Raw genomic sequence first — 115,343 nt, 5'->3', positions numbered from 1 at the left:
AACCATAAGAAAAAAAGTGAAAAAGGCTAAAAGTTAAGACGAGGAATAAACATTTTAGCCAAGCGTTGCTGCTCTCAAACCAAACTTTTACGGATACTGTTGCCCCCGCAACGTAAATTCGCGGGCTATCCTATGCCAACTACTACTACGCAAGGCGTAACCGTCACGGTTACGACCAGTTACCTGCCCGATTATTCCAGCCCTGCCCAGGAGCACTTCGTATTTGCTTATCGTATCGATATTCGAAATGATAGCGAATTTACAATTAAACTCCTGCGTCGACATTGGTACATTTCCGACGCCAGCACTGGCGTGCGCGAGGTGGAAGGCGAGGGCGTGGTGGGCCGCCAGCCCGTGCTGGAGCCCGGCGAGGCGCACCAGTACGTGAGCGGCTGCAATCTCAAGTCGGGGGTAGGCAAGATGCGCGGCACGTACCTCATGGAGCGCCAGGCCAACGGCGAGCAATTCCGGGTTAATATCCCCGAATTCACGCTCATCGTACCGTTTCGGATGAACTGACGAAGCTGTCTGTCCTTGCGAGCCTGCGCAGCAATCGCACCTAAACGACACCCGAACAACTCGTTTCGATGCGATTGCTGCGCAGGCTCGCAAGGACAGACGACCTAGACCCTTGCATCAATTACTAGCTTACTTCCGCCACCAGTTGTTGCGGGCGGGCACGGCCCACGGATTGCACTCACCGTTTGTGTTTGGGCTTTATACTACTGTCATTCGTCACACGGGGGAATTCAGCGCCTACCCCCGCGTGGAGCAGCGCCGCCAGGCGCTGCTGGCCAGCGACCAAGTGCTGGAAGTCACCGACTTTGGGGCGGGCTCGCAGGTGGCCGGGGCGGGCGGACGGCGGCGGGCCGTGCGCGCCATTGCGCGCCACGCGGCTAAGGCACCGCGCCTGGCGCAGCTACTATTTCGGCTCGTCAATCACTTTCAGCCGGCTAACATCCTGGAGCTGGGTACCTCGCTGGGCCTCACCACCGCCTACCTGGCGCTGGCCGACTCGCGGAGCCAGGTGCTCACCTTTGAGGGCTGCCCCAACACGGCCACCGTGGCCCGCGAAACCTTCGCCGAACTAGGCATCCAGAACGTGCGCCTCATTGAAGGCAACCTCGACCAGACGCTACCCGCTACCCTGGCCTCACTACCCGCCCCGCTCGATTTCGCGTTCTTTGATGGCAACCACCGCTACGAGCCTACCCTGCGCTACTTCGAGCAGTGCTTGGCTAATGCGCACGAAGGCAGCGTGTTCGTGCTGGATGATATTCACTGGTCGGCCGAGATGGAGCGGGCCTGGGCGGCCATAAAAGCCCACCCGGCCGTGACCGTGACCGTGGATTTATTCTACGTCGGGCTGGTTTTTTTTAGAAAGCAGCCAAAGCAGGATTTCTGGCTGCGGTACTGAGCAATTATGGGAGAAGTGCCGCGCTAGCTGCACGGCAGGCGCGCCTGTTATGGCTCACGCATCCAACCCGTTAAGCGCCACGTCGCCGGCGGGCCGCACGGCTTCGCGCAAGCGGGTGAGGCGCTGCAAGAGGCCTTCGAGCTGGTCGAGGGGTAGCATATTGGCCCCGTCGGAGAGGGCGGTGGCGGGCGTGGGGTGAGTTTCGATGAACAGGCCGTCGGCCCCCACGGCGATGGCGGCCTTAGCGATGGTTTCGATGAGAGCGGGCTGGCCGCCCGTGACGCCGCTGGCCTGGTTGGGCTGCTGCAAGGAGTGCGTTACGTCCATGACCACCGGCACGCCAAACTGGCGCATGGCGGGCAGGTTGCGGAAGTCCACCACCAATTCGCCGTAGCCGAACGAGTTGCCGCGCTCAGTAAGGATAACGTGTTCATTGCCTGCGCTCTGTACTTTTTCCATTGCCCAGCGCATGGCCTCGCCGCTCAAAAACTGACCTTTCTTGATATTGACCACTTTGCCAGTTTTGGCGGCGGCTACTAGCAGCTCGGTCTGCCGGCAGAGGAAGGCCGGAATTTGCAGCACGTCCACAAATTCGGCGGCCAGGGCGGCTTCCGTTGACTCGTGAATGTCGGTGACGGTAGGCACCCCGATTTCGCGCCCCACTTTTTGCAGAATGCGCAGCGCCGTTTCGTCGCCGATGCCCGTGAACGAGTCGGCCCGCGAACGATTGGCCTTGCGGTACGAACCCTTGAAAATATAGGGAATCTGGAGCTTATCGGTCATGTGCTTGATGCGCTCGGCGATGCGCAGGGCCATGTCTTCGCCCTCAATGACGCAGGGCCCGGCCATCAGAAAAAACTGGCCGGAGTTGGTATTGCGGAAGTGGGGTAGGGCGCGGGCGAGGGAGGTAAGCATCAGTGAATGGGCGAATGGCTGAATGAGTAAATGACTGACTGTTATTGCCAGCAGCGCGAAGCAATGACGAGCGTTTTATTGCTTTTGCAGGCAAATAAACAGCTCACGGCCGGCCCGCGCGGGTAGGGAGTTATGCGCCGTATCAAAGTAGACAAACTCAAAATACGGCTCAAAATACGTCCGGTACTCGGCGCGGGTACCGCCGAAGGGCGGCTCGGTGGCCCCGGCAAACTCGGTATCGAAGAGCAGGCCGACCAGCTTGCCGCCGGGGCGCAGCAGCGCGGCGCACTGCCGGGCGTAGGCGGGCCGCAGGCCGGGGGCGAGGGCGCAGAAGAACGTCTGCTCAATGAGCAGGTCAAACGGCGGGGCAGGGGGTAGGGCAAAAAAATTGACCAGCCAAAGGTTTTCCGGGGGAAAATCGGGCACGCGGGTGGCCAGTGCGGCCAGCGGCTCGGGAGCTAGGTCGGCTACTACCACGTGGCGGAAGCCTAGGCGGTGCAGGTACTCGGCCTCGTAGGCGCGGCCGGCCCCCGGAATCAGGATGCGCGGCTGCTGACTGACAAGCAGTTGGTCGAAGTAGGTGCGCAGGGGCGGGGTAGGGCGGCCGGCATCCCAGCCGGCGCGGCCGGGGGTGGCGTAGCGAGCCTGCCAATAGGCCGCATCGAAGGGCGGAAAAACCGTTTGCACAAGAGTAAAGTATAACGCGGACCGAGGTTGGTAACAAAAAACCCCTATTTTTACCCGCGGCAAAGGTAGGCAAGAGCCTGACCGGCCGCATTTTTTGCCTATTTTTTCGCCATCTTTCATCCACCAGCCCCCCCTTTTTATGGAGCCCAAACAGGAATATCCCGAACCCCGCCAGAACAACAGCCGCGTCCTTTTATGGGTAGCGCTCGTGCTCGTGCTGCTTGGTATTAATGGGGTTCTATTCTATCTGAACTCACAGAAGAAGACTGAAAATGAGCAGCTTACTACTGAAGTGCAAGCCAAGGATAGCAAGCTGCAAGCCCAGATAAAGGAATACGAAGACCTGAAAGCCAGCTACGAGCGCCAGAGCCAGGACCTGCAAAAGCTGGGTATGAGCAACGATTCGCTCAACTCGCGCATTGCGGGCATCAATGCCGACTTGCTCAAGCTGCGCGCATTCAAAGCGGGGTCGTTTTCGGTGGCCCAGCAGCGCCTGTTCAAGCAGCGGGCGCAGAACCTGGAAGGCCAGCTGCGCAAAAAGGATGAGGAAATTGCCGAGCTGAAGAAGTCGAACGAGAACCTCTACACCGAAACTACGACCCTCAAGGAGCGGCAAAACAAGCTGACTGACACCATCAGCACCATCGCCAAAACCAACCGCGACCTGAGCGATAAGGTAGGTGTAGCTTCTCGCATTCAGGCCAATAACATCCACGTAAGCGTGCTCAACAAGCGCGATAAGGAGAAAGACGACGACAAGGAGGAGTTCAAGGCCCGTAAGGTGGACCGCGTGAAGGTGGCCTTCGGCCTGGCCCGCAACGACGTGACGCCCAAGGATACGAAGACCGTCTATATGCGCATTCTGGAGCCCGACGGCGCGGCCCTCTACAATCTGAGCACGGGTGGCGGCACGTTCACCGTGGATGGCCAGGAAGCGTTCTACACCATGAAGCAGGACGTAGTATTTGATAACACCAAGCAAGCCCTCAACTTTGTGTACGCCAAAGGCGGCGACTACAAAACCGGCCAGTACACGGTAGAGCTGTACGAAGGCGGAGCCCTGATGGGCAAAAGCAATTTCACGCTGAAGTAAAGCGTGTTAGCCGCTTAACGTAAGTAGAACGTCATGCTGAACGAAGGGAAGCATCTTAGTCGCATCATTGAATGAAGCGGCCAAGATATTTCCCCTCGTTCAGCATGACGTTCTTTTTTAATCATCTTGTTTTTTGGTGCGCCTACCCCCTCCCTTTATGCCTACTCAAGCATTGCTGAGCTGGAGCGGCGGCAAAGACTCGGCGCTGGCCTTGCACTACGCCCGGCGCGACCCGCGCTTCTGCGTGGCGCACCTGCTCACGAGCGTGAATGCCCATTACGGGCGCGTGTCGATGCACGGCGTGCGGGTGGCGCTGCTCGAAGCGCAGGCGGCGCGCATTGGTCTACCCCTCACGCAGATACGCCTGCCCGAAGCGCTCTCGATGGCGGAGTACGACGCGGCGCAGCAGGCCACGTTCGCGGGCCTGCGGGCGCAAGGCGTGGCGACGGCTTTTTACGGCGATATTTTTCTGGAAGACCTGCGGGCCTACCGCGAACAGCAGTTGGTGCGGGCGGGGCTGCGCGGCGAGTTCCCGCTGTGGCAGCGGCCGGGCGCGGAGCTGCTGCGCGAGTTGCTGGACCTGGGCTTTCGGGCCATCATCGTGTGCGTGAACGAGCGCTGGCTCGACGCCAGCTTTTGCGGGCGGCTGCTCGATGCTGATTTTCTGCGCGACCTGCCGCCCGGCGTGGACCCCTGCGGCGAAAACGGCGAGTACCACAGCTTTGTGTTTGACGCGCCGTATTTCAGCGCGCCCATTCCGTTTGAGAAGGGTGAGCTGGTGCGCCGCCCCTACCCCACGCCCGCCGGTAGCCCATTGGCCGGGGCCGCTTTCTGGTACCAGGACCTGCTGTCAATAGAGTAGGACAAGCGGAAGCCTACCCTACACGTTTGCCGGCAAGCTAAAGCTTGCCGCTTGGTGCCGACTTTTGCCGCCTACCCCTTTGCCGTTCCTTCGCTTGCTTGCTAAAAAATACTTGTGGCTGCTGTTGCTGGCGGCCCCGCTGCTGGCTCCGGCGCAGCGCCGCCCGGCTGGTCGGCCGGCACTGCGCCGGGCGGCCCCTACCCCCCGTAAAACTGCCAATGTGGGCCAGTCGCCCGCCTTTTTACGCTACTTGCACTCAAGCTGGGTGGATAGCCTGATGCGCGTGCTCACGCCCCGGCAGCGGGTAGCGCAGCTGTTTATGGTAGCCGCGTATTCCAACAAGCCCGCCATTTACCAAGACTCGATTTCGGCGCTTATCCGCGATTACGGCATTGGAGGAATGATATTTTTCCAGGGCGGGCCGGTGCGGCAGGCGCGGCTGCTGAACCGCTTTCAGGGCGAAAGCCGGGTGCCGCTGCTGGTGGCGATGGACGGCGAGTGGGGTGCGGGCATGCGCCTCGACAGCGTGCCGCGCTTTCCGTTTCAGATGAGCCTGGGCGCGGTACCGCGGGCCGATTCGGGGCTGATTTACGACATGGGCCGCGAGGTGGCGCGGCAGTTTCGGCGGCTGGGCATGCAGGTCAATTTTGCGCCGGTGGTGGACGTGAATAACAACCCTGCCAACCCGGTTATCGGCTTCCGCTCGTGGGGCGAAAACCCGGCCGAAGTAGCGCGCCTGAGCCGCCTCTACATGCGCGGGATGCAGGACGCGGGCATTCTGGCCGTAGCCAAGCACTTTCCCGGCCACGGCGACGTGTCGGCCGATTCGCACCTGGCCCTGCCGCTGGTGAGCGCCAGCCGCGCTCGGCTCGACTCGCTGGAGCTGCCGCCCTTTAAAAACATGATTGCCAATGGCATCGGGGGCATGATGGTGGCGCACCTCGACGTGCCCGCCCTGGACACGGCGCGCGGGCCGAGCACGCTGTCTAAAACTATTGTGACGGGCTTATTGCGTCAGCAGCTGGGTTTTCGGGGGGTAGTGTTCACTGATGCCATGAACATGAAGGGCGTGATTGCCAAAACGCCCACCGGCGAGGCCGAGGTGCGCGCCTTGCTGGCCGGCAATGACGTGCTGGAATTCAGCAAGAACGTGCCCGTGGCCCTGGCCGCCGTGCTGGCCGCCGTGGACAGCGGCCGCATCGCGCAGGCGCGCATTGACGCGAGCTGCCGCCGCGTGCTGGCCCTCAAGCAGTGGGCTGGCTTGCGGGAGTATCAGCCCATAAAAGAGCACAATTTAATTGCCGACCTCGACCCGCCGCACGCCCGCTACCTCAGCCACCGGCTGATGGCGCACAGCCTCACGCTGCTGCGCAACCAGGGAAATATTCTGCCCTTGCAGCGCCTCGATACCTTGCGGCTGGCCACGCTAGTGCTGGGCGGCGAGCCGGCCGATACCACTGATTTTCAGCGCGCCGTGGCCGACTACGACGCGCAGGCCGGCCACTTTCACCTGCCCACCGCGCCTACCCTCGACGAGCTGATGGATATCCGCGCCCGGCTCTTTGGCTACGACGTGGTGCTGGTGGTGCTGCAAAACCTGGGCCGCCTGCCGGCCACCAATTTCAATATCTCGCCCGAAGCCAACCTGCTGCTGCGCGAGCTGACCAAGCCCGGCCAGCGGGTGATTCTCAGCATCTTCGGCTCGGCCTACGCGGCGGCCAAGGTGCGCGACCTTGACCGGACCAGCGCCGTAGTGATGGCCTACCAGGACAGCCCCGACGCGCAGACGCTGGCGGCGCAGCTCATTTTTGGAGGGGTAGGGGCCGTTGGGAAGTTACCGGTGTCGGTGGCGAATGAGCTGCCCGCCGGCTTTGGCCTGATGACCCAGCCCGGCCTGCGCCTGGCCTACGCCCACCCCGAGGACGCGAATATGGATAACCGCCTGGAGGCGCGGGTAGATAGTATTATGGCCCAGGCGCTGGCCGCCCGCGCCACGCCGGGCGGGCAGGTCCTCATCGCCCGGCGGGGGGTAGTAGTGTTGCGCAAAAGCTACGGCGTGCAGGCTTTCACTTCATCTCCTAGTGCCCTTTCTCTTCGGGAGAAGGGGCTAGAGGTTGGTATTCTGAACGGGCGCGCCGTTCAGAATACCAACCTCTACGACCTTGCTTCGCTCACGAAGGTGCTGGCAGCCACGCCTGCCCTGCTCAGGCTGCAAGCACAAGGCAAATTCAGCCCCGACAGCACGCTGGGCCAGTTGTTTCCATTTTTGAGAAAAACCAACAAGGCGGGCCTGCCGATGCGTGCCGTGCTGGCGCACCAAGCCGGCCTGCCCGCCGGGCTGCCGTTCTGGAAAGCCTTTGCCAAGCCCGATAGCAGCCTGCGGCGCGCCTGGTTTCGGGCCGATTCGTCGGCGCGGTTTCCGCTGCCGGTGGCGCGGGGGCTGTGGGGTAGCCGCCGGCTGCCCGGTTGCCTCTACCGGCAAATCGGGGCCGCGCCGCTGCTCGCTCAGCCCGGCTACGTGGATTCTGACTTGTCGTTTTACCTCTATCCCGAATTGGTGCTTCGGCGCACGGGGCAATCATTCGCGCGGTTTTTGGAGCAGGAGGTGTACCGGCCGCTGGGCTCGGGGCTGCGCTTCCGGCCGCTGCACACCGCTTCGGCGGGCCGCATTGCGCCCACCGAGTACGACTCGCTGCTTCGGCGGCAGCTGCTGCGCGGCTACGTAGATGACGAGGGCGCGGCGCTGCTGGGCGGCGTGTCGGGCCACGCGGGCTTGTTTGGCTCCAGCAACGATGTGGCGCAACTGGCCCAAACCTACGCCTGGGGCGGGCGCTACGGCGGCCAACAGCTGTTTGATAAAAATATTCTGGCCGACTGGGTGCGCCCGCAGCTGCCCGGCAACCCCCGTGGGCTGGCCCTCGACCGTGCCCGTCCGGGGGCGGAAAACACCGCGCCCGGCGCGTCGGCCGGCAGCTTTGGGCACTCGGGCTTCACGGGTACATACTTCTGGGTAGACCCCGAAAAGGAGCTGGTCGTGGTGGTGCTGACCAACCGCGTGAACCCCTCGTGGCGCAACCAAAAGTTAAGTGAGCTGCGCGTGCGAACCCAGATTCAGCAGGCGGCGCTGGAGGCACTGCGGTAGGGTAGGGGATTTCGCGGAAATCACTACGTGTGGCAACCCGCTCAACGCCTACCCCCACCCTTGCTCGGCCACCAGCCAGCGCATGGCTTCGGCCTCGGTGATGCACTGATTCATGCGAAAAGACTCGTGGTGAGCGTAGGCGGTTGGCTCGGGCACGAGGCCATCCTGCTGAAATTCCTGGCGCAGGCCGGGAGCCATAAAGTAGACCAGGCGCACGGGCGCACCCAGCTCGCGCACGGCCTGAGTGTAGTACGTATCGAGCAGCCAGGCCAGGGTAGCGGGCGCGCTGCGGCCCCGCCGCCGGATGTCGAGCAGCCAGTAGCGAGCCTCAAAGTGGTGGGCGGCGGCCAGCAGGTCGGCGTAGTCGCGCAGGGCTTCGGCCTCCGTTACGGGCCGGAGCCAGCGGCCCACCAGCACCCGAAAATCGGGTTGGTAGCTGATTTCGAGGTGTTCGGAAGCAGTATAGAGTTGGGGCATGAGAACCGTAGTCTTAGTCAACCACGCGGGTACTTTTTAGCTGGCCTAACGAATGGCGCGCGCGAAGTGTTCGGGCGGCGGCAAAAGAGGCGCGGGGGTAGGGCGATGCGCCCGCCCGCTGCTATCTTCCGGCTCCCATCCAATTTTCTGCCCTACCCCCGCTCATGCTCGGACTTATGATGCAAACGCCCCTGCGCATCGCGGGGCTCATCGAACACGCTGCCAAGTGGCACGGTACCACCGAAATTGTGTCGCGCCTGCCCGAAGGTGGCCCGCTGCACCGCTACACCTACGCCGCCGCCCACCAGCGCGCCAAGCAGCTAGCCAACGCGCTGACTAAGTTGGGAATAACGAATGGCGACCGGGTGGGCACCCTGGCCTGGAATACCCACCGGCACTTTGAGCTGTACTACGGCATCTCGGGCCTCGGGGCGGTGTGCCACACCATCAACCCGCGGCTGTTTCTGGAGCAACTGGTATATATTATCAACCACGCGCAGGACCGGCTGCTGTTCTTCGACCTCACCTTCCTACCCCTCGTTGAGAAGCTGGCCCCGCACTGCCCCACGGTGGAGCAGTGGGTGCTTATGGCCGGCTCCGAGCACTTGCCCGCCGGCTTGGCCCTACCCGGCCTGGCCAGCTACGAAAGCCTGCTGGCCGCCGAAAGCGCTGATTTTGACTGGCCTACGTTCGATGAAAACACGGCCTCGTCGCTCTGCTACACCTCCGGTACCACCGACGAGCCCAAGGGCGTACTCTACTCGCACCGCTCCACGTTGCTGCACAGCTACGCCGCCTCGCTGCCCGACTGCTTCAACTGCGGCGCGCGCGATGTGATTCTGCCCGTCGTGCCCATGTTTCACGTCAATGCCTGGGGCGTGCCCTACCTGGCCCCGCTCAACGGCTGCAAGCTGGTGCTGCCCGGCCCCGCCCTGGATGCGGCCAGCCTCTACGAATTGTTTGAGAGCGAAGGCGTTACGTTCTCGGCCGGCGTGCCCACTATCTGGTTTGGCCTGCTAAACTATATGCGCGAAGGCCAACGCAAATTTTCCACCTTGCGCAAGATGATAGTAGGCGGCGCCTCGTGCCCGCCGGCCTTGCTGCGGGCGTTCGATGAGGAGCTGGGGGTAGAGATTCGCCACGCCTGGGGCATGAGCGAAACCTCGCCGCTCGGAACCATCAGTACTCTCAAAGCCAGTCAGCTGACTTTGCCCGAGGAGGCGCAGTTCTTCCTGAAAATCAAGCAGGGCCGGGTTATTTTCGGCATTGATATGGAAATCGTGGATGGGGCCGGCCAGCCCTTGCCCCACGACGGCGTGGCTTTTGGCGACCTATTGGTGCGCGGGCCATTTGTGGCGAGCGACTACTTTGGCGCGGTGCCCGGCCAGCTCACGGCCGACGGCTGGTTTCGGACCGGCGACGTGGCGACCATTGACAGCGAGGGCTTTATGAACATTACCGACCGCTCGAAGGACGTGATAAAATCGGGCGGCGAGTGGATTTCGAGCATCGACCTCGAAAACCTGGCCATCGCCCACCCCGGCATCGCCGAGGCCGCCGTTATCGGGGTGCCGCACCCCAAGTGGAGCGAGCGCCCGCTGCTCATCGCCGTGCGCAAGCCCGGCCCCGAGGTGACGGCCGCCGAGCTGCTGGCCTTTCTGGACGGTAAAATCGCCCCCTGGTGGCGGCCCGACGCCGTAGAGTTTGTGGATTCCCTACCCCACACGGCTACCGGCAAGCTGCTCAAGACGCAATTGCGCAAGGATTTTGCGGGGTATGAGCTGAAGTAGGTGTGAGTCGCGTCTCCTTACTAAAATTTTATGTAAACTCGTCTGTCATTGCGAGCAACGCGAAGCAATGACAGACGAGTTTGTGGATACTTCACCTCTTTCCATGAAAAAAGTCCTGCTGGCCCTGCTGGCATTCGCCGGTCCCGCGCTCACGGCTACGGCGCAAGCCCCCGCCCCGCCCCCCGACCGCGATGGCACCACCCGCTACGCCGCCGCCAACCGCGCCCTACCCCCCCCGCAGCCCGCAAGGCCCCGCGTGGTGCTGCTGGGCAACTCCATCACCGATATTTGGCCGGGGGCCGACCCGACGTTTTTCGCGGGTAAAACCTACGAGTACGTGGGTCGCGGCATCGGGGGCCAAACCACGCCGCAAATGCTGGTGCGCTTCCGGCAGGATGTGCTGGACCTGCACCCGGCCGTGGTCGCTATCCTGGGCGGCATCAACGACATCGCCCAGAATACCGGCCCCTACGAGCCCGATGCTACGCTCAACAATATCAAGTCGATGACCGAGCTGGCGCAGGTGCACGGCATCCGGGTTATCCTGTGCTCGGTGCTGCCAGCCTATAACTTCCCCTGGCGGCCGGGCCTGGAGCCCGCCCCCAAAGTGCTGGCCCTCAATCAGCAGCTCAAAGCCTACGCCGCCCAGCAGCACGCCACCTACCTCGACTACCACTCCGCGATGGCCGACAGCCGCCAGGGCCTACCCCCCAACCTGGCCAAAGACGAGGTGCACCCCACCCTGGCCGGCTACCGCATGATGGAGCCGCTGCTGGCAAAGGCGGTGGCCGAGGCGCTGAAGTAATGGCGCGGGGAAACCTCACCCCTGGCCCCTCTCCAAAAAGAGGGGGAGCCTAACGGTTCTAAATGGCGCATAACCGGTGTCTCCCCTTTTTGGAGAGGGCGCCGGGGGTGAGGTTTTTCCGCGCCGCCTACCCCCATAAAAAAGCCCCGCTGGCACGCGCCAGCGGGGCTCTGCAATTTATCCCAAAATCTCTACTGCCCGCCCTGTTGTAAATAAGGCGCGAGCACCTCATACGCCTTTTTGGCGCGGGCCTCGTCGTGGATCTGGGCGGCCGCCTGGTACACGCTCTGCAAGGTGAGCAGGTACTGGCGCTGCGAGTCGTCGAAGAGCGCGGCGTCGTGGGTCTGGTAGTAGCTCAGGGTGTTGATGCTGCGGGTCGTGAGCTTGTCCAGGATGGCATTGGCCTTTTCTTTTTCGCCCACCGCGTAGAGCACCGGCACCAGCTGCGGGGTGTAATAGTCGAAAGGAATGGACTTGTCGGGCATCACGGCCAGGCACTTGTTGGCCACTTCTTTGGCTTTGGCCAAGTCGCCGGCGGCGACGTAGGCATTGGCGAGGCGGGCAAACTTATCGCGGTAGTTGGCCGGGAAGCGTAGGTTGTTTTCGTCGTAGAAAACGTTGGCGTCATCCAGGCCGCGGTACCGGAACTTGTTCATTAAGTCGTCGTAGCAGATAGATTTCTCGATGTACCCCTCGTCGGCGCGGCGGTCGTAGTGCGGGTCGCGCAGCGGCAGCAGGCGGTAGGCCATGCCTTCGAGCTGGAAGTAAGGCTGCAGGTTCATGTAGTCCGACGGGGCCACCGTGGAGCTGAAGTAGATGGGCCGCTTCCAGTTGTTGGTGGCAATCATGTCCAGAATCACCAGGTTTTTCTTCTCAATGGCGCGCTTACCCATGCTCCAGTCGAGGTGGTCCACCAGCTGGTTTTCGCGGTCCTTCGGAATGATGCCCAGCTTTTTGACCGCCGTGGTATCCACGTTCAGATAAAACTTGGGGGTAGGGAAGGTCATCGTGGAGTAGTTGCCCTCGGTGTACTTGAGCAGCGGGCTGGCCTGCCCCACGAGACTGATGAACTGCTTGAGGTCCAGGCTGTCCACCGATGGGTTGGGCGAGAAGGGCAGCACGTCGTTGTTGCCCTGCGCGTAGGTCGCGTCGCTCATCGAAATCGGCAGCGGTTGCGAGAGGTAGGCCCGGCGCTTCATCTGCTGGATGTACCAGTCGGTGTTCAGGTAGGAGAGCACGGCCACGCGCACGTCGGTGCGCACGCCTTCCACCTCCTGCAAGTACCAGAGCGGGAAAGTGTCGTTGTCGCCGTTGGTAAATAAAATGGCGTCCGGCGCGCAGCTATTGAGCAGGTTGCGGGCCGAATCTACCGAGTTGTAGCGACCCGAGCGGTTGTGGTCGTCCCAGCCCTGCGCCAACAGGATAGTTGGCGAAATCAAACCCAGCAAAATGGCCACCGTGGCGCGGGCATTCTCGGCCTTGAGGGCGCTGGCCAGTAACTGGCCCAGGCCAATTACGCCCAGCCCAATCCAGATGGCAAACGCGAACGTGGCCCCGCAGAAGGTGTAGTCGCGCTCGCGCGGCTCGATGGGCGGCTGGTTCAGGTACACCACGATGGCGATGCCCGTAAACAGGAATAGCAATCCTACCACCAGTGCGTCGTGCCCGCGCCGCCGCACCTGCACAAACAAGCCTATTAGCCCCAGAATGAGCGGAATAGCGTAAAAATTATTGTGTGCAAAGCTGCCGCCAATGCGGTCGGGCAGCGTGCTTCTGGCCGGGCTGAGGGGCGTAACGACGCCCGCCTGCTGCACGTCGGACTCGCGCCCCACGTAGTTCCAGAAGAAATAACGCCAGAACATGTGCCCAATCTGGTACCGGAACAAAAAGCCCAGGTTCTGGCTCATCGTGGGCTTCACGCCTTCCTGCAAGTCGGGCACCCATTTCTTATACTCCTGAATATGACCGGGGTCGTAGCTATACAGGCGGGGGAGGAGCATCTTGTCGGCATCGGCGTAGCCGGGCTCCTGCGCGCGGGGCAGCACCTCCATATACCGGCCCTTTTCGCGCTTATAGCGCGGCGCGCCCTCCTCGTAGTGGTCGGGCTGCGCATTGAACTGCGGGCCGTAGAGCAGCGGCCGCGAGCCGTACTGCTCGCGCTTGAGGTAGCTCACAAAGCTTAGCACGTCCTCGGGGTCGTTCTCGTTGATGGTAGGGTGAAACGACGAGCGAATGGGCACAATCAAATACGTCGAGTACCCAATCAGGATGAACACGAAGCACAGCATAGCCGTGTTCAACAACTGGCTGCGGCGCTGGTACGAGAGCCGGAAGCCGAACCAAATCAACCCCGCAAACAGCAGCAGGAAGATAACCAGGCCCGAATTGAAGGGTAGGCCCAGGGTATTGATAAAAAACACCTCGAAGCCGCCCGCCAGCGTCGGTAGCCCCGGAATGATACCCACTAGCACCGAGCCCACAATAACCAGGCTGATAACCAGCGTCAGCAGGCCGCCCACTACGGTCGGATTGGCCGAGCGGCGATAGTAGTAGATGAAAGCCAGCGCCGGCAGCGCCAGCAGGTTCAGCAAGTGCACCCCGATGCTGAGGCCGATAACGTAGGCAATGAGGATGAGCCACTTATCGGAATCAACTTCCGTGGCGCGCTCTTCCCACTTCATCATTATCCAGACCACGGCGGCCGTGCACAGGCTCGACATGGCGTAGACCTCACCCTCCTCGGCGTTGAACCAGAACGAGTCGGAGAACGCGAACGAGAGCGCACCCACTACCCCCGCGCCCAGAATCAGCAGCGTCTGGTAGCTGGTAGGCTCGGGCGTCTCGGTTTCAAACTCGCTGCGCGCCACCAGCAGCTTGCGCCCCAGCCGGGTAATAATCCAGAACAGAAACAGTACTGTAAACGAGCTGCTGAGGGCTGAAAGGGCATTTATCAGCACCGGCACCTTGGTGGTATCGCCGAAGCTGAGCAGCGAGAGCAGCCGCCCCAGAATAAGGAAAGTAGGCGCGCCCGGCGGGTGCGGCACCAGCAGCTTGTAGGAGCAGGCAATGAACTCGCCGCAGTCCCAGAACGAAGCCGTGGGCTCCAGGGTAAGCAAAAAAACGACGGTAGCGATGGCAAATACCACCCAACCGACCAGGTTATTCAACCGTTGAAATGAACGCATACGGGGCGAGAAGGGCCGGCTGCCGCGGCCCAACGCCGCCGCCGCTCAGCCAGAGAGAAATTCCGGTATAGCTAAACCGTTGCCACCCGGCAACAAGCCCCCAAAAGTAGGCATTATCCGCCGAGGGTTGCAGGGCAGAAAAGAAAGCGCTTAAAAACGCTGGTTGTCATTGCGAGCGTAGCAAAGCGGAGCGCGGCAATCTTTCCTGCTCGTTGGGTTAGTAACCTGACGTGAAGGAAAGATTGCCGCGCTTCGCTTTGCTACGCTCGCAATGACAACCAGAATGTTACAGCAGCGTCAGCCGGTTGGTGCTTACGGCCTTGTCATTCACCAGCAGCGAGCAGAAGTATAGGCCGGCCGGCAGGCCCGTCACGTCGAGGGGCAGGCCATTGGTAGCTAAGGCCAGGGGTAAGGGTAGCAGGCGCACTTCGCGGCCGAGCACGTTGCTCAGGCGCAGCTTGTAGTCGGGCCCATGCTGGGCCGACAGCTGCACCGTAAGCAACCCGCGAGCCGGGTTCGGAAATAAAGTCAGCGCCGGAGCAGTCTGGAAGGGTAGGCCCGTCTGCCAGGGGGCAATGGCCAAGCCCTGTCCACCATTGTTTACTACCCCCACGTGCGGGGTCAGGCCCAGGGCGCGGGTGCTGCCGGGCAACACCGCCAACGCGGCCAAAAAGACGGACAAGGCAAGGGTAGTAACGCGCATGGGTCGGGTAGGAAAAGGGCGGGCAGCCGCAACTGCTTGGCAAGATACTAAAGTATTAGTGTTCAAGCCATGAATACAAGCTCCGTGTCGGACTAGAAGTTTCGCAGCGCGAAGGAAAATCATCCCTGGCAGTTTTGCGGCACGGCGGGAAATTCGCCCGTCATTACTTAATGCGCAACACACTCGCAAGGATGGGCTATTATCACCGCACCCGCACTACCCCCGCGCCGCTCACCGAGCGGTACTCGCCGTTGTACATGGCCTCGGCGCTCACTGGCCCCAATTTAAAAGTGCCCTTGCTCACGGCGCGGGCCAGGTAGGCGAAAAGCTTGACCTGGGGCGTAGCGGTGGTGAAGATGTTGAGGCGGTCGTCGCGCACGTCGAGGTAGTCGGGCTGGGTCAGATTGGGGAGGGTAGGGAGGTCGCGCTGCACGCCGAGGCGCGGGTTCTCGATTTCGAGGCCGGCGGGTAGCAGGTCCGTGATGGCTACGTTCTTGACCTCACCGGCCGCGTCGCCGCTTTGCAGCGCGATAACGACTAGCACCAAATCATTCTGCTTGAACGTGCTTTGCGCCAGCGTCTTGCCGTCGCGGGTGGCGAAGAAGCGACGCACCTTGAGGTAGTGGTCTTCCTCGGCCACGCGGCCACTGGCACTCACGCCCTGCTCTTGCCAGAAGTAGTAGAGCGCCCCCGCGCCGCTCGGCTGCACGCGCACGGTGCGGTTGGCCACGTTGTTCACGGCCAGGTCTTTACCCGTGAATTTGCCGATGAGCTTGCCGTCGGCTAGCAGGTCGGCCACGGCGGTGCTGGCTTGGGCGCGGCGCGCTATTTTGCCCAGTGCCAGCAGGGAGAAGGCCCGTTCCTGGGTGTTGAGGTAGGGCGCGTCGTGTACCTGCCGGCTCAGCTGCCGGGCGATGGCGTTTACCTGTGGGTTGGTGGGGTCGGCGCTCAGCAAGGCGTTGAGGGCCAGCGCCTCGTCGCGGATGGGCGAGGCGAACGAGCCGCCCAGCTCGCGTTGTGCCCGCTCCGTGGCGAACTGCCGGGGTAGGGCTTCCTGGAAGGCTCGCTGCTGGCCGCCCAGCGCGTAGGTGCAAGCCAGCAGGAAGCGCGCATCGGGCGTGAGCAGCGGCCGGTTGGCCTTGTAATAATTCAGGGCCACGGCATCCTGGCGGCCGGCCAGGGCCAGCACGTAGAGCGAGTAGGCGATTTCGCGCGGGGCGATGATGCGCTCGCGGGCAATGTTATTGACGTCGAAATACTGGTACTTCTCCGTTTCCCGCTTCTTGAGGCGCAATTGCAAGTATTGCAGCGTCTTATCCAGAGTATTCTGGTTCACGGTGAAGCCGGCCTGCTTGGCTTCGAGCAGAAAATGCGCGGCGTAGGCGGTGGCCCACCAGTTGTCGTAGTCGCCGCCCGGCCAGTAGCTGAGGCTGCCGTTGTAGAGCTGCATACTCTCGATTTTGCGGATGGCCTCCTGCACGTTATAGTTGGGGTTGTAGCGCTGGGCCTTGGCCGCCGCGCCGGTTTGCTGCCGCAGCGTGGCCGCCAAATCGCCGAAATACAGCTGCGGAAACGCGGCCGACACGGTTTGCTCCAGGCAGCCGTAGGGGTATTCGAGCAGGTAGTTCAGGTCTTTGGCAAAGGCCGTGAGCGGCGAGCGGCTGAGCACCAGCTTGCTGCGCAAGGTGCTGGGTAAGAAGTCGGTGCGCAGGTTGAGCGTGGCCGGCGCGGCGGCCGTGGCCTCCCCGCTGCCCGTGCGCGAAGCCAGCGGCGCAGCCGGGCGGATGGGGATTTCGGTGGTTTCAGAGAATATTTCCGTGGTGCCTTTTACACCAGTTACTACAATCTTGATGGTGCCATTGCCGATAGTTTTGGCACCAATGTGAAAAAAAGCCTGTGCCTCCGCATTAGGTTTCAAAGGCAGATTCCAAGCCCCTACCTGAGTCTTATTAGGTTCTTCACCTATAATAGATAGCAACGGTTCAGCCGAAATTAGTGAGCCACTAACCTGCTTGGTGACTTTAACAAACATGGCTTTCCCCGTCGTATTCGTCAGCGTCACCGGCACGTCAATCGTATCGCCCGGCGACATGAACCGGGGTAGGGCGGTGCTGATAACCACCGGGTCGGCCACGCGCATCGTCTGCTCGGCGTTGGCGAAGGCGTCGTCTTTGTAGGCCACGGCCATCACGCGCAGCGCCCCGCTGAACTGCGGCACGCGCACCCGGTAGCGCACCAGGCCGGCGGCATCGGCGGTGAGGATACCGCTCCATTTAGCCACCAGCTTCACGCGGCGGCTGGGCACGGGCGAGGCGCGGCGGGCCATCTCGGCCGCGTCGCCGCCGCTGCTGCTGCTGCCCAGCTCGGGCAGCAGAAACGGGTACACGTCGAAGGCGCTCACTTCGAGCGCCCGTTTCTGGTAGAAGTAGCCGTAGGGGTCAGGCGTCTGGTAGTTTTTGCGCTGCAAAATGCCCTCGTCCACCACCGCCAGCGTCACCTGAGCCCGTGGAGCAGTACGCACCTCAATGGTCTGGAAGGTCTGCGAACGGCTGAGCGCGGCCACCGCCAGGGTGAGAGGCAGGTGGGCGCCGGGCTTCTCCACGGTCAGCGGCACGAAGCCCCGCGCCACGGTGAGGGGTAGGGCATTATCGGTGATGGGCCGGATGGCGGTGGCCGTCACGTACACGTTGGGCACGTGGCCGGTGCGGATGGGCACGCTCACCCGCGCCGATTTCTGGTCGGTATCGACGTAGAAATGGTCGAATACGTGGTCGCGCTCCACCGTCACCAGTATCCGGCCGGGGAAGGGCGTTTTGAGAAGCAATTGGGCCGTTTCGCCCGGCTCGTACTTCGGCTTGTCGGCCTCAATCGTCACCTGGCCCTCGGTGCTCACCTCAAAGGCGTTGCCGGACGTGTCGCCGCTGCCGTAGGCGTAAAAGTGCGTGGCCACGTAGCTGGCCGCGCCCGGCCGGCTCACCCGCACCTCGTACTCGCCCGAATAAGTAGGGGTGAAGCTGAAGCCCGTCCCTACCCCCACGCGCAGCGTCTGCGCGCTCAGGGTTTGCTCGCGCTTCTGCGAATTATACACGTAGCGGCCGCCCTGGCGCTCCAGCACGGTTTCCCAGAGCAGCCGCACCACGCGCACCTGCGCCGCCGCTGTGGTGGGCCGCCCGCCCGGCGTGAGCGCCGCCAGCTTGATGGCCAGCGCCTGCCGCGTGCTCACCAGCTCGGGCAAATTCTGAATGCCGAACATCGCCGCCTGGGTCTGCACCTCGAAGGTGGCGAGCCGGTTCACCGGCCGGCCGGTTTCGTCGAAAATCGTGGCGAAGGCTACCCCCTCCAGCGTGCCCAGGTCGTGGGCCTCAGGCAAGGTGTAGGCGGCGGTGCCGTGCCCGGCGGCGTCGGTTTCGCCCTGCTGCACCTCCTTCTGGAAGCGCGTCGCAATGCCGGCCGGGGGAGTGCTGCCGCCGTAGCCACTGCGCTGCGGCCGCTCGCCGGTGTTGATATCGAAAGTATAATCGGGGTAATTCTGGGCCGAAAATGATTTTTCCTTGAGCGAAAACTCGACCTCAAACTTGCGCCCGGCCGCCGGCGGGCCAAATAGGTTTTGGGCCAGAATATTCGCCGTCACGGTTTGGGCTGGCCCCAGCACGGCGGGCGTGGCGGTCACGGTCACCTTCAGCCGGTCAGGGATAAATTCTTCCACGCTCACGGCTTTCGAGCTGAGCAGCACGTCGTTGCCGGTCAATACTTCCAGCGAGTAGAGGCCCGTCATGGCCGTGGGGGGTAGGATAAAGCGCGACGTAACCGCGCCGGCTGCGTTCAGCTTTTCGCCCAGGCTGGCGTATTCCTGGCCGGTGGGCAGCAGCAGGCGCACCTTCACGGGCAGGCCGGCGGGCGGCGTCGCCCACGCCTCAGACCGCACCACGGTATTGGTGTAAATGGTGTCGCCGGGCCGGTACAGGTCGCGGTCGCCGTACAAAAATGCCTGGTAGTGCGCCGCGTTGCTGGTGAGCCCGCCCACCTCAAAGCGTGAGGTTTCGACCTGGCTGTTTTTGAGAGTGAGAAACGAAAAGTCGCTGCCGCTGGTGGCCGTTACCATGCCCAGCTTCAGCGGCGAGCCCAGCACGCTATCGAGCCGCGCCACGCCCTGGCCGTTGCTGGTGGCCGTGCCCATGAGCTGGTTGTTGGTCGAGATGAAGCGCACCGTGGCCCCGCCCACCGGCCGCGCCGTGCGCAGCGAGTTCACAAACACTACCGCGTTGCCCCCTACCCCCTGCTTGGTGATGAGGCCCAGGTCGGTGAGAGTCACCAGCTTATCCTGGCGCAGCCACTGGCGCTCGATGTCCTGCACCCGCACCACGTACAGGCCCTTAAGCGGCGCGCTGAATTCCAGGTCTTTGAGCGAAAGATTGAGCAGGCGCTGGCCGTTCACTTTGGGGAGGCCGGCCGTGGCGTAGCGCCGCGTGAAGAGTACGTCGCCCCGGTTTTCGAGGTCGTAGTAGCGGTAGCTGCGGTCCACGTACTCGCCATCGTCGCCGCGGCCGCCGCCGTCTTCGTCGTTGTCGTAGCCGTACTGCTTCTCGCCGCGCAGCAAATCCTGGATATTGCTGGCGTAGACCTTTGCTACCGTCACCTGCACGTTTTCCACCTCGTTGAGGCGCAGCGCCAGGTTGCGGTTGCCGTTGGCCTGCAAGTACATGGCTTTGTCGGCGCTGGCAAATTCGATACTCGGCTGGCTGTCGCCGAAGCTCACCGCCTGGTCAAATTTCTCCGCCAGCTGCCCGCCCAGCGCGCCGCGCACGCCGGGGTCCAGGGTTACCTGGTAGGTTTTGCCCACCTCGAAGCCGCCGCGCAGCAGCAGCCCGCTTTCCAGCGCCTCAATCTCGAAGGGCACGGCGGGCGTTACTTTCAGCAGGGGCTGAATATCGGGCACCGACACGGGCTGGTTGGTGAGCAGCGTCACCACGGCTTTGCCGTCCAGCACCTGGCCGGTCAGCTCGCGCACTTGCAGGGTTTGCTGGCTGGGCACCTCGGCCTCGGCCGTTAGCGGGCCGGTAGTGGGTTGGCTGCCGGCCACCGCCTTCAGCCCCGCCGCCACTTTAAACAGCAGTGGCTGGTCGGGCTTTATTTCCTGATTAATGGTGAGGGCCAGGGTTTTGTCGGGTTCGGCAGCGGTGAGCGTGAAGGCCACTGGCCTACCCCCCTGGCTGATGCGCAAGCGCGGCCGCAGGTCCGCTGGCCGCACGGGGTAGTTAAACAGCACATTGGCGCGCATTTCGGCGGTGCCCGCCGCCCGGCTGCTGCGCCCGTAAAACACCTGCGCCCCGCCCAGCTGCAAAAACGGCGTGTGAAACTTAGTCCGGCTCAGCGTCAGTTGCTGCTTGCCCGAAGGCAGCGTAGCCGGCCGTAGATTCGCCGAAAACGCGGTGCTCGGCCGAAATGGCTCCAGCGGCGAAAACACCAGCTCGCGCCCGTCGTTCAGCCACTTAAACTTGCCCCGGATGGCCGGCTCAAACTGCACGTAGCGCGTAGTGTCCCAGCGCCCCGCCTGGCTGGCCGGCACCACCGGCTCGTCGAAGTTGAACACCAGATTCTGGTATGGGTCAATCTCTTCGCCGGCCGCCTGCACGGCCGTATTTTGCTCCGTATCAGCTTTTTTAGAACAGGAAAACGTGACACATAAGCTCAGCAGTAGTAGCAGGGGTAGGGGATGTTGGCGCATAGCAAGAGAAGCGGGGTGAGCAGCGCGTGAAAGGTACTTCACAGCTAACGCTAATGCACTATGTCTCAACGAGGCCCTGTTGCGCCGGCTAGGTGGTAAGGGAGGCGGAATCTGCCGGAATATCGGATGCCTCAGCAAATGCTGCTGGGGCCACGCTCATGAAATTACCCCAAAAATTGGCGGCTACGAGTTGGCGCACCTGCTGCTTGTAGTGGCGCTTGCGTAAGGTACGCGGCCGATACTTGGCTTTTATTTCCTCAATAGGCTTTTCGGGGGCGTTAATATCGAGTTGGTAAAAATGGCTGGCTAGCCACTCGCCCCGAAACTGCTGCCAAAATGAGTCGTAATCGAAGTAGAGTTTCGAACCGCGGCCCAACTGCTCGCGCGTGCTGATGCCCACGGCCTGGCCGATGCCCAGCGCCGCGGCCAGGCCGTAAGTCGCGTTTACCAGCAGGCTCGCGGGCGTGAGGTCGTGCAGGCACTTAGTCGCGTGCCTGAGTAACTCCCCATTTTTAGTGCCCTGCACTTGGCTGATGAGAAGCGCCTGCGGCGCGGCTATGCCTACCGTAGCACCAGGCACGATAACGAAGGTGAGCATCTGTACCAGCGTGCCCGCGACCAGAAAATTGAGTGATAGCTCGCCCTCAAACCACGCTCGCACCGGATACGACAACTCAATGCTGAAGCGCTTATCACTGGCTACATTTTCCCACAGAATAGGCTGCCGGGCTACGCTGGTAAAAAAAATCGGGGCGCACCACCGCGGCCAAAAACTGATAGTGGTGCAGAATAGCAGCCAGGCGCACGGACCGCGAAAAACTAGCTACTGCGTAGCTAGTCAAGTACTTATAGATGAAACGCGGCTATTGCTTCAGTAAAGAGGCTAGCGGTAGCGTAGTCACCAACTGCTGCATCTGCGCAAGCTCAGCGCGCTTAGTTACCGCCTGCACGTGGCGAAAAGAATGTTTAAGCTGCACTAAGCCGGGTAGGCCCGATATATTACGAAGCGCGTCTATTGAGCGTACAAAGAAGTCGTTTTGCTTCATAAAAAGAATGATTGCAGTGCGGGACGTTAGCAAAATTCGGTGAAAAAACCGGATAAAAATAAGCGATATCTAATAATTTAGCCGCTATTTTTAAATATCAACCGTTCTGCGGGCCGAGTAATCAATAAGCCAATCTTTATCATCACCGCTGAGCTGATAGCATAGAGAGCATTAGAATTAATAATAAGAAAAATAACTTAATGGATACCAACTCCAACAAGCTCCCAGGCAGGTAGCTTAGAGCAACAACTTATTGGCAGTCTTAGCTTTGCCTTCATGCTTTCCCACCCCCACGAAATATTTCTAGAAGTGGCCCAGCGCCTGAGCTTTACCAAGGCTGGGCAGGCGCTGTTTATCAGCCAGTCGGCGGTGAGCAAGCAGGTAAAGGCGCTGGAAGAGCACTACAAAACCGGCCTCTTCGAGCGGCTGGGCGGTAGCGTGCAGCTGACCCCGGCCGGGCAGAAGCTGTACCAAAAGCTCTTGCAGGCCAAACAGTTGCAGCAGGAATTGCAGCAAGAGATGAGCGAGCTGAGCCCGGCCTTCGCGCCGGCTGTGCATTTGCTTATCGGGGCCAGTACCACCATCTCGCTCTACGTGCTACCCCCCGTGGTGGCGGCCTACCTGCGCCAGCACCCGCACCACCAGCTCAGCCTCAAAAATCGGAATAGTGATAATATTCTGAAAGCCCTGCTCGACCACGAAATCGAGTTGGGCATCATCGAAGGCATTCATAAAGTCAGCAATGTGACTTACACGCCCCTACTCACCGATGCCGTGGTGGCGGTGTGCGCCGCCGACAACCCACTGGCCGGCCGCGAACTGATAGTCAGCGACTTGCTGAGCGTGCCGCTGGCCCTGCGCGAGGTGGGCTCCGGCACGCTGGCCGTGTTGGAAGAAGCGCTGGCGCGGCACCACATCCGGCTGGCCGCCCTGCCCGTGCGGGTGCGCCTGGGCGGCACCGAGGCGCTGAAGAATTTCGTGCGGGTCGAGACAACCTGCCTGGCTTTCTTACCCCGCCAAGCAGTGGTGAAGGAGTTGGCTAGCGGTGAGCTGGTAGAGGTGATAATTAAAGATTTGCCCTTAAAAAGGCAGTTCAGCTTCATTCAGCGCCGGGGTACGGAAAACAACGGGCCTTACCGCGATTTTCTGCGCTTCACCCAACGCTACTATGCCGGTAAGGAATAGGCTATGCGAAAATCCCATTTCGCAAAGGCATAGCAACTGGTAGTTGGCTGCCAGACCTTTGCCACATGAACTCCGTCGCCACCTTACCCCTCTCGCGCATTCAAGCCCTGCACTGCGCCCAATGCGGCACCGAATACTCAGCTTTCCAGCCGCAGGCTGTGTCGGCCTGCTGCAAGCAGCCACTCGTGGCCGCCTACGACCTGCGCGAGCCGCTGAGCCGTAAGGCTGGTATCAACCTGTCCGACAAATCGATGTGGCGCTACGGTGCGCTTCTACCCCTGCTCGACGAGGCCAACAAGGTAACCCTGGGCGAGGGCATGACGCCCCTGCTGGCCCTACCCCGGCTGGCGGGTCATTATGGCCTCAATAACCTGCTGCTCAAGGATGAAGGCCAAAATCCGACCGGCTCTTTCAAGGCCCGTGGCTTGAGCATGGCCATTTCCAAAGCCAAGGAGCTGGGTACCACCGGCTGCATCATTCCCACGGCTGGCAACGCAGGAGTAGCGATGGCCGCCTACTGCGCCCGCGGCGGCCTGGGCGCTACCGTGGTCATGCCCCGCCACACGCCGGAGGCGTTCAAGGAGGAATGCTATTGGTACGGCGCGCGGGTGGAGCTGGTAGACGGTCTCATTAGCGACTGCGGGGCCCGCGTGCGCCAGCTCAACGCCGGCGGCGAATTGCTCGACATCTCGACCCTCAAGGAGCCCTACCGGCTCGAAGGCAAGAAGACGATGGGCTACGAAATCGCGGAGCAGCTCAACTGGCAGCTGCCCAACGTGCTGCTCTACCCCGCCGGCGGCGGCACCGGCCTCATCGGTATCTGGAAAGCTTTTCAGGAAATGAAAGCCCTGGGTTGGCTCGCGCCCGAAACCCCGCTGCCGCGCATGGTGGCCGTGCAGGCCGAAAACTGCTGCCCGCTGCTCGAAACTTATCTCGGCCATCAGCCCAACTGCCACAACTACCAGGGCCGCCCCACGCTGGCCAACGGCTTGGCCGTGCCGCACCCTCTGGGCGAGCCGCAGATGCTGCAAGTGCTCCGCGAGTCGCACGGCACGGTAGTGGCTGTCAGCGAAGAAGATATGCTGAAAGGCATGCGCGAGCTGGGCCGCTACGAGGGCCTTTTCGTAGCCCCCGAGGGCGGGGCCGTGTGGATGGCCGCCCGCCACCTGCTGGCCCAGGGCTGGCTGAAAGCCGACGAGCGCATCCTGCTCCTGAACACCGGCAACGCCCAGAAATACATGACTAACGTGGCCGGCCGGGCGGAGGCGTAGCAGTAGCGTAGACTCTGCGAGTCTACGCTACTGCCCGACCTTTGCGCCATGCGCATCCTGCACGTTCTGTCCGCTAATTTCTTTGCCGGTTCCGTAGCCTACGCCGTGGCCCTGGCCGAGGCCCACCACCGCGAAGGCCACCAGGTTTGGCTGGCCTCCGACGCGGCAGCCCTACCCACCGTAGCGGCGCAGGTACAGCTACCCATCAGCCAGCGCAAATACGGCCAGCGGCTGCGCAATATCCAGGCGCTGCGCCACTTGGTAAAAGCCCATCAGATTGACGTAGTGCACGCCCACTCGCGGGCCGCGAGCTGGGTCAGCTACTTCGCTCTCAAGGGCTTGGTGGTGCCGCTGGTGAGTACCGTGCACGGCCGCCAGCACTTGCACACGTCCACTTCGCTGTTTGATATTTATGGCCAGAAGGTCATCGCCATTTGCGAAAACCTGGCCGAGCACCTGCGGGAAGAAGTGCAGATGGACCCGGCCAAAATTGTGGTGGTGCCGAATGGAGTGGCGTTTACGCCAACGACTACAGAAGGGTCCTGTGAGGTGCCCCGCCTGGCGTTCATTGGCCGCTTCAACGGCCCGAAAGGTGAGCGGGCCGCCGCGCTGCTCCAACACGTTTTTCCGCCGCTGCTGGCTGAGTTTCCGTTGCTGCGAGTAGCCCTCATCGGTGGGGAAATGGAGCAGCTGCCCGACGCCGGTAAAACGGCCCTCGCGCAACTGCAAAGCCAACATGGCGAGCGGGTGGAAGTCATTGGCTTTACCGATGACGTGGCGGGTTGGCTCCTGAAAACTGACCTTATTATCGGGGCCGGGCGCGTGGCAATGGAAGGCCTGGGCGCGGGCCGCGCCGTGCTGGCGCTGGGCGAAGCGCTCTATGTGGGGCCGGTTTCGTTGGAAAACTACGCCGAGGCGGCCGCCTCCAACTTCGGCGACATCTCGGCCCAAGTAGGGGGGGTAAGACAATTCGACCCCGCGCCGGTGCTGGCCGATGCGCGGGCCTTTCTGGCTCGGCCGCACCGGGTAGCGCCGGCCCTGGCGGCGCAGGTGCGCCACGACTACGACCTGGCGCGGGTGGCGGCGCGGGTGCTTGGCGTGTACGAGTCGGCGCGCATGGCGCGAGCCGTGCCGGCGTTTATTCCGGTGCTCATGTACCACAAAATCCCCGACGCACCCATCGCCACCAAGCACCAGATTTTTGTCACGAAGGAAAATTTCGCGAAGCACCTGGTGTATTTCAAAAGCCACAATATCAGTCCAATAACCTTCCGTGATTACCAGGATTTTGCCAGCGGCCGGCGCCCACTGGCCGAGTTTCCCAAGCGGCCCATCATGCTGACATTTGACGACGGCTACACTGATAATTACACTAACCTGCTGCCGCTCATGCAGCAATACGGCTACCGCGGCGTGCTCTACCTGCTCGGCGATTTTGAGGTGCGCCACAACCAGTGGGACCTCGCCGTGGACTCCGCCGAGCCCCGTGCCGATATCATGAACGAAACCCAGAAGCGTGCTTTCGTGGCTGCTGGCTGGGAAATCGGCGCGCACACCCAAACGCACCCGCGCCTGGCTACCCTACCCCCCGCCGAAGCCGCAGCTGAAATCAGCCAGAGCAAAGCTGAATTAGAACGACGGTTAGGAATTGAGATTCAGACTTTTGCCTACCCCTACGGCGATTTTAGCTCCGAAACTAAGCGCCTCGTGGCCGAGGCCGGCTTCCGCTACGCCGTGGCCACCGACAGTGGCGGCCTGTGCCTGGAAGACGACCGGATGCAAATTTTTCGCATCAACATGTTTCCGCACGAAACGGGCAGCAGCCTGTTCAAAAAAACGTCTTCCTGGTACCGCCGCTACTACCGTTGGAAGCGGAAAAAATAAGGCCGGGAGCTAGTTCATCAGTCGGCCATGTAGCCAGGTACGTCCGCGAGGCAGTAGTACACGGGCAGGCCCCGCGCCAGGGCCAGGCGCACGTCTTCGTCGGCCCCGGCCCCTTCGAGGCGCAATATGGCTTCGCAGTGAGCGGGCGGCGGGGTAGAGAATTTCCTCGTAGGCCGCATCGCCCGGCCGGGCCGATCCCGCCAGCCGCAGCAGCGGCAGGGCCAGCTACTCGCCGATGACGGGCAGGTGGCCGGCGCGGAACAGGGGTAGGGCGGCGGCTTCGAGGCGAGCCAGGTTAGCCGCCATGCGGGCGGGGTCGTCGTGGGTGCCGCTGCGGTAGGGAACGGCAATCAGAATGAGCATTTGAGAAATGATGTAAGTAGTTGAAAATAAATTATTTTTCTAGTTGCCGCAGGCGCAGGTGCTGCAAGAGAATAATCGTTTTGCCATCCTGAATTTCGCCGCTCGACACCATAGCCAGGGCTTGGGATAACGGTAATTCCAGCACCTCAATCTCCTCTTCGTCAATGCCGCCGCCGGCCCGCCGCTCGGTAGTGGCCGAGTACTCGGCCAGGTAGAAGAACAGGCGTTCCGTTACGGAGCCGGGGCTCATGTAGGCTTCCAGCACGCGCCGCACGGCCGTGAGGCGGTAGCCGGTTTCCTCCTCCGTTTCGCGCACGATGGCCGCGTCGGGGTGCTCCTGGTCGAGCAGGCCGGCGCAGGTTTCAATGAGCATCCCCGACGGGTTACCGTTGACGAAGGTGGGTAGGCGAAACTGCCGGGTCAGGATAACCATGTCGGCCGCCGGGTTATGCAGCAGGATGGTGGCCCCGTTGCCCCGGTCGTAGGCTTCGCGCGAATGCGTTTCCCACGCGCCGTTTTTGCGTTGATAATCGAAGGTGATTTTGCGTAGCGTGTACCAGTCATCAGCCAAAACTGTCTGTTCCCGCAGGCGAATTCGTTCGTTCATGGTTGAAAAATTGTTCGTTTGTGTTCTAATGAATTTCTTTATGCTTGTTTAATGCAAGGTAGACTTCCCGCATGAATTTCCAACTCCGTAAGCACTACATCCTGACCACCTTGGAGCAGCAGCGCAGCCTGACTGTGGCTGCCGTGGCCGCGCACCTGGGCACCACGCCCATTACCGTGCGCCGCGATTTGGCCGAGCTGGAAAGCCAGGGGCTACTGGTGCGCACGCACGGCGGGGCCGTGCTGCCGAGCGTGGCCCGGCACCCGGTCGCCTTCGCCCGCAAAGCCGCCGTCAACCTGCCGCAGAAAACGTACATCTGCCAGCTGGCGGCCCGGCAGGTGGCCGAGGGTGACACCATTTTTATGGACTGCGGCAGCACCACGTTTCCCTTGTGCGCCTTGGTTCGTCACCTGCGCATCCGCGTGATTACCAATTCCCTACCCGTGCTGTTTGAGTTGGTCGGCTCGGCCGCGCAGGTGGTCGTCGCCGGGGGCGAGGTGGATGCCGGGCGGCAGGCCGTGCACGGCGCGCTGGCCGCGGAGCACCTGCGCCGCTACACCTTCGATAAGGCTTTTCTGGGTGCCGATGGCCTATCGCTGAGCCGGGGCCTGAGCGCCAACGGCGAGCCCGAAGCCAGCATCAGCCAGGCCGTGCTGGCCGGAGCCCGCCGCGCGTTCCTGCTCTGCGATTCCAGCAAGCTGGAGCAGGACAAATACCTGCAATTTGCCCCGCTCAGCGCCATTCACACCCTCATTACCGATGCCCAGGCCGACCCGGCCGTGCTGGCCCGCTACGAGGAAGCCGGCCTGCGCGTCCTGCGCTGAGCGGCCACCAAGCGCAGCGGCCGGCAGGGCCTACCGGCCCGGTAGTGGCAGGCGGCGCGTTGCTCCCGACGAATAACAAACAATTAAAAACGAATAACCTACCGCAGCACGAATACCCAGGTATACGCCACTGTGGCGTATAAAAATATCATTTTCAGTTGATTAAGAATAGCCACCATAGCCAGTGCCAGCGCACCCACGGCAGCCAGCGCCCAGCCCAGTGCGAGTAGTTGTGCTGCTTGGGCTGGGCTGGGCGCTGGCCCGCCACTCGGTGCCCACCAAGGGGAAAAGATTTTCCACTTGCCGCCCATTACCTCCCGTACCAGATTCAGTCCGCAATGCAGCGAAATGGGAATTTTGCGTGGAGGCATAAAATAGTAAAATTTAAGGTAAGATGATAACTACCTTACTCTTCCTTAACCGCTGCCTGCCCAACCGGACATACGTCCAGCATGATGCAGCGGCCGCAGGCGGGCCGGTGATAAAAGCAGCATTTTTGCCCATGAAACATCAGCGCCTCGTGATGGTCGTAGACCTGCTGGGCGGTCCAGTCGGGGGGTAGGAGGGCGGCCAGCAGGGAATGGGCGGGGCCTTCGCCCACTTTCGGGCCGATGAGTCCCAGGCGCTGCGCCACCCGGTGGTGGTGGCTATCGACGGGCATGGCCGGCAGCCGTAAAGTGCTGAAGAGCAGGGTTGCGGCGCTGGTTTTGGGCCCTACCCCCGTGATACTCTCCAGCCAGGCGCGGGCTTCAGGGATGGGCCGGTCGGCCAGGAAGTCGAGCGAGCAGGGCGGCAGATTCTCGTCGCCGCAGCGGCGGCTGATTTCGTGCAGCACGGCTTGGATGCGCGGGGCCTTTTGCTCGGGCCAGGTGCAGGCGCTCAGGGCACGCTGCACATCAATAGTGGGCGCGTCGCGCACGGCCTCCCAGGTCGGAAAAGTGGCGCGCAGCTGCTGGTAAGCGCGGTGCGAGTCGGCGTTTTTGGTGCGGTGCGAGAGCAGGGCGCTAATCAGCTCGCTCAGCGGGTCCTTATCGCTGAAAAACAGGAACGGCGCGCCGTACTCGGCGCACAGCCGCCGGTGCGCCAGCAACGCTAGCTCTTCAATTATCATTTGACAATTATCAGTTGAGCGTCAGCGAGTGGCGCTGTCCAGCATTGCGCTGCCATTTTACGTGCGTTTCCCTCTGAGGGCTAATGGTCATTAGCTCCCAAATGATAGTTGATGACTGATAATTGAACAACTACCGGCTATTATAAAGCGCGATGGCTTGGCGCTGGGCCGAGGCTTGCTTGCCTTGCAGCACCAGCGGCACGATGAGCACCGGAATGGCCGCATAGAAGAGCGGCGAGATGCCCGTGCTGTTGGCCTGCAGGCTTTGCAGCAGGCCGGCTATCAGCAAGCCGCCGCCCACCACATAGGCCCCAGTAGTGAAGGTCTGGTACTGCCGGGCCTGGGCCAGTAGCTGCTGAGCACCAGCGTTGTCGGCGGTGGCCAGGGCTAGGTTGCGCGAGCTTAGGTTTTGAATCGGGCCGTTGTCCTTCGAGAAATACTCGGTCTTGGTGGTGCGGTAGCCGCCGTAGGGGCTGCCCCCGTAGCCGCCCATGCCGTAGCCCCCGAAACCGCCCATGCCAAAGCCGCCCATGCCGCCGTAGCCCGGCGAGTAGCTGGTGTTATAAGTAGCATAGAGGCTGATGCGGCCGACCTTTTCGCGGCGCAGTGTAGCCTCGCGCGAGGAGCCGGGCAGCGTGGTGCGCACGAAGTGGCCGTTCTCATTCTCGTAAAAGCCGACCTCATTCAAATCTACCCGGCGCTGACCATCGAGCAGCAAAAAATTGCGCCCAAACAGCGGCTGCTTCACCTGCACGTCGTACACGTTGTATATCGTTCCGCTCTTGAGGCCCACCTGGTAGCGCGTTGGCTGCGTGGAGCCGCCCATGATGTAGGGCCGGTTGAAGGGCGACTCGCCCGGCGCGGGGACCGTCGGCGCCGGCGAGGCCGCGGGGGTAGTAGCCATCCGGGCCGGGGCAGACCGCGCCGAGTCGGCCGGGGCAGGGGTAGCTACGGCGGCGGGTACCGGCTCAGTAGGCTGCGGGGCTGGTGCCGCCTGGCGGGGAGCCGGTGCGGGTGCCACGGGGGCCCCGCCCAGCTGCCGGGGGCCTTCCTGTGCCAAGGCCGGGGCCCAGGCGGCACTCAGCCCCAGGCCCAGCACCGCAACAAACGAGAATTTCATGCAGGCAAATAAAAGAGATTCCGGCCAACTGCGGCCAGGTTGTTTCTAACGCCGCTACCCCCCGCGAAAGTGCCCACCCCGTTCGTTCACTTTTTGGTAAGGCTAAGCGCACATTTTCAAGGGTTTAGGGCCAGGAAAAAGTTATTTTAATAATTTTTCCAATAGGCTCAGGCTGTCGGCCAGGTCGTGGCCCGAGGCGAAGTCCAAGGGCTTGAGGATGTAGCCGCTCACGCCCAGCCGCTCGGCTTCGGCGCGGTCGAGGTCCATGCCCGAGGTGGTAGTGACGAACACCGGCAGGTGCTGAAGGGTAGGAATGGCCCGCAGCGTTTCCAGAAACTCAAAGCCGTTCATGCGGGGCATATTGAGGTCGAGCAAGATAACTTCGGGCAGCGGGTCCAGGGCCGGCGTGCCGAAGCGGCCCAGCAGCATATCCAGCGCTTCTTCGCCATTGAAGGCAGTATGCAGCGTGTGCGGCACGTTGAACTGCTCAAAGGATTTCTGAGCCATCATCGTGTCAAAAACGTCATCTTCAATCAACAAAATAGAGCGCATAGAGGGTAGGGTGATGAGTAATGGGTAGTGAGTAATGACAAAGAACGCCATGCTTCATTGTCTCACTACCCACTTACCCCTTCGGCCAGGTAAAAATAAAGGTTGCGCCCTGCCCCGGCACCGACTCCACGCGGATGCTGCCGTGCTGGTCCTCCACGAGCTTCTGCACAATGCTCAGGCCGATGCCAGTGCTCTCGGCATCGTGGCGGTCGCGGAGGGTTTGAAAGAGGAGGAAGATTTTTTGCTGGTGCTCGGGCGCGATGCCCCGGCCGTAGTCGCGCACCCGAAACTCGACCCGCGCGCCCAGGTCCTGGGCGCTGACCTCGGCGCGGCCCTGGCCCGTGGCGTACCGCACGGCATTGCTGAGCAGGTTGGTGAATACCTGCTGGAGGCTGAGTCGGTCGGCCACCAGGGTTGGCAGGTCGGGGGCCAGCACCAGCTCGAAGCCGGGCGGCACCACCAACTCGGCCACTTCGCGCACCAGCTGGGCCACGTCTACCGGAGCTAGCTGACGCTCGGCGCGGCTGGCGCGCGCGTAGGCCAGCAGGCCATCGATGAGGCTGTCGAGGCGGGTCAGGCGGCCTTTCATCTGGGCCAGGTAGGTGCGTAGCTGCGGTGCGGGCTCGGCCGCTAGCTCCTCTTCCATCCAGCGCACCAAGGCGTTGAGGCCGCGTAGCGGGGCCTTCAGGTCGTGCGAGGCTACGTAGGCAAATTGGTCCAGCTCGCGGTTGCGGTTTTCGAGGGCCCCGAAGGCCGCGTCCAGTGCCTTGGTCATTTGGTTGAGCAGCGAGGCCAGCGAGGCCAGCCGGTCGGGCTGGCCACCCAGGTCAGGCAGCTGCACTTTGTAATCGCCTTGCACCACCTGCTGGGCCAGGTGCTCCATCGCCCGGATGCGCCGGGCCAGGTCGAGGTTGGTGCGCGTCAGGGTCAGGCGCAGCTCGTCGTTGGCTTGCAGCTCGCGCCCAATGCGCCGAAACAGCCCCAGCACGATGATAACCGCCAACACCGCCGATACTACGATGGCCGATGGGGCCAGCCGCTGAAACAGGCTCTGCTGGCGATTGCGGGTGCGTAGCAGCTCGTCTTCGTGCTGCCGCAGCCGCCGCAGTACGCCGCGCAGGGCCCACCGGTCATGCTGCTGGCGCAGTAGCAGCGACTGCGCGGCCGGGGGGGTAGGGGCAAAGGCCTGGTAGGTAGCCAGCTCCGCTAACTGCTTGTTTAGCAGCGCGCGGAGTGAGTCCACGCGGACGTGCTGCGCGGCATCGTCGGCCACCAGGGCTTGCAGGGCCCGCGTTTCGGTTCGTACCAGCGCCCGGCTGCGGCGGTAGTCGCTGAGGTAAGCCGTATCGGCGAGCAGCAGGTAGTTACGCACGCCGCTCTGGGCATCCCGAACGCTGATGCGTAAGTCGCTGGTTTGCTGCAATACCTGGTACGAATGCTCCACCAGCCGCGTATAGCGGCTCAGCTGCTGCATGGCCACGTAGGCGGTCAGCGAAGTGGCCACCAGCACCGATAAGGCAATGGCAAAGCCAAGTAAAATCTGGGTATTAAGGCGAATGGCCAAGCAGCAAGTAGTTAAAGGCCCAGGAGCAGTTCCTTACTCAAAGAACGGCATGGTTGACGACTGGCAGCATCCCGCTCTACCTTCGCCCTATGTTTGCCGCCCGCTCCGTCCCGCCCGACCGCATCACCAGCCTGCACAACCCGCGCATCAAGGATGTGCTGCGCTTGCAGGAAAAATCGGCCGAGCGCCGCCGCCAGGGCCTCACGCTGGTTGAGGGCTACCGCGAATTAACCAACGCCCAGGCCGCCAGCTGGGTCGTGGCCACGCTGCTGGTGTGCGAGGAGCTGGCTGGCGCGGCCGTGGCCCAGGCCTTGCTGGCTCGCGCGCCGGATGGGCCGCGCCCCTACGAGTACCTGCCCGTGAGCGCCGCCGTATTTGCCAAGCTGGCCGTGCGCGAGCGCTCCGATGGCGTGCTGGCCGTGCTACGCACACCCCAGCGTACGCTGGCCGGCCTGGCCCTACCCCCCAATCCGCTGGTCATCGTGCTCGAAGCCGTGGAGAAGCCCGGCAACCTCGGCGCCATCTTGCGCACCGCCGACGCTGCGCCCGCCCACGCCGTGCTGGTCGGCGACCCGCGTACCGACCTCTACAACCCCAACGTTATCCGGGCCAGCCTGGGCGGCATTTTCACGGTGCCCACCGTGGCCGCGCCGATGGTCGAAATCCTGGCTTTTTTGCAAGAAAAAGGCATTCGCACCTTCGCTGCCGCCCTAGCCGACGATGCCAAATCCTACACCACTACCAGCTTCATTGGTCCCACTGCACTGGTGCTCGGTACCGAGGCCGACGGCCTCACGCCCGCCACCCGCGCCGCCTGCGACGAAACCGTTATCATCCCCATGCGCGGCCAGCTCGACTCGCTCAACGTAAGCGTGGCCGCCGCCGTGCTCACCTTCGAGGCCGTGCGCCAGCGGCAGGGGGTAGGGGCTAATAAACCGTCAGCGTGAAGCCCAGCTCTTTGGCCAGTTGGCGGGCTTTTTCAGCCTGCGCATCGGCCACTACGCTTAGCGGGTAGGCATCGCTGTCCAGCGTCAGCAGCACCAGCGCCAGGCCTAGCGGCTCCAGCGCGTCCTGCAGCGCGTCGAGCTGCTCGGGGCCGCTGGTGTTGCGGATAGCAATCAAGCGCAAGCGCTCGGGACGTTTTTGCTGCTCCAGAATATCATTCAGCCCCTCGGCGGTTTCGGCAATTGGGTCCTGCGCATCGCTTTCCCACAGCAGGTCCTCGCTCAACAGCGCGTCGATAAGGGCCACGTCGCGTAGCTCCTGGGGGGGTAGGGCGGCCTCCATGCCGCGCTCGGCCAGCTCCTCGGCGTGCTGCGCCTGGTAGGCGCTTGCGTCTTGCAGCACCAGCATTAGTCGCTCGCTAATGCGCTGAGTGGCATTACTATCGGCCAGCGTAAAAAACTGAATAAATCGGGTCAGATTAGCTTGATTCATAAAGTTGAAAGTTGAGTAACGCTCAAAAGTGAAAAGAAAAAGGCGCGACCAAAGCCGCGCCTTTCTAAAAATTTAATTACCGCCCGAATCTGCAAAATCACAGAAATCAGCGTCAATCTGCGGTCTATTCGGCCGTCTTGGCGTAGCGCAGGCGCTCGTTCTCATCGAGCAGAATCTTGCGCATCCGCACGCTTTTGGGCGTTACTTCCAAGTACTCGTCCTTCTGGATGTACTCCATCGCTTCTTCCAGCGAAAACTGGCGCTTGGGGACAATTTTGGCGTTGTCATCCGTGCCCGAGGCACGCATGTTGGTCAGCTTCTTACCCTTCTGAATGTTGATGGTCAGGTCGTTGGGGCGGGTGTGTTCGCCGATAACTTGTCCAGCATATACTTCCTCACCGGGGTCCACGAAGAACGAGCCGCGGTCCTGCATCTTGTCGATAGTATAAGCCGTGCCGGGACCGGTTTCGAGCGAAATCAGCGAACCCGCGATGCGGCCCGGAATAGGACCCTTGTGCTCCTCGTAATCCATGAAGCGGTGGTTCATGATGGCCTCGCCGCCAGTGGCCGTCAGCACATTGTTACGCAGGCCAATGAGGCCGCGCGACGGGATGCTGAATTCCAAATGCTGCAAGTCGCCTTTGGGCTCCATGATGGTCATTTCGCCCTTGCGCATGCTCACCAGTTCGATAACCTTACCGGCCGATTCCTCAGGTACGTCCACTACCAGCAGCTCGATGGGCTCCATCCGCTTACCAGCTTCGTTCTCCTTGAATAGCACCTGGGGCTGGCCCACTTGCAGCTCGTAGCCTTCGCGGCGCATGGTTTCAATCAGGACCGACAAGTGCAGGATACCGCGGCCGAACACCAGGAAGGTGTCCTCCTTGTCAGTAGCCTCCACGCGCAGGGCAAGGTTTTTCTCGGTTTCCTTGAACAAGCGGTCGCGCAAGTGACGCGAAGTCACGAACTTGCCTTCCTTGCCAAAAAACGGCGAATTGTTGATGGTGAACAGCATGTTCATCGTCGGCTCGTCGATGCTGATGCGCTCCAGCTGCTCGGGATTGTCGAAGTCGGCCAGCGTATCACCAATGTCGAAGCCTTCAATGCCCGATACGGCGCAGATTTCGCCGCTGCTCACCGAGTCCACTTTCACGCGGCCGAGGCCTTCAAATATGTGCAGCTCGCGAATTTTTACTTTCTTCACGCTGCCATCCGCCTTCATCAGGCTCATGTTCGAGCCTTCGGTCAGGGTGCCGCGGTGCACGCGGCCAATGGCGATGCGGCCTACGAACGCCGAGTAGTCGAGCGACGTAATCTGCATCTGGGGCGTGCCTTCCAGCACCGGGGCGGGCGGGATGGACGACAGCACCGCGTCGAGTAGCGGAATGAGGTTGTCGGTCTTTACTTTCCAATCGGTGCTCATCCAACCCTGCTTCGACGAGCCGTACAGCGTCACGAAATCAAGTTGGTCTTCGGTAGCCCCGAGGTTGAACATGAGGTCGAAAACCTGCTCGTGCACCTCGTCGGGGCGGCAGTTTTCCTTGTCCACTTTGTTTACCACCACGATGGGTTTCAGGCCCAAATCGATGGCTTTGCCCAGCACGAAGCGGGTCTGCGGCATGGCCCCTTCGAAGGCATCCACGAGCAGCAAAACGCCGTCGGCCAGCTTCAACACACGCTCTACCTCACCACCGAAGTCGGCGTGACCAGGCGTGTCGATGATGTTGATTTTCACGCCATTATAGCGTACCGACACGTTCTTCGATACGATAGTAATGCCGCGCTCACGCTCCAGAGGGTTGTCGTCGAGGATGAGGTCGTCGAAGTGCTGATGCGCGTCGAAAATCTTGGAAGCGTGGATAATCTTATCCACCAGAGTCGTCTTGCCGTGGTCAACGTGGGCAATGATGGCGATATTCCGAATGTTCTGGGTCATAAATCTGGTTTTGCGGCCGCAAAGGTACGGATTTTCAGGCGAAAACCGAAGTTAAGTTTTTAATAGCCTGAGTCGCAACAAGCGGCAGCTGGTCTGCGTTCCGCCCCGCCGGGGGGTAAGGCTATTGGTAAAACGAAAGGGCTCATCGTTTTCCGGCTGTAAGGCTGCCCGCCGGGCCGCGTCTACCCCGCCAGCATCCGAACGCCCCCGCGCTTACGTTTGTTAAGCCGCTAATCACCTTCGCTTTTTCTCTCCTTCTATGCGCATTTCCCTGCTTTCCCTGCTGCTGAGTACTGCCGCCCTTACCCCCGCCTGCTCGCAGAGCCACGCCGACCAGGCCAAAACCGTGGCCGCCGTGCCTACTGGCCCCAAAGGTGCGGCCGTTACCACCGGCAAATATCCCGAAGCTCAACCCGTAAAGGGCAAGCCCGGCGAGTTTCCGGTGGTGAAAACCGATGCCGAATGGAAAAAGGAATTGACTTCGCCGCAGTACTACATCCTGCGCGAACAGGGTACCGAGCGGCCTTTTTCCAGCAAGCTCAATGATAACGATGCTGTTGGCGATTATTACTGCGCCGCCGACCACAACCTGCTGTTTTCGTCGGCTACCAAGTTTCACTCGGGCACCGGCTGGCCGAGCTTCTTCGCCCCCGCCACGGCCGCCAGCCTCAAGGTAAAGTCTGATGACAGCTTTGGCATGAGCCGCGACGAGATTGTGTGTGCCAAGTGCGGAGGTCACCTCGGCCACGTTTTCAACGACGGCCCTAAGCCCACCGGCCTGCGCTACTGCATGGATGGTGACGCGCTGACGTTTGAGAAGAAATAATGCTCAACCTGCTCGTCCGCCATCCGTTTAAAGCAAGGCGGCCCATTCCGGGCCGCCTTTTTGCTGCTTCACTATGTTGCTTCGCTTTTCCTTTCGCGCCGCCCTGCTGGGCCTGCCCCTGCTGGCGGGCTGCTCGGCCGCTGAGCGCACCTCCGAAGCTGCTTCGCCCCGCGCTGTGCCTACCGAGGTAGTAACCGATGCCGACCGCCGCGCCATCTACGATGCCAATGGCCCGCGCGGTGCCGCTTCGCGCGCCGCCGTGCCCGACGCTACCCCCAACGTGCTACGCTTAGGCGAGCAGGCGTCTGATATCAATCGTCTCAAGCGCCCTGGCACGCTCAATACCAACGATGCTAACATTACAACCAACGAAACTCGCATGGACCGGATTGACCAGTCCATCCCCGATACTCTGCGCCGGCCCTAACTCTCTCTAAGCAATTAGCCGCTAGCTCTTATGCTGACAAAACAGTGTTAAGTCAGCATAGAAGTTAGCGGCTAATTGCTTGATTGCGTTATACGTTATCTACCGCCACGCTGTCGTTGGCCGTAGCTACGGGCGTGCTCAAATCGAGAGTACCTATTTCGGCTGAAGACGCTGCACGCTTAGGGCGGCCGGGGCCGCGACCGGCGCGGCTCGTCGCTGGGGTAGGAGCTACGGTTTTGGCTGCCGTTGGGCGGGCGGCGCGCTTTGTAGGTGCGGCTTCGGGAGTCGTTTTAATTTTGCGTGCCTTGCGCGGGGCACCATTCTTATTAAGCCCTGAATTTTTGGCTGGCGTATCACCGGTAGCTTCGCCATTGGCATTCAGCTCGGCGGAGGGGGTAGGGCTACCCGGTGCGATAGAGTCGTAGTGGCGCACGATGGTGTGTAGCGCCTGCTCAAACATGCGCTCAGTATCGACGTCGAGGCGGCGCGTGGCCTCCTTCACTACTTCTTTCAGCTTGGCCTTCGTTTCTTTGCGGATGCGCGATACTATTTCGCTCATGCGGGCGTCCAACTCCTTTTGCAGCTGCTTGGCAGCCGACTTTAGGGTTTGTTTCTGGCTGGCTTTTTTCTCAGCGCGGTCGTCGGTTAGGGTTTTGGTAGCCCGGCGGCCATCTTTGGCCGACTTACGCTCGGCTTTTTCCTGCGGGGTGCGCTTGGTTTTGGCGGCAGGCGCTTCAACAGTGGCGGCGGCATTTTTCTTTGCCATGAGAAAGTAAGTTTTAAAAAGTAAAGGTGGTGAAAACGTAGTAGTTAGATTGTTTCTTTTAGGCTGATAATTAAGTAAAAGCACAAACGCAAGTCAGCCTATTTTGTTGGAATTACACCCTAAATCCAAGTTGTTTTTCTCCTAAACTGCTAACTCTCTTCATGGCCGCCCACGCAAGTATACGCCGGACGCTTAATAATTTTAATTTTTCGGATATTTTTTATTGGTAAAATATCCCGCAGTCGTTTCAATTACCTGATGACTTTACTACCTCAGCGCTATACGGTTACGGCCGCCCTACCCTATGCCAATGGCCCCGTGCACATTGGCCATCTGGCCGGCGTGTATTTACCGGCCGATATTTACGCGCGCTATCTGCGCGCCCAACACCGCGACGTAAAATTTATTTGCGGCTCCGACGAGCACGGCGTACCCATTACCATTCGGGCGCAGAAAGAAGGTATTACGCCCCAGCAGGTGGTGGATAAATACCACGCGCTGATTCGGGATTCATTCCGCGATTTCAACGTGTCGTTCGACGTGTATTCGCGCACCTCCTCGAAAACGCACGCCGAGGTTTCGAGCGAGTTTTTCAAGAAATTATACGCCGATGGTAAATTCATCGAGCAAACTACTCAGCAGCTGTATGATGAGCAGGCCGGCCAGTTTCTAGCCGACCGCTACGTGGTAGGTACCTGCCCCAACTGCGGCAACGAAAATGCCTACGGCGACCAGTGCGAGCGCTGCGGCACATCGCTCAGCCCCACGGAGTTAATCAGCCCGCGCTCGATGCTTAGCGGCAACACGCCGGTGCTGCGCGATACCCGGCACTGGTTTCTGCCCCTCGACCAATACGAGCCCTGGCTGCGCGAGTGGATAATTGAGGGCCACAAAAACGACTGGAAAACCAACGTCTACGGCCAGTGCAAATCCTGGATTGACCAGGGCCTACACGCCCGCGCCGTGACCCGCGACCTCGACTGGGGCGTGCCCGTACCGGTGCCCGGAGCCGAAGGTAAAGTGCTGTACGTGTGGTTCGACGCGCCCATTGGCTACATCTCGGCCACCAAGGAAGCATTCCCGGAGGAGTGGGAAAAATACTGGAAAGACCCCAACACCAAACTGGTGCATTTTATTGGCAAGGATAATATTGTTTTTCATTGCATTATTTTTCCGGTAATGCTAAAGGCGCACAGCGAGTTTATTTTACCCGATAATGTGCCTGCCAATGAGTTTTTAAACCTGGAAGGCGAGAAAATTAGCACTTCGCGCAACTGGGCGGTGTGGCTGCATGAATATTTGCAGGATTTCCCCGGTCAGGCCGACGTATTGCGCTACGTGCTGTGCGCTAATGCGCCCGAAACTAAGGATAACGACTTCACCTGGAAGGACTTCCAGGCCCGGAATAATAACGAATTGGTCGCTACCCTCGGTAATTTTGTGAACCGTGCCGCCGTACTCACCCAGAAGTTTTTTGAGGGCAAAGTGCCCGAACGCGGCCAGCTAATGGAAGTAGATGAGGAAGTTTTCCGGCAGTTGGCCGAGTTTCCGGTGCGGGTGGGCGACCTTATTGAGAATTACCGTTTCCGCGATGCCTTGGCCGAGGTGATGAACCTGGCCCGCCTCGGTAATAAATACCTGGCCGATACGCAGCCCTGGCACCTCATCAAGACCGACGCTGCCCGCACTGGCACGGTGCTGCACGTGGCGCTGCAAGTGACCGCCGCGCTGGTGCCGCTGCTCACGCCCTTCCTGCCCGAGTCGGCAGTTAAGCTGGCCCAAATGCTTGATTTTGAGTCCGGCGACTGGCAGAGTGCGGGACGCGCTGAGCAGCTGCCCGCTGGCCACGAGTTGCGCGAGCCGGCGCTGCTTTTCGCCAAGATTGACGATGCTGTGGTGCAAACGCAGGTGCAAAAACTGCTCGATACCAAGCAGGCCAACGCGCTGGCCGCTACCCCCATCGTGGCGGCCAAGGAAAACGTGAGCTTCGATGAATTTGGCAAAATGGACTTGCGTGTCGGTACTATCGTGGCTGCCGAAAAAGTCGCTAAAACCAAGAAATTATTAAAGCTGACTATTGATACGGGCCTCGACCAACGCACTATCGTGAGCGGTATCGCGGAGTCATTTATCCCCGAAGCACTAATTGGCCAGCAGGCAATGGTTTTATTAAACCTCGCACCCCGCGAAATTAAAGGTATTCAAAGCCAGGGTATGTTGCTGCTGGCCGAAAATGCCGACGGCACCCTGGCGCTCATGCAGCCCGGCAGCGCCGTGCGCAACGGCAGTAGCGTGTTGTAAGCAGCAGTTATTAGGGCAATAAAGACCGTCATGCTGAGCTTGTCAGAACATGACAGTTTTTATTGTGCTGATGAATTACTTTACATTCACTAAGTTCATCGTGCGCTCCAAACCCAGCGCGCCGAAAGCCAGCACGGCCTCGCCCGCCTTTTCGATGTGGGTTGGCAAGTCAATGCGCTCATCTGCCGAGAAAGAATTGAGCACGTAATCCACTTGCCTACCCTTCGGAAAATTCGCGTCTACGCCGAAGCGCAGCCGGGCGTATACATCAGTGCCCAGCGTGGCCTGAATGTCTTTTAACCCATTATGCCCGCCGGCCGAGCCTTGGCCCTTCATGCGCAATTTCCCGAAGGGTAGGGCCAGGTCGTCGGTCACGACCAGCATATTCTCAACCGGAATTTTGAGCGTGCTCAGCCAGTGCGCGGCGGCCTTGCCGCTGAGGTTCATAAAGGTGGTCGGCTTCACCAGCACGTAGGTGCGGCCTTTGCTCTTAAACTCCGTGGTAAAAGCGTGACGGCCCAGCGCAAAGCGCGGCGCGTCGAATTTAGCGGCCAAATAATCGGCCACCATAAAGCCAATATTATGGCGCGTGTCGGCGTATTCAGGGCCGATATTCCCGAGGCAAAGCACTAAGAAGACCACAGATTCAAACGGATTTAACGGATTACGCAGATACGCCGCTGACGCGGCTGGCTTTACGTTGAGAGTTGGAAATGTGCGCTTCGCACATAAAAAAGGCTGCTTACTAAGCAGCCTTTTTTATTTCGATTTACTAAAGTATTCAAACAGTCTAACGTTACTCAACACAAGTCAGCGGCGTCAGCGGCGTATCTGCGTAATCCGTTAAATCCGTTTGAATCTGTGGTCTTACTTGGCACCAGCTATCTCGCCTTTCAGGGCGCGCGGGATGGTAACGGTGGCAATTGGGGCCTGCGCGCTGGTCAGGATAGTGTAGGTAGTGGGCTTCACCGCGCCTACTTTCACCGACTTGCCCAGCTCCAGGGTGCTGATGTCAACTTCCACGTAGTCGGGCAGGTTTTCGGCCGAAGCCTTCACCTTGAGCTTGCGCAGCTTGCTGGCCAGCTTGCCACCGGCAAGCACGCCCGGCGACACGCCCACGTACTTTACGGGAATATCCATTTTCACCTCTTTGCCGTCCTGAAGCTCCAGGAAATCCACGTGCAGCAGCATCTCGTTCACGGGGTGAAACTGGGCTTCCTGCACGATAGCGCGGTAGTGGCTGCCTTCTACGTTCAGGTCCACGATGTGGGCCTCCGGGGTATATAGCAATTCGCGGAACAGGATGGCGGGCACCGAAAAATGCACCGAGTCCTTGCCGCCGTACAGTACGCACGGCACTTGCGCGTCAAGGCGCAGCGCCTTGGCGTCCGTCTTGCCGAGATTCGCTCTTTTAAACCCTACAATCTCCAGGCTTTTCATAAAAGAAGTTGATTTGGAATGAATTAGCCGCCCGGCAACCTTTGCCGAAACGGGCCGCAAAGGTAGGGGTTTAGCAAGAAAATGACAAGTATTCAAAGCAAGAATCGTTTTTCTCTACGTCCTTCGGGTCTCCCTATAGCTCTCTCACTTCAGCCCAAATGGACAAAAGCCAGCAAAACAAACAAAGTACAAGCAGCGCAACAATGCTTTTTAGTAGCCGAGAAAATCCCTGTTTAAACGACCCAGGTAAAAACGCCCAGTAAAGCCAACCGAAGAAGATAATGGGTATTAGTAGGAGAAAGACTCCGAAAAACATCAGCTGTGCTGGAAAATGCGTTTAACTCGGAATAACTCGTAGAAAATGCCAGTTATTCTAGCTCCTACCCAAATAGCGAGCTGATGCTCTCGTGCGTTACCACGTTGCGAATGGCAGCGGCAAACAATGGAGCCAGCGAAATCACCCGCACCTTCTCGTTTTCCTCGCGCTGCGGAATGGTATCGGTCGTAATCAATTCAGTGAGCTGCGAGGCGCGGATGCGGGCGTGCGCCGGGCCACTCAGCAGCGGGTGCGTAATAACGGCGCGCACCGAATTGGCTCCGCGCTCCATCACTAGGTCGGCAGCTTTGCAGATGGTGCCGGCCGTGTCCACCATGTCGTCCACAAACACTACGTCCATGCCCTTCACGTCGCCGATGACCTGCATAGAGGCGATTTCATTGGCCCGCAGGCGCATCTTATCGCAGACTACAATCTCGGCCCCAAACTTCTTGGCGAAGGCGCGGGTGCGCACTACCCCTCCTACATCGGGTGAGGCGAACAGCAGGTTTTCGAGGTTCAAGGACTTTATATAAGGAGCCGTAACGGTGGCTCCGTCGAGGTGGTCCACCGGGATATCAAAAAAGCCCTGAATCTGGCCCGCGTGCAGGTCGCAGGTCATCAGGCGGTCAGTGCCCACGCTCTGAATGATGTTGGCCACCACCTTGGCCCCAATGCTCACGCGGGGCTTGTCCTTGCGGTCCTGGCGGGCGTAGCCCATGTAGGGCATCACGATATTAACTTTGTGGGCCGAGGCGCGCTTGCAGGCATCCACCATCAGCATCAGCTCCATCAGGTGCTCGGAAGGGGGGTAGGTACTCTGGATGAGGAACACCTCGCAGCCGCGCACGCTCTCATCGAAGCTCGGGCCCAGCTCGCTGTCGGCAAAGCGCTGGATGGTGAGGTCGCCCAGGGGCTGGCCGTAAGCAGCGGCGATTTTACGGCCCAGCACCTGGGAGGCGCTGCCGGCAAATAGTTTAACGTGCGGGTCCATAGAGTAAGTATGGTAAGCTGTAGCTCGCCGGGAGGCGTAGGGTACGCTGCAGCTTGCTGGCTTGTGGGGTGAAAGGAAAGGTCAGTACTCCAAACGGCAAGCTAAAGCTTATCGCACATGTTGGGCTAAAAAGCGAAAGGCGCTGGCTTACTCCCGAAGGGGAGCAGCCAGCGCCTTTGCTAAAGTTATCGAGCAGTGTCGTTGTCCGACCAGGGCTCGAACCTGGACTTTCTTGAATCAAAATCAAGCGTGTTGCCAGTTACACCATCGGACAGATTCCCGGCGGGCATCTGCCGTTCGGGGCTGCAAAGGTACTAAAAGAATAATACGAGGCAAGCGACTGCGTAATTTTTTTTCGGGAAAGCGCCCGCAGGCTTCGGGCGGGCCGGCGGGGGTAGGGGCGGAGTTCATCTTGGCTACAGCTTTGAAAAGACGGGTTTGAGGCGTACTTTTGCACCCTGAAATAAACGTAATTTACTAAAACCCAGCAAAACTTAAACAAATGGCGAATTCGGGCAAAATCACCCAGATTATCGGCCCCGTGGTGGACGTGAGCTTTGCGGGCGAAAGCGACCTGCCTAATATCTTCGACGCTCTGGAGGTAACCAAGGAAAACGGCCAGGTAGTGATGCTGGAGTGCCAACAGCACCTAGGCGAAGACCGGGTGCGCACCATCGCAATGGACTCGACGGAGGGCATGACCCGCGGGGCAGCCGTTCGTAACCTGGGCCACCCCATCACGATGCCGACCGGCGACGGCGTGAAGGGCCGCCTGTTCAACGTTATTGGCGAGGCGATTGACGGCATTCCGCAGCCCAAAAGCACCGGTGGGCTGCCCATTCACCGCAGCGCCCCGGCTTTTGAGGACCTGGCTACCTCGTCGGAGGTTTTCTTCACCGGCATCAAGGTAATTGACTTGCTCGCGCCCTACGTAAAGGGTGGTAAGATTGGCCTGTTTGGCGGAGCTGGCGTGGGCAAAACCGTACTGATTCAAGAGCTTATCAACAACGTAGCCAAGGCTTACTCGGGCCTGTCGGTATTTGCGGGGGTAGGGGAGCGCACCCGCGAGGGCAACGACCTGCTGCGCGAATTTATTGAGGCCAATATTATCCGCTACGGCGACGCCTTCAAGCACTCGATGGAAGAAGGCGGCTGGGACCTGAGCAAAGTGGACATGGCCGAGATGGAAAAATCGCAGGCTACCCTCGTGTTCGGGCAGATGAACGAGCCGCCCGGAGCCCGCGCCCGCGTGGCCCTCTCGGGCCTGACTATCGCCGAGAGCTTCCGCGATGGCGACGGCACCGGGGCCGGCCGCGACATCCTGTTCTTTATTGACAACATCTTCCGCTTCACGCAGGCGGGCTCCGAAGTATCGGCCTTGCTGGGCCGGATGCCTTCGGCGGTGGGCTACCAGCCTACCCTGGCTACTGAGATGGGCGCTATGCAGGAACGCATTACCTCGACCAAGCGCGGCTCTATTACCTCAGTGCAAGCCGTGTACGTGCCGGCCGACGACCTAACCGACCCGGCCCCGGCCAACACCTTTGCCCACTTGGACGCCACCACGGTACTGAGCCGCAAAATCGCCGAGCTGGGCATCTACCCCGCCGTTGACCCGCTGGACTCGACCTCGCGCATCCTGGATGCCACCATCCTCGGGGCCGAGCACTACGACACCGCGCAGCGCGTGAAGGAGATTTTGCAGCGCTACAAGGAGTTGCAGGACATCATCGCTATTCTGGGGATGGACGAGCTTTCGGAGGAAGACAAGCAGACCGTGAACCGCGCCCGCCGCGTGCAGCGCTTCCTGTCGCAGCCCTTCTTCGTGGCTGAGCAGTTTACGGGCCTCAAAGGCGTGCTGGTAGACATTAAGGATACCATTAAGGGCTTCAACGAAATCATCGACGGCAAGTACGACCACCTACCCGAGTCGGCCTTCAACTTGGTGGGTAATATCGAGGATGCCGTGGCCAAGGGCGAGCGCCTGATGGCAGAAGCCCAATAAGTTAAGAGTTGAGAGTTAAGAAGTGAGAGTTGTCGTTCAACTGTTAATTCTTAACTCTTAACCTTTAACTCTTAACTAAAGAGTTATGCACGTAGAAATCATCACGCCCGACCGGAAAGTGTACGAGGGCGAAGCTACGTCGGTGCGGTTTCCGGGCACCGACGGCTCGTTTGAGGTGCTCAACAACCACGCGCCGCTTATTGCGGCGCTGAAGGCCGGCGACGTGACGGTGACGGGCGCGGGCGGCGGCACGTTTCACATCAGCGGCGGCATCGTGGAAGTGCTGCGCAACCAGGTAACCGTATTGGCCGAATCGGCTTCGGCATAAGTAAATAAGCTGATTTGTAGAACGGAGAGCCCTCCGTTTCCCGCTGAACGACCAGCTCGTTGGCGCGGAAACGGAGGGCTCTCCGTTTTGCATTAGCCATTGGCGACGTTTTTTCGTTCAGCAGATACTCATTCGTTTTCTGCCCGAAATTTACTTTATGTCCTCCACTGCTGATACCAATATCTATACCCCGCGCCAGCGTTACCTGCTCCTCATCGTGACACTGATAGTGCTAGGAATGCTGGCACTGTTTGGCCTGCTGCAATACCTGACGGCCTTTTTGGGGGCTGGTATTCTGTATGTGGTGCTACGGCCGTGGTTTACGTCCTTGGTGCACCGGCGGCACTGGAACCGCACCCTTGTAACGGTGCTGCTGCTGTTGTTTGCAGTGGTGGTGCTGATTATCCCGTTTTTCGCGCTTTCGTCGCTGCTCATTGACCGGGTACGCGAGCTGGCCCAGAATACCGACCAAATACTGACTACTGTGCAGGGCATTGAGCGCAAACTTGGGATGCAGGTGACGCAGCAGACCCAGGTGCGCCAGCTATTACAGCAGGGAGCCACCAGGGTGAGTCAGTGGATACCGACGCTGGCCAGCAGCGTGCTCAACATTATTGTCATCGTGGGACTGATGCTATTTACGCTCTACTACCTCTTCACACAAGAAGAGGCGTTTTTGGCCGGGCTGCACCGCTACCTGCCCTTCCGCGACAAAACGATGGAAGAGCTGAGCGAATCACTGCGCAATAACGTGAACGCCAATGTGCTGGGCCAGGGCCTGGTAGCGTTGGTGCAAGGCCTGCTGACGGGCGCGACGCTCTGGATATTTGGGGTTCCCACCCCCCTTTTCTGGACGGTTATTGCCTTCTTCGTGGCCTTTATTCCGGTGCTGGGTACACCATTGGTGTGGGGGCCGGCGGCCATCTACCAGTTTACCCAGGGCCAAACGAGCCAGGCCATTGGAATTCTGATAGTTGGCTGCGTGATTATCATCAATATCGACAACCTGCTGCGCATCTGGCTGGCCAAGTACATGGGCGATATTCACCCCTGGGTAACGCTGGTAGGCTTAACGCTGGGCGTGGAGATTTTTGGCATCGTAGGGCTGGTTATTGGGCCGCTGCTACTCTCCTACTTCATCGTGCTAATGCAGGTATTTGCCCGCGAAAACGTGGCATTGCGGCACCTCATGCCCGAATCGGTGGTGAGCAAAGCCGAGCAGGTGATTGAGATGGCTACCCAGGTGCGAGACGAAGCCAGCGAAGTACGCCGCACCCAGTAAGTAGGGGCGCGGTGCCCGGTTGAGTGGGTCAGTGCGCGCCCGTTTCTGGCCGGAGGCCTTAATATTGCTTCCGACTGCGCGCGTGCCGGCCCCACAATCGGGCGCAGGTAGTGCGCCCCACCTATGGACCTGACCACGATTCACCCAAAAGTCACCCCGATTTTTCAAACGTCGGTTTTCAAATTCAGTTCGCTGGCCGAGCTGGAAGAATACTATACTGCCCCCGACCACGGGGGGCGCTACGGCTACTCGCGCTCCGAGCACCCCAACTCCGACGAGCTGGTGGCCGAAGTGGCCCGGCTCGAAGGCGCGGCCGGCGGGGGGGTAGCCACCGGCGCGGGCCTGGCCGGGCTGCTGGCCGCCGTGCTGGCCACCTGCCAGGCCGGCGACCACGTGCTATGCCCCGCCGAGCTGTATGGCGGCTCAGTGGTACTGCTTTCTAAGGAGCTGGCCCGCCTGGGCATCGAAACGAGCTACGTGCCGCTGGCCGACCTCTACGACGTGGCCCGCCACCGCCGCCCCACTACCAAGCTGGTGCTGGCCGAAGTACTCAGCAACCCGCTGCTGGTAGTGCTCGACGGCCCGCGCTTGGCTCAGGCCTGCCAGGCCGAAGGCATTTTATTGCTGATTGACAGCTCGTTTACTTCACCTATTCTCACCACGCCCCTGAGTTGGGGAGCCGATATGGTGTGGCACTCGGCCACCAAGTACCTGGCCGGCCACTCCGACGTGACGGCGGGGGTAGTGGTAGCCCGCGACCCGGCCATTGGCCAGCGCCTGCGCCAGATAGCCACTAATCTCGGCCTCATGCTGGCCCCGCTCGATAGCTGGCTGGCCGTGCGCGGCTTGAAAACCCTGCGCCTACGGATGCGCCAACACTCCGAAAACGCCATGACTGTGGCCCGCTTCCTGGCCGACAGCCCGGCCGTGGCCCAGGTTTTCTACCCCGGCCTGACTAGTCATCCCGGCCACGACCTGGCGGCCCACGAGCTGCTGGGCGGCCTGTTTGGCGGGATGCTCTCGGTGCGGCTAGCCGACGACTCGGCGGCAGCCGTGGATGCGTTTATTCAGAAAACCAAGCTTTTCCCGCTGGCCCCGTCGCTGGCGGGCGTGCAGTCGTCGTGCTCGTACCCGGCCGCCACCTCGCACCGCGGCCTCACGCCGGCCCAGCGGGCAGCGCTGGGCATCACGCCCGGCGTGCTGCGCCTGAGTGTTGGTATTGAGGAAGTAGCCGACCTGCTCGTGGACCTGGAGCACGCGCTGGGGGTAGGGTAGGCCAGGCCTTTTGGACTACGTGCAAAAGTCGGATAAGATGATAGGTAAATTATTGACTAGTAGATAATTATTTCTAAAAAGAATAGAAAAATAAAGTCTGACTAAGGAAAAAATAGGCGTGTGGGGGCAGCGGGGAGGCGCGTATTTCGCAGCGCTTTCCCGGCAGTGCCACTACTGGCGGCGGGGCCGGCTCCACCTTTTTTCCTTCGTTATGCTACCCGCTTCGCCCCGCCTGCCACTGCTGCTCAAGCTGACGCTCAGCGCCTTTTTGCTGGTTATGGTGCCGGTGTACTACCGCCACTACGGCCCTACCAACTTCCTGTATTTCTGCGACGTGGCGCTGCTGCTGGCCTTCGTCAGCGTCTGGACCGAGCGCGCCCTACCCGCCTCAATGGCGGCGGTGGGCATTCTGGTGCCGCAGCTGCTGTGGTGCTTCGATTTTGTGGCGACCCTATTTGGCTTTCACCTGGTCGGCCTCACGGCGTATATGTTTGACCCGCAACGGTCATTATTTTTACGCGGGCTGTCATTTTTCCACGGGTGGCTGCCGTTTCTGCTGCTCTTTCTGGTGCGACGGCTGGGCTACGACCGCCGGGCCCTGCTGGCCTGGGCGGCCCTGGGTTGGGGTCTGTGCCTGGTAGCTTACTTTTTGCTACCCCCCGCTGGCACCGTGCTGCCCAACCCGCAAATTCCGGTCAATATCAACTACGTTTTCGGCTTCGATGATGCCCACACCCAAACCTGGCTGCCCGGCCCGGTGTACCTGCTGGGCTGGATGCTGGCGCTGCTAGTAGTGTTTTATTTGCCTACCCACTGGCTACTGCGGCGACTGTTTGTCCGCCCGGTAGCGCCGGTGCCTAAGGCTGCGGAAATTCAGCAACGAATAGCTTTGCCCGCTTACAAATAAAGTGGTTCGGGATTAATGCCCTGCAACCAGCCCAATAAACCCTGGGGTAGCATAGGAAGCGCCGGAGTCCGGCCCTCGGCCCGACCTTTGCTGCCATGCACACGCTTGAAGACCTCCGCGCCGGGAAGCTGGCCGGCCTGCGCCGCCTCGACCTCTCAGCCGGCCTCACCGAGTTTCCTAAGGAGATATTCGACCTCGCCGACACGCTGGAAATCCTGAATTTATCGGGGAATCAGCTCCGCGCCCTACCCCCCGACCTGGACCGGCTGCACCGGCTGGAAGTACTGTTTTGTTCTGACAATGAATTTACGGCCTTGCCCGAGGCGCTGGGTCAGTGCCCGCGGCTGCACATGGTGGGGTTTAAGGCGAATAAAATCCGCACGCTACCAGCTGCCGCACTGCCGCCCGCGCTGCGCTGGCTTATCCTCACTGATAATCAGCTCGAAACCCTACCCCCCGAAATCGGCCGGTGTGGGCGGCTGCAAAAGCTGATGCTGGCCGGCAACCGCCTCCGCCACCTGCCCGCCGAGCTGGCTCACTGCACCCGCCTGGAGCTGCTGCGCATCGCCGCCAACGAGCTAACCGAATTACCCGCCTGGTTACTGGCCCTACCCCGCCTCAGCTGGCTGGCCTACGCCGGCAACCCTTTCGGCGCGGCGGCCGAGGCGGCGGCGGTGGCGCGGCACCCTATTGCCCACATTCCCTGGCCCGATTTGGCGCTAGAGCAGCAGTTGGGCGAGGGCGCGTCGGGCGTTATTTACCGGGCGCGGTGGCAGCGGGCCGCCCCAGTCGAGGTGGCTGTGAAAGTATTCAAAGGCGCGGTGACCAGCGACGGCCTACCCCACAGCGAGATGCTGGCCTGCATCGGGGCCGGCCGCCACCTCAATTTAATTGCGGTCGAGGGTAAAATTAGCCAGCACCCGGCCGGGGCTGAGGGCCTGGTGCTCGACCTCATCAGCCCCAGCTACGGCAACCTGGCCGGGCCGCCCAGCCTGGCTACCTGCACCCGCGATGTGTACGAGCCGGGCACCACCTTTACGCTGGCGGCGGTCGTGCGCCTGGCCCGCGGCATCGCGGCAGCCACGGCGCATTTGCACGGGCAGGGCATTCTGCACGGCGATTTATACGCCCACAATATTTTGGCTACCCCGGCCGGTGACGGCCTGCTGGGTGATTTTGGGGCGGCGAGCTTCTTCGACCCCGCTGCCCCCGCCGCCTCGGCCTTGCAACGCCTGGAAGCTCGCGCCTTTGGCTGTCTGCTAGAAGAGTTGCTGGCTCACTGCCCGGCCGGCGACCCAGCCGCGCTGGCCGCGCTAGCCAATTTGCAGCGGCGATGCACGCTGCCGGAAGTGGCCGGCCGACCGCTGTTTGTTGAGATTGAGCAGGAGCTGGCGAGCATGGGGTAGGCTTAAGCCTACTATACTATTTCGTGCAAAGCTTTGGCCACGCGGCGCAGTTCGTCGTCGCCCATCGCGGTGCCGCTGGGCAGGCACAGGCCGCGGGCAAACAGGCCGGCGCATACCGCGCCGCCGTACATGGGCGCGTCGGCGAAAAGCGGCTGTAAGTGCAGTGGCTTCCAGAGCGGGCGGCTTTCGATGTGGCGCGTTTCGAGGTGCTGGCGCACGGTTTCGGGGGTAGCGGCGGTGGCTTCGGGGTCGAGCAGCAGGGTCGTGAGCCAGCGGTTGCTGTGGCTGCCGGCGGGCTCGGGACTTGGGGCCAGGGCCAAGCCGGGCAGACCGGCGAGGTGCTCCTGGTACCACTGGAAAATCTCGCGGCGGCGCTTCACGCGGTCGGGTAGCAGCTCCATCTGGCCGCGCCCGATGCCGGCCAGCAGGTTGCTAAGGCCGTAGTTATAGCCCACCTCCGAGTGCTGGTAGTGCGGGGCAGGGTCCTTGGCCTGGCTGGCCAGGAAGCGCGCCCGTGCAGCCAGCGCACGGTCGTAGGTTACAAGCGCGCCGCCGCCGCTGGTGGTCAGTATTTTATTCCCATTAAACGAAAATACGCCTACCCGCCCGAAGCCGCCCAGCGGCTGCTGCTGCCAGTGCGAACCCAGCGCCTCGGCCGCATCTTCCAGAATGGGCACCTCATACTCAGCGGCCAGCGCCAGCACTTCCGCCAGCTTGGCGGGCATTCCGTAGAGGTGCACCAATAGCAGCGCCTTGGGCTTTTTACCCAGTCGGAGCCGGTCCTTGATGGCCTCGCGCAGGCGCGCAGGGCACAGGTTCCAGGTTTCGGCCTCGCTATCGACGAAGACGGGGGTAGCCCCGCAGTAGAGAATAGCGTTGGCCGTGGCCACGAACGTAAACGAGGGGCACAGCACTTCATCGCCGGGGCCCACGCCCAGCAGCAGCAGCCCTAGGTGCAAGGCCGCCGTGCCCGAACTCAGGGCTACGCAGTAGGGCACGCCCACCGCCGCGCAGATGTCGGCCTCGAAGCCGTCCAGGTTCGGCCCCACGGGCGCTACCCAGTTGTCTTCCACCGCTTTGAGCAGGTAGTTCAGCTCGTGGCGGCCCAAGTGCGGCGGCGAAAGGTAAATGCGGTCCAACTTTTTAATTAGCAAGTAGCAGTGAACAATTAGGCAAGTAGCAGCTGCAAAGAAAGAGCCAGTTGGCGTCCTGAAAATGCTAACTGCCGATTGTCCACTGCTACTTGCTGATTGCCTTCGCCGGTACGCCTACGGCGGTGATGCCGGGGGGTAGGTCGCGCACGGCCACGGCCCCGGCCCCCACGGTGGTGTGCGCGCCTATTCGCACCTGGTGGATAACTGTGGCGTTGGTACCCAGGTACGCGCCGGTTTCGAGGTGGGCCCCACCGCCCACGTTGGCGTGCGGCATGAGGGAGCAAAAATCTTCCAGCACCGCATCGTGGCCCACGGTGCAGCCTAGGTTCAGCAGCACGAAGCGGCCCAGGGTAATGTCGCAGGTCAGGATGCAGCCGCGCTGCACGAGGCAACCCTCGCCCAGCACAAGGCGCTGCTCGGGCCGCAGGGCCACCTGCGGGTGCACCAGCGCCGGAAACGAGAGGTGCGGCGCGGCCAGCCGGCTCACCACGGCCGCCCGCCCGGCGCTGCTGCCCACGGCCACGGCCACGGCCAGGGGGGTAGGGCTGGCAGCCAGGGCGGCCACGGTGCCGAGGTAGGGCAGGCCGCCTACGATGGGGGTGGCGGGGCGGCGGTCGTCGTAAAAGCCGCGCAGGTCCCAGCCGGCCCCGGCCGCGTTGAGCTGCGTGATTAAAAGGGCGGTTTCCCGTCCCAGCCCACCCGCCCCCACGATGGCAAGGGGCCGGGGTAAGCCGCCGGCAGGCTCGGCCAGCATATCGTAGTCAGAAAAAAATAACTGAGTCACGGGGGAAATTAGCAACTAAGAATTTGGGATGAGAAATTATGCGTTAGCACAAATGCACTCTCATTCCAGCTTAAGCACGTCAAATTCTAGTCTCCTTACGCGGCCAGCAAGATTTCATCGTGCTGGCTGGTACCGAGGCCGCGAAGTTCATTTTTAGTATTTACCCGAATGAGTACGACCAGGTTGGCCACTTGGTATAAGTACTAAGAGCCGAGTCGCCAAAGGCGAACGTGCTCACCAGTATCCAAGTAATATCGTTGGATTACAGCTAATTGGGGGCGGCAGAAAAAGCAGTCTTAAGCGCCAGAAACCCTAAAACTACTAATGAAGAGCTCGTAAATATATTATTTATGAAATATATGATAATACTCAGCTAAATGACTTCTGCAAAAAGAAGAGATGCTGCCAAGGATGCGTAAGTTTTGCCAACGACAGCCCTACTCTTCTAAGTCTGGAGCTGAAATTCTGACTGAAAAATGTTGTGTTACCCATCAAAACTAAGTTTTCACCGTGCCCTCAGAGCTGAGTTAGAAGTAGCGTGGCAACTCAGGTAGCCCCGCACAAGTAATATTATCTGGCCTGTTAGTTTTTCCTTTTTAAAAATCATCTGCTTTCGCTACTATCCATGACACACAAAGAAAAATGGCTGCTCTTGGCACCCGTAGGATTGCTGGGCATCGGGGCTGGTGCTTGCCTCGTCGGCTGGGCCGCCGAACTCAAAACCAGAAAAGAACCTGCTGCCTGGGTGCCGGCCGGCACCGCCGCTCTCGTCGTGCTCAACGCCGGAGTTAGCCTGTTGGGGCAAAGTATTATTGAAAAGGTGCTGCACGAGCTGCACGAAAAGCCCACTAATGAAGCTTTCAGCAACTTATAAGGCATAAAAAAAAACCTGGCCAAAGCCAGGTTTTTTTTTATGCCTTATAAAAAAGAGCACTATTCCGATTTGGTGTCCATTTTGTGGGTGTCTTTCTTCAGCTTGCGGCTGGCCTTAAGACTGGTGCCTTTTACAGCTTTGGTACCTTTCTTGGCACCGTGCTTCACGGCGTGGCCAGCTTTGCTAACCACATTGCCAGCCGCATCGGCCGTGTTTTCGAGGGCTTGGCCCACGTTGGTTTTGCCGGTTTTGGTGACTACTTTCTTGGTGCCATTATCGCGGACCTTCACTTCGGTGGTGGGGGCAGTCTGGGCGAAAGAAACGGTGGTGAAAGCGCAGGCGGCGAGTAGCAGAATTACTTTTTTCATGGCGAAAGGGGGAAAGGTATTTTCGAGGTCTTTTACGCGGCCTCCCAGCCTGGGTTGCCATTCTCGATGGCGAAAACTTTTCAAAGTCCGTGCCAAAAACAAGAAAATCCTGAAATAATTCTACTCCGCGCCTGGCAGTAGCAACGAAGAGTCGCCGTAGCTCAAAAACCGGTAGCCCTGGCGCAGCGCGTGTGCATACACTGCGCGCCAGCCTGGCCCCAGTAGGGCGGCCACCAGCAGCAGTAACGTGCTTTCGGGCTGATGAAAATTCGTAATCAGCCCCTGCACCAGCCGGAAGCGGTAGCCAGGCGCAATGAGCAGCCGCGTGCTTGCCTCCACCGCCGCCGAGCCGGTGGCCTCCAGGTGGGCCAGCAGCGCTTGCAAAGCGGCTTCGGCCGGCACCTCGGCCGCGCCGGGGGGTAGGGCGGCGTAGGGCTGCCACTGGCTCACTTCGAGCGCGGCGGCGGGGGTAGGGCTGCCGCGCACCAGCGCCGCCCCCAGCCAATACAGGCTTTCCAGGGTGCGCAAGCTGGTGGTGCCCACCGCAATAACCGGCCGCGGCCGGTGTGCCAGCAGCTGCCGCAGTAGCCCGGCCGACACGATAATCGGCTCGGCGTGCATGGGGTGGTCGGCCATCGTCTCGGCCTTGACGGGCTGGAAGGTGCCCGCGCCCACGTGCAGCGTCAGCTGCCCGGTGGCAATGCCGCGGGCGGCCAGCTCGGCCAGCAGCTCGGGGGTAAAGTGCAGGCCGGCGGTGGGCGCGGCCACGGCCCCCTCGTGGGCCGCGTACACGGTTTGGTAGCGCACGGCGTCGGCGGGGGTGGCGGCGCGGTGCAGGTAGGGGGGTAGGGGCAGGTGCCCGGCCGCCCGCAGCACCTCGGCGAAGGGCAGCGAAGCCGGCTCCCAGCGGAAATCAAGCAGGCTTTCGCCGCTGGCCTCGTGGGCCCGGCGCTCGGCCCAGAGGGTAGCCGGCTGGCCCGCGAATTGGAAGCTGAGGCTCACCGGGCCGCTTTTCCAGCGGCGGCCGTTGCCCACCAGGCAGCGCCAGGTGGCGGCCCCGGTTTGCTGCAAGGCTGGCTCCAAGGCGCGGTGCGGGGCCACCGGCTCCAGGCAAAACAACTCCACCGCGCCGCCCGTGGGCCGCTGGGCCAGCAGCCGCGCCCGCACCACCCGCGTGTCGTTGAAAATGAGCAGACTATCGGCCGGCAGCTCATCCGGCAAGTCGCGGAAAGTCTTATCCGAGATAACGCCCCGGCGGCTCACCAACAGGCGGCTGGCGGCGCGGTCGGCCAGCGGCTCGGGCGCGATGCGGTCGGCGGGCAGCTCGTAATGAAAATCCTGGATGTGCAGCTGATGAGGGTCCATAAGTAGAGTGCGGGGCTTGCCCCCGCCCGGCGTTGAACGATTGGTACTGCTTTCGTTCGGGTTTTTGAGCAACGACGGCCGGGAGCCAGTCCCGCACCCTATGCGCGCCGCAAAGTTCGCGCCGCCGGGGTATTACTTTCGGCCGCAACCCTTCTCCGGCCCATGCTCCACTTGCTGCTTCTGCTGCTCGCCGCGCCGCCTACCCCGCCCGCGCACCCCTACGCCGATGCCACGCGCCGCCGCATCGCCACCGCCCAGGACGAGCGCCAAACAGCCGCGCTGCTGCCTTTTTTGCAAAATAAAAATCCGGTTTACCGCGCCGCCGCCGCCGAGGCCCTGGCCTCGGTGCAAGACAAAAAAGCCCTGCCCGCGCTCCTACCCCTGCTAAACGACGCAACGCCCGCCGTGCGCCGCGCTGCTGCCTTCGCCCTGGGCCAGGCCGGCGACAGCGCGGCCGTGCCCGCCCTGGCCCAGCGCCTGGCCCGGCCCGAAGCCAGCGCCCCCGCCCGCCGCGCCGCCTACGAGGCGCTGAGCCGCTGCGTCACCAAGCGCACGGTCAGCCAAATCTGGGAGGTGAAGCCGCCTGGCCCCGACTCAGCCGCCGCGCCCGGCCGGGCTTGGGCGCTGTACCGGGCCACGCTGCGCGGCTTGGCTACGCCCGAGGTGGTGCGCCAAACCACGGCGTTGCTGGTCCAGAAGGGGGTAGGGATGGCCCCGGCGCGGGCCGGCGCGTCGGCGGCCCTGGCGCGGGTGCGCGGCCAAGACTCGACGCTGGCGCAAGTGGCGCTGCCAGTGCTGCTGCAAGCCGTGGGGAATGACCAAGATTATTTCGTGCGCGAAAATTGCGCGTCGGCCCTGGGCCGGGTGGGCCGGCCGGCGGCCGTAGAAGCCTTACTAAGAGCCGCCGACACTGACGCTGACCACCGGGTACGCATCGCGGCGTTGCGGGCACTGCCGGCGCGGGCGGCCATCGGCATCGTAGCGGCCATCGACCAGGGCCTGACCCGGCCATTGGCTCAGGAAACCCTGACGGCCGCCGAGTGGCTGCTGCGCGTGCCCACCGACAGCCTCTGGGCCAGCGCCGATTTCCTGGGCTACGTGCGCCGCGCGCAGCATTGGCGCACCCGCGCCACGCTGCTGCAAGCGGCCCTGCACCACGCCCGCGCCGCCCGCCGCTTGGCCCTGGCCGATACCATCCGCGCTCGTTACCAGCGCACGCCCAACCAATACGAAAAAGCCGCGCTACTTACTGCCCTCAGCGAAGACCCGGCGCAGTTTGATTTTTTGGCGAAAGAGGCTACGCTGACCACCGGCCCGCCCGTGGTGCCCGGCACGGCGCTGGCGGCGCTGGTGAGTTTGCGAAGCGCTAAAAGCTTCCCCACCGCCCGGCAGGCCGATTTTACGGCGGCGCTGCGGCGGGCGCTGGCGGGCGGCGACGTGGCCCAGCTCGCCACCGCCGCCGAGGCGCTGGCCAATCCCGCGCTCGTGCCTACCCCCCAGCCCGCCGACGAAGCCGCCCTGCGTCAGGCCCAACGTAAGCTCACGCTACCCCGCGAAATTGAGGCGTGGCTGGGTTTGCAGCAGGCCCTGGATAAGCTCACGAAAGCGCCCAAACCCACGCCCATGCCCGTCGGCCCGGCTAGCCAGCACCTCATCGATTGGGCGCTGGTGCAGCGTATTCCGGTGGGCCAGCAAGTGCGAATGGAAACCACCAAGGGCGTTATTATCTTGGAATTGAAAGTAGTAGAAGCCCCCGGCTCAGTGGCCAGCTTTGTGCAATTACTCAACCAGCACTTCTATGACGGGCTGTATTTTCACCGCGTGGTGCCCGATTTCGTGGCGCAGGGCGGCGACCCGCGCGGCGACGGCTCGGGCAGCACGCCCTACAACCTGCGCTCCGAGTTTTCGGAGCTGCGCTACGATGCCGGGGCCGTGGGCCTGGCCTCGGCCGGCAAGGATACCGAGAGCTGTCAGTTCTTTTTCACTCACCAGCCTACTCCCCACCTCGACGGCCGCTATACCATCTTTGCCCAGGTAACGCAAGGAATGGAGGTAGTGCAACGGCTCGAAATCGGGGATAAAATGCTGCGCGTGGCGCTGCTGCCCGCCGGGCGCTAGGGATTTCATCTCCTATTTTTGCCCTATCCGAAAGGCTGCTTGCTTTACCGTTTCCCTATCCCTTATGCCCCTGCCTGTCCCCGCACCGCTGTCGCTCAGCAACGTTGATTTTTACGTAGACCACCTGCGCACGCTGGCGGCGCTATATCTGCCGCGGCTGGCTGCGGCCGCTGTGCTGCTGGTGGTGGGCTGGTGGGTCATCAGCTGGCTGAGCCGACTGGTGGCGAACGCCACGGCGCGGCTCGACGTGTCGCTCAGCTCGTTCGTAACCAGCATGTTCAGTATCCTGCTCAAGGTGCTGCTGCTCATCTCGGCAGCGGGCATGGTGGGGTTTCAGACGACCTCCTTCGTGGCTATTCTGGGAGCGGCAGGCCTGGCGGTGGGCCTGGCTTTGCAGGGCACGCTGGCCAACTTTGCGGGCGGCGTACTGATATTGATTTTCAAGCCCTTTGTGGTAGGTGATGTTATTGAAAGCCAAGGTAAAAGCGGTACTGTGCAGGCCATCCAGATTTTCAATACCATCCTGCTCACCTCGCTGGGCGACATCGTGATTCTGCCCAACGGCGCGACCTCCAACGGCGTGCTCGTCAACAAAGCCCACCCCCAGCAAGCCGTAGTAGAAGTGCCGCTCGACCTGCCCGCTACCACCGACCTTGACACCCTGCGCCAGCAAGCGCTCCCGCTGCTAAAGGCGCTGCCCGATGTGCTCCCTACCCCCCAGCCACAAGTCAGCATCACCACTCTCACGCCGGGCGCAGCCATGACCATCACCTTCCAGGCGCACACCACGCCCGGCAAGGAAGACGCCCTGCGCAAGACCATGCTGGAGGCGTTGCAGCAATTTTTCGCGCAGCAAGGCGAGAAGAAATAAAGGGAGAATATAGAAGAAGGAGGAATGAAAATTACTCAGTAACTCTACGCCGGCACTACGACCACTTTTTTCGTCTCAAAAAATTCTTCCTCAAAAAAATTGCTTAGGTCCACGACCTGCGCCACGAGGCCGCTTTCGGCAATTTCCTCCGTCAGGTCGCCGCCTTTTAAATAATACAAGCCTGCACCCGGCGCGGGGTGTTTTTTGTAGCTGTGCCTAATCCAGGGGTGAAAAGTGGCCAGGCGCGCCACGGCGCGGCTCACCACAAAGTCGAATTTTTCGCGCACGTCCTCGGCCCGGATTTGCTCGGCCGTGACGTTGGTCAGGCCCAGGTCGGCGGCCATCAGCTGCACGGCCCGGATTTTCTTGCCGATGCTGTCCACGAGGTGAAACTTCACCTCCGGAAATAGGATGGCCAGCGGCAGGCCGGGCAGGCCGCCACCAGTGCCCACGTCCAGCACCGCGCTGCCGGCCGGAAACTGCACCACCTTGGCTAGGCCCAGCGAGTGTAGCAGGTGCCGCTCCACGAGGTTGTCGGCATCGGGCCGGGCCACCAGGTTTATTTGCGCATTCCAGGCTTTAAACTCGGTTTCGAGTTGAGTAAATTGAGCGCGCTGGTGAGCAGTGAGGCTAGGGAAGTACTTGGTAAGGAGCGACATGCAGGCTTCCGACAAAAGATAGGGGGTAGGAGTAGCAAAGAAGGACGTACTAAAGAAGAACGTCATGCTGAGCCTGCCGAAGCATCTCTACCGCGTACCTAACTTCAAACGTTAGGAGTACTTACGCGGTAGAGATGCTTCGGCAGGCTCAGCATGACGTTCTTACGGTCTGCCAGGCAAGAATTAAATAATTTCCTTCTTGTCCTTCACCATGTCAAAAAGCAGCTCGCGGGCGCGGTGCAGCTGCGCCTTCACGGTACCCAGGGGCGCTTTTAGTTCGGTGGCGATTTCCTCGTAGCTCAGCTCGTCGAAGTAGCGTAGGCTCACTAGGCGCTGATATTTATCGGGCAGGCGCGACACGACGTGGCGCATGATTTCGATTTTCTGATTCTTAATCGTTGTGTCGGCCGGGTTGAGGTCGTTATCCCGAAACTCAAGCTGAATCTCATCGCCGTCGCCCATCTTCACTGCCGAGTCAATGCTCATGGTTTTGATTTTATTCTTGCGAATAAAGTCAATGCAGTTGTTGGTGGCGATGCGAAACAGCCAGGTACTGAACGCGAATTCGGGGTTGAATTTGTGGAGGTTTTTGAACGCCTTGGCGAAGGCCTCGATGGTCAGGTCCTCGGCGTCGTCGGGGTTGCGCACCATCTTGAGCACCACGTGGAAAACGGGCTTCTTATAGATGTGCATCAGCTCGGCGTAAGCTTTCTCGTCGCCGTGGTCCACGGCAGCCCGAATGAGCTTAAAATCGTGCTTGGCTTTGGAGGAAAATTGTTTCTGAATATCGTTCGGATTTATTTCCATTGGAGCGAACGGTGCCGAAATAGGGAAATCCCCCAGGCACCATAAAAGACAAAGTAGAGAAAGTCGAGCGCTGGTAGCAGCAGCGGCGGGAAATTAGCGCGCAGCCGGCGCGCCAGCGGCCTATAAACAGCCAGCAGTAGCAATGTTCGCACCAACCAGATTATGGCCAAAGATACCAAGTTTTCGCGGTTCCATCCAACTGCCAAAATGACCGGCGTAAGCAAGTAAAAAAGGCCGTTGCTGCCCATAAAAAAGCCCAGCCGGCGGCGGTCGGCGGCCCGGTAGCGGCTGCCGGCCGAGAGGTGCCGCCGCTTCTGGCGCCACCAGGCGGCCCAGGTTTCGGCGGGCTGGCTCAGGGTGTGGGCGGGCGCGTCGGCCACCACGGCGGCGCGCGCTCCCAGGGCCACCGCGTCCTGCACCAGCAGGTCGTCGTCGCCGCTGAGCCGCCGCATGTGGCTGGCAAAGCCCTTGGTGCTTTGGAAGGTGCCGCGGGTATAGGCCAGGTTACGCCCTACCCCCATGTAGGGCCGCCCCGCCCAGGCCAGGCCCAGGTATTGGGCGGCCGTGAGCAGCGTGTCGTAGCGAATGAGCCGGTTAAGCAGGCCCGGCCGTTCGGCGTAGCCCGAGTAGCCGAGCACGATATCGGCCCCTACCCCCCCCCGGTGGGGTAGGGAAGCCTGAAAGCCGCGCTGCATCAGGCGCAGCCAGTCGGGGCCGACGGGGCGGCAGTCGGCATCCGTAAAAAGAAGATGCGCGTGGCGGGCGGCCTTGATGCCGAGAGTGAGGGCGTATTTTTTGGAGGCGAAGCCGGCCGGCGTGTGCGTCACGGTCACCAGCCGGAAGCGGCCGGGGTAGTATTGGCTCAGCTGCTGCGTAAATAAATAGGTATCGTCCTGGCTGCGGTCGTCCACCAGCACCAGCTCAAAACCGGGGGGGTAGTCCTGGCGTAGCAGCACCGGAATCAGCTCGCGCAGGTTGTCCAGCTCGTTGTGAGCGCACACGATGATGGACACCGGCTCCGTATCCGGCCCCGGCGCATCGGCCGCTGCTTCTGGAGGCCGCCGCGCGAAGGGCCGGAAATACCGAAGCCAAAACCACCCCTGCACCAAAAGCAGCGGCAGCAATAGAAGCGCGGGGGGTAGGGAAGCGAGAGGAGGTAACGACACGGAACGGCCGGCAAAGGTACGGCGGCGGTAATTTTGTCAGAATGAAGTTTGACCTCCTGGCCCGCGATGCGGGCACCAAGGCCCGCGCCGGCCAGCTTACCACGGCCCACGGCACCATCGAAACGCCCATTTTTATGCCCGTGGGCACGGCTGGCACCGTGAAAGCCGTGGGCCAGCGCGAGCTGACGGCCGACGTGCAAGCCCAGATTATCCTCGGCAATACCTACCACCTCTACCTGCGCCCCGGCCTGGAAGTACTGCAAGCCGCCGGCGGCCTGCACAAATTCAACGGCTGGGACCGCCCCATCCTCACCGATAGCGGCGGCTACCAGGTCTTTTCGCTCAGCAACACCCGCAAGATTAAGGAAGAAGGCGTCACCTTCCGCTCGCACATCGACGGCTCGAAGCACCTGTTCTCGCCCGAGGGCGTCATGGATATTCAACGCCGCATTGGGGCCGACATCATCATGGCGTTTGATGAATGCACGCCTTGGCCCTGCGAGTACGACTACGCCCGCCGCTCGTTGGATATGACGCACCGCTGGCTCCGGCGCTGCATCGAGCGGCTCGACAGCACCGAGCCGCTCTACGGCTACGAGCAGACGCTTTTTCCCATCGTGCAGGGTAGCACGTTCAAAGATTTGCGGGTGCAATCGGCCGAATTCATCGCCGAGCAGGGCCGCGCCGGCAACGCCATCGGCGGCCTGAGCGTGGGCGAGCCCGCCGAGCAGATGTACGAGATGACCGAGCTGGTCTGCGACATCCTGCCCCAAGACAAGCCGCGCTACCTGATGGGGGTAGGCACGCCGGCTAATATTCTGGAAAACATCGCGTTGGGCGTGGATATGTTCGACTGCGTGCTACCCACCCGCAACGCCCGCAACGGGATGCTCTTCACCACGCAAGGCATTATCAACATCACCAATAAGAAGTGGGAGCTGGATTTTGAGCCCATTGATGAAACGCTGGGCGGCCACGCCAGCACGTTTTACAGCCGGGCCTACGTCCGGCATTTATTTCAGGCCAAGGAGATGCTGGGCGCGCAAATTGCTTCGCAACACAACCTTACTTTTTACTTGTGGCTGGTGAAGGAGGCGCGCAAGCAAATCATGGCCGGCACGTTTGGGGAGTGGAAAAAAGGCATGGTGGAGCAGGTGATGCGGCGGTTGTAAGCATTATAAACAAAACGAATATTTATAAATGAAAAAAGTGTTGATAATATCAGCCGCTGTGTTATTACAGCAGCTACTGACTGCTTGTTATGGAGCCGGTACTCATCCTTATTCAAGAGAAGTCAAGCTCGATTGTCCAGCGGATACTGTTATTCACCGACTTTCTGTGCTGAAAGCCGCAGGTGGATTCGGGGCAAATAATTATGGTGTGGATGGTTATCATGACGAAAACAAGCAATTTTATACTTTTCGTTTAATATCAAATGAGCATAATTTCTGCTTGCAACTGGATGTTATAGCGCACACATCTAAGCAAACTGGCATTCTGCTAAATGGAATTGACGATTATAGCCAAGGTGGTAGGTGGCAGGCTTTTGACCGGGATTTGACAGACTCCAAAAAGCAAGAAGTAATTACCTGGTTTAAGCAAAAAGTTGCCACGACAATTCAATGCAATTCAAGCTATTGAGCGTGAGAAACAGTTGAAAGCTGGCTCGCGGGCGAAAAAGCTGGCGCTGATAGTAGAGATGAATCCCGAATGGCGCGATTTACTGGAAGAATAGCCGGCCGGCGCGGGTTTCGTGCGGGTGCGATTGCTTCGCGTTGCTCGCAATGACAGACGATTTTATTATGACAAGCATTGTTAGATGAGAATTCTCGATAAATACATCATCGGCAAGTTTCTGACCGCGTTCTTCTTCACGGTCGTGATGCTCGTGTCGGTAATTTGCGTGATTGACTACACGGAGAAGAACGACGATTTTCTGCACCATAATCTTACGTTCTGGCACGTATTCACGCATTATTACGTGTACCTGTTTCCGTATTTTGCCAATCTGCTGGCTCCGATTACCATCTTTATAGCGGTGGTGTTCGTGACTTCGCGGCTGGCGGCACGCACCGAGCTGGTGGCCATGCTGGCCAGCGGCATGAGCTTCGAGCGGCTGCTACTACCCTACACGATGGGCGCGGGTCTGATTGCCATCTTCACCTTCGGGCTCATCAGCTGGGTTATTCCGAAGGGCACCAAGGAAATCGTCAAGTTTGAGAACCTGCACGTGCAGGAGCCGTGGAAGTTTGAAGGCAGAAATATTCACCTCAAAATTGGGCCGCGCAGCTACGCCTACCTCGAAAGCTACGATGCCGACCACAATATCGGCTACCGCTTCGCCCTCGAAACCATCGATAGTACCGTGCTGCGCCGCCGCCTCACGGCCGACGCCATCACCTGGGACTCGACCCACCAAGCCTGGAAAATGACGCAGCAAACCGTGCGCACTTTCCACGGACAAACCGGCGAGAGCCTGCTCAGCCTGCCCGCCCGCGACACGACCCTCAACCTCTACCCCAAGGACTTTGCCAGCACCTACCGCCTGGCCGAAACCTTAACTTCCCCCGAGCTCAACGACTTGATAAAGACCAAGATATTGCGCGGGGCCAACGACACGGCGCAGTACCTGAGCGTGAAGTACGAGCGCTACGCCTACCCCTTCGATACCATTATCCTGACTCTCATCGGGGTGGTGCTGAGCGCCCGCAAGAGCCGCGCCGGCGTGGGCGGCCAAATTGCGCTGGGCTTCGTGCTGGCCTTCGTGTTCATCATCTTCGTGATGCTATCGCGCAACCTGGCCTCCGTGGGCTCCCTACCCCCCATGCTGGCCGCGTGGGTGCCGGGCCTGGTCTTTTCGGTGGTTGGGCTGTTTTTATACAGAGTAGTGCCTAAATAAAAACCGCTTGTCATTGCGAGCGCAGCGCGGCAATCTTTCCTTGGCAGGGTAGGATAGTAATCCATTTTATGCGAACGGTAGGGAAGGATTGCCGCGCTGCGCTCGCAATGACATACGTCCCCCACATTAAGTCCCAATATGCTAAAAGACTACTTAAAACTACATTTTATCGTCCTGTTGTGGGGCTTCACGGCCATTCTGGGGCGATTGCTGACGGTGCCGCCGGTGGAACTGGTATTTTGGCGCACGCTGCTGGCCAGCACCGGGCTGGCGGGGCTGCTGCTGGCGCGCCGCGCGGGCTGGCGCGTGGCCCCGGCTGAGGCGCTGAAGCTGCTGGGGGTAGGGGCGCTGGTGGCGGCGCACTGGATTACGTTTTTCCTGGCGGCGCGGCTTTCCTCGGTGAGCGTGTGCCTGGCGGGCCTGGCCACGCTGGCACTCTGGACCTCGCTGCTGGAGCCGCTGCTGCTGTGGCGGCGGGTGCGGCCCTACGAGGTGGGGCTGGGTTTGCTGGCTATGCTGGGCTTGTATTTGATTTCGCAGGCCGAGCTTAGCCAGCTCACCGGCTTGCTGGTGGCAGTAGTTTCGGCGGGGCTTTCGGCGCTATTCAGCGTGCTCAATTCGCAGCTCGTGAAGCGCCACGCACCGCTGCGGCTCACGTTTTATGAGATGACGGGGGCGTGCCTGAGCATCGTGCTGTTCTTCCCCGTTTACAGCCGCTACTTCACCCAGGGGGTAGGGCTGCGGCTGGGCTGGCACGGCCTCGACTGGCTGTGGCTGCTGTTGCTGGCGGGCGTGTGCACGGTGTACGCCTTCTCCACGTCGGTGGAGCTGATGAAGCGACTCTCTGCCTTCGTGGTGAACCTGACCATTAACCTGGAGCCGGTCTACGGCATCGTGCTGGCGCAGGCGCTGTTCGTGCTGCACGTGCCGGGCTTTGGGCGCGAGCAGATGTCGGGCGGCTTCTACGCGGGCACGGTGCTCATTCTGGCCAGCGTGCTTGTGCACCCGTTGCTCAGCCGCTGGAACCAGCGCCGCGCCCGCGCCGCCGATTTGGTGGTGTAGGGGCGGGACTTGCCCCCGCCCGTCGTTGAACATTCCAGACAGGTTTCGTTCAACATCGGGTGGGGCCAGCCCCGCACCCTACTTTCCTAAACGCTTGGCTACCCCTCGCGCCGCGTGGTAGCCGCACATGCCGTGCACGCCGGCCCCCGGCGGCGTCGCAGCCGAGCAGATAAACACGTTTGGGTTGGGGGTTGAATAGGGGTTGAAGCGCGCCACGGGGCGGGTGAAAAGCTGGGTAATATCCACCGAGCCGCCCGTGATGGCCCCGCCCAGGTAGTTGGGGTTGTAGGCGTAGAGGTCCTGGGTATTCATCGTGTGGCGGGCCAGCACGAGGTCGCGGAAGCCGGGCGCAAAGCGCTCAATTTGGCGGTCAATCACGGCGGTCATGTCCTGGGTGGAGTCGAAGGGGACGTGGCAGTAGGCCCAGCCGGTATGGTGGCCGGCGGGCGCGCGGGTCGGGTCGAATAAGCTCTGCTGGCACAGCAGCACGAAGGGCTTATCGGCTACCCGTCCGCGCCAGGCGGCTTTTTCGCCCCGCGCCAGCTCGGCAAACGTGCCGCCCAGGTGCACCGTGGAGGCTTGCGCGCAGCGCGGGTCGCGCCACGGAATAGGGCCGGCCAAGGCATAATCCACTTTGAAAACACCGGGGCCGTAGCGGTAGTTTCCCAGGCGGCGGCGGTAGGCGGCGGGTAGCTGCTCGCCGGCAATGTTAACTAGCTGCCGCGGGTCAGTATCGAATAAATACGTGCGGGCCGGCGGCAAGTCGCGCCAGTGGTTAATGCGGGTTGAAAATTGAATTTCGCCGCCCGCCGCCGCGAAGCAGGCGGCCAGCGCGTCGGCGATGCAGGCCGCGCCGCCCTTCGGAAAGGCCCAGTTTTCGGCGTGCGCAGTTATCAAAAACAAGTAGCCCACGGCCGCGGTAAACAGCTTATTCAAAGGCAGCACGCTGTGGGCCGCGCAGCCCCCAAACAGCGCCCGCGCCCGCTCGCCCTTAAAAAAAAGCTCCTGAAAAAGCGTGGCCGGCAGCGCCGCCTTCAGCCCGAAGCGGGCCAGCAGCAGCGGGCTGTGCGGCAGGCCCAGCGGCTTCAGCGCATCCCGCAGTAGTTCCTCAGTTCGGCCCACGAAAGGCGCGAGCAGCCGCTGGTAGCGCCCGGCGTCCACGCCCAGGTTAGCGGCCGTTTCGGCGATTGATTTGCTTAGCAGCACCGCTTCCTGGCCATCGAGCGGATGGGCCACCGAGGCGGGCGGCAGCACCCATTCCAGCCCGTGTTTTTCGAGGCCCAGGGTCTGGAAATAAGGCGATAAATACCCTAGCGGGTGCACCGCCGAGCCCACGTCGTGCCGGTAGCCGGGCAGCGTCAGCTCCTGGGTGCGGGTGCCGGCGCTCAGCGAGTCGGCCGCTTCCAGGATGAGCACCCGCAGGCCCTTTTGGGCCAGGTACACGCCGGCGCTCAGGCCATTTGGCCCGGAGCCAATGATGACGGTATCCCAGGGGGTAGACATTTTTTTAGAGATTAGAGCTTATAGTAGGGCTTACGCGAGTCCCGTTCATTATTGCGAGCGCAGCGCGGCAATGATGAACGGATTCAAATTTTCTTCACTCACAATTGCCCGCGCCACACCAGGTACTCAGCCGGCCAGGGGAGGGTAGAGGCCTCGGCCGCGCCGGTAAATAGCCCGTACACCGCCGAGCCGGAGCCCGACAGGCTGGCATACACAGCGCCTGCCGCGTACAGCTGCTGCTTGATGGCCGCCAGCACTGGGTAGGCCGGGGCCAGTGAGGCTTCAAAATCGTTGCTAACCGTGTCGCGCCAGGTAGTTATGGGCTGGCTCAGCGCCGCCCGCAGGGGGTAGGCCGGGGCGCGCGGCACAATGCCCGCAAACGCCTGCGCCGTGCCGATGTGCAACCCTGGATATACCACCACGCACGCCGTGCCGCTGAGATTCAGCTCAATAGCCTCAAATACGTCGCCCTTGCCCCGCGCCAGCCGGGGCGTATGCTGAATAAAAAACGCGCAGTCGGCCCCCAGTCGGCGGGCGTAATTTTCGAGCTGCTCCGTAGTCAGGTGTAGCCCAAAAACCTCCCCGATAGCCCGCAGCGCAAAGGCTGCATCGGCCGAGCCGCCACCCAGGCCCGCCCCGATGGGCACGATTTTATGCAGGTGCAACTGCGCGGCCGGTAAGTCTGGAAAGTCCGCCTTCAGCAGCTCGTAAGCTTTCAGGCACAGATTGGTAGCCAAGGCGCCGGGAATGGGCCGGCCGGTAAGGGTCAGGTCTGACGCGGCCTGACCTTTGGGGGCGGGCAGCACGTCGAGCACGTCGGTCCAGGGGAGGGGTAGGAACACGGTTTCCAACTCGTGGTAGCCGTCGGGCCGCCGCGCCGTCACGTAGAGACCCAGGTTGAGCTTGGCATTAGGAAAAGTGAGCACTCGGTAAGTGAGTAAATGGGTAATTGAGTAGGGGGTAGTAAAGAACGGGCTGCGGAAAAGAACGTTCTTTACTACCCCCTTAACTTATTTGCTCACTTACCGCATGTATCCTGGCAAGCGCCTGCTCGACCTGGCCGTGGCCCTGCCACTGGCGGTGCTCACGGCCCCGCTGCTGGCGCTGGCCGCGGCGTTGGCCGCCGCCCAAAACGGCGGGCCCTGGCTGTTTCGGCAGCAGCGGCCGGGGCTGGGCGGGCAGCTCTTCACGCTCTATAAGCTCCAGACCATGACTAGCGCCCACGACCCCGCCACTGGTCAGCTGCTGCCCGATGCCCAGCGCCTGCCGGGGATAGGCCGCTGGCTGCGAGTAACTTCGCTCGATGAGCTGCCGCAGCTCTGGAACATCGTGCGTGGCGAGATGAGCCTGGTAGGCCCGCGGCCGCTGCTACCGCAGTACCTGCCCCTATACTCGCCCCGGCAGGCGCGCCGCCACCTCGTGCGGCCCGGCCTCACGGGCTGGGCACAGGTAAATGGCCGCAACGCCCTCAGCTGGGAGGAAAAATTTACTTGTGACGAGTGGTACGTCGATAACCAAAGTCTAAGGCTCGACCTGCGCATCCTGGGGCGCACCGTGGGGCGGGTGCTGAGGCGGCGCGACATTGCGGCGGCTAGTGAAGCGACGATGCCGCCTTTTCGGGGTAGTGAGGGCCCCGCACTTGCTGAAAACCAGGAAAAACTGCTCGACGTCCATGCTATTGGCCGGCAAGAAGCGTAGCTTACTGGTCTGCCAGCGGCGGCTGGCTCGGCCGGGTAGCCTGGGCAGTAGCAGGGGGGTAGGGAGCGATTATTGCCTGGCAAAAGCCGTTGGCCGGCAACGGCCAACCCGGCAGACCGGCGCATAGCCGGCAGGAAATGATAGTTAACATAGCTGAGAAAGAAGAGTGAGCTTGTGGCGCAAATATCTGACAATGAAGGGTATTTGTGCAATAGCCGCCAGCCAATTTGCCAAAATACCCGTGGGCGGCTTTCGCCGATAGCCCCAATTGCCCGCCCTAACGGTAAATAATACGGCGTGGTTGCCCTGAATAAGATTAAAAGGCGGTTTTTTTGCACAAAAGCCTTACGGCTTGCGCTGTCCTTCTTGCCTACTGCTATGCTTGGCAGCCGTGCCCCGCGCGTCAACCTGAGCGCCACGGGTGGCTTCACCTTCAAGAACGATAACCTGCTCACCGACCGCAGCCAAGTAGAACCCAGCAGCAGAGCCAGCGTGCGCTACATTAGCGCGCCTACCGCACCAAAATCGTTAGTAGCGGCGGCAGCGTTGGAGAATAGGCAATGACAAATTGCGCACTATTCATTGCCTATTTCCCCAGCGCGAACACCGCCGGGCGCTTGTGCAGAGCGGGCAGGGTAGGGAGCTGCCGCCAGGCGGCCACGGGCAGCGTGCGCAGGTACTCGGTGGGGGCGGTGAGGTCGGCGGCTACGCAGAGGTGGGTGGCGGGCTGCAGGTGGGCCAGCAGGTCGGCCAGCAACTGGTCGTTGCGGTAGGGCGTTTCGATAAAAAGCTGACTTTGGTCGCGTTGGGTGGCTTCTTTTTCCAGGTTTTTGAAGGCCGCCACGCGGGCCGCTTTCTCGATGGGCAGGTAGCCGTGGAAGGCGAAGCGCTGCCCGTTTAGCCCCGAGCCCATGAGCGCCAGCAGAATGGACGACGGCCCCACCAGCGGCCGCACCGCCAGCCCCAGCCGGTGCGCCTCCTGGGCCAGCGCCGCGCCAGGGTCGGCAATGCCGGGGCAGCCCGCCTCCGAGAGCACGCCGGCCTCCAGGCCCTCGCGTAGCAGCGGCTGCAAGGCCGCCTTTACCTGAGCGGGCGTGCTGTCTTTGTCAATCAGCTCGAAGCGGATATCCTCAATGATACGGTGCGGGGCCACCTCCTTCACAAAGCGCCGCGCCGTGCGCAGGTTCTCGACCAGGAAGTAGGGCAGCCGGGCTACGGCTGCCACCACTTGCGGCGGCAGCACCTGCGGCGCGCTACCTTCGGCCAGGGGGGTAGGGATGAGATAAAGCATGTTTATTTCCCCATTAAAGCGAAGTTTTTTACCAGCCCGAACACCTCGTCGGGCTTTTCGGCATGGACCCAGTGGCCGGCGTCGGGCACGGTCACGACCTGTGAATTTGGGAACAAGGCCGGAATACTATGCAGCTTATCGTCGGCCGTGATGTAGTCCGAGAGCCCACCCCGGATAAAGAGGGTAGGCTTCAGAAAGGGCTGCGCCGCGCTGATTGCTTCGCCAATGGCGGGCAGTTCGGCGGCCAGTACCGGCAGGTTGATGCGCCAGGCGAAGGAATTGTCTTCGCGCCGGTACAGGTTTTTAAGCAAAAACTGCCGCACGCCGGGCTGGCTGATGTGCCGGGCCAGCGCCGCCTCGGCCTGTTGGCGGTTCTGGAGGGTAACCAAATCCACGGCTTGCAGGCCGGCCACTATCTCATCTTGGTGGGCCATGTCGGAGAAGCGCGGGGCGATGTCCACCACTACCAATTGGGCCAGGCGCTGGGGGTAGGCCAGGGCCAGCCGCATGGCCACTTTGCCGCCCATGCTGTGGCCCAGCACCGTGAGGCGGGCGGGGGGTAGGGCCAGGTGGTCGAGTAGCGCCAGCACGTCATCGGCCATCAGCGCGTAGCTGTGTTCTGGCGCGTGAAACGAGCGCCCGTGGTTGCGTAAATCCGCGCTGATAACGCGCAGGCCGGCCTCCTCGGTCCAGCGCCGGGCCAGCGTCTGCCAGTTATCGAGGGTGCCAAATAAGCCGTGCAGAATGACGAGCGGCGCGGCCGCCGGGTCGCCCTGGTCAAGGTAATGCAACATTTTAATGATTAGTGTTCAGTGATTAGTGAGCAATGGAGAGAGTTTTTTTGGTGGCGAGCAGAACGTCATTAATCACTAAATACTAATCCCTGGGAATCACACCCACGCCCAGCCGCGGCGGCGCTCGGTCACGGCCACGCCGAAGTGGCGCAGGTAGCGCACCAGCGGCTGCATATCGCTGAGCACGAGGCTGGTGAGGATGATGTCGCCCTGGGGCAGGGGTAGGCGCAGGTACTCGTAGCGCCGCCAGAACACGCCCGGCCAGCGGCAGCGGCTCCACTCCACGGGGGCGGGGCCGGGCCAGCCCTGGTGGGCGGGGTCGTAGGCCAGCACGTCATCTAGGGCCACTTGCAGGCGGCCGCCGGTGGGGTCAAAGAGCAGCGCCGTGGCCGCGTTCAGGGAGTAGTAGCGCAGGTGCAGCACCAGCGCGGGGGCGGCCAGGGCCAGCACGGCCAGCAGCACGGCCCAGGCCAGCCAGCGCTCGGCGGCGACGGGGGCCAGCAGGTCGGGGCCGGCCGCCGCCAGGCCCGTGCCCACCGCCAGCAGCGGCCAGGTGAGCAGGGCCAGCTGCCGGGCGGGGGTAGGGCGGTAAAAAGTGGTTTTCTTCCCAAAAAAAGCCAGCGCCCAGCGCGCCAGCCCCAGCATTACCACCAGGACCACGGCGGCTTCGAGCAGCGAGCGGAGCACGTTCATCGCCCCAAAATACGGGTATAGAGCGCGCCGAAAGCCTGCCCTACCCCCGCCGGCCCGCAGCGCGCCGCCGCGTCGGCCCGTAGCCGGGCCGGGTCAAACGCCTCGGGGTGAGCCAATACGGTGGCCAGGGCGGCGGCCAGGGCGGCTTCATCGTTGGCATTCACGAGCAGCCCAAAGGCTCCGGCCGGTTCAAACAGCTCGGGCACGCTGCCGGCGCGTACGCCCACTACCGGCCGGCCGCAGGCCCGCGCCTCCAGCAGCACGCAGCCGAAGGTTTCGGCCCGGCTGAAGGATACCAGGGCCGTAGCCTGGCGCATTTCGGCAGCCACGGCCGCGTGCGGCAGCTTGCCTAGCCACGCCACGGTGCCATCGGCCAGCAGGCCCAGCTCGGCGGCGTAGCGGTGCAGGCGTGCCTCATCGGGGCCGTAGCCGGCCACGCGTAGGCGCAGGCCGGGCCAGGCCGGGCGCAGGCCCGCTACCACCCGCAGCACTCCCGACAGGTTTTTTACCTGGTCGTGAAAAGCCGCCACATGCAGCAGGCTGCGCTCGGCTACCCGCGCCGGGGCCGCTGGCCGAAACAGCTCCAGGTCCACCACATTGGCAATAACGACGGTGTGGGGCGCGCGCGCGCCCAGGGCCGCCAGCGCCTCGGCCAGCGCCCGCGACACGGTGTGCAGCGCGGCGGCCCGGCGCACTACCCAGGCGCTGAGCACGCGGCGCAGGCCACCCAGCGCGGCGCGGCGCTCGGGCAAGTAGATGGTCCATTGCTCGGTCACGACGTAGGGCCACCCCCGCGCCGCGCGCAAGGCCCAGGCCAGCAGGCCGGTGCGCAGTAAAATGTGCACGTGCACCACGTCGGGCCCTACCCCCCCCCAGTGCCGCCGCACCGCCCCAATGCCGTGCAGCGCGCAGCCCGCCCACAGCCCCAGCTTCAGGGCCCGGTCGAGGAAGCCCAGGCCCGTGAGGCGGGCGCGGTAGTAGTAGCGCCAGGTGGGTACCGGGCCGCTCAGGTCACGCTCCTGGGCTACCAGCCCCAGCAGCGGCCCGCGCGCCACGGCCGCAAACACCACCGCCGACTCGAGCCCCGGCTGCGCCGCGATGGTGGCAATGTGCCGGGCCACGAAGTCGCCGTCCTGGTCGTCGTAGCGGTTCGGGTACCACTTGGGCAGGTGCAGAATTCTCAAAGGCTGGCTGTTGATAACTGATTGGCGGGGGGTAGGGAAACATACCCGGCAACCAATGTGCAAAAGTAAAGCCCACCCTGGGTAGGGTGGGCTTTACCAGGCAAGCGCCAGGCGCGCAAGTGGCGGTCAGCCTAAAACAAGTACCGCACGCCCAGCTGCCCCTGCCAGCGCGAGGCCAGCTGGTCGATGGAATACGTGGCGGGGTTGCTAAAAGTAAAGGCCGGCCGGTTGAAGGTCGTCGCGTTGAACGCGCCGATGTTGCCGTTGGCATCGGCATAAGCCACTTGCGTGAGGCCGGTGCCCAGCGTCGAGTTAAAGGTGTTGGGCACGAAGTACTGGCGGCCCCAGTTGCTGTTGATAAAGTTGCCGAAGTTGATGATATCGAACGAAATCTGGATGCTGTGGCCGGTGGGCGTCACGCCCGCCTCGTTGGGCGTGAGCTTACCGAGCTTGGCTTCCACCATCAGGCGCACATCGGCCTCGTTGTTCCAGGGTGTACGGGCGGCGTTGCGCTCGGCGTACTGGCCGCGGCGGTTTTTGAGGTAGGGGTCGCTGCTGATAAAGCTGTTGAGGGCCGCGTACTGCGGGCCGTTGCCTTCGGCGGCGTAGCCGTTGGGGTTGGCCGTAGTGGAGGATACCACCCCTTTGTTTACGAGCACGATGTCGGCGGCCGAGCCCGGAATGTAGGCTAGCTGCACATTCTGCTGGCCATTGCCCAAAAAGTTGTTGTTGTAGACCCAGGTGTAGGGCGCGCCACTCTGGTAGGTCAGCACCGAGGTCAGGTAGCCCGTAAAGCGGCCGTCGTTGGTCGATTTGTGCAGGTTGATGCTGGATACTACCCGGTGGCGCAGGTCGAAGTTGGAGTAGGCCAGGGCCGGGTCGTTCACGTTCAGGGCCGGGTTCAGCTCCCAGTTGCTCTGGGGCGAGTTGCGGATACCGTTGCTGATGTCCTTGCTCACGCCGTAGGTGTAAGCCACGTTCACGTCGAGCAGCGTGTTCAGGGTCTGGCCCACCGAGCCAGTCAGCTGGTAGCGGTAGCCCTGGTGGGTGTTGGTGAGGAAGAAGGCGTTCGAGAAGCCGGGGTTCACCCTGCTGCCAAACGAGGCGGCCGAGTAGCGCGGGCTTAGGTTAGGGCCATTAGGGCCGGTAGGGTTGAGCTGCGGGCCGCCGTTGAAGTAGCTCACGTTGTCGGTCAGGTTGATGTTCTCAAACTTCACGTCCTCAATGGTTTTCGTGTACAAGCCCTCTACCGAGAAGCGGGTGCCCGAAGCCAGCTTCACGTCCACGGCCAGGTTTGAGCGCCATACCTGCGGCATCTTGAAGTTGTTGTCAATCAGGTTCACCTCCGTCGTGCTCTGGGCCGCGGCCGGTAGCTGGGCGTAGATGTTGTTGGGGTTCTGGTTGAGGTAGTACTTGCCGGCCGTGGCCGGGGTAGTCTGAATATTATTCAAGTCTACCGAGTTGAAATTCACCCCGTTATTATAATAAGCGTAGCCAAACCAGGCAAACGGTACCCGGCCCGTGAAGATGCCCGAGCCGCCGCGCACCACCACCGAGCCATTGCCATTCACGTCGTAGTTGAAGCCCAGGCGCGGCGAAATCTGCACCTGCCCGAGGTAGCCGTTGTTCAGGTCCTGCCAGGGCGTGTGCGAGTAGGTCTGGTTCAGGGTGCGCTGGTCGTTCTGCGGGTTGTTCACCAGGCCCGTGTTCAGGGCCGGCTTGGAGGGTAGGGAGGCGATGTCGAAGCGCACGCCGGGCGTGATTTTCAGGCGGTCGGTCACGTTCCACTCATCCTGCAAATAGCCGCTGAAGAAGTTGATGTTGAACGCCGCCGACGGGTTGTTATAGTTGTTGGTGTAGGAGTTATCCGTCTTGTTATACGTGCCCCGGATGCGGCTCGGCAGGTCGTTCAAAAAATCGGCGGGGCTGTTGTACTCAATGCGCCCGTTCCAGGAGTTGATGAAGCCGTAGTCGATGTGGTAAAACTCGTTGTGGGTGCCCAGCGTGAGGGCGTGCGCGCCGGTGTAGAACGTGAAGTTGTCGGTCAGCTCAAACGTCTTCTGGCGCTGGTTGAAAATGCTGGCCTCGCGGTCCGAGCCGAGCAGAATCTGGTTGCTACCCCCACCGTACGCCTTGGTCGGGTCGGTGCTCACGTTGTTAATCTGCACGGCCGGAAACACCGTGCTCTGCCCGCCCAGCAGGTTGCGGTAGTCGTGAATGTTGGTGTAGCCCAAAATGAGGTTGTTGGCGAAGCGGGTCGAGAAGTTCGACTTCACTTCCAGCACCGTCGAGTTCTGGAGGTTGTTCTGCGTAAAGTCCTGCGAGCCAAACTTAAACAAGCTGCCCGAGCGCTCCAGGTTGGTTGCCTGGGCCTTAATGAAGTTGTGGCGCAGTGCAATGCTCGTCTTGTCGTCCAGATTCCAGTCTAGGCGGCCAAAAATCTTGTTGCTATTCGCATAGATGTTGTAGGCACCATAATCACCCACATTGTAGCTGGCCGTGCCCAGCGCGCCGTCCGTCTTGGTGGTGTAGCTGTTGAGCTTGGCCGTAATCTGCTGGGCCAGGTCCACCGTTACCGGCGAGCCGGGCGTGCCGGCGGCATAAAACTGCGGCTCGGTGCGGCGCGCTATCTCGCTGTTTACGAAGAAAAACAGCTTGTTTTTAATAATCGGCCCGCCCAGGCGGAAGCCCGTCTGGTAGTCGTGGTATGACGAGCCAATTTTGGCATTTGTGCCGTCGATGCTTTTGCCCGTGATGGCTTGGTTGCGGCCGTAACCATACACCGAGCCGTGAAAATCGTTGGTGCCCGAGCGCGTCACGGCGTTAATGGAGCCGCCCGTAAAGTTGCCCAGCTTCACGTCGTAGGGGGCCACGGCCGCCTGAATTTCCTGAATGGCATCGAGCGAAATCGGATTCGAGCGAGCCGAGCCGCCGGGTAGGCCGCTGGTGCCGCCTTGCCCACCTAGCGAGGGCGAAAAGCCAATGGCGTCGTTGTTAATAGCCCCGTCGAGGGTAATGTTGTTGTAGCGGAACGAGCTGCCCGCGAACGAGTTATTCGAGTTGCGCGGGTCGAGGCGGGTGAAGTCCTGGATGCTGCGCGAAATGGTGGGTAGCTGCTGCAGCTGCTCGCGGCCGATGTTGGTGCCCGCGCCGGTTTTGGTAGACTGATTGCTGCCCACCACTACTACCTCGTTCAGGGCCTGCGCCTCGGCCGCCAGCATAAAGTTGAGCTTTGTAGTGTTGCCCAGCGTCAGCGATACGTTGTTGATGACCTCTTCCCGGTAGCCCACGTAGGTCACCGTCACGGTATAAGGCCCGCCGGGGGCCAGGTTTGGAATCGTGAAGCGGCCGTCGGGCTCGGTAGCAGTGCCGCGCTTCACGCCGGTTGGCACGTGAGTAGCCACCACTGTCACGCCAATCAATTCTTCGCCTTTGTCCGAAACAACCTTGCCGCCAATGGCGGAAGTCGTAACCTGCGCCGAAGCCAGCCGGGCCAGCAGCAGCAGAAAAACAAACACGGCCAGCCGCATCGCGGTCCGGCTTTTGGTAATATTGGGCATAGAAAAAGGGATTAAGCCAATGCGACTGCAAAGTTCCCCCCGCTTCTTCACCCGTTGGTCAGGTGGCGGGTTATCAAATCGTTGGTAATCACCCCCGCTCGTAACATTGCCGTAACCTGGCCAGGCCGCCGCCGGGTTTACCGCTACTTTTGGCCGGCCGTCGCCCGCCCGCGGCGGCTAGGCGGCTTTCGCACTGCCCTACCCCCCGTTGGCCGGGTAATGACTCCGGTTGGGCCAAAACCGGGGGGTAGGGCGCGCGGGCCCTCGTTCCTTTGTTACACTTCCACCGGCTGGCTGCGCCAGCTTCCCCCTCCCATGTTGTTTTCCATGACTGGCTTCGGCCAGGCCCGCCGCGAAACCGAGCGCTACGCCGCCACGGCCGAGCTGCGTTCGCTCAACTCCAAAACCCTCGACCTCACGCTACGCCTGCCCCGCTTCCTGCAAGCGCACGAGCTGGATATCCGCCAGCAAATCACCAAGGCCCTGCTACGCGGCAAAGTCAATTTCAACCTCGATTTCAGCCGCCCGGCCGGCCCCGCGGCCGCCGGCCCGGTCCTTAACCAAGCTGCCCTCAAGGCCGCCTACCACGAGCTGCAGCGCACCGCCCAAAGTCTGGGCCTGCCCGTGGGTGAGGCTACCCTGCTGGCTGCCCTGCGCCTGCCCGGCGTGGTGCCTACCCCCGCCGAGGCCGCCCAGGCCGAGAATATCCCCGCCGACGAGCCCACCTGGGCCGAGCTGCAACCGCTGCTTACGGAGGCGCTGGCCGCCATGCAGCAGTTTCGCCAGGACGAGGGGGCCACTTTGCAGCAGGAAATTCTGGGCTACGTGGCCACCATCCGGCAGCAGCTGGCCGCCGTGGAGCAGCACGACCCCCAGCGCATCCTGCACGTGCGCCAGCGCCTGAACGCCCACCTCGCCGAGCTAACCCAGCACGAGCAGTTCAACGCTACCCGCTTCGAGCAGGAGGTCCTGTATTATATCGAAAAGCTCGACATCGCCGAAGAGAAAGTGCGCCTTGCCGCCCACCTCGACTACTTCGAGCTGGCCACCCGGCAGCCCGACGAGGCCGTAGGCAAAAAACTGGGCTTCCTGGCCCAGGAAATCGGCCGCGAAATCAACACCATCGGCTCCAAGGCCAATGATGCCACCGTGCAGCACCTAGTGGTAGGTATGAAAGAAGAGTTGGAGAAAGTGAAGGAGCAACTCAATAATATTCTCTAGTTAAATCCAAAGTGCAAGTGCCTATCGTAAGGTAGGATGAAAAAAAGGCTGCATCTTTCCAGGGCCTTTTTTAATTTTTAGAAGAAAATCTGACTACCCCGCTGCCTTTTCTGAGCTATAAAGAAACAGAATGTGCTTTAATAGTAAACAGCTAAAAACTAGTTTTTCAGTCTGTTAAAGCTAGAATAGAAATTGTTCTTCTTCAAATCAGCCTACTTTAGGGGGTGAATTAAGAAGTGAGTTGAATTTGCATTTTGTGTGTAACTTCGGTTCAGAAATCGACGTAAGAAACCAATTTAGGTTTACCACTTTTATCATACTCCCATGAAGACACTCGTACTCTTGCTACTGACCAGCTGCGCCAGTGTACTGATGGCCGCCCGCCCGGCCTCGGAGATTGAGCTGATAAAAAAGCACGTCCTGAGCGAAAAGGTAGAAGTGCTGATTCCTAAAGGATTCGAAGTGATGACCGAGCAGCAAATGGACTTTGCCTACGCTCATGCCAGCAGCCGCCCCAGCGTAGTATTTACCAATAACAACCTGGTGTCGCTAGCCTTCAACTATTCCGACAACGATGCCGACCAGGACATGGTGGAGATATACGAAAGCAACTTCGCCAAAGCTTACCACAAGCAGTACAAGCAAACTACCTTTTTCGGCGAAGGCATGAAGGAAGTAGGCGGCCGCAAAGTGGGCTACCTCGAATTTATGAAGCCGGAAATGGGTCACGAAGTCTACACGCTGGTTTTCTTCACCGACGTGCAGGGCAAGCTGCTCATCTGCACCTTCAACTGCGCCGACCGCCAGAAGCCCGAGTGGGAGCCGCTAGCCAAGCGCATCATGGCCTCGCTGAAAGCCAACGGCTAATAAGCCAACGGCAAAGAGTTGTTGCATTGCCAGGCAACGGGGACTATCGCTGGTCCGGTAGTTAAGCGTTAATAGGTGTTATCTATCGTTAATGGGTTTATTGTTAGGCTATTGAGCATATTATTACTTATTTATTATTAGTGAATTAACAATAGGCTGCCCCGGCAGTAACGCAAAAACCCCGGCCCATAGTGGGCCGGGGTTTTTGCGTTACTGCGCCTGGCGCTAACGCGAGCTGCTCGCTGCGCTCGCCCCCGAACTGGAAAGTTAGCGCTACTGCGCGCCCTGTGCGTTCAAAAAATCGCGGGCCAGGCCAAACGCGCCGGCGAAGCCGGCCAGCGAGAGCGCGGCCGGCTGGTCGTGCACGTCGTGGTAGGCGAGGCTACCGCCGCGGGTGTACATAAAAAAAGCCGGTACCCCGGCTTCCGAAAACGGAAAGTGGTCGGAGTTGGCGGCCGGGCCGCGGGCAGTGAGGCGCGGCAGGTAGTGGTGGGCGTCGTTGAGAGCCGTGAGGCGCTGGTAGGCCACTGGGTAGGTGCGGCCGTTGACGACGGTGGCACCCTCCTCGCCGGTACCCAGCAGGTCGAGGTTGAGCAGAAATTTGATGCGGGCCAGGGGGATGAGCGGGTGCTGCACGAAGTACGTGGAGCCCACCAGCCCCGCCTCCTCGGCCCCGAACAGCAGAAAGGCCACCGAGCAGGCCGGCTGGTTTTCGGGCCGGGCGTAGTGCGCGGCCAGCTCCAGCAGCAGCGCCACGCCGCTGGCGTTGTCGTTGGCACCGGGGAAATAAACGTGCTTGCCCATCGTGCCCAGATGGTCGTAGTGCGCCGATACCACTAGAAAGCTATCGGGCTGCGTGCGCCCACGCACCACGGCCGCCAGGTTTTGGGTGGGGTAGGCGCGGCGGAGCCGGGCATCAACTTGCAGCGTAACCAGCGCCTCGTTGCTCGTAGCCCAGACGGGTAGGCTGGCGGCGAGCACTTCCAGTTGCGGATGCTGCTCTTGCCCGTCCGCCAGGGAAGCCGTGAGCTTGGGCACGATGTCAAGGTGCGGGGAATTGGCATATTGGGCGGCCAAAGCTGCGTTGGCTGGCTGGTTAAGTAACGTCTCGTCACGTGCCCGCACCAACAGCGCGCCGCCGTAAGCTGGGTCGAGCCGGCCGGAAAATAATTGCGTGTTGGCCGCCATCGCATCTTGGTAAGCCAGCGTATCGGGGTAGTTTAGGTAATAAGTGCTGAGCCCAACCGAGGGGCACGCAGGCGCGGCGATAAAGTCAATACCCGGCCGCAACGTCACTTGCCGCGGCAAAATAGCCGCGGAAGCCTGCTTTGATAAAGCCAGCTTCAGGCTCAACTTCCCCGGAAAGGTGTTCACATCCAGCGTAAAGGGTTGAGTATAACTAGGAGCCAGCGGTTGTAAGGCCAGTTGTTGCAGGCGACCGCGCAGGTAGGCGGCGGCCCGGTGCTCGCCCTGCCGCACGTAGCCGCGGCCGCGCATCTTGCTGGAAGCCAGTACCGCGATGGTGCGGCGGGCACGGGGTAGGTCAGGCTCGGTTGGCTGGGCGCGCAGGGGTAGGGCCAATGCCAGCAGCAGCCCGGCCGCCAGGGCCGGCGGCCGGCGGCGCAACAGGGGTAGCAGCAGTACTACCAGCGCCGTACCGATGGTATCGCTCAGCAGGTCGCTCCACTCGGCGTGGCGGCCCTGATGCATCACGTATTGCAGCACTTCGATGCTGGCCCCAAACGCGACGCAGCCCACCAGCACCAGCCCGGCCGCCCGGCCGGCCGACTGCCCCGGCCGGCCGCGCAGCCACAGCCAACTGAGCCCAGCCAGCACCGCGAACACGCCCGCGTGGGCGGCCGTGTCGAAGGAAATCAGCTTCCAGGCCGGCGTAACGGGCATATCCTGGGCCGGGGTGAGGGTCAGCAGTAGCATAGTGGCAATCCAGACCAGCGTGAGAAAGCCGTAGAGCCGGTGGGCGGAAATCTTCATAAAGCGTGATAATAGGTAGGTAGTTGGGGGATAGGTATTCTGTTCAGAAAGGATGCGGCCAATAGCGCGAATTGGAAAGTTCGCGCTACTGGCTCAACTACCTACCTCACTTCCGCATAAAAAAACAACGTCATGCCGCGCGGGGCGGAGCATGACGTTGGATTGGGGGGTAGGCGGAGTGCGAGGAAAAAGCAGTGAACGGGGACCACGCCAGCTACGCGCCCACCAGCTCGCCGTAGGCCGCAGCCGAGAGCAGGCCGGCGATTTCGCCCTGGTCCTTCACCTTCATTTTAATGAGCCAACCCGAACCGTAGGGGTCAGAGTTGACGGTTTCGGGGGCGTCGGCGAGCTGCGCGTTCACCTCCAGCACCGTGCCGCTGATGGGGCTAAACAGGTCCGAAACCGTCTTCACGGCCTCTACCGTGCCAAATACGTCGTGCTGCGCGATGTCCTTATCCACGGTGTCGATGTCCACGTACACGATGTCGCCCAGCTCGCGCTGCGCGTGGTCAGTGATGCCGATGGTGGCCGTATCACCGTCCACGCTAATCCATTCGTGGTCTTTGGTGTAGTGCAGGATAGCAGGAATGTTCATCTGTAAAGGAGTAAGGGAGTAAATGAGTAAGGGCGCGGGATTGGGTCGGCGTGGCTACAAAAGTACGTAGCCGCCCGCGTCGCGCCCGCTACCCGGCTTCCGGCGGCCTGCATCGCCACCCATTTCCTTACTCGGCTACTCATTTACCCTACTGCAAGCTGTAGCGCAGCAGCACGCCGCCCTCGGTAGTGGCGTTGCGGAAAGCATTGCTCACGCGGGGCTGGGTAATGGTTTGGGTGAAGTAGAATTGCAAGTTGAGACGGGCGTTGAGCAGGTAGTCTACGGTGGGGCGCAGCTGCACTTGCAGCGAGCCGTTGGTAATCTGGCTGGTGGCGGTGCCAGGGTCGCCCACTACGGCCGGCGTGCCAATGACCGTGCCCGAGCCGGGGGCGGCCGCCACGGGGTCAACCGAGTTCAGGATGCTGCGCTGGATGGTGGCATTGTCGCGGATGCTCATATCGAGGCGGCCAGTGAGGTTATTCTTAAGCGTGCGCTGCTCGCCGCCCACCCGGAAGGGCAGCTTGAGGCCGGTGGCGGCGTAGCCCAGGCCAATAATCAGCTCAGTGGTATGCAGCTCGGTTACCTGGGCGTTGGTCACGTTCAGAGCCACGGCGCGGCTGGTGTTGTACTGCACCCGGCCGGTTACGTTGTTCACAGTCTGGAAGTTGACCCCGATAAAAGGTGCCAGGCTCTCCACAATGCTCACCTGCCCGATAACGTAGTACGGCACGTACTGCCCGGTCGTGTTCCGCATGTAAGGAAAGGGGTTGTTGGTATTGCCAAACGTAGGCTCGGTCGCGTATTGGGTTGAGGTGGTGTAGCCGCCCAGGTTATACACCGACGAGTAGGCGTGGTTCACCGTAAACGAGCGGAACACGCTGCGGATGGCCGGCAAATCGGAGAAGCCGTTGTACTGAACGGTCCAGTTGGGCAGCGGAATGACGCCGAACGGGTTGTAGCTCTTCGCCACGTAGCCATCCGACGACTTGCCGTGGTAGGCATCCAGGAAGCTCTGAATCAGCACGTCCTGCGAGTTGTAGCTGTAGAGGCCTACCGTCTGGTTGGTCTGCGTCGTCACGGCCGGCGTACCTATCGTGGAGGTCACTATTTGGGTAAACGTTGGGTTAGCCGCCTGCAAGCGCTCCTGCACAATGCGCCGGTTTTGCACGAAGCGCTCGAACGCTTTGCTGGTTTCGCCGTTGGCGCTCAGGTCGCCGAAGAGCGTCTGGATGGTGACGGTGGTGGTGCTGAATGAGCCCGTGCCCAGCGCCTGGGTAGGGGCCAGGCGGCCGTCGGCGTAGGCCACCAGCGTGCCAAACTGCTGGTAGGTGGCACTAGTCGTGTCAATTGCCTTGCGGTAATACGCCTCGGTGTTGCGCACCTTCTGGCGTCGCAAATCCAGCTGAATGTTAAAGCCCCGGAAAGGCTCTAGCGTGGTGCGGGCGGTCAGGTTTTCGGTCAGAATATTCGACAGCGGCGTGTTCAAATATTGGCTCTGAGACGTGTACCAGTTCCGCGCGTTGGCGTAGCCGTACAGCTCGCTAGGCTCGTATTGCTTGCCCAAAATAAACGGAATGCCGGGAGCCAGCCCGCTGCCAAAGCGGTTGTCGAGGCCCACCTGCTGGGTAGCCGGCAGGTAGCCCGGCAGCAGCGTGCCGTTGGAGCGGACGTAGGTGAAGTTTAAGGTGCGCGCTGTCATCACGGCCCGCAACACGGCCTTCACGAAGCGCAGGGGGTCTTTGCGGGCCGTGTCGGGCGCGGTGGGCTTGGGGCGGCCGGGGTTGTTGGGGTCGGGCTCGGCTGGGCGGGGGGGGGTAGGGGGCGGCGCGTTGTTGATGATGTTCAAGAACTTGACCTTGTTGTAGAGCTTCACCAGGTCAATCTTGCCATTGGCGCTCATCTCGGCGTTATTTTGAATGGTGTTGCCCAGGCGCAGCACCGTGTCGCCGGGTATCACGGGGTTGGTAATGGTAAGGGCCGTAGAGGCCGCCTGCCAGGTATAGTTGGCCGCGTAGCGCGCATCGGCCGAGAGCCAGTCGGTAAGCGGAAACTTATCTAGCGGCAGGCGGTAGGTAATGGCTATGCGCTGGTTGAAGTTGGTGGTGCGGCCGCCACGCTTCAGGTTGTTCCAGAGCTGCGCGCGGTTGCCAAGGGCGACGTCGCTGTTGCCCACGCTCTGGCCCACGCCCTCGTCTACCACGCCGCGGTTGGTGGCGGTGTAGTCGAAGGTCAGGGCCTTGGTAAAGGCCCAGTTTAGGTCATATATTCGGTTGATGTAGAAAGACTTGTAGAACACGCCCGCAATGCCCGCCGTGGTGGGTAGGGAGCCGGGGTCGGTCACGCGCTGCAAAAAGCGCTCGTTGTAGCGCCGGTCGATGTCGGTGCGGAACGAGAAGCGCGAGGGCAGAGGGGTGAAGTTGAGCTGCTGAAAAATCTTGAGATACGGGTTATCCAGGGCCTTCACGCTGGCCAGGGGCGTGTAGTTGCGCGGGGTGGTCTGGTACGTGTAGGCCAAGGCCGCGGTGTACGACTGCGTGTAGTCGCGCTGGGTGTTGATATCGGTGTGCAGGCGCTCGGTGATGGCGTAGCTCACGGCCACGTTCTCAATATCCCAGGGGTGAGTTTTAGTCTGGGTCGGGGCGCGCTCCTTGCGCAGGTTCAGCACCGAGATACTGCGGGTGGTGGTGCGGTCCACCACCAGGTTCTTATACGCCGCCGCCGCGTTGGGGTCCTTAAATTTCAGCAGGCTCTGCTCTAGCTTGGTGTCGGGGTCGAGGGGGTCGTACTGCGGGGTGATGGTCTGGCGGCCCACCTGCACCAGCACCGGCACCCGCAGGTGCGCCTGGGGGGGTAGGAACTTCTCGGCCGCCACCGTGGCGTTGAGGTCGCCGCGCAGCACGTCGCTGGTCGAGCGCTGCTGGGCCTTGTCTTGCAAGCCCCCGAAGCCCACCCCGATAAACGAGCCCGTGGCCGTGATGTTGGCCAGGTCGGCGAGCTTCACGTTCATCCGGGCGTTGGCCGCCCAGCCGCCCTGGCTGTCAAAGTCGAATACCCGCAGCTCATCGGCCCACACCGTCACGCTTTTGGCGCGGGCGTCGGGGTTGGTCTGGTTGGCGGCCGGGTTCAGAATGCCAATCATGGCCCCTTGCAGCGCCGACAGGTCGGGGTTGCCGACCACCGTAATGGTGGCGTTCGGGTTGTTAGGGTCCTGAATGGTGAAGGGCAGCACGTAGTTGACCGTAGCCTGTTGGTTGCGCTTAGCCTTGGCGTCGATAAAGCTTTGCAGCGAGAAATCGAGGGCGTTGGCCGTAGGCCACACTAGGCTCTGGTCGGTAGAGCCCGCGGCCGTGATGGCCAGCGGAATGGAGTACTCGTAGTAGTTCTGGCTGTAGTCGGTGCCAATGCGGATGAACACCCGCACGTCGCCGTCGGCGATGGGGCCGTTCAGCGCCTCGCCATGCAGGTACATGCGCAAGCGCTTGTAGCGCAGTAGATTGGTAGTAAGGTTTTTGTACGCGGCCTTGGCGTAGCCGTCGCTCAGATTGGTCACGGTCAGGCGCAGGCTCTGCTCGTTCTGCTGCCGCGACACGGCCGTGGAGCCGTACTCAATATCGCGCTGGATGTTGGGCGGCACCACGTAGGGCACGGCCCCGGTGGTCGTAACGCTGGCCGCCGACGGGCCATTCTCCTCCACGCTTACCGTCGAGATGGTGAAGGCCTCGGCGTCGTTGCCAATGTTGGGGCTGGGGCTGGCCAGGGGGTCCGCGATGCGGCTCGCATACTGCCGCCACTGGTTGGCCACGAACTGCGGCTGCACCAGGCGTAGCACCACCGGCTGCTGCCAGTTGGTCATGTACATCCGCAGGAAGCGAATGTTCTTATAGCCAAACTCCTGGCCGTTGTTGCCCTGCACGCGGCCGGGCTTGCGGATGGGCACCCGGAACTGGTACCACGTCACCGGGTCGCCGTTGGCCTGCCCGTTCACGGTTATCGTGTTGGTTACCTTGTCCGTAATAAAGCCCTGGCCCACCGCAAGCTGGCCCGGCCGCAGCGGAATCTGGTACTCGTAATACTGCTCGGTGTTCTGGATGATGTTATCGCGGTTCAGGTCCTCCTTGTCGGGGTAGGCCGTGGAACTGAGCTGCGAGTTTTCGGGCGAGTTATTTTCGTAGTTATCGTAGTTTTTGTAGCGGCCCAGCAGCTGGGTACTAGCCGCGTCGTAGCTCGGGTCGAGGTGGTGGCGGAAGTCGTCGTTCGAGGGGTCAGCCAGCGCCCCGTAGCCCGGAATAGCATTGAAAAATACCTGCTCATCGGCGTCGGCCAGGCCGTCGAGGCCCACGTCCTGGCTGGCCCGCGCGCCAGGGGTCGCGTTGAAGGCATCGGTCAGAAACTGCTGGGTAGTGACCACGCCGTAGGGCGAGGGCTGCGTGAAGCCGGCCGGGTCGCCGGGCACCGGTAGGCCGTTCTCAAACTCGTGCTGGCCCTGGTCGCGCAGCACGTCCTCGCTGATGTTGCCCAGGTTAATGAAGAGGTTGCCGCCCGTCGTGTTGTTTACGGCCGGGTGTTCCGAGTCGTCAATCTTGCCCCGGTCGCCGGGCAAAAACGGGTCCATCAACCAGAATTCCAGGTACTCGACGTTAGCGTTGTCGAAGTCCGTATCGAAGGTGATACCCCGCGAAATGCCGCCGAACTTATTATCGGGCAGGCCCGCCGCCGGGGAAAAATTACGGCCGTCGCCCAGCACGTTCGGCGTGTAGTTGTAGGGCCCGCGCTCACCGGGGTAGTACGCCATATCGAAGGTGTACTCGTAGCCGTTGCCGGTCGCGCCCAGGTCCTTGTTGGGGAATACCTCATTGCGCGGAATGCCGCGGGTGTAGTGGTTATTAAGCGTAGCGGCCGTGATGCTCTGCGGCACGCTGGGGCCATTGGTATAATAGCTCTGGTCGATGGTGTACCAGGCCAGCTTGGCGCGCTGGTAGCCGTTGGCCAGGCCGTCGATGCCGTAGCCCTGGATAGGACTAGGGGTAGCAGCCAGCCGCCACGACGGAATGGCGGCCAGCCCGCCCAGCGTGTAGGGCGTACGGGCGTTCTCGAAGTCGTCGAGGTAGCTCACGCCGTTTTCGCCGCGCCCCAGCTGCGCCTGACCCGCGATGAGCTTGGCTACCTCGCCGGTGAAGGCCACCGTCGAAACCTCCTTGGTAGAGAGGAAGGGCAGCTTATCCACGAGCTTGGTGAGTACCCGGCTGTCTTTGCGCAGGCTCACATCGGCCCCCAGAATGGTGTTGTTGGCCGGCTCGTCGCCGATATTCACGCGGTTGATGCCGGGGGCCTGGTTTTCCAGAATGTGCATGGCCGTGAAGCCCAGCAGCACGTCCTTATTGGCCGCATAGTCAAAGCGGGCTCCCAGCAGCTTGCGCGGCTGCACCTGCACCAAGGCGTTTTTCTCAAACGTTACCCGCAGCTCATTGGCCGAGTTGAGGTAGGCCGCGTTGAGAATCTTGACCTTGGCCTGGTCGTAAAATACTTGGTAGTCTACCCCCTCCGTAAGCAGTGTTGAGCCCGCAAACACCTTCACCGAGCCCTGCGCCACCCCAATGCCGGGCAGGCTGATTTCGTCGGTGCTCACGCCCTGGTAGCGCCCGCGCAGGTAAAACTTATCCTTGGTTTGCTGCTGTTGGGCGTCGCTCTGCGTCTGGTCATACAGCGCCTGGTACACGTACTGGCGCACCCGCGCCTGCTCGGCGGCCGCGATGGTCGGGTTGGCGTTGGTGGTGTCAAACTGCGCCCGCAGGTAGGAGCCGAAGGGCTGCACGCTGGGAAAAATAATTTTGCCCAGCTCAGGGTCAATGGTGATGCCGGGGAAAAAGTCGAAGTTGCCGTCCGGGTTGCGGTCGTTGTTGGGGTTCACCCTATCCAGCCCCAGCACCTGAATGAGCGGCAGGCCCTGAATGCGCACGCCCTCCTTCAGCGAAATCAAGTCTACCCCCGTAATGTCGTCCTTATAGATAATTTGGAGCTGAAAATTGTCCCGGTTTATCTGCGAGGTATTCAGGGGGTAGACGTTTTTCATCATCAAATCCCAGGTCGGCGTATTATGAAGCCGCTTGTAGTACTGGCTCACCAGCGGGTCCTGCACATTCACCACGCCCACGCCGGGGTTGGTGGCCTTCAGCATCTTGAGGAAGATAACGTCGCTCTGGCTGGCGTTGCCGCCGTACTCGGTCTGGGTTTCGCCCACCGTGTAGGGCTTACCGTTGTAGAGATACTCGTAGCTTACGGCCAGCACCTGGTCGGGCAGCAGGGCCGTGTTCAGGTTCACGTAGCCAAGCTGAGCATTGAAGGTATACTCGCGCGGGTCGAGCTTGCGGGCGCGCATCCGCTCGTAGTCCACGTTCTTCATCAGCGGTACGCCGCCGCCGCCCGTCAATGGCAGGTTGTTCAAAAACGTCTCCACCTGCAAGTTGTCGCGGGTGCTGCCCGGCGCGGTCAGCGAGCCGTAGAGGCGGTTGGCGCTGTTCTTGGGTACCGCGTAGCGGCCCGAGTCGGTGGTCGAGAGGTAAAACGCCGGGCGGTAGAGGCGTCGCGCGTGGGCTTCGCCCAGGTCGGCGAGGGCCACCACATTGCGTAGGTTGTCGGTGGTGCGGTTGTCGTTGGTGACCCACACCTCCAGGCGGCGAATCTCGAAGCCGCTCTGCACGGTGGGCAGGCCGCGCAGCGTCTGGTCGTACTTATCCCGGAAGTATTGCGACAAAAAGTAGTGCCGGTCCTTCTCGTACTGGCTGGCCTTCAGCTCGAAGGTGCGGCTCTGGGCCCCGTTCTGGACCCGCACCTCATCTTGCGAGCCGCGCAGGGTCGCGGCCACGGCCGTCACGCCGAGCCGCCCGAATTGCAGCTGGGTCTTAATACCAAACAGGTTGGAGCCGCCCGTTATTAGCGAGTTGTTCAGGGGCATACTCACGTTGCCCAGGTCCAGCTTGCGGATGATGTCGGTGGGCTGCCCGGCGTAGTCGAACTTCATCTGGTTATCGAAGTCGAAGGCCGCCCTGGTGTCGTAGTTGAACGTGAGTTTGAGCTTGGTGCCCACCTGGCCGCTCAGGCTCAGGTTCATGTTTTGCTCAAAAATGAAGTCGCCCACGCTCTGCTGGCGCAGGGTCAGGGCGGGGTTGCGGTTCACGTTGTACTTGGCCCCCGCCTTGAACGTGAGCGAGCCCGCGGGCCGGATATCGACGTAGGAGCCGCCAAAAATGCGGTCGGCCACCGGCCCGAGGTATATTTTAGGAATCAGGCGCTGGGCCTGCGCGCTGCCGGGGGCTACGGGCGCGCCGGCCACGCCGCCCATCGCCTTCTGCCGGTAGTAGTCGTTGATGGCCTGCCGCTCCTGGTAGCGCAACAGCTCCTCCTGCGAGATAATGGTAGGGTTGCGGTAATCTATTTGGTCGCCTACCGTTTCGCGCACGCTGTAGTTTTTGAGGCTATCGTCGGGCGTCACCTGCAGCTTCACGTTCTTGGGCAGGGGTAGGATGAGCGGCGAGCGCCGCCCGCGCGGCGAAAACCGGCTACCCTGGCGGTCGCGCACGGTGCGCAGGCGCGGGCGGCGGCTGGGCCGGTAGCGGCCGGTGTCGGCGGGCGCGGCCTGGCCGGGCGCGGTTTGCAGCGGGCCCGGCAACCCTAGCCGGCTTACCCACGTACTCCACGCAACCGGGTAGCGGCGACCCGCCGCGCCGGCCGGAGCCCACGCGGCTGCCAGCAGCACCGAAGCCACTACGGCAGCTGCCAGTAGTGCACCGGGACCCATGAGTTTAGACGTAGCAGATAGTAGAGACTTCAAGCAGATAGCAGGTGCGGCAGCCAAGCGGCTACCAACTTATAGAGTGACTTCTCGTGGAATTCGGTTGCCTTTGGGATAATCGTTTGTCATTGCGAGCGTAGCGCAGCAATTTTTCTTTGTCGTTCACTTCATTGAGTTTACTAACTCTCACGTGAAGGAGAGATTGCCGCGCTTCACTTCGCCCTTGCTTGATGCGCAATATGCTCGCAAGGACAAACGGCGCGCAAGGACAAATGAAAATAGATTAATGCGACTTCAAAGCGTACTTAATCAACTCCTCCACGCTCAGCTCGTTACCGTGCTTGTGCTGAATCTGGTCTAGATTCTTCTCCGCGGCGGCCCGAGCGAAGCCTAGCATTACTAGGGCTTGCAACGCCTCTTGGCGTTGCGTATTGTGCTGGCGTGCCAGTGGCACAGTATCTACGCCGGCCTTAGTCAGCAACTCATCTTTGCGCAGCTTGTCGCGCAGGTCCAGGATAACGCGTGCTGCCGTCTTCGGCCCTACCCCCTTAATGCTTTGGATAGCCCGCACGTCCTCATTCACGATGGCCTGCCGAATTTCCCCTACCCCCATGCTGCTCACCATGTTGATACCCGTGCCCGGCCCAATGCCCGACACCGATATCAGGTGCAGAAACAAGGCTTTTTCGTTGGGGTCCAGAAAGCCGTAGAGCGTCTGCCCGTCTTCCTTCACGTGCTGATAGGTGTAGACCTTCACCTTTTCCAGCTCGCCGGGTAGCTTGGAGTAGGTCGCCAAGGAAATCTTTACTTCGTAGCCTACCCCTCCTGTATCAATAATAGCTTGGGTAGGGTCCTTGTAGGCGAGTTTACCGTCGAGGTAAGCAATCATAAAAACAGTGGGCGCAGCGAAATTTTCGGGTGGGCGGGTTCGCTTGCTGTATCAAATCTACTCCGGTCCGGCTTAATGCGAAAGCCAGCCGGCTGCCGCGGCCGGCTGGCAGGGTAGATTAGCGCGCCGTTTTAGTGTTTGCGGTGAGTTGTAGAATCGCGGCCCTGCGCACTTATTCCGCAGTAGCTCACGGTCACAAAAGATAAAAGGTTATAGTTTGTAGTCGAAGCGGCCTTGCGTGACTTTGATAGTATCACAGCCGGGTTTAGCTAGTTTAAAATTAAAATTTCCTGATATAATTCCAGATATAGAGTCAAGCTTTGTAATAGTAATGCTTCCAGTGCGATAAGTCAAATCAGGAGCTTCGCTAAAATCATCACACGGAGCAGTGATATTATGGTCAGCAAAAAAAGCTTTTCTATCTCCTACTAGGACGAAAGAATATGTTCCTATATGCGCGATTCTATCACCTCCTAAAATCATATTCTGATAGCTTAATTTATCATTTGGATACCGATAAGTGCGTATAGTTAAGCTGCCACCTGCGTAGCTAGGGTCGTAAGTAAGACGGAAGTTCTGACGACCATCATTACCGCTGGGTGTCCAGGGCTGGCCATTGAGCAGGCAGCCGAAGGTGTGCGCCCCGGTCTGGGTGGCGGGGGGCAGTTGGTCCTCAGGCTTGGCGGGGCCGGAGTCGCTTTTCTTGCATTGACTCAGGCCCAGCAGGGCGGCCAGCAGCAGGGGGGTAGGGAGCAGGCGCATGGCGGAGAAGGGGTTAAGATTTATAAAATGTGTAAAATAGTATAACTAAAAAAATTTAATATTAAAATTATTTTTCCTCAGTCGCAGATAATTTTAGCAGCTTGATTGCTGCGGACTGCCAGCCCGGTGGCAAAGGCCCTGCGGTACGCCCGACCGGGACATATCTAGCAGTAACAAACGTAGCTGTAGCCTCTTGGCTAGCGCAATGCTACTTGTGCCGAAGTCCGACTTTAGCAAGCGCGTAAAGCAGCCTCCGAAAAGGCAGAAAAAGCCCTTGATGACTTTTTCAAGGCCAGAAAAGAGGTCGCTACCAAAGGACTTTAGGCAGGCCAACAAAAAAGCCTGGTCGGTGAACCAGGCTTTGAAGCAACTCTTGCTATTCGGAATATTCCGGGCTAGCCAAGTGAGGCAGTAGCGCGAACTTTCCAGTTCGCGCGCGCGTAGCGAGCAGGCGGTACCGCGCGGCGCGCTCGACCCTGCTCGCTGGCGCTCGCGCGCGAACTGGAAAGTTCGCGCTACAAGCCCTTGCCGTCGCGCTGAGCATCGGCCACGGCGATGGCGGTCATGTTCACGATGTCGCGCACGCTGGCCCCGAGCTGTAGGATGTGCACCGGCTTGCGCATCCCCATCAGCACCGGGCCGATAACCTCGGCCCCGCCGATTTCCTGCATCACCTTGTAGGCAATGTTGCCCGACTCCACGTTGGGGAAAATCAGGGTGTTGGCGCCCTGCTCGGCCAGGGGCGAGAAGCCGTAGTTTTCGCGCAGCAGCTGGGGGTTCAGGGCCACGTTGGCCTGCATCTCGCCGTCGAGGAGCAGGTCGGGGTAGCGGGCTTTGGCCAGCTCGGTGGCGCGGCGGGTTTTGGCGGGTAGGTCGCCGCCGCTGGGCGAGCCGAAGTTGGAGTAGCTGATAACGGCCACCCGCGGCTCGGTGTCGAAAAAGCGCACGGCGCGGGCCGTGAGGCCGATAATTTCCACCATTTCCTCGGCCGTGGGGTCGATGTTCACGGTGGTGTCGGCGAAGAAAAACGGCCCCCGCTGGTGCTGAATAATGTACATGGACGACACCCGCCGCACGCCTTCGGCCGGCCCAATCACTTGCAGCGACGGCATCAGGCTCTTGCCATAGTCCTTGGTCAGGCCCGTGATGCAGGCATCGGCAGCCCCGGTTTCCACCATCATGGCCGCGTAGTAGTTGCGCTCGCGCAGCAGCCGCTTGCCCTCGTAGAGCGTGATGCCCCGGCGCTGCCGCTTCTGGTACAGCAGCTCGGCGTAGGCGTTGCGCTGGTCGTCTTCCTCCAGAATATCCACTATTTGGCAGCCCTCCAAATCCAGGTTATTGGCGTGAGCGATGGCCTGAATCCGGTCGCGCGGACCCAGCAGGATGGGGTAGGCAATGCCCTCCTCGCGCACCAGCTGCGCGGCCTTGAGCACCTTGTAGGTATCGGCCTCGGCAAATACCACCCGGCGCGGGTTGGCGCGGGCCGCCGAGGTGATGCGGTTCATCAGCTTCTGGTCGAGGCCCAGGCGCTGGCGCAGCTCGTCGTCGTAGGCCGCCCAGTCGGCGATGGGCCGGCGCGCTACCCCGCTCTCCATCGCGGCCCGCGCCACGGCCGGCGAAATGGCCGTGATTAAGCGCGGGTCCAACGGTTTGGGAATGAGGTAGCTGCGCCCAAAAGCCAGCGTGTTGTCGCCGTAGGCGTTGTTCACCAGGTCGGGCACAGGCTCCTTACTTAGCTCGGCTAGGGCGCGCACGGCGGCCAGCTTCATGGCCTCGTTGATTTCGGTGGCCCGCACGTCCAAAGCGCCCCGGAAAATATAGGGAAAGCCTAGTACATTGTTCACCTGGTTGGGATGGTCCGAGCGGCCGGTAGCCATAATTAGGTCGGGCCGGGTACTCATGGCCAGCTCGTACTCAATCTCGGGGTCCGGGTTGGCTAGCGCGAACACGATGGGATTATTGGCCATATCCAGTAGCAGCTCGGCCGGCAGCACGTTGGCCGCCGACAGTCCCAGGAATACATCGGCCCCGCGTAGCGCTTCGGCCATCGTGGTGAGGGGCCGTTCGGTGGCAAACTGCAGCTGCATGTCGGCCAGGTTGGTGCGGGCCGGGTTGATAATGCCATCTTTATCAAAAACGACCAGGTTTTCCTTGCGCAGCCCCAGCGCCAGGTACAGCCGGATGCACGATACCGCCGCCGCGCCCGCCCCGCTCACTACCAGCTGAATATCCTCGATGCGCTTGCCCACGATTTCCAGTGCGTTCAGCAGCGCCGCCGCCGTGATAATGGCCGTGCCGTGCTGGTCGTCGTGCATCAGCGGAATATTCATCTTCTCCCGCAACTCCGTCTCGATGCGAAAGCACTCCGGAGCCTTGATATCCTCCAGATTGATGCCGCCAAACGTGGGCTCCAGCGCCTTCACGATGCGAATAAACTCGTCGGGGTCGCTGGCATCAATCTCAATATCGAAGCAGTCAATCCCCGCGAACTTCTTGAATAGCACGCCCTTACCCTCCATTACTGGCTTGCTGGCCGCCGGCCCAATGTTGCCTAGCCCCAGCACCGCCGTACCGTTGCTAATCACGGCTACCAGGTTACCCTTGGCGGTGTACTTATACACGTCGTCGGGGTTAGCCGCGATTTCCTTGCACGGCTCGGCTACCCCCGGCGAGTAGGCCAGCGCCAGGTCGAGCTGGGTGCTGACCGGCTTGGTGGGCACCACTTCGATTTTGCCAGCGGGGGCCTGCGAATGGTAATTAAGCGCGTCCTGGCGGTTGATTTTGAGCATGGGAATAAAGGAGGGGTAGGGCAGTAGCGAGCCCGCAAGTTCCGGCTAAAAGGCCAAACTATCTTTGCTGCTTCATCCCACTGTTTTCTCTTTGCCCATAGCCATGCCGCCTGTCGAAGACGTAAGCCAGCTCGCAAAATCCAAGCAAGCAGCCATCAAGTTGATGGCTGAAAGCTTTAAAATTCTTCAACAAGCGGGGGGTGAACTACCAGGCCGCGAAGTAGTGGCGCGCCTGCGTACTCGCGTTAGTTTCAATGAGTGGGAGCTAGAAGTATCCCCTAAAACCGGCTATGTACGCTGGGAAGCCATTTTCTCTTTTTACACGGTAGATAGCGTAAAAGCAGGTTTTTTGCGGAAAAATAAAGGAACCTGGTACCTAACTGCCAAGGGAGAAAAAGCGCTGGCACTTGGCCCTATCAAGCTTTTTGAAGCCGCTTCCGCTGCTTACCGCAAGTGGGAGCAGGAAAACAAGCCAACTAAGCCCGGCCCGGATACCACAGCAGTAGAAACCTTAGATAAAGAGCAGTTTCAGAAAGCGAACTTGGAAGCCCAGGCATTGGGTGGCATCCGCGAGTTTATTGCCGCTAAGAATGCCTATGAGTTTCAGGATTTGGTAGCCGCGCTGCTGCGAGCGATGGGTTATTATACACCCTTTGTCGCGCCCCGTGGCAAGGATGGTGGAATTGATATTGTTGCCTATCAGGACCCGCTTGGTACCACCGCGCCCCGCATCAAGGTTCAAGTCAAGCACAAACCCGACGCGGCAGTACCCGTTGACGATATCCGCAGCCTCAAAGGCGTTATCAACCGCGACGGGGAAGTAGGCTTATTCGTTACCTCCGGTCGTTTCACCAGCGATGCTGAGTATTTTGCCCGTGGAGCGGATGGTGCATATTCGATTGCTAGACCTGAATGACTTCGTGGCTTTATGGCAGGAGTTTTATACCAAGCTCAACGATGAGGAAAAAAATCTGCTGCCCTTGCATTCCATCTACTTCTTAGGAAGTAATGAGTAGGCCCTACCCCGCCTGCACCACCAGCTTCTGCCCCAGCTTCACATCATCCGACTTCAGCTTATTGAGCCGGCGCAGTTGCTCCACGCTCACCCGAAAGCGGCGCGAGATATTATAGAGCGTATCGCCTTTTTGCACCACATGCGTGCTAAAATCTGGTTCCAGCCGGTGGTGAGTAGCCGTGGGGGGGCTTGATGCCCGCCGGGGCCGGGGCGCGGCCGGGGCGGGTGCTGGGTCGGTCCCGGCGCTCATGGGGGCCGCCTCGGAGATGGTAGTAGCAACGGCAAGTAGCTTGCCCGGCCGTGCCGGGGTCACGGTGGCCGCGCTGCTATCGGAGTAGGTCGCCTCATCCGCGGCCAGCGCTGGGGAGGCAGCCAGGGCGGCCTGCTGCTTCGCTTTCTCGGCCAGGCTAGCCTTCGTTAGCGCCGTCGTCCGGAAAATAGCCTGCTGCTGCGCCGCTACGCGGGCCGCGAGCTGCTTCTTCAGCCGCTGTAATTCCTGAAGCTGAGCTTCTTCGCGCTGAGCGGTAGCCAGAGCCGCGCGGGCGTAGCGGGCGTTGGCGGCGGCCAGGGCCAGGGTGGCGCTATCTACCGGCATTGGCCGGCGCGGGGAGGGCGCAGCGGCTATCACGGCGGCCGGGGCCGGCGTGGGGGGTAGGGGCACCAGCACCAGCAGCTCGCGGCCGGGCTTGAGGGTCGCCGCGTGTTTGGGCAGCTCATTCCAGCGGCGCAGTTGGGCCGGGCTCACAGCAAATTTTTCGGCGATATCCGCTACCGTCTGGCCCCGGCGCACGATGTAGTACTGGCGGCGGTGGCGTGGACCCGCCGCGGGTGGGGGGGTAGGGGCAGTGGCAAGCTCGTCGCGGCTCGTCCAGGGCTCGGTGCCCGCTAGCTGGGCCAAGCGGGGGGGTAGGGCCTGCGGTAAGTCGTTGAGAGGCTGGCAATACGCTAGTAGCGTGGCGCGGTCTACGCCGCTGAGTTGCTCGCGGGCGGCGCTGGGGTAGCGCAGCACGTAGGGTCGGTAGCCGGCCGGCAGGCCGCCCTGCCGCACCTCGGGGTTGTAGCGGGCCAAGGCCGTGGAGTCAGCGTAGCCCAAGGCGCGGCTCAGGCGGCGCAGGTCCAAGGCCTGGCCGCGCAAGCCTAGCGTATCGAGCGGCTCATAAGCCTGGTAGCGCAGGGCCGGGTCGCGAAGGCTATGCTCGGTTGCGTACATCATCGCGTACATGATGGCCGTGAAGGTGGGTACGTAGTTGCGCGTTTCGGCAGGTAGGCTGGGGTAGAGGTCCCAGAAATTCTTCTTGCCCGTTTTGCGCATTACCCGGCGCATGTTGCCCGCACCCCAGTTGTAGGCCGCCAGCACCAGCTCCCAGTCGTGAAACTCGCCGTAGAGGTAGCGCAAATGCTTGCAAGCTGCCTCAGTGGCCTTTTCGGGGTGCATTCGCTCGTCCACCCACTCGTCGCGCTTCAGGCGCAGGTCGCTGGCTGTGGGCGGCATAAACTGCCACAAACCCACCGCGCCCACCGGTGACTTGGCTGTGGGTATCAGCGACGATTCTACCACCGACAAATACTTCAGCTCCAGGGGTAAATTGTACTGCGCCAGGTACTTTTCAAAAATTGGAAAGTAAAACTGCTCCCGTTCCAGCACTCGCTGGGTATAGCCCCGCTGCCGCTCCGTAAAAAGCCGCACGTAGGCCAGCACCGCCGCGTTGAACTGGTGCGGCGCGGCAGTTTCAATACAGCCCAAGCGGTCGCCCACAATTTCGGCGAGCGTAGCTGGCGTTTGCAGCCACACCAGCCGGGCCGAGTCTACTACTGGCTCCAGCTGTGGGGCCCGCGCCAACGAGTCGAGGGTGGCGGCCGGCAGCTCCACTACCTGCCGGGCTGTATCGGTAGGAGCCAGCGCCGGGGGGGTAGGGGGCAACGCCGGCCGGCGTTGCGCCACTACTGGGGTCGTGCCTAGCGCCAGCGTCAGCAGCAACAGCCACTGCGACCAGCGCGACTTGGGCGAGCCGCTAGCGGGTGCGGGCAGTTGGTGCAAAGCTTTCATTGGGCTAAGGTAAATGACAATTACTGAACTACCTACCAAACCGAAGGCGCGCAACAGTACGGCCGGGCGGCCAGCACTGTTGCGCGCCTCGCGCCTTACTAAACTGACTAACCCGCCGTGGCTAAGCTGGTTGGCTAGCCCCGGCTGGGGTCAGCGTGTGTGCAAAAGCCAGTAAATCAGCCTCCCGAAACGCCCCACTCATAATTTGCAGGCCAATCGGCATCCCCTCTTTGTCCGCACCCGCCGGAATGGAAATAGCCGGCACGCCTGCCAGCGACGCCTGTACCGTAAAAATATCAGCCAAGTACATGCTTACCGGGTCCTGCTTCTCGCCTATCTTGAACGCCGTGGTGGGGGTAGTGGGCAGCACCAGGAAATCGTACTGCCGAAGTAATTCGTCAGTTTTTTCCTTGATGAGCCGCCGCACCCGCTGTGCCTTAGTATAGTAGGCATCGTAGTAGCTAGCCGATAACACAAAGGTACCCAGCATAATACGCCGCTGCACCTCCGGCCCGAAACCCTGGGCGCGGGTCTTTTTATAAAGCGATTCCAGGTCCGTCACGTCGGGCGCGCGGAAGCCATACTTCACCCCATCGAAGCGGGAAAGGTTGGAGCTAGCTTCAGCCGTGGTCAGGATATAGTAGGTCGGAATCATTTCCTCCAGCAGCGGAAAATCTACCGCCTCCACCACGTGGCCCTGGCCGCGCAGCGTGTCGAGGGCGTTTTCCAGCGCCGCGTGTACCTCCGGTTGCAAGCCCGCCCGGTCAATAGCATTGGCCACGTAGCCAATGCGATACTGCGCGGCCGGCGCGAGTAGGGCCGTGTACATCGGCACGGGTTCCTGGCTGGCGGTACTGTCGTAGCCATCGGCCCCGGCCATTACTTCCAATAGCCGGGCCGCGTCTTCTACGGAATGCGTAATCGGCCCAATCTGGTCAAACGATGAGGCAAACGCTACCAGCCCGTAGCGCGAGATGCGCGAATAAGTTGGCTTCAGTCCAATTACGCCACAAAAGGCTGCTGGCTGCCGTACCGAGCCGCCCGTATCGGAGCCAATCGAGGCCAGGCACATATCGGCCTGCACCGCTACCGCTGAGCCGCCGCTGCTGCCGCCCGGCACCCGGCTGGGGTCTTGGGCGTTGCGCACTGGCCCGAAGGCTGAGTTTTCATTCGAGCCGCCCATCGCAAACTCGTCGCAGTTCTGGCGGCCGATAAAAATAGCATCTTCTGCCAGCAGCCGTTGCACGGCCGTGCCGGTGTAAAGCGACTTAAACCCGTCCAGGATGCGGCTGCTGCTTTGCAGCGCGTGGCCCCGGTAAGCCAGCACGTCCTTCAGGCCAATGACCATGCCGGCCAGCTTGCCGGCTGTGCCGGCGGCCAGCTTAGCATCTACGGCGATGGCTTGCTGGCGAGCCTCATCGGCCCACACTTCCAAAAAAACGTTCAGCTCGGCGTTGCGCTGCGCGATGTTATCGAGGTAATACTCAACGAGCTGGCGGCAGGACGTGGTGCCCGCCGCCAGCTCGCGCTGAATCTCCGAAAGGGAAGAAAAAAGAGGTTTCAAATCTTATACGTCGGTTGATGACTGGTCGAGGCGGGGCCGCGTACCAGGCACGCCTTCCGTCGTGGGCAGAATGGGGGTGCTCTGGTGGTGGCTAGGCTGAGTAGCCTGGCCCGCCGACAAATCTACGGTACCGGGCGCGCTATAATCCGCTACCGGGGCCACGTAGTCGCCCGACTGCGGGGCTGGCTGGTAGGTCTGCTGGGGCTGGCTGGGGTCGTAGGGCTGCTGCGGTTGGTTAGGATTGTAGCCCTGGGGCTGGCCGTAGGGCGGCTGGTTTTGGTTGTAGCCTTGGTTCTGATTATAACCCTGGTTTGGGTTGTAGGGTTGATTGGAATTTGGCTGGCCAGCGCGCTCAAACTCGTTGCGGATTTCGCTACTGGCATCTTTAAACTCCCGAATACCTTTGCCTAAGCCTCGTGCCAACTCAGGAATTTTATTTGCACCAAAGAAAATAAGGATAACGACCATAATCAGAATCAGCTCAGAGCCGCCGATGTCGCCTAGGAAAAGCAGGGAAGAAGTCATAATAGCAAGGAATAAAAACGGGAGTTAGAAATTGTTGCCTACCTAGCTGGCCGGCGTATTAGTTGGGTTGTACGGCTGGTTAGGGGTAGGGCCGGCCGGAATCTGCGGGGCTTGGCCATACTGCGGTGGGTAGCCGTTGGGGTTGTAGGCCGTGGGCGGCTGCTGGTTGTAGCCGGGCTGCTGGTAGCCGTTTTGGGGCGGATAAGCATTGGGGCCGGGCTGGTTAGGATAGTTCGGGCTGGCTGGCGCGTCGGGCCGGGTGCTGGCATCCTTAAACTCGCGCACGCCCTGGCCTACGCCCTTGAACAACTCAGGAATGCGCTTGGCCCCAAAGAACAGCACCAGAATAAAAATTATGAATATAATTGTTCTGGGATTACTGAGAAACAGAAAAAGCGTGGTTAGGAGCATGAGCTGGCAGCTGCAAAGCCGTTAAAGATGATGAGAACGAAGATACGAAAAAATTAAGCCTTTGGACGCGTAAAGGTACCAGAAAGCCCGGTAATGGTGCCGTGCCCGGCTTCCGCTCCCAGCGTATAGACTAACGCCGGCCTGCAATGTTTAGTCCCACTTTTTGCGGAGTTTAAGCGGTAAATCAGCACTCAGGAGCAAATTTTGAGCAAGAGAATTGGCTCTTTCGCCGAAAAGCAGTAGCAGAAACCCAATAGATGATGCATCTTTGTAGCGGTTAGCAGCCTAAACCGAAGCAGTACTGTTTGCACAGTTTGCCGAGGCGTAGGAAGTTGGCTAAGTTTGTTTTCATAGCTCAGAAAGGCATCGAACACTGTTCGATGCTTTTTTTTGCACTTTACTACCCCCGACGCAGGCCGCGCCGCGCCTCTACCCCATATACGGCTGCCACGAAGAAGAGGGGTAGGGCCAGCCCCAGGGCGTAGCCCACCCCGTGGGCCAACTGCTGCTCGGCCGCTTGGCCCAGGACTACCAGCGCCACCGCGCCCAGCAGCCACCCCAGTAGCCGCCCCACGGGGTAGGGCACCGGAAAGTGCCGCTCGCCCAGCCACCAGCATAGCGCGGCCATCAGGAAGTAGCAGGCTAGCGTGGCCCAGGCGCTGCCCAGGTAGCCTAGCACGGGTATCAGCAAAAAATTGAGCGCGATGGTCAGCACCGCACCCGCTGCCCCGATGTAGGTGCCAAAATACGTCTTATCCGTGAGTTTGAACCAGACCGACAAGTTGTAGTAGACACCTAAAAACAGGTTGGCCAGTAGCAGAATTGGCACCACGCGCAAGCCGGTCAGGTATTCGGGCCGCCGTAGAAAAAGGGGCCCTATCCAGCTCAAATTCAGACTGATACCTACAAAAATAAATGCGCAGCATAGCGTGAACCATTTCAGTACCAGCGCGAACGTGGCGGGCGAGTTCTTCTCAGTGCTTTGGGCGAAGAAAAAAGGCTCGGCCGCGTAACGGAACGCTTGGATTATCAGCGACATAAAGATGCTGAGCTTGTAGCAAGCCCCATACACACCCACCGCCGCCAACCGGCTCAGACCGGGGTAGAAACCTTGGGGCAGCCAGGCCGGCAGCAAGATGCGGTCGAGGGTTTCATTCACCATGCCGGCCAGGCCCATTAGCATTAGAGGGAGGGCGTAGGCCAGCAGCGGCCGCAAAAACGTTAGGTCGGGCCAGCGAAACCGGAAGTCCAGCAGCTCGCGCGCCAGTAGCAGCAGCGTGAAGGCCGAGGCCGCCAGGTTGGACAAAAACACGTAGCCTACCCCCAGGCTAGGGTTGTATGTGGCCATCACCAGCGGGCGCAGCCCGGCCAGCACGCTGCCGGGCGCGCTGTGCGCCACCGCTGGGCACAGCACTATAAAAAAGAGGTTAAGCCCTACATTCAACGCAATGTTGGTGAGGCGAATGGATGCAAACTTGCGCGCCTTATTCTCCAGGCGCAGCCGGGCGAAGGGCAGCGCCGCCACTGCATCGAGGCCCAGAATCAGCGCTATCCAGATGGCGTACTCATTGTGGCCGGGCGGCAGCCCCAACAGCCCCAGTAGAGGACGGGCCAGTAGCATCAATAAAGCAGTGAGCCCGGCGCTGCTCAGCAATAACAGGCTCAGGGTACGGTTGTACAGCGCCTGACGGTCCTCGCCGGGACGGTTGGCGAAGCGAAAAAACGTCGTTTCCAGCCCGTAGGTAAACACTACGTTTAAGAACGATACGTAAGCGTAAAGCCCCGTCACGATACCGAATTCTGCTGCTACGAAGTGAGCCGTGTACAGGGGCACCAACAAGTAGTTCACTACCCGCCCCACGATGCTGCTGACCCCGTAGATAGCCGTTTGAGAGGCCAGCTTTTTAGCGATGCTCATTAAAAAATGTGCTGATTAATTAATGCGCTAATGTGCTTTGAACAGAGAGTCTCGTTGATATTTTTCAGAGGTTCAATAGAGTTGATTGGGCAGCACATCAAATAATAAGCATATCATTCATTCGCCTCTGAAGTTTGCCGGGCGTTTTTCCAGAAACGCGGCGGTGCCTTCCTTAAAATCGGCCGTGCCGAATGCCCGGCCAAAAGCCGCCGCTTCGGCCGCGTAGCCGGCCTCACCGCCTTCGTCGAAGTAAGTGTTTACGCAATCAAGCACTAGGCCCACGGCTACTGGAGCTTTACCTAAGATTTTCAGCAGCAGGTTTTTGGAGAATTCTATTAACTCGGCTAGCGGCACCACGTGGTTGGCCAGACCCAGGCGCAGGGCTTCATCGGCTTTCACCTGGTCGGCGGTGAGCAGCAGCTCTAGGGCTTTGCCTTTGCCCACCAGCTGCACTAGGCGCTGCGTGCCGCCGTAGCCGGGCAGCAAGCCCAGGTTCACCTCAGGCTGGCCAAAGCGAGCATTGTCGGCGGCCACGCGCAGGTGGCAGGCCATTGCCAGCTCGCAGCCGCCACCCAGCGCGAAGCCGTTCACGGCCGCCACTACGGGTTTGGGGCTCGTCTCGAAACGCCGGAATACGGCCTGCCCACGAGCGGCAGCTTCCTGCGCGCCTGGCCCACTCAACTGCGCCAGCTCGGCAATGTCGGCTCCGGCCACGAAGGCTTTCTCGCCACTACCCGTGAGCAAGATACCCCGCACCGCCGTATCGGCCCGCGCCTGGTCAATGGCCACGCCCAACTCGGCTATCGTGGCCGCATTTAGGGCATTAAGCTTAGTGGGGCGATTTACGGTGAGGGTCAGAATGCCGGTGGTGACATCGAGGTCGTAGAGCAGATTTTCAAACGAACTGGCCATGCTAGAAATACTAAGGAGGTAGGGGTAAGGAAAAGCTGGTTCAAAGGTACGGCTGCTGGTCAGCAGGTCGTTTCGACGCGCGCGCCCGGCTTTTAGGCTATAAAAAGATGATATTTGACGAAATTTTATCAAATCATCAGCTTATTGTTCAAAACTTTGTGATTATCAACTACATCTGTTTACTTGCGGCCTGGATAACTATTGCCAGCTTCCTAAAGCAGGGTAGGCGTTAACTTAAAACCTTTCTTTCATCTTTTCTTTCATTGCATATGGGGTTTGTTTCTGAATTCAAGGAGTTCATTTCTAAGGGTAATGTGCTCGACTTGGCCGTTGGTGTTATCATTGGCGCTGCTTTCGGAAAAATCGTGACATCGCTGACCGACGATATCATCATGCCCATCGTGGGTATGGCCCTTGGGCACGTTGATTTCTCGAATATTATAGTGGGTCCGTTAAAAATTGGCTTGTTTATCAACGCCGTTATCAATTTCCTCATCATCGCTGTAATTATCTTCTTCATCGTGAAAGGGGCTAATAGCGTAAATAAGAAGCCCGAGCCCGTAGTCGTGGTGGAGCCAGCACCTTCGAAAGAAGAAGTTCTGCTCACGCAAATCCGAGACGCGCTCCGCAGTCGCTCCTAAGCCATAACGCGGCAAAGAGGTAGTTGCAGTCGCGCTGTCATTCACTAACCGGCCCGGAAATTATTTTGGGTTGGGCCGTGTATTTTGCCTACTACCTGGTTTGCTGTCCGCTTATCTCTTTCGCCTCATTTACCTCATTTAGCAGTTCTACGCGTGAAAAAAATCGTTGCTACCGCGCTTCTGGCTGGCTCCGTTTGTCTGTTGGCCTCGCCAGTAGCTCAGGCCCAAACTAGTGCGCCCGACTTCCCGGCCCCTGGTAGCCCAGCACGTGCGGCGGCTACCCTTCCCCTTGATGTCAACCGCACCCGTCACCAGCAGCAGATGAGCCCCGAAGACGCGGCCCGCGACCAGCAGTTGCAAGTGCTTGAAGCCCGCACTGGCAACACCAGCTTCGGAGCCGAGCGCGGCGGCCCCTTTCGGCAGCTCGACAAAGCCGGCGGTTCGTTTACGGTGCGTAAGTTCCGGGCGCTGCCAGGGCAAGAGCAGAAGAAGGGCGAATCGCGCCGGGTGCAGATGGGCGGACGCACTACGGGCAAGCCCCTAGTGCACGACCACGGGAAGAAAAAACGATTCCTCCTCTTTTGACCGCAGATTCAAGCGGATTCAACGGATTACGCAGAGACGCCGCTAAAGCGGCTGACTGCGCTTTCATTTTCTTACGTTTTGCGTAGGCATAACAAGAAAGGCCACCCATCAGGGTGGCCTTTCTTGTTATGCCTGGTGCGTTGAAAAGCACCAGGAATATCGGCTAGTCAGCCGCTTTAGCGGCGTCTCTGCGCAAGCCGTTAAATCCGCTTGAATCCGCGGTTATAGTTTGCGCTTGATTTCCTGCTCCTCGAAGCCCTCAATGTTGTCGCCTTCCTGCAAGTCGTTGAAATTCTTGACCGAAATACCGCACTCGTAGCCCTGGCGCACCTCGCTTACGTCGTCCTTGAAGCGCTTAAGGTCCTGAATTTCGCCGGTGTGCATTACGATACCGTTGCGCACCACCCGCACGCGGGTCTTGCGGGTGAAGGTACCATCCGTGACCATGCAACCACCGATGGAGCCCACCTTGGTGATATTGAACACTTGGCGTACTTCGGCGTTGGCCACTATTACCTCGTGCAGCGTCGGGGCCAGCATCCCTTCCATCGCATCCTTCACCTCATTAATGGCGTTGTAGATGATGGAGTACAGGCGCACGTCAATCTGCTCCTGCTCAGCCAGCTTGCGGGCGCTTTGCGAGGGCCGCACCTGGAAGCCAATGATAATGGCATCCGAAGCCGAAGCCAGCAGCACGTCGCTTTCCGAGATAGCGCCCACGCCCTTGCTCAGAATATTCACCTTCACTTCGGGGGTAGAGAGCTTTAGCAGCGAGTCGGAGAGTGCTTCAACCGAGCCGTCCACGTCGCCCTTCACCAGGATATTCAGTTCCTTAAACGAGCCGATAGCCAGGCGGCGACCAATCTCGTCCAGGGTGATGTGCTTCTTGGTGCGGATGCTCTGCTCGCGGGCCAGCTGCTGGCGCTGGGTAGCCAGCTCGCGGGCCTCGCGCTCGGTTTCCATCACCTGAATGCGGTCGCCGGCCTGGGGCGCGCCCGTCAGGCCAAGGACCTGCACGGGGGTAGCGGGCCCGGCCAGCTTCTTCTTCTTGCCGCGGTAGTCGGTCATGGCCTTCACACGGCCGTAGTGCGGGCCGGCCAGCACGATATCACCCACGTTGAGCGTGCCGGTTTGCACCAGCACGGTGGTTACGTAGCCGCGGCCTTTGTCCAGCTCGGCTTCGATAACCGTGCCTATCGCATTGCGGTTGGGGTTAGCGTGCAGGTCGAGCAGCTCGGCTTCGAGCAGTACTTTCTCCAACAGGTCTTCCACGCCGATACCCGACTTGGCTGATACCTCCTGGCTCTGGTATTTGCCACCCCACTCTTCCACCAGAATATTCATCTGCGAAAGCTCCTCCCGGATTTTCTCAGGGTTGGCGGTAGGCTTGTCTACTTTGTTAAGGGCAATGATAATCGGCACACCGGCGGCTTGTGCGTGGTTGATGGCCTCCTTGGTCTGGGGCATCACCGAGTCGTCGGCCGCAATCACGATAATGGCGATGTCCGTCACCTTGGCACCACGGGCCCGCATGGCCGTAAAGGCTTCGTGACCCGGCGTATCGAGGAAAGTAATCGGGTTGCCCGACTTCGTTTTCACCTCGTAAGCGCCAATGTGCTGGGTAATGCCACCGGCCTCGCCCTTCGCCACGCTCGCCTCACGGATATAGTCAAGTAGCGATGTTTTGCCGTGGTCCACGTGGCCCATAATGGTCACGATGGGCGCGCGGGGTAGCATGTCCTCCGGCGCGTCGGTCATGTCAATCGGCTCCTCGTCTTCTTCAGCCGAGAGAAACTCCACGTCGTAGCCAAACTCGTCGGCAATCACCGTGATAGCCTCCGCGTCGAGGCGCTGGTTGATGGAGACGAACATGCCCATACCAAGGCACACCTTAATCACCTCGTTCACATTCACGTCCATGAGCGATGCGAGGTCGTTGGCCGAAATGAACTCGGTGAGCTTGAGAGTCTTAGCATCCAGCTCGTTCTGAGCGCGCAGGGCTTCGCGCTCTTCGGCGGCCATGCCTCGCTTGTCGCGGCGGTACTTGGCGCGGTTGGCAGCGGCGTTGGTTTTGCCACCGCTCAGCTTCGCCAGCGTTGCCTTGATTTGCTCCTGAATCTGCTTATCGTTCTGCTCGGGCGTAAGCGCGGGCTGCGGCTGGCTGGGGCGGTTGTTGCCTTGGCCGGGCCGGTTGCCCTGGCCTGGGCCAGCGGGGCGGTTGCCACTCTGGCCTGGTCCGCCGGGGCGGTTGCCACCCTGGCCGGCACCGGCGGGGCGGTTACCCTGGTAGCCACTGCTTTGCTGCTGGCCACCGCTAGGCTGGCCGGGGGCAGGTAAGCGTTGGCGCTTCTTCTGGCTATTGGCACCCACGCCGCTCTTGCGCACGTCGGATGAGGCCACCGGCCGCGGCCCGCGGCCGCCGGGACCCCGGCGGCTGGAATCAACCGGCAACTGAATCTTGCCGAGCACAGTCAGGCCCTTTAGCTGGTCGGCTTTCGCCGTAATGGTGCCTTCCTCAGCAGCGTCGGCCGGAGCATCAGGGGTAGGGGTAGTAGGGCCAGGCACTTGGGCCGGAGCCGCCGCAACTGGCGCAACGGTGGGCGTGGGAGCCGGGGCCACGGCAGCAGCAGCTACCGGCACCGGGGCTGGTACTGGCGCGGCCGGCTTCAGTTCAGCAGCTGGCGCAGGAGTAGGGGTAGGTGCCACGCTAACGGGCGCAGGCTTCGGGGTAGGAGCTGGCGTAGCCGGCCGGGCCGGAATAACCCGGCCTTTGCTATCCAAATTAATCTTGCCCAAAACCTTAAGGCCGGGAGCCTTGGGAGCCTCCGGCGCGGGGGCTGGGGCTGGGGCGGCGGCCGCTACGGGAGCAGCCACCGGAGCCGGAGCTGGGGCGGGCGGCGCAGGCGCAGCAGTGACCACGACCGGAGCCGGAGCCACCACGACGGGCTTGGGCGCGGGTGGGGGGGTAGGGGCTGCCGGTGCGGGCTTGGCCGCGGCGGCCTGGGCCTGCGCGTTCAGCTCGCTTTGGCGGCGGGCCTGGGTGTGGCGCTCAGCATCCTGCTTATCCTGGGCTGAGGCCGCGAATTCTTTCTCCAACAGGCCCACCTGCTCGCCGGTAAGCTTGGTAGTGGGCTTATTCTCAATCGCAATCCCCTTACGGGAAAGGGCTTCGACGGCCCGGTCGATGCCAATGTTCAGGTCTTTGGCTGCCTGTAAAAGCCGTTTCGGGGTTGCTTCCGCCATTCTGCTATGTTGCGAACGATTACGTTCAGGGTGCAAAGGTAAAGATTAAATCTGGCCAGCAGGCTATAAGTCAAGCCTACTGGCTTGATTTAATAAAGTACCCGCTGGCGGTTGGCCCCGGCCCTCATTGGGCGGCCGGAGTGCTGTCAGTATTGGCAGCGGAGTCGCTGTCGGTATTAGCAGCCGGGGCGCTGTCGGTGTCGGCGGCCGGTGCCGGGCTGGCATCCTCCGCAGGTAAGGCATCATCGTCGGCAAATTCCTGCCGGATAACGCGGTACACATCGTCCACGGTTTCTTCTTCTAGCTCGGTACGGCGCACGATATCGTCTTTCTTGACGGCTAGTACGGCCCGGCCGGTATCGAGGCCGATTTTCTTTAATTCAGCGATAATCCAGCCTTCAATCTCGTCCGTAAACTCATCGAGCGAGATGTCTTCCTCGTAGTCGGTAGCTTCGCGGAATACGTCAATCTCCATGCCCACCAGCCGCGAGGCCAGCTTGATGTTGGCACCGCCCCGGCCAATAGCCAGGCTCACCTGGTCGGGTTTCATGAACACGGAAACCCGGCCCGTTAGTTCGCTGATTTTCATAGAGCCTACCTTGGCCGGCGACAGCGCGCGGGCAATGAATAGCTCCAGGTTATCAGTAAAGTTGATAATGTCGATATTCTCGTTCATCAGCTCACGCACCACCGGGTGAATGCGGCTGCCCTTCATGCCCACGCACGCGCCCACCGGGTCGATGCGCTCGTCGTAGCTTTCCACGGCCACCTTGGCGCGCTCGCCGGGCTCGCGCACCACGTTTTTGATGCTGATAAGGCCATCGTAAATCTCAGGTACTTCCTGCTCGAACAAGCGCTCCAGAAAGGCCGGGGCGGCGCGGCTCAGGATAACTTTGGGCGCGCCGTTCACCACGTCTACGCGGTGCACCACGGCCCGCACGGTGTCGCCCTTGCGGTAGCGGTCCTTGGGTATTTGCTCGCTCTTGGGCAGCACCAGCTCGTTCTCGTCCTTGTCTAGGATAAGCGCTTCGCGGCTCCATACCTGGTATACTTCGCCGGTAATAATCTCGCCCACCAGGTCCTTGTACTTCTGGTAGAGGTTGTCGCGCTCCATATCCTTCACGCGCTGGATGAGCGTCTGGCGGGCCAGCAGCACGGCCCGGCGGCCAAAATCCTCAATCTTAATCGGCTCGGCTACCGACTCGCCCACTTCAAAGTCGGGCTCAATCTTTTGCGCCTCGGCCAGCGGAATCTTGTCAAAATCCCAGATGTCTTCCGAATCATCATCCACGATTTCGCGGTTGCGCCAGATTTCAAGGTCGCCGTTGTCGGGGTTCACAATCACGTCGAAGTTAGAGTCATCCTCAAACTTTTTGCGAATCATCGTCCGAAATACGTCGTCCAGGATGGACATCATCGTGGGCCGGTCAATATTGCGGCTCTTGGCAAACTCCTGGAAGTTCTCGATGAGCATCCGGGCGTTCAGGTCGGCCGCGGCGGCGGCGACTTCCTGCGGGCTGGGGACTACTTTTTTAGCCATGATTTTTCGACTGGAAACTTACTTAAAGGAGATAACAACGGTCGCCTCCTGAATGTCCCCGAAAGGAAAAAAGGCGGCGGGCAGCGTAGTCTTTTTCGTTTTCACTTTGATAACCTCTTCCAGCTCAATGCCTTCGGGGGTAGCGGCCACGAGCGGGCCGGTTTTCTCAGTACCATCGGCCAGCTTTAGCAGCAGGCTGCGGCCCACGTGGCGCGGATACTGGCGCGGGTCGGTGAGGGGCTGGTCGGCCCCCGGCGAGGTCACTTCGAGCGAGTAGGCGGCGTCTTCGCCATAGGTCTCGGCGAGGGCGCGGTTGAGGCGGCGCGTCACCTGAGCGCACTCCTGAATGCCGAGGCCGGCGGGCCCGTCGAGGGTTGCCGTTAGCTTGGGCATTACGGAGTCCGATACGGTGAGGCCGACCACGTACAGGCCACTGTCGCCAAGAGCCTCGGCGAGCAGCTGCTGAATGCGGTGACGGTCAAATTGGGCCATAGCAGGGGGTAGGGGACAAAAAAAGAGGGGACTGCGCGTCCCCTCTTTAGCAGATTGAATACCAATTTCTGAGGTAAAGGTACGGCGCTTTCGGCGGACTGCCAAGTGCCGCCCTACCCCCCCCCCCCCTCGGGTCAACTCCGGGCGGTGCTGCATTTCTGGCACCAAAATGGTGTGAGCGGCTCCCGCCGTTTCTATCCTTGCTTTTTCCACTCCTCATGCTGCTCCGCCCGCCCGAAACGCTTTATTTTGAAAACCAGGCTGGCCAGCTTTACTACCGCGCCGCTGGCTACGCCCACCTCATCTGGGTTCCCGGCCGCCTGCCGCTGGCTATCATCGAGGCGTATTACGAGCAGGTGCTGGCCCTGCTGCTGAGCACCAATACCCGCCTTATCTTATCGGAGCACGGGCAGCGAGCCCCGCTGTCGCTGGAGGCGCAAAACTGGCTCGCTAATAACTGGATACCCCGCGCCATGCGCCTGGGTAACGTGCGGCACTGCGCTATCGTGGAAGGTGCCGACCCGCTGCACCGCCTCGCTGCGCAGTCGGTGATGAGTACTGCCCCCGAAGGCTTTATCTTTCAGCGCTTTGATGCTATGCGCGCCGCCGAGAGCTGGCTGCTCGCGGTGGGGTAGGAGGCCGCCCGTACCTCGCGCCTTCCTGCGACCGCCGCCGGCCCTGCGCCGGCGGCGGTCGTATGTTTAGGCCCCGCCACCTACCCGCTACCTGTATGCTTTCCACCACCAACTACGCCGCCCTACCCCCCGCCGCCGACTTGCAGCGCCTTGGCCAGGCGCTGGCCGTGCTCGACGCCCTCAACTCACCCGAATGGGAGTACCGCTACTATTCCTACAATCCCGATTGGGCAGAGAATGAGGCTATTCTGGAGATGCGCGATGGCGAGGGCGACCAGCTGCTAGTGCTGTTTCGGCCCGAGGGCTGCGTTATCAGCGGCTTTCTGCACGAGTACGAGCAACCGGACAAGCAGCAGATAACCCACGGCCTGCCCCCGGCCTTTACGGAGTTTATGTTTGGCGAACCGGTTAGCTCCATCGGCACCACGTTCTGCCTTTGGTACACGCCGGCCCAGGGCTGGCAAACGGGGGTAGTTGAAAACCCCGACGACGGCTCGGAAGAGCTATTGTATATTTTTGATAATGACCCCATTACCTATGCTGATTGGGCCACTGAGTATTATACTGACGAAACCGACAGAAAGCCCATTACGGCTGCCGCAGTCGCGCCCCTCTACCGGCACGAAACGCTGACCAAGGCCCGCGCCCTGGCCATAGTGGGCGAGGTGCCCGACTGGACGATGCTAGCCGCTGACTTGCAGGAAATTGGCTACCCATATGATTTCAATGGAGCTATTGGCTGATGACTGTCTTAATTGACTAATAGTAGCTTGTGCGGGCGGCAGCACACGTGTATGCGGCAGGTTGATTTTCGAGATGCTAAAAACTAAGTCCCTTGCTCGCCGATGTGGCTGGTTGCTGGTGCTGCTGGGGACAGGGCTGGCCGGCCCGGTGCTGGCGCAGCGGCCGGCCTTTCGGGTGGTGCCGCTGGGAGTGAAGGGCGGCCTGGCCGAAGGCAACCTCTCGGCCTACCTGGTGGCGGCAGCCGGCAGCCCGGCCTACGTGGGCCTCGACGCGGGCAGCCTGCGCCCCGGCCTGGAGCGAGCCGTGGCCACCAGCGTGCTAGCTGGCCCGGTGGAGGCTCTGCTGCGCGACTCTATCAAAGGCTACTGCCTTTCGCACGCCCACCTCGACCATGTGGCGGGCCTGCTGCTCAATGCCCCCGACGACGCGCCCAAGCCTCTCTATGGCCTGCCCGCCTGCCTGGCCACGCTGCAAAACGACTACCTGAACTGGCGTGCCTGGCCCAACTTCGGCGATGGGGGTAGGGCGCCGGCGCTGGGCCAGTATGCGCTGCGGGCGCTGGTGCCGGGACAGCCCACGCCGCTCATCGGCACGCCGCTGAGCGTGCAGGCCTTCGCGCTCAGTCACGGCCGGCCTTATCAGAGCACGGCTTTTCTGGTGCGCAGCCAAGATAGCTATCTGCTGTACCTGGGCGATACCGGGGCCGATGACATCGAGCAGACGCACTGCCTGCGCGACCTCTGGCGGGCCGTAGCCCCGCTGCTGCGGCAGGGGCAGCTGCGGGTTATTTTCATCGAAGCCTCCTACCCCAACGACCAGCCGCCGGCCCGGCTCTTCGGCCACCTCACGCCGGCGCTGCTGCTGCACGAGCTGGGCGCGCTGGGCCAGCTGGCGGGGCCGGCCGCGCTGCGCGGGCTGCCGGTGGTTATCACCCACCTCAAGCCCACGGCGGCCAATGAGGCGCTCATCCGGCAGCAGCTGGTGGCGGGTAATCAGCTGGGCGTGAGACTGGTGTTTCCGGTGCAGGGCGAGCGGCTGCTGTTTTGAGGGGGTAGTATTTCTTAGAAGAGAACAAAACGGCACTTGCAACTGCGGTGATACTACCCGCCAGGTAATTGAGAATAAAGCCAGCCGGACCCGGCTTTATCCGTAGCTTTCGGCAACGATGTCTATGCTGCCCGCAGGGCAGCCGAACTTCCCTTTTTGGCTATGAGTGCCGCCGTGCCCGACCTGCTTGCTGGCAACGACTTATTAGAGAGCGTATTAGAGGCGTCGCTGACGGCGCTCAATTTGCTGCGGCCGTTCTACGGGCCGGGCGGCGAACTGCTTGATTTCAGCCTCGACTACCTCAACCCCGCCGGGCAGCGCATGGTGGGGCTGCCTGCCCGGCCGGGCGGCCCCGTGAGCCAGCACTTTCCGCATGCCCAAAGCAACGGCCTGCTGGCCTTCTACCAGCGCGTGTTTGAGACGGGCGAGGCCGGCGAGTTTGGCTTTCCCTACCGGGCCCAAGAGCAGGAGAGCTTCTTTCTGGTAGCCGCCCGCCGCAGTGGCGAAGTGTTGGTAGTCAGTATTATAGATAGTAGCCAGCATCCTGAGCACCCGGCCCTGGAGCAGGCCCTGCGCCAGAGCCAGGCCCGCGAGCAGGCCGCCCGCCAGGCCGCCGAGCGCGAGCGCAACCTGCTGCAAACCGTGCTGACGCAGGCCCCGGTGGCCATCGGCTTGTTTCAGGGCGACGACTGCGTGGTGGCCGCCGCCAACGACCAGCTATGCGCCATGTGGGGCTACCCGCCAGCCGAGGTAGTAGGCCGGCCGTTGCTAGCGGGCGTGCCTGAGCTGCAGGGCCAGGGCTTTACGGAGCTGATACAGGAGGTAGCACGCACGCGGGTACCTTTTGTGGGCCAGGCAGTTGCCGCGCAGTTGCTGCAAAACGACCGGCTCGAAACGCATTATTTCAACTTCGTGTACCAGGCGCTACTCGATGTGCAGGGCGGCCTGCTCGGCGTGCTCGACATTGCGGTGGACGTGACCGAGCAGGTATTGGCTCGCCAGCAGGTGCAGCGCCTAAACGAAGAGTTGGCCGCCACCAACGAGGAGCTGGCCGCTACCAATGAGGAGCTAACGACCGCCAACGAGGAATTTCTGGCTAGTAACGCCGCCCTGGCCGAAGCCCAGCTGCAGTTGCAGCAGCTCAACCAGGAATTGGAAACCCGCGTGGCCGAGCGCACGAAGGCCCTGCGCCGCGCCCAGGCCGCCACCGAGCAGCAGCGGCGGCAGCTGGCGCGGCTCTTCGAGCAGGTCCCGGCGGCCATCTGCATCCTGAGTGGGGCCGACTTGTTATTGGAGCTGGTGAACCCCGGCTACCAGGCGCTATTTCCAGGCCGCACTTTAATTGGCCTACCCCTACTCGCGGCCCTGCCCGAGCTGGCCAGCAGCCCCGTGTGGGACACGCTACGCCGGGTGTACGCAACCGGCGAAACCCATGAGGAGCCGGAAATCCTGATTCCGATGGCCCGGCACAAAGGCGGGCCGCCCGAAGACTTTTACTTTCACTATATTCAGCAGGCGCGCTACGATGAGCAGGGGCGCATTGACGGGGTAGTGGTATTTGCGCTCAACATCACGGCCCAGACGCTGGCTCAGCGGCAGGCGGCGGCCTTGCAGGCCGAGGTGCTGGCTACGGCCCAGCGCCAAGCCCAGGAGCGCGAGGCGTTCTACCGGGTGTTTGAGCAAACCCCGGCGGTCGTAGCTTTTTTGCGGGGCCCTGAGCATCGGCTGGCTTACTTCAACGATGCCTACCAGCAGCTATTTCCCGGCCGCCAGCTACAGGGCCGCACCGTTGCCGAAACGCAGCCCGAGTCTGAGGCCCAGGGCTTTGTGGCGCTGCTGGACCAGGTGTACGCAACCGGCGAAACGTTTTTTGGCAATGAGCTACTGCTTCGGACGGAGGCTACGGCGGCAGCCCCGGCCAAGGACATCTACTTCAACTTTACGTACCAGGCGTACCGGGAAGATGGGCAAATCGGGGGCATCTCGGTTTTTGCCTACGACGTGACCGAGCAGGTGCTGGCCCGCCAGCAGCGCGCCGCCGCGCAGGCCCAGCTGCAAGCTGTATTTGAGCAGGCTCCGGTGGCCATTGCTATCCTGCAAGGACCTGACTACGTGGTGGAAATCGTGAATTCGAGCATGTGCGCGCTGTGGGGCCTGCCCGCGGCCGCGGCTGTGGGCCAGCCGGTATTTGACGTGCTGCCCGCGGCGGCCGGCCACCATTTCCGGGGCTTGCTTGATGAAGTGCGGCAAACGGGCATGCCCTACGTGGCCCACGAAATGCCGGCTGTGCTGAGCCACGAGCGGCACCGCGTACCGTTGTTCTTCAACGTGGTGTACCAGCCGCTGGCCGGGCCGCCGGGCCGCCCGTCGGCGGTGGTGGTGCTGGCCACCGACGTGAGCCAGCAGGTAGCCGCCCGCCAGCAATTGGCTCTGGCTAATGAGGAGTTGCAAGCTACCAACCAGCAGCTGACCCGCACCAACGCCGACCTTGATAACTTTATCTACGCGGCCTCGCACGACCTGAAAGCGCCCATCACCAATATCGAAGGCTTATTGCTGGCCCTGCGCGAGCAGCTGCCGCCGGCCGTGCGCCAAACCGAGCAGGTGCGCCCCCTGCTGCGCATGATGGGCGACGCGGTGGAGCGCTTCCAGAAAACCATCGGCGACCTCACCGATATTTCCAAGCTGCAGCAGGCCCACGCCCAGCCCGCCGAGCCGGTAGACCTGGCTACGCTCATCGAGGAAATCAGCCTAGACCTGGCTCCCGCCCTACCCCCCAGCACGCGGGTGCTGGTAGATGTGGCGGCCTGCCCCACGGTATCGTTCGCGCCCAAAAACCTGCGCAGCATCATCTACAACCTACTCAGCAACGCCGTGAAATATGCGGCCCCCGACCGCCCCGCCGTGGTGCAGCTGCGCAGCCGCCGCACCGCCGGCGCGTGCCTGCTCGAAGTGCAGGACAACGGTCTCGGCTTGACCGCCGCGCAGCAAACGCGGCTCTTCGGCATGTTTCAGCGCCTGCACAGCCACGTCGAGGGCTCGGGGGTAGGGCTCTACATGGTGAAGAAAATTGTGGATAACGCCGGCGGCACCATCACGGTGCAGAGCGAGCCGGGGGTAGGCTCCACGTTCACCGTGCGGTTGCCGGACGAGGAAGCGAGCGTAGGGTAAGCTTTAGCTTGCCGGAGTCAGGTCTTTCAAATGAATTCACTGTAAGCTAGTTGGCGAAGTAGGGCGCGGGGCTTGTCCCCGCCCGTCGTGGAACAATTCGCCCTGGTTTCGTTCCATGACGGGCGGGGACAAGCCCCGCGCCCTACTTCGCCGTAATCTCGGCTACGCCCCGGCCCAGGTAGTAGCTGGCCCCATAAATTACCGCCGGAAACAGCAGCAGGCTGCCCGCCGGGTAGCCGGCCCACAGCAGCAACCCGGCCATCATGACCAACGCCCCGCTCAGCCACAACAGCACGCGCGCCGTGCGGGTCAGGAAAAATAGCTGGCGCACCCGCGTGCCGGGCGGCACCCAGCGGGCCAGCCGCTTGACCACCGCATCGAGGCGGACGGCCCCGGCAGGGTCGGTGGGGCGGGTGCCGGGCCGGTCGGCCAGGTGCAGCACCCGGCCATCAGCCAGCTCCAGGCGTAGGTGATACTGCACGAAAACCTGAAGCCTGAGTACGCGCAGCCAGTATTTGTAGGCCACGATGCTACTCAGGGGAATGGTTTCGGCCGCGGCGGCTCCGTTGTCGCCCAGCGGTTCCAGGCGCAGACTGGCGCGGGTGAGGGTCAGCAGCCGGGGACGGTTGCTGCGCCAGGTGGCGTATCCGGCCAGCCCCAGCGTTAGCAGCCCCGCGCCTAGCAGCCAGGCCGGCCGGCCGCCCCGCCAGGGGTAGCCCGACGGGCTCACGAGGAACGCTTCCAGTAATAGCATGACGCCCAGGAACAGACTCATGGCCACCAGCACGCCGAGGGGATTGACCAGCACGCTGCTGCGCAGGGCCGGGTGGGTAGGCGGGACCTCGGTAGGGACGGGCTTCATGCGTTGGGTGAGAAAAGGGACCTGCGCGCTAAGCTACGGGTATGCAGGGCTCGTGCGAAAGCTGATTTGTCCTTACGAGCGAAGTGCGGCAATCTTTCCTTGTCGTTCGCATCGTTGGGTTTACTACCCCTGGCGGAAGGAAAGATTGCTTCACTTCGCTCGCAAGGACAACTTGTTCATTACCCATCACAGCCGCGGGTCAACCGGCTCGCTTTCCAGGGCCAGCACGCCGAACACGCACTGGTGCACGCGGCGCAGGGGCTGGCCGGCCACGAAGCGCTCCAGGCCCTCCACGCCGAGGGCAAATTCGCGCAGGGCCAGGTTGCGCTTGGCTTTTACGGCGCGCTGGCGCAGGCGCTCCAGGTTGCCGGGCAGCAGGTAATCGGGGCCGTAAATGAGGCGCAGGTACTCGCGGCCCCGGCACTTGAGGGCGGGCTGCACCAGGGTTTTGCCGGCCGGGATGAAGTCGTAGGGCTTTACCACCATGCCTTCGCCGCCGGCGGCAGTAAGGTCGGCCCACCACTGCGTGGCGCTTTCTATTGCGGCGGGGTCGGCCAGGTCCACCACCTGGTAGGGGGTAGCGCACAGCAGGCCGGGGTCGGCGAGGGCGAGGGCGCGCAGGGTTTCCATGTGCCAGGCGTGGTCGCGGTCGAAGTACGTTTTGCCCTCGGTAGCCAGCAGGTGGAAGGGGGCCAGTTTGAGGTCGTCGAGCGACTCCACCGGCCAGCAGTAGCGGCGGTAGGCGTCAGCGTAGTCAGTGGCGGCTTCGCGGCGGGCGGTGGTGCGGGCCAGTAGGGCGGCGGCCCCGTCGAGGCCGCGGGCGGCGGCGGCGGTGAGCGCGGCTTCGGCCTGGGGCAGGGCGGCGCTGGCGGCGGCGGCCACGGCGGCGTACTGGCTTTTCACCAGCTCCTGCGCCTTGGCCGACCAGGGTAGCAGCTCGGCATCGAGGCACACCCAGTCGGTATCGAAGCGCTCCCAGAAGCCCGCTGCCGTCAGCGCATCGCGCAGCCGGGCCAGGAAGGCCGTTTCCAAGTCACTATCAGTAAAGAAGTTGCGGCCGGTGCGGGTGTAGCACTTGCCGATGCCTTCGCCCGCCAGCCCCAGCCGCCGCCGAATGGCCGCTTCGTCCTTCCCCAATACCACCACCACGCGGCTGCCCATGTGCTTTTCCTCGCACACCACGCGCCCTACCCCCTGCTTTTGGTAGTAGGCAAAGGCTTCGGCCGGATGCTCCAGCAAATCGGGCAGGGCCGAGGTTTCGGTCGGCGACATGGTGGGCGGCAGGTACAGCAGCCACTTCGGATGCAGGGCGAAGCGCGACATCACTTCCAGCGCCGCCACCGCGTTTTCCTCCCGCACGGTGACCCCGCGCAGCAGCCGCGTTTCGATAAACTGCTTGCCCGTCACGTCCTGAATATCCAGCAAATCGTCCTGCTGCTGTTGGGCGCTGAGGTCGCTGGCGGCCGTTGGGTCGGTGGCGGGGGGTAGGGCGGCGCGGTAGTTCAGCGGCCGGGCCGGCTCGTAATACGTCCGCTGAGCCGGTACGCTCACCAGCTCGCGCTCGGGGTAGCGCAGGGCCGTGAGGCGGCCCCCGAACACGCAGCCCGTGTCCAGGTCAATCGTGTTGTTGAGCCACTCCGGGTCGGGCACGGGCGTGTGGCCGTACGCCACTAGGGCGCGGCCCCGGTAGTCGCGGGCCCACTCGTAGCGCACGGGCAAGCCAAATTCGTCGGTCTCGCCGGTCGTCTCGCCGAAGAGCGCGAAGGCCCGCACCGCCCCCGAGCCGCGGCCCTGCATGGCTTCGGGCAGGCCCGCGTGGGCCACCACCAGCCGGCCGCCGTCCAGCACGTAGTGGCTCACCAGCCCGTCCAGAAACTGCCGTACCTGCCCCAGAAAGCCCGCCGGCTCGCCCGCCAATTGCGCCAGGGTTTCGGCCAGGCCGTGGTTGGCGGTCACTTTCTTGCCGCTGAGGTGGCGCAGTAATTTGATGTCGTGGTTGCCGGGCACGCACAGCGCCGCGCCGCTTTGCACCATGCTCATTACCAGGCGTAACACCTGCGGCGAGGCGGGGCCGCGGTCCACGAGGTCGCCCAGGAAAATGGCCGCCCGCCCGGCCGGCGCGCTCACCCGCACGCCCAGGTCGCGGGCGTCCGCCACCGGCTCGGGCATCACCGCGTAGCCGAGCTGGGTGAGCAGCGCCACCAGCTCGTCGTAGCAGCCGTGCACATCGCCGATGATATCGAACGGCCCCGTTTCCTGCCGG

The 115,343-nt window shown here is 61.3% G+C and carries 93 protein-coding genes and 1 tRNA gene (2 of these 94 only partly in view); 39 read left to right on the top strand and 55 right to left on the bottom strand.

Annotated elements, in window-relative coordinates; genetic code table 11:
- On the bottom strand, window positions 1-6 hold the 5' portion of the coding sequence (locus LC531_RS14655; protein WP_223651483.1) for a uracil-DNA glycosylase. 657 nt of this gene lie to the left of the window's left edge; only the first 6 of its 663 coding nucleotides appear in the window; the start codon lies at window positions 4-6; its stop codon lies off the left edge, out of view.
- Between the two features lie 126 nt (window positions 7-132).
- On the opposite strand from LC531_RS14655, the gene apaG reads away from it, so the two are divergent.
- Together apaG and LC531_RS14645 are read left to right on the top strand one after the other, a co-directional pair.
- The gene (apaG, locus tag LC531_RS14650; protein ID WP_223651481.1) at window positions 133-519 is read left to right on the top strand and encodes a Co2+/Mg2+ efflux protein ApaG; all 387 of its coding nucleotides are present in this window, start codon (window positions 133-135) and stop codon (window positions 517-519) included.
- Window positions 520-631: 112 nt separating this feature from the next.
- A complete protein-coding gene (locus tag LC531_RS14645; protein WP_223651479.1) occupies window positions 632-1,417 on the top strand; it encodes an O-methyltransferase in 786 nt (261 codons plus the stop codon).
- Window positions 1,418-1,471: 54 nt separating this feature from the next.
- Here the strand turns inward: LC531_RS14645 and kdsA are convergent, their stop codons facing one another.
- A complete protein-coding gene (gene kdsA, locus LC531_RS14640) occupies window positions 1,472-2,332 on the bottom strand; it encodes a 3-deoxy-8-phosphooctulonate synthase (protein ID WP_223651477.1) in 861 nt (286 codons plus the stop codon).
- A gap of 75 nt (window positions 2,333-2,407) precedes the next feature.
- On the bottom strand, window positions 2,408-3,019 hold the full coding sequence (locus LC531_RS14635) for a methyltransferase domain-containing protein (RefSeq protein WP_223651474.1): 612 nt from the start codon (window positions 3,017-3,019) through the stop codon (window positions 2,408-2,410).
- A 139-nt stretch (window positions 3,020-3,158) separates the two neighbouring features.
- Between LC531_RS14635 and LC531_RS14630 the strand changes: the two genes are divergently transcribed.
- The 3 genes from LC531_RS14630 to LC531_RS14620 all read left to right on the top strand — a co-directional run bounded on the left by LC531_RS14630 (window position 3,159) and on the right by LC531_RS14620 (window position 8,116).
- Window positions 3,159-4,112 carry a hypothetical protein gene (locus LC531_RS14630; protein ID WP_223651472.1) on the top strand — a complete coding sequence of 318 codons (954 nt, stop codon included), beginning with the start codon at window positions 3,159-3,161 and terminating at the stop codon, window positions 4,110-4,112.
- 157 nt (window positions 4,113-4,269) lie between these two features.
- Window positions 4,270-4,974 carry an adenine nucleotide alpha hydrolase gene (locus LC531_RS14625; protein ID WP_223651470.1) on the top strand — a complete coding sequence of 235 codons (705 nt, stop codon included), beginning with the start codon at window positions 4,270-4,272 and terminating at the stop codon, window positions 4,972-4,974.
- A gap of 94 nt (window positions 4,975-5,068) precedes the next feature.
- On the top strand, window positions 5,069-8,116 hold the full coding sequence (locus LC531_RS14620; RefSeq protein ID WP_223651467.1) for a glycoside hydrolase family 3 N-terminal domain-containing protein: 3,048 nt from the start codon (window positions 5,069-5,071) through the stop codon (window positions 8,114-8,116).
- A 48-nt stretch (window positions 8,117-8,164) separates the two neighbouring features.
- On the opposite strand, the gene LC531_RS14615 is transcribed toward LC531_RS14620, so the two are convergent.
- On the bottom strand, window positions 8,165-8,593 hold the full coding sequence (locus tag LC531_RS14615; RefSeq protein ID WP_223651459.1) for a hypothetical protein: 429 nt from the start codon (window positions 8,591-8,593) through the stop codon (window positions 8,165-8,167).
- Window positions 8,594-8,757: 164 nt separating this feature from the next.
- Here LC531_RS14615 and LC531_RS14610 point away from each other — a divergent pair, with 164 nt between their 5' ends.
- Both LC531_RS14610 and LC531_RS14605 read left to right on the top strand, forming a co-directional pair.
- Entirely contained in the window at window positions 8,758-10,383 is a 1,626-nt protein-coding gene (locus LC531_RS14610; RefSeq protein ID WP_223651457.1) for a 3-(methylthio)propionyl-CoA ligase, read from the top strand.
- A gap of 103 nt (window positions 10,384-10,486) precedes the next feature.
- Window positions 10,487-11,188 carry a GDSL-type esterase/lipase family protein gene (locus LC531_RS14605; protein WP_223651455.1) on the top strand — a complete coding sequence of 234 codons (702 nt, stop codon included), beginning with the start codon at window positions 10,487-10,489 and terminating at the stop codon, window positions 11,186-11,188.
- Window positions 11,189-11,379: 191 nt separating this feature from the next.
- Here the strand turns inward: LC531_RS14605 and LC531_RS14600 are convergent, their stop codons facing one another.
- From LC531_RS14600 to LC531_RS14585, 4 genes are all read right to left on the bottom strand, one after another.
- Window positions 11,380-14,373 carry a glycosyltransferase family 117 protein gene (locus tag LC531_RS14600; RefSeq protein WP_223651453.1) on the bottom strand — a complete coding sequence of 998 codons (2,994 nt, stop codon included), beginning with the start codon at window positions 14,371-14,373 and terminating at the stop codon, window positions 11,380-11,382.
- A 286-nt stretch (window positions 14,374-14,659) separates the two neighbouring features.
- Window positions 14,660-15,076 carry a T9SS type A sorting domain-containing protein gene (locus tag LC531_RS14595; protein ID WP_223651451.1) on the bottom strand — a complete coding sequence of 139 codons (417 nt, stop codon included), beginning with the start codon at window positions 15,074-15,076 and terminating at the stop codon, window positions 14,660-14,662.
- A gap of 202 nt (window positions 15,077-15,278) precedes the next feature.
- Entirely contained in the window at window positions 15,279-20,801 is a 5,523-nt protein-coding gene (locus tag LC531_RS14590; protein WP_223651449.1) for an alpha-2-macroglobulin family protein, read from the bottom strand.
- Between the two features lie 88 nt (window positions 20,802-20,889).
- On the bottom strand, window positions 20,890-21,516 hold the full coding sequence (locus LC531_RS14585) for a DUF535 family protein (protein WP_223653972.1): 627 nt from the start codon (window positions 21,514-21,516) through the stop codon (window positions 20,890-20,892).
- Between the two features lie 607 nt (window positions 21,517-22,123).
- On the opposite strand from LC531_RS14585, the gene LC531_RS14580 reads away from it, so the two are divergent.
- The 3 genes from LC531_RS14580 (at window position 22,124) to LC531_RS14570 (ending at window position 26,187) form a co-directional block, all read left to right on the top strand.
- The gene (locus tag LC531_RS14580; RefSeq protein ID WP_223651447.1) at window positions 22,124-23,032 is read left to right on the top strand and encodes a LysR family transcriptional regulator; all 909 of its coding nucleotides are present in this window, start codon (window positions 22,124-22,126) and stop codon (window positions 23,030-23,032) included.
- 65 nt (window positions 23,033-23,097) lie between these two features.
- Window positions 23,098-24,303, top strand: a complete 1,206-nt coding sequence (locus LC531_RS14575; RefSeq protein WP_223651445.1) for a threonine synthase — start codon at window positions 23,098-23,100, stop codon at window positions 24,301-24,303.
- 48 nt (window positions 24,304-24,351) lie between these two features.
- Entirely contained in the window at window positions 24,352-26,187 is a 1,836-nt protein-coding gene (locus LC531_RS14570; protein WP_223651437.1) for a polysaccharide deacetylase family protein, read from the top strand.
- Window positions 26,188-26,204: 17 nt separating this feature from the next.
- On the opposite strand, the gene LC531_RS14565 is transcribed toward LC531_RS14570, so the two are convergent.
- From LC531_RS14565 to nudK, 3 genes are read right to left on the bottom strand one after another with little or no spacing between them, the layout of a single operon-like run.
- Window positions 26,205-26,366: a hypothetical protein gene (locus LC531_RS14565; RefSeq protein ID WP_223651436.1), complete on the bottom strand. Its 162-nt coding sequence runs from the start codon at window positions 26,364-26,366 to the stop codon at window positions 26,205-26,207.
- Between the two features lie 46 nt (window positions 26,367-26,412).
- Window positions 26,413-26,550: a hypothetical protein gene (locus LC531_RS14560; protein WP_223651434.1), complete on the bottom strand. Its 138-nt coding sequence runs from the start codon at window positions 26,548-26,550 to the stop codon at window positions 26,413-26,415.
- Between the two features lie 31 nt (window positions 26,551-26,581).
- Window positions 26,582-27,157 carry a GDP-mannose pyrophosphatase NudK gene (gene nudK / locus LC531_RS14555; protein WP_223651431.1) on the bottom strand — a complete coding sequence of 192 codons (576 nt, stop codon included), beginning with the start codon at window positions 27,155-27,157 and terminating at the stop codon, window positions 26,582-26,584.
- A 71-nt stretch (window positions 27,158-27,228) separates the two neighbouring features.
- On the opposite strand from nudK, the gene LC531_RS14550 reads away from it, so the two are divergent.
- Entirely contained in the window at window positions 27,229-27,981 is a 753-nt protein-coding gene (locus LC531_RS14550; RefSeq protein ID WP_223651429.1) for a DeoR/GlpR family DNA-binding transcription regulator, read from the top strand.
- Window positions 27,982-28,079: 98 nt separating this feature from the next.
- Here the strand turns inward: LC531_RS14550 and LC531_RS14545 are convergent, their stop codons facing one another.
- From LC531_RS14545 to LC531_RS14525, 5 genes are all read right to left on the bottom strand, one after another.
- Window positions 28,080-28,352 carry a hypothetical protein gene (locus LC531_RS14545; protein ID WP_223651427.1) on the bottom strand — a complete coding sequence of 91 codons (273 nt, stop codon included), beginning with the start codon at window positions 28,350-28,352 and terminating at the stop codon, window positions 28,080-28,082.
- A 35-nt stretch (window positions 28,353-28,387) separates the two neighbouring features.
- Window positions 28,388-29,092, bottom strand: coding sequence for an endonuclease III domain-containing protein (locus LC531_RS14540; RefSeq protein WP_223651425.1), 705 nt, complete (start codon window positions 29,090-29,092; stop codon window positions 28,388-28,390).
- A 130-nt stretch (window positions 29,093-29,222) separates the two neighbouring features.
- Window positions 29,223-30,212: a hypothetical protein gene (locus tag LC531_RS14535; RefSeq protein ID WP_223651423.1), complete on the bottom strand. Its 990-nt coding sequence runs from the start codon at window positions 30,210-30,212 to the stop codon at window positions 29,223-29,225.
- 141 nt (window positions 30,213-30,353) lie between these two features.
- A complete protein-coding gene (locus LC531_RS14530) occupies window positions 30,354-30,764 on the bottom strand; it encodes a response regulator (protein WP_223651420.1) in 411 nt (136 codons plus the stop codon).
- Between the two features lie 73 nt (window positions 30,765-30,837).
- Window positions 30,838-32,328 (bottom strand): sensor histidine kinase, encoded by a 1,491-nt coding sequence (locus LC531_RS14525; RefSeq protein WP_223651419.1) that lies wholly within the window; start codon window positions 32,326-32,328, stop codon window positions 30,838-30,840.
- Between the two features lie 89 nt (window positions 32,329-32,417).
- On the opposite strand from LC531_RS14525, the gene LC531_RS14520 reads away from it, so the two are divergent.
- Complete coding sequence (locus LC531_RS14520) at window positions 32,418-33,275, top strand: TrmH family RNA methyltransferase (protein ID WP_223651417.1); 858 nt, start codon at window positions 32,418-32,420, stop codon at window positions 33,273-33,275.
- Here LC531_RS14520 and LC531_RS14515 read toward each other — a convergent pair.
- Both LC531_RS14515 and typA read right to left on the bottom strand, forming a co-directional pair.
- On the bottom strand, window positions 33,256-33,765 hold the full coding sequence (locus tag LC531_RS14515) for a DUF6630 family protein (RefSeq protein WP_223651415.1): 510 nt from the start codon (window positions 33,763-33,765) through the stop codon (window positions 33,256-33,258). The two genes, LC531_RS14520 and LC531_RS14515, sit on opposite strands and share 20 nt — an antisense overlap.
- 124 nt (window positions 33,766-33,889) lie before the next feature.
- On the bottom strand, window positions 33,890-35,701 hold the full coding sequence (gene typA / locus LC531_RS14510) for a translational GTPase TypA (RefSeq protein WP_223651414.1): 1,812 nt from the start codon (window positions 35,699-35,701) through the stop codon (window positions 33,890-33,892).
- A 259-nt stretch (window positions 35,702-35,960) separates the two neighbouring features.
- On the opposite strand from typA, the gene msrB reads away from it, so the two are divergent.
- Complete coding sequence (gene msrB, locus LC531_RS14505; RefSeq protein WP_223651412.1) at window positions 35,961-36,527, top strand: peptide-methionine (R)-S-oxide reductase MsrB; 567 nt, start codon at window positions 35,961-35,963, stop codon at window positions 36,525-36,527.
- A gap of 73 nt (window positions 36,528-36,600) precedes the next feature.
- Entirely contained in the window at window positions 36,601-36,954 is a 354-nt protein-coding gene (locus LC531_RS14500) for a hypothetical protein (protein ID WP_223651410.1), read from the top strand.
- 88 nt (window positions 36,955-37,042) lie between these two features.
- Here the strand turns inward: LC531_RS14500 and LC531_RS14495 are convergent, their stop codons facing one another.
- On the bottom strand, window positions 37,043-37,720 hold the full coding sequence (locus tag LC531_RS14495; RefSeq protein WP_223651408.1) for a hypothetical protein: 678 nt from the start codon (window positions 37,718-37,720) through the stop codon (window positions 37,043-37,045).
- Window positions 37,721-37,978: 258 nt separating this feature from the next.
- Between LC531_RS14495 and metG the strand changes: the two genes are divergently transcribed.
- Window positions 37,979-40,021 carry a methionine--tRNA ligase gene (gene metG / locus LC531_RS14490; protein ID WP_223651406.1) on the top strand — a complete coding sequence of 681 codons (2,043 nt, stop codon included), beginning with the start codon at window positions 37,979-37,981 and terminating at the stop codon, window positions 40,019-40,021.
- A 75-nt stretch (window positions 40,022-40,096) separates the two neighbouring features.
- Here the strand turns inward: metG and pth are convergent, their stop codons facing one another.
- The 4 genes from pth to LC531_RS14470 form a co-directional block, all read right to left on the bottom strand.
- Complete coding sequence (gene pth, locus LC531_RS14485; RefSeq protein ID WP_223651404.1) at window positions 40,097-40,663, bottom strand: aminoacyl-tRNA hydrolase; 567 nt, start codon at window positions 40,661-40,663, stop codon at window positions 40,097-40,099.
- A 225-nt stretch (window positions 40,664-40,888) separates the two neighbouring features.
- Entirely contained in the window at window positions 40,889-41,461 is a 573-nt protein-coding gene (locus LC531_RS14480; protein WP_223651402.1) for a 50S ribosomal protein L25/general stress protein Ctc, read from the bottom strand.
- Window positions 41,462-41,841: 380 nt separating this feature from the next.
- Window positions 41,842-42,771 carry a ribose-phosphate pyrophosphokinase gene (locus tag LC531_RS14475; protein ID WP_223651400.1) on the bottom strand — a complete coding sequence of 310 codons (930 nt, stop codon included), beginning with the start codon at window positions 42,769-42,771 and terminating at the stop codon, window positions 41,842-41,844.
- 201 nt (window positions 42,772-42,972) lie between these two features.
- Window positions 42,973-43,045 (bottom strand) — tRNA-Gln (locus LC531_RS14470).
- Window positions 43,046-43,273: 228 nt separating this feature from the next.
- Between LC531_RS14470 and atpD the strand changes: the two genes are divergently transcribed.
- From atpD to LC531_RS14440, 6 genes are all read left to right on the top strand, one after another.
- Window positions 43,274-44,776 carry a F0F1 ATP synthase subunit beta gene (gene atpD / locus LC531_RS14465; protein ID WP_223651397.1) on the top strand — a complete coding sequence of 501 codons (1,503 nt, stop codon included), beginning with the start codon at window positions 43,274-43,276 and terminating at the stop codon, window positions 44,774-44,776.
- An 85-nt stretch (window positions 44,777-44,861) separates the two neighbouring features.
- A complete protein-coding gene (gene atpC, locus LC531_RS14460; RefSeq protein WP_223651395.1) occupies window positions 44,862-45,104 on the top strand; it encodes an ATP synthase F1 subunit epsilon in 243 nt (80 codons plus the stop codon).
- A 157-nt stretch (window positions 45,105-45,261) separates the two neighbouring features.
- Entirely contained in the window at window positions 45,262-46,386 is a 1,125-nt protein-coding gene (locus LC531_RS14455) for an AI-2E family transporter (RefSeq protein WP_223651393.1), read from the top strand.
- A 123-nt stretch (window positions 46,387-46,509) separates the two neighbouring features.
- Complete coding sequence (locus LC531_RS14450; protein ID WP_223651391.1) at window positions 46,510-47,661, top strand: trans-sulfuration enzyme family protein; 1,152 nt, start codon at window positions 46,510-46,512, stop codon at window positions 47,659-47,661.
- A 211-nt stretch (window positions 47,662-47,872) separates the two neighbouring features.
- On the top strand, window positions 47,873-48,568 hold the full coding sequence (locus LC531_RS14445) for a membrane-associated protein (RefSeq protein ID WP_223651389.1): 696 nt from the start codon (window positions 47,873-47,875) through the stop codon (window positions 48,566-48,568).
- Window positions 48,569-48,663: 95 nt separating this feature from the next.
- Window positions 48,664-49,974: a leucine-rich repeat-containing protein kinase family protein gene (locus tag LC531_RS14440; protein WP_223651387.1), complete on the top strand. Its 1,311-nt coding sequence runs from the start codon at window positions 48,664-48,666 to the stop codon at window positions 49,972-49,974.
- An 11-nt stretch (window positions 49,975-49,985) separates the two neighbouring features.
- Here LC531_RS14440 and LC531_RS14435 read toward each other — a convergent pair whose 3' ends face one another.
- Window positions 49,986-51,113 (bottom strand): DegT/DnrJ/EryC1/StrS family aminotransferase, encoded by a 1,128-nt coding sequence (locus LC531_RS14435; RefSeq protein WP_223651386.1) that lies wholly within the window; start codon window positions 51,111-51,113, stop codon window positions 49,986-49,988.
- Between the two features lie 100 nt (window positions 51,114-51,213).
- Entirely contained in the window at window positions 51,214-51,912 is a 699-nt protein-coding gene (locus tag LC531_RS14430; protein WP_223651384.1) for an acetyltransferase, read from the bottom strand.
- A 625-nt stretch (window positions 51,913-52,537) separates the two neighbouring features.
- On the opposite strand from LC531_RS14430, the gene LC531_RS14425 reads away from it, so the two are divergent.
- Window positions 52,538-52,786, top strand: coding sequence for a hypothetical protein (locus LC531_RS14425; protein ID WP_223651382.1), 249 nt, complete (start codon window positions 52,538-52,540; stop codon window positions 52,784-52,786).
- Window positions 52,787-52,845: 59 nt separating this feature from the next.
- On the opposite strand, the gene LC531_RS14420 is transcribed toward LC531_RS14425, so the two are convergent.
- Window positions 52,846-53,154 (bottom strand): hypothetical protein, encoded by a 309-nt coding sequence (locus LC531_RS14420; protein WP_223651380.1) that lies wholly within the window; start codon window positions 53,152-53,154, stop codon window positions 52,846-52,848.
- A 120-nt stretch (window positions 53,155-53,274) separates the two neighbouring features.
- A complete protein-coding gene (locus LC531_RS14415; RefSeq protein ID WP_223651379.1) occupies window positions 53,275-54,519 on the bottom strand; it encodes an S-adenosylmethionine:tRNA ribosyltransferase-isomerase in 1,245 nt (414 codons plus the stop codon).
- A 162-nt stretch (window positions 54,520-54,681) separates the two neighbouring features.
- Here LC531_RS14415 and LC531_RS14410 point away from each other — a divergent pair, with 162 nt between their 5' ends.
- Together LC531_RS14410 and LC531_RS14405 are read left to right on the top strand one after the other, a co-directional pair.
- Window positions 54,682-56,637, top strand: a complete 1,956-nt coding sequence (locus tag LC531_RS14410) for a peptidylprolyl isomerase (protein ID WP_223651374.1) — start codon at window positions 54,682-54,684, stop codon at window positions 56,635-56,637.
- Window positions 56,638-56,701: 64 nt separating this feature from the next.
- Window positions 56,702-57,508 (top strand): mechanosensitive ion channel family protein, encoded by an 807-nt coding sequence (locus tag LC531_RS14405; protein WP_223651373.1) that lies wholly within the window; start codon window positions 56,702-56,704, stop codon window positions 57,506-57,508.
- A 44-nt stretch (window positions 57,509-57,552) separates the two neighbouring features.
- Here LC531_RS14405 and rsmG read toward each other — a convergent pair whose 3' ends face one another.
- The 3 genes from rsmG to LC531_RS14390 all read right to left on the bottom strand — a co-directional run bounded on the left by rsmG (window position 57,553) and on the right by LC531_RS14390 (window position 60,140).
- Entirely contained in the window at window positions 57,553-58,167 is a 615-nt protein-coding gene (rsmG, locus tag LC531_RS14400; protein WP_223653971.1) for a 16S rRNA (guanine(527)-N(7))-methyltransferase RsmG, read from the bottom strand.
- A gap of 183 nt (window positions 58,168-58,350) precedes the next feature.
- Window positions 58,351-58,974, bottom strand: coding sequence for an RNA polymerase sigma factor (locus LC531_RS14395; RefSeq protein WP_223651371.1), 624 nt, complete (start codon window positions 58,972-58,974; stop codon window positions 58,351-58,353).
- Entirely contained in the window at window positions 58,965-60,140 is a 1,176-nt protein-coding gene (locus tag LC531_RS14390; protein ID WP_223651370.1) for a glycosyltransferase, read from the bottom strand. The genes LC531_RS14395 and LC531_RS14390 overlap by 10 nt, the downstream gene beginning before the upstream one ends.
- Window positions 60,141-60,181: 41 nt before the next feature.
- Here LC531_RS14390 and tgt point away from each other — a divergent pair, with 41 nt between their 5' ends.
- The 4 genes from tgt (at window position 60,182) to LC531_RS14370 (ending at window position 64,101) form a co-directional block, all read left to right on the top strand.
- Complete coding sequence (tgt, locus tag LC531_RS14385; protein WP_223651368.1) at window positions 60,182-61,312, top strand: tRNA guanosine(34) transglycosylase Tgt; 1,131 nt, start codon at window positions 60,182-60,184, stop codon at window positions 61,310-61,312.
- 28 nt (window positions 61,313-61,340) lie between these two features.
- The gene (locus tag LC531_RS14380) at window positions 61,341-61,781 is read left to right on the top strand and encodes a hypothetical protein (RefSeq protein WP_223651366.1); all 441 of its coding nucleotides are present in this window, start codon (window positions 61,341-61,343) and stop codon (window positions 61,779-61,781) included.
- Window positions 61,782-61,959: 178 nt separating this feature from the next.
- Window positions 61,960-63,039, top strand: a complete 1,080-nt coding sequence (locus LC531_RS14375) for an LptF/LptG family permease (RefSeq protein ID WP_223651364.1) — start codon at window positions 61,960-61,962, stop codon at window positions 63,037-63,039.
- A 138-nt stretch (window positions 63,040-63,177) separates the two neighbouring features.
- Window positions 63,178-64,101, top strand: a complete 924-nt coding sequence (locus LC531_RS14370; RefSeq protein ID WP_223651356.1) for a DMT family transporter — start codon at window positions 63,178-63,180, stop codon at window positions 64,099-64,101.
- 78 nt (window positions 64,102-64,179) lie between these two features.
- On the opposite strand, the gene LC531_RS14365 is transcribed toward LC531_RS14370, so the two are convergent.
- Together LC531_RS14365 and ispE are read right to left on the bottom strand one after the other, a co-directional pair.
- A complete protein-coding gene (locus LC531_RS14365) occupies window positions 64,180-65,604 on the bottom strand; it encodes a phytoene desaturase family protein (protein ID WP_223651354.1) in 1,425 nt (474 codons plus the stop codon).
- Between the two features lie 98 nt (window positions 65,605-65,702).
- Window positions 65,703-66,530 (bottom strand): 4-(cytidine 5'-diphospho)-2-C-methyl-D-erythritol kinase, encoded by an 828-nt coding sequence (ispE, locus tag LC531_RS14360; RefSeq protein WP_223651353.1) that lies wholly within the window; start codon window positions 66,528-66,530, stop codon window positions 65,703-65,705.
- Between the two features lie 88 nt (window positions 66,531-66,618).
- On the opposite strand from ispE, the gene LC531_RS14355 reads away from it, so the two are divergent.
- Complete coding sequence (locus LC531_RS14355; protein WP_269808160.1) at window positions 66,619-67,302, top strand: sugar transferase; 684 nt, start codon at window positions 66,619-66,621, stop codon at window positions 67,300-67,302.
- A gap of 1 nt (window position 67,303) precedes the next feature.
- Here the strand turns inward: LC531_RS14355 and LC531_RS14350 are convergent, their stop codons facing one another.
- The gene (locus LC531_RS14350; RefSeq protein ID WP_223651352.1) at window positions 67,304-67,453 is read right to left on the bottom strand and encodes a hypothetical protein; all 150 of its coding nucleotides are present in this window, start codon (window positions 67,451-67,453) and stop codon (window positions 67,304-67,306) included.
- A 227-nt stretch (window positions 67,454-67,680) separates the two neighbouring features.
- Here LC531_RS14350 and LC531_RS14345 point away from each other — a divergent pair, with 227 nt between their 5' ends.
- The gene (locus tag LC531_RS14345; protein WP_223651351.1) at window positions 67,681-67,866 is read left to right on the top strand and encodes a hypothetical protein; all 186 of its coding nucleotides are present in this window, start codon (window positions 67,681-67,683) and stop codon (window positions 67,864-67,866) included.
- Between the two features lie 22 nt (window positions 67,867-67,888).
- Here LC531_RS14345 and LC531_RS14340 read toward each other — a convergent pair whose 3' ends face one another.
- The 5 genes from LC531_RS14340 to LC531_RS14320 form a co-directional block, all read right to left on the bottom strand.
- Window positions 67,889-68,593, bottom strand: a complete 705-nt coding sequence (locus LC531_RS14340) for an SAM-dependent methyltransferase (RefSeq protein ID WP_262903289.1) — start codon at window positions 68,591-68,593, stop codon at window positions 67,889-67,891.
- A gap of 2 nt (window positions 68,594-68,595) precedes the next feature.
- Window positions 68,596-69,387, bottom strand: a complete 792-nt coding sequence (locus tag LC531_RS14335) for an alpha/beta fold hydrolase (protein ID WP_223651350.1) — start codon at window positions 69,385-69,387, stop codon at window positions 68,596-68,598.
- Between the two features lie 96 nt (window positions 69,388-69,483).
- Window positions 69,484-70,080, bottom strand: coding sequence for a PH domain-containing protein (locus LC531_RS14330; RefSeq protein ID WP_223651346.1), 597 nt, complete (start codon window positions 70,078-70,080; stop codon window positions 69,484-69,486).
- The gene (locus LC531_RS14325) at window positions 70,077-71,264 is read right to left on the bottom strand and encodes a glycosyltransferase (protein ID WP_223651343.1); all 1,188 of its coding nucleotides are present in this window, start codon (window positions 71,262-71,264) and stop codon (window positions 70,077-70,079) included. The genes LC531_RS14330 and LC531_RS14325 overlap by 4 nt, the downstream gene beginning before the upstream one ends.
- A gap of 131 nt (window positions 71,265-71,395) precedes the next feature.
- Complete coding sequence (locus LC531_RS14320) at window positions 71,396-74,824, bottom strand: TonB-dependent receptor (protein ID WP_223651341.1); 3,429 nt, start codon at window positions 74,822-74,824, stop codon at window positions 71,396-71,398.
- 315 nt (window positions 74,825-75,139) lie between these two features.
- Here LC531_RS14320 and LC531_RS14315 point away from each other — a divergent pair, with 315 nt between their 5' ends.
- Both LC531_RS14315 and LC531_RS14310 read left to right on the top strand, forming a co-directional pair.
- Window positions 75,140-76,045, top strand: a complete 906-nt coding sequence (locus LC531_RS14315; RefSeq protein ID WP_223651339.1) for a YicC/YloC family endoribonuclease — start codon at window positions 75,140-75,142, stop codon at window positions 76,043-76,045.
- Between the two features lie 324 nt (window positions 76,046-76,369).
- On the top strand, window positions 76,370-76,912 hold the full coding sequence (locus tag LC531_RS14310; protein ID WP_223651337.1) for a hypothetical protein: 543 nt from the start codon (window positions 76,370-76,372) through the stop codon (window positions 76,910-76,912).
- Window positions 76,913-77,185: 273 nt separating this feature from the next.
- On the opposite strand, the gene LC531_RS14305 is transcribed toward LC531_RS14310, so the two are convergent.
- From LC531_RS14305 to LC531_RS14280, 6 genes are all read right to left on the bottom strand, one after another.
- Window positions 77,186-78,904, bottom strand: a complete 1,719-nt coding sequence (locus LC531_RS14305; RefSeq protein ID WP_223651335.1) for a VanZ family protein — start codon at window positions 78,902-78,904, stop codon at window positions 77,186-77,188.
- Window positions 78,905-79,118: 214 nt separating this feature from the next.
- Window positions 79,119-79,499 (bottom strand): glycine cleavage system protein GcvH, encoded by a 381-nt coding sequence (gene gcvH / locus LC531_RS14300; RefSeq protein WP_223651332.1) that lies wholly within the window; start codon window positions 79,497-79,499, stop codon window positions 79,119-79,121.
- Between the two features lie 148 nt (window positions 79,500-79,647).
- Window positions 79,648-87,294 carry a T9SS outer membrane translocon Sov/SprA gene (sov, locus tag LC531_RS14295; protein ID WP_223651330.1) on the bottom strand — a complete coding sequence of 2,549 codons (7,647 nt, stop codon included), beginning with the start codon at window positions 87,292-87,294 and terminating at the stop codon, window positions 79,648-79,650.
- Between the two features lie 277 nt (window positions 87,295-87,571).
- Window positions 87,572-88,177: a Holliday junction branch migration protein RuvA gene (ruvA, locus tag LC531_RS14290; RefSeq protein WP_223651328.1), complete on the bottom strand. Its 606-nt coding sequence runs from the start codon at window positions 88,175-88,177 to the stop codon at window positions 87,572-87,574.
- A gap of 210 nt (window positions 88,178-88,387) precedes the next feature.
- Window positions 88,388-88,939, bottom strand: coding sequence for a Riean_0653 family protein (locus LC531_RS14285; RefSeq protein WP_223651326.1), 552 nt, complete (start codon window positions 88,937-88,939; stop codon window positions 88,388-88,390).
- Between the two features lie 515 nt (window positions 88,940-89,454).
- Window positions 89,455-91,728 (bottom strand): NADP-dependent malic enzyme, encoded by a 2,274-nt coding sequence (locus LC531_RS14280; RefSeq protein WP_223651324.1) that lies wholly within the window; start codon window positions 91,726-91,728, stop codon window positions 89,455-89,457.
- Window positions 91,729-91,831: 103 nt separating this feature from the next.
- On the opposite strand from LC531_RS14280, the gene LC531_RS14275 reads away from it, so the two are divergent.
- Entirely contained in the window at window positions 91,832-92,644 is an 813-nt protein-coding gene (locus LC531_RS14275; protein ID WP_223651322.1) for a restriction endonuclease, read from the top strand.
- A gap of 103 nt (window positions 92,645-92,747) precedes the next feature.
- Here LC531_RS14275 and LC531_RS14270 read toward each other — a convergent pair whose 3' ends face one another.
- From LC531_RS14270 to LC531_RS14245, 6 genes are all read right to left on the bottom strand, one after another.
- Complete coding sequence (locus LC531_RS14270; protein ID WP_223651320.1) at window positions 92,748-94,790, bottom strand: LysM peptidoglycan-binding domain-containing protein; 2,043 nt, start codon at window positions 94,788-94,790, stop codon at window positions 92,748-92,750.
- Between the two features lie 121 nt (window positions 94,791-94,911).
- The gene (gene gatA, locus LC531_RS14265) at window positions 94,912-96,354 is read right to left on the bottom strand and encodes an Asp-tRNA(Asn)/Glu-tRNA(Gln) amidotransferase subunit GatA (RefSeq protein WP_223651318.1); all 1,443 of its coding nucleotides are present in this window, start codon (window positions 96,352-96,354) and stop codon (window positions 94,912-94,914) included.
- Between the two features lie 3 nt (window positions 96,355-96,357).
- Window positions 96,358-96,879 (bottom strand): twin-arginine translocase TatA/TatE family subunit, encoded by a 522-nt coding sequence (gene tatA, locus LC531_RS22925; RefSeq protein ID WP_332874873.1) that lies wholly within the window; start codon window positions 96,877-96,879, stop codon window positions 96,358-96,360.
- A gap of 42 nt (window positions 96,880-96,921) precedes the next feature.
- Window positions 96,922-97,290 (bottom strand): Sec-independent protein translocase subunit TatA/TatB, encoded by a 369-nt coding sequence (locus tag LC531_RS22920; protein ID WP_332874874.1) that lies wholly within the window; start codon window positions 97,288-97,290, stop codon window positions 96,922-96,924.
- Window positions 97,291-97,690: 400 nt separating this feature from the next.
- Window positions 97,691-99,208, bottom strand: a complete 1,518-nt coding sequence (locus LC531_RS14250; protein ID WP_223651316.1) for a lipopolysaccharide biosynthesis protein — start codon at window positions 99,206-99,208, stop codon at window positions 97,691-97,693.
- A 117-nt stretch (window positions 99,209-99,325) separates the two neighbouring features.
- Window positions 99,326-100,120 carry an enoyl-CoA hydratase/isomerase family protein gene (locus LC531_RS14245; RefSeq protein WP_223651314.1) on the bottom strand — a complete coding sequence of 265 codons (795 nt, stop codon included), beginning with the start codon at window positions 100,118-100,120 and terminating at the stop codon, window positions 99,326-99,328.
- 269 nt (window positions 100,121-100,389) lie between these two features.
- On the opposite strand from LC531_RS14245, the gene mscL reads away from it, so the two are divergent.
- Window positions 100,390-100,761, top strand: a complete 372-nt coding sequence (gene mscL / locus LC531_RS14240; protein ID WP_223651312.1) for a large conductance mechanosensitive channel protein MscL — start codon at window positions 100,390-100,392, stop codon at window positions 100,759-100,761.
- A gap of 153 nt (window positions 100,762-100,914) precedes the next feature.
- Window positions 100,915-101,346, top strand: coding sequence for a hypothetical protein (locus LC531_RS14235; protein ID WP_223651310.1), 432 nt, complete (start codon window positions 100,915-100,917; stop codon window positions 101,344-101,346).
- Between the two features lie 222 nt (window positions 101,347-101,568).
- On the opposite strand, the gene infB is transcribed toward LC531_RS14235, so the two are convergent.
- The 3 genes from infB to LC531_RS14220 all read right to left on the bottom strand — a co-directional run bounded on the left by infB (window position 101,569) and on the right by LC531_RS14220 (window position 106,621).
- Complete coding sequence (gene infB / locus LC531_RS14230) at window positions 101,569-104,589, bottom strand: translation initiation factor IF-2 (protein ID WP_223651300.1); 3,021 nt, start codon at window positions 104,587-104,589, stop codon at window positions 101,569-101,571.
- Window positions 104,590-104,713: 124 nt separating this feature from the next.
- The gene (gene nusA, locus LC531_RS14225) at window positions 104,714-106,075 is read right to left on the bottom strand and encodes a transcription termination factor NusA (protein WP_223653966.1); all 1,362 of its coding nucleotides are present in this window, start codon (window positions 106,073-106,075) and stop codon (window positions 104,714-104,716) included.
- 72 nt (window positions 106,076-106,147) lie between these two features.
- Window positions 106,148-106,621 (bottom strand): ribosome maturation factor RimP, encoded by a 474-nt coding sequence (locus LC531_RS14220; protein ID WP_223651298.1) that lies wholly within the window; start codon window positions 106,619-106,621, stop codon window positions 106,148-106,150.
- A gap of 218 nt (window positions 106,622-106,839) precedes the next feature.
- Between LC531_RS14220 and LC531_RS14215 the strand changes: the two genes are divergently transcribed.
- From LC531_RS14215 to LC531_RS14200, 4 genes are all read left to right on the top strand, one after another.
- On the top strand, window positions 106,840-107,256 hold the full coding sequence (locus tag LC531_RS14215) for a hypothetical protein (protein ID WP_223651296.1): 417 nt from the start codon (window positions 106,840-106,842) through the stop codon (window positions 107,254-107,256).
- A 95-nt stretch (window positions 107,257-107,351) separates the two neighbouring features.
- A complete protein-coding gene (locus tag LC531_RS14210) occupies window positions 107,352-107,999 on the top strand; it encodes a hypothetical protein (protein WP_223651293.1) in 648 nt (215 codons plus the stop codon).
- 73 nt (window positions 108,000-108,072) lie between these two features.
- On the top strand, window positions 108,073-109,047 hold the full coding sequence (locus LC531_RS14205) for an MBL fold metallo-hydrolase (RefSeq protein WP_223651291.1): 975 nt from the start codon (window positions 108,073-108,075) through the stop codon (window positions 109,045-109,047).
- Window positions 109,048-109,209: 162 nt separating this feature from the next.
- Entirely contained in the window at window positions 109,210-112,218 is a 3,009-nt protein-coding gene (locus tag LC531_RS14200) for a PAS domain-containing protein (protein WP_223651289.1), read from the top strand.
- Window positions 112,219-112,360: 142 nt separating this feature from the next.
- Here the strand turns inward: LC531_RS14200 and LC531_RS14195 are convergent, their stop codons facing one another.
- Together LC531_RS14195 and LC531_RS14190 are read right to left on the bottom strand one after the other, a co-directional pair.
- The gene (locus LC531_RS14195; RefSeq protein ID WP_223651287.1) at window positions 112,361-113,080 is read right to left on the bottom strand and encodes a hypothetical protein; all 720 of its coding nucleotides are present in this window, start codon (window positions 113,078-113,080) and stop codon (window positions 112,361-112,363) included.
- Window positions 113,081-113,266: 186 nt separating this feature from the next.
- Window positions 113,267-115,343, bottom strand: partial view of a polynucleotide kinase-phosphatase gene (locus LC531_RS14190; protein WP_223651286.1) — the 3' portion only. 539 nt of this gene lie beyond the right edge of the window; the window shows 2,077 of its 2,616 coding nt (coding positions 540-2,616); its start codon lies off the right edge, out of view; it ends in the stop codon at window positions 113,267-113,269.

Origin of the sequence: Hymenobacter psoromatis (assembly GCF_020012125.1) — a bacterium.
In the GTDB taxonomy this organism is placed as follows: domain Bacteria; phylum Bacteroidota; class Bacteroidia; order Cytophagales; family Hymenobacteraceae; genus Hymenobacter; species Hymenobacter psoromatis.
Note: the sequence above shows the minus strand (reverse complement) of the source record. Positions and strands in the feature narration are given on the sequence as shown.

Excerpts from the sequence above, each read along its gene's own strand:
- LC531_RS14285 (WP_223651326.1), bottom strand. The coding sequence starts at position 88,939 with ATGCGCCTGCTCCCTACCCCCCTGCTGCTGGCCGCCCTGCTGGGCCTG.
- LC531_RS14335 (WP_223651350.1), bottom strand. The coding sequence starts at position 69,387 with ATGTTGCATTACCTTGACCAGGGCGACCCGGCGGCCGCGCCGCTCGTC.
- LC531_RS14420 (WP_223651380.1), bottom strand. The coding sequence starts at position 53,154 with ATGAAAAAAGTAATTCTGCTACTCGCCGCCTGCGCTTTCACCACCGTT.
- typA (WP_223651414.1), bottom strand. The coding sequence starts at position 35,701 with ATGACCCAGAACATTCGGAATATCGCCATCATTGCCCACGTTGACCAC.
- mscL (WP_223651312.1), top strand. The coding sequence starts at position 100,390 with ATGGGGTTTGTTTCTGAATTCAAGGAGTTCATTTCTAAGGGTAATGTG.
- LC531_RS14530 (WP_223651420.1), bottom strand. The coding sequence starts at position 30,764 with ATGCGCTCTATTTTGTTGATTGAAGATGACGTTTTTGACACGATGATG.
- LC531_RS14520 (WP_223651417.1), top strand. The coding sequence starts at position 32,418 with ATGTTTGCCGCCCGCTCCGTCCCGCCCGACCGCATCACCAGCCTGCAC.
- atpD (WP_223651397.1), top strand. The coding sequence starts at position 43,274 with ATGGCGAATTCGGGCAAAATCACCCAGATTATCGGCCCCGTGGTGGAC.
- LC531_RS14245 (WP_223651314.1), bottom strand. The coding sequence starts at position 100,120 with ATGGCCAGTTCGTTTGAAAATCTGCTCTACGACCTCGATGTCACCACC.
- LC531_RS14250 (WP_223651316.1), bottom strand. The coding sequence starts at position 99,208 with ATGAGCATCGCTAAAAAGCTGGCCTCTCAAACGGCTATCTACGGGGTC.
- atpC (WP_223651395.1), top strand. The coding sequence starts at position 44,862 with ATGCACGTAGAAATCATCACGCCCGACCGGAAAGTGTACGAGGGCGAA.
- LC531_RS14200 (WP_223651289.1), top strand. The coding sequence starts at position 109,210 with ATGAGTGCCGCCGTGCCCGACCTGCTTGCTGGCAACGACTTATTAGAG.
- LC531_RS14540 (WP_223651425.1), bottom strand. The coding sequence starts at position 29,092 with ATGATAATTGAAGAGCTAGCGTTGCTGGCGCACCGGCGGCTGTGCGCC.
- LC531_RS14210 (WP_223651293.1), top strand. The coding sequence starts at position 107,352 with ATGCTTTCCACCACCAACTACGCCGCCCTACCCCCCGCCGCCGACTTG.
- LC531_RS14575 (WP_223651445.1), top strand. The coding sequence starts at position 23,098 with ATGAACTCCGTCGCCACCTTACCCCTCTCGCGCATTCAAGCCCTGCAC.
- LC531_RS14310 (WP_223651337.1), top strand. The coding sequence starts at position 76,370 with ATGAAGACACTCGTACTCTTGCTACTGACCAGCTGCGCCAGTGTACTG.
- LC531_RS14345 (WP_223651351.1), top strand. The coding sequence starts at position 67,681 with ATGCTTGGCAGCCGTGCCCCGCGCGTCAACCTGAGCGCCACGGGTGGC.
- LC531_RS14590 (WP_223651449.1), bottom strand. The coding sequence starts at position 20,801 with ATGCGCCAACATCCCCTACCCCTGCTACTACTGCTGAGCTTATGTGTC.
- LC531_RS14320 (WP_223651341.1), bottom strand. The coding sequence starts at position 74,824 with ATGCCCAATATTACCAAAAGCCGGACCGCGATGCGGCTGGCCGTGTTT.
- tgt (WP_223651368.1), top strand. The coding sequence starts at position 60,182 with ATGAAGTTTGACCTCCTGGCCCGCGATGCGGGCACCAAGGCCCGCGCC.
- LC531_RS14550 (WP_223651429.1), top strand. The coding sequence starts at position 27,229 with ATGAATTTCCAACTCCGTAAGCACTACATCCTGACCACCTTGGAGCAG.
- LC531_RS14215 (WP_223651296.1), top strand. The coding sequence starts at position 106,840 with ATGCTGCTCCGCCCGCCCGAAACGCTTTATTTTGAAAACCAGGCTGGC.
- apaG (WP_223651481.1), top strand. The coding sequence starts at position 133 with ATGCCAACTACTACTACGCAAGGCGTAACCGTCACGGTTACGACCAGT.
- LC531_RS14615 (WP_223651459.1), bottom strand. The coding sequence starts at position 8,593 with ATGCCCCAACTCTATACTGCTTCCGAACACCTCGAAATCAGCTACCAA.
- sov (WP_223651330.1), bottom strand. The coding sequence starts at position 87,294 with ATGGGTCCCGGTGCACTACTGGCAGCTGCCGTAGTGGCTTCGGTGCTG.
- LC531_RS14565 (WP_223651436.1), bottom strand. The coding sequence starts at position 26,366 with ATGCGGCCTACGAGGAAATTCTCTACCCCGCCGCCCGCTCACTGCGAA.
- LC531_RS14450 (WP_223651391.1), top strand. The coding sequence starts at position 46,510 with ATGGACCTGACCACGATTCACCCAAAAGTCACCCCGATTTTTCAAACG.
- LC531_RS14410 (WP_223651374.1), top strand. The coding sequence starts at position 54,682 with ATGCTCCACTTGCTGCTTCTGCTGCTCGCCGCGCCGCCTACCCCGCCC.
- LC531_RS14280 (WP_223651324.1), bottom strand. The coding sequence starts at position 91,728 with ATGCTCAAAATCAACCGCCAGGACGCGCTTAATTACCATTCGCAGGCC.
- LC531_RS14275 (WP_223651322.1), top strand. The coding sequence starts at position 91,832 with ATGCCGCCTGTCGAAGACGTAAGCCAGCTCGCAAAATCCAAGCAAGCA.
- LC531_RS14455 (WP_223651393.1), top strand. The coding sequence starts at position 45,262 with ATGTCCTCCACTGCTGATACCAATATCTATACCCCGCGCCAGCGTTAC.
- LC531_RS14350 (WP_223651352.1), bottom strand. The coding sequence starts at position 67,453 with ATGTTAACTATCATTTCCTGCCGGCTATGCGCCGGTCTGCCGGGTTGG.
- LC531_RS14195 (WP_223651287.1), bottom strand. The coding sequence starts at position 113,080 with ATGAAGCCCGTCCCTACCGAGGTCCCGCCTACCCACCCGGCCCTGCGC.
- ruvA (WP_223651328.1), bottom strand. The coding sequence starts at position 88,177 with ATGATTGCTTACCTCGACGGTAAACTCGCCTACAAGGACCCTACCCAA.
- LC531_RS14500 (WP_223651410.1), top strand. The coding sequence starts at position 36,601 with ATGTTGCTTCGCTTTTCCTTTCGCGCCGCCCTGCTGGGCCTGCCCCTG.
- LC531_RS14220 (WP_223651298.1), bottom strand. The coding sequence starts at position 106,621 with ATGGCCCAATTTGACCGTCACCGCATTCAGCAGCTGCTCGCCGAGGCT.
- LC531_RS14305 (WP_223651335.1), bottom strand. The coding sequence starts at position 78,904 with ATGAAGATTTCCGCCCACCGGCTCTACGGCTTTCTCACGCTGGTCTGG.
- LC531_RS14600 (WP_223651453.1), bottom strand. The coding sequence starts at position 14,373 with ATGCGTTCATTTCAACGGTTGAATAACCTGGTCGGTTGGGTGGTATTT.
- LC531_RS14340 (WP_262903289.1), bottom strand. The coding sequence starts at position 68,593 with ATGCTTTATCTCATCCCTACCCCCCTGGCCGAAGGTAGCGCGCCGCAG.
- LC531_RS14440 (WP_223651387.1), top strand. The coding sequence starts at position 48,664 with ATGCACACGCTTGAAGACCTCCGCGCCGGGAAGCTGGCCGGCCTGCGC.
- LC531_RS14205 (WP_223651291.1), top strand. The coding sequence starts at position 108,073 with ATGCTAAAAACTAAGTCCCTTGCTCGCCGATGTGGCTGGTTGCTGGTG.
- LC531_RS14560 (WP_223651434.1), bottom strand. The coding sequence starts at position 26,550 with ATGCTCATTCTGATTGCCGTTCCCTACCGCAGCGGCACCCACGACGAC.
- LC531_RS14610 (WP_223651457.1), top strand. The coding sequence starts at position 8,758 with ATGCTCGGACTTATGATGCAAACGCCCCTGCGCATCGCGGGGCTCATC.
- LC531_RS22920 (WP_332874874.1), bottom strand. The coding sequence starts at position 97,290 with ATGCTCCTAACCACGCTTTTTCTGTTTCTCAGTAATCCCAGAACAATT.
- LC531_RS14270 (WP_223651320.1), bottom strand. The coding sequence starts at position 94,790 with ATGAAAGCTTTGCACCAACTGCCCGCACCCGCTAGCGGCTCGCCCAAG.
- LC531_RS14535 (WP_223651423.1), bottom strand. The coding sequence starts at position 30,212 with ATGAAATTCTCGTTTGTTGCGGTGCTGGGCCTGGGGCTGAGTGCCGCC.
- gcvH (WP_223651332.1), bottom strand. The coding sequence starts at position 79,499 with ATGAACATTCCTGCTATCCTGCACTACACCAAAGACCACGAATGGATT.
- LC531_RS14475 (WP_223651400.1), bottom strand. The coding sequence starts at position 42,771 with ATGGACCCGCACGTTAAACTATTTGCCGGCAGCGCCTCCCAGGTGCTG.
- LC531_RS14405 (WP_223651373.1), top strand. The coding sequence starts at position 56,702 with ATGCCCCTGCCTGTCCCCGCACCGCTGTCGCTCAGCAACGTTGATTTT.
- LC531_RS14375 (WP_223651364.1), top strand. The coding sequence starts at position 61,960 with ATGAGAATTCTCGATAAATACATCATCGGCAAGTTTCTGACCGCGTTC.
- infB (WP_223651300.1), bottom strand. The coding sequence starts at position 104,589 with ATGGCGGAAGCAACCCCGAAACGGCTTTTACAGGCAGCCAAAGACCTG.
- LC531_RS14480 (WP_223651402.1), bottom strand. The coding sequence starts at position 41,461 with ATGAAAAGCCTGGAGATTGTAGGGTTTAAAAGAGCGAATCTCGGCAAG.
- LC531_RS14370 (WP_223651356.1), top strand. The coding sequence starts at position 63,178 with ATGCTAAAAGACTACTTAAAACTACATTTTATCGTCCTGTTGTGGGGC.
- LC531_RS14315 (WP_223651339.1), top strand. The coding sequence starts at position 75,140 with ATGTTGTTTTCCATGACTGGCTTCGGCCAGGCCCGCCGCGAAACCGAG.
- kdsA (WP_223651477.1), bottom strand. The coding sequence starts at position 2,332 with ATGCTTACCTCCCTCGCCCGCGCCCTACCCCACTTCCGCAATACCAAC.
- LC531_RS14570 (WP_223651437.1), top strand. The coding sequence starts at position 24,352 with ATGCGCATCCTGCACGTTCTGTCCGCTAATTTCTTTGCCGGTTCCGTA.
- LC531_RS14605 (WP_223651455.1), top strand. The coding sequence starts at position 10,487 with ATGAAAAAAGTCCTGCTGGCCCTGCTGGCATTCGCCGGTCCCGCGCTC.
- LC531_RS14580 (WP_223651447.1), top strand. The coding sequence starts at position 22,124 with ATGCTTTCCCACCCCCACGAAATATTTCTAGAAGTGGCCCAGCGCCTG.
- LC531_RS14445 (WP_223651389.1), top strand. The coding sequence starts at position 47,873 with ATGCTACCCGCTTCGCCCCGCCTGCCACTGCTGCTCAAGCTGACGCTC.
- metG (WP_223651406.1), top strand. The coding sequence starts at position 37,979 with ATGACTTTACTACCTCAGCGCTATACGGTTACGGCCGCCCTACCCTAT.
- tatA (WP_332874873.1), bottom strand. The coding sequence starts at position 96,879 with ATGACTTCTTCCCTGCTTTTCCTAGGCGACATCGGCGGCTCTGAGCTG.
- LC531_RS14630 (WP_223651472.1), top strand. The coding sequence starts at position 3,159 with ATGGAGCCCAAACAGGAATATCCCGAACCCCGCCAGAACAACAGCCGC.
- LC531_RS14495 (WP_223651408.1), bottom strand. The coding sequence starts at position 37,720 with ATGGCAAAGAAAAATGCCGCCGCCACTGTTGAAGCGCCTGCCGCCAAA.
- msrB (WP_223651412.1), top strand. The coding sequence starts at position 35,961 with ATGCGCATTTCCCTGCTTTCCCTGCTGCTGAGTACTGCCGCCCTTACC.
- nudK (WP_223651431.1), bottom strand. The coding sequence starts at position 27,157 with ATGAACGAACGAATTCGCCTGCGGGAACAGACAGTTTTGGCTGATGAC.
- LC531_RS14425 (WP_223651382.1), top strand. The coding sequence starts at position 52,538 with ATGACACACAAAGAAAAATGGCTGCTCTTGGCACCCGTAGGATTGCTG.
- LC531_RS14395 (WP_223651371.1), bottom strand. The coding sequence starts at position 58,974 with ATGGAAATAAATCCGAACGATATTCAGAAACAATTTTCCTCCAAAGCC.
- LC531_RS14625 (WP_223651470.1), top strand. The coding sequence starts at position 4,270 with ATGCCTACTCAAGCATTGCTGAGCTGGAGCGGCGGCAAAGACTCGGCG.
- LC531_RS14545 (WP_223651427.1), bottom strand. The coding sequence starts at position 28,352 with ATGCCTCCACGCAAAATTCCCATTTCGCTGCATTGCGGACTGAATCTG.
- LC531_RS14515 (WP_223651415.1), bottom strand. The coding sequence starts at position 33,765 with ATGAATCAAGCTAATCTGACCCGATTTATTCAGTTTTTTACGCTGGCC.
- LC531_RS14415 (WP_223651379.1), bottom strand. The coding sequence starts at position 54,519 with ATGGACCCTCATCAGCTGCACATCCAGGATTTTCATTACGAGCTGCCC.
- rsmG (WP_223653971.1), bottom strand. The coding sequence starts at position 58,167 with ATGTCGCTCCTTACCAAGTACTTCCCTAGCCTCACTGCTCACCAGCGC.
- LC531_RS14330 (WP_223651346.1), bottom strand. The coding sequence starts at position 70,080 with ATGAACGTGCTCCGCTCGCTGCTCGAAGCCGCCGTGGTCCTGGTGGTA.
- LC531_RS14595 (WP_223651451.1), bottom strand. The coding sequence starts at position 15,076 with ATGCGCGTTACTACCCTTGCCTTGTCCGTCTTTTTGGCCGCGTTGGCG.
- LC531_RS14365 (WP_223651354.1), bottom strand. The coding sequence starts at position 65,604 with ATGTCTACCCCCTGGGATACCGTCATCATTGGCTCCGGGCCAAATGGC.
- LC531_RS14380 (WP_223651366.1), top strand. The coding sequence starts at position 61,341 with ATGAAAAAAGTGTTGATAATATCAGCCGCTGTGTTATTACAGCAGCTA.